Annotated in this window: 104 protein-coding genes and 3 pseudogenes (2 of these 107 cut by a window edge); 58 read left to right on the top strand and 49 right to left on the bottom strand. The window is 66.6% G+C overall.

Features of this window, described 5'->3' with window-relative positions; genetic code table 11:
* From QRN53_RS03915 to QRN53_RS03905, 3 genes are all read left to right on the top strand, one after another.
* Positions 1-1327 carry the 3' portion of a M20 family metallopeptidase gene (locus QRN53_RS03915; protein WP_285242711.1) on the top strand. The gene continues 104 nt to the left of window position 1, outside the view, so 1327 of the gene's 1431 nt are visible here — the last part of the coding sequence; the start codon falls outside the window, past its left edge; it ends in the stop codon at positions 1325-1327.
* 15 nt (positions 1328-1342) lie between these two features.
* Entirely contained in the window at positions 1343-2644 is a 1302-nt protein-coding gene (locus tag QRN53_RS03910) for an MFS transporter (protein ID WP_285242710.1), read from the top strand.
* Positions 2645-3047: 403 nt separating this feature from the next.
* Positions 3048-5063 carry a rhamnogalacturonan lyase gene (locus QRN53_RS03905; RefSeq protein WP_285242764.1) on the top strand — a complete coding sequence of 672 codons (2016 nt, stop codon included), beginning with the start codon at positions 3048-3050 and terminating at the stop codon, positions 5061-5063.
* Between the two features lie 80 nt (positions 5064-5143).
* Here QRN53_RS03905 and QRN53_RS03900 read toward each other — a convergent pair whose 3' ends face one another.
* The 3 genes from QRN53_RS03900 to QRN53_RS03890 all read right to left on the bottom strand — a co-directional run bounded on the left by QRN53_RS03900 (position 5144) and on the right by QRN53_RS03890 (position 9706).
* The gene (locus tag QRN53_RS03900; RefSeq protein ID WP_285242709.1) at positions 5144-6103 is read right to left on the bottom strand and encodes an SRPBCC family protein; all 960 of its coding nucleotides are present in this window, start codon (positions 6101-6103) and stop codon (positions 5144-5146) included.
* 203 nt (positions 6104-6306) lie between these two features.
* Positions 6307-8949, bottom strand: coding sequence for an exo-rhamnogalacturonan lyase family protein (locus tag QRN53_RS03895; protein ID WP_285242708.1), 2643 nt, complete (start codon positions 8947-8949; stop codon positions 6307-6309).
* Positions 8950-9229: 280 nt separating this feature from the next.
* Positions 9230-9706 carry a sensor histidine kinase gene (locus tag QRN53_RS03890; RefSeq protein WP_285242707.1) on the bottom strand — a complete coding sequence of 159 codons (477 nt, stop codon included), beginning with the start codon at positions 9704-9706 and terminating at the stop codon, positions 9230-9232.
* A 236-nt stretch (positions 9707-9942) separates the two neighbouring features.
* Between QRN53_RS03890 and QRN53_RS03885 the strand changes: the two genes are divergently transcribed.
* The 4 genes from QRN53_RS03885 (at position 9943) to QRN53_RS03870 (ending at position 12921) form a co-directional block, all read left to right on the top strand.
* The gene (locus QRN53_RS03885) at positions 9943-10674 is read left to right on the top strand and encodes a FadR/GntR family transcriptional regulator (protein WP_285242706.1); all 732 of its coding nucleotides are present in this window, start codon (positions 9943-9945) and stop codon (positions 10672-10674) included.
* 110 nt (positions 10675-10784) lie between these two features.
* Positions 10785-11549 carry a glucosamine-6-phosphate deaminase gene (locus tag QRN53_RS03880; protein ID WP_285242705.1) on the top strand — a complete coding sequence of 255 codons (765 nt, stop codon included), beginning with the start codon at positions 10785-10787 and terminating at the stop codon, positions 11547-11549.
* 93 nt (positions 11550-11642) lie between these two features.
* On the top strand, positions 11643-12317 hold the full coding sequence (locus tag QRN53_RS03875; protein WP_285242704.1) for a hypothetical protein: 675 nt from the start codon (positions 11643-11645) through the stop codon (positions 12315-12317).
* A gap of 79 nt (positions 12318-12396) precedes the next feature.
* On the top strand, positions 12397-12921 hold the full coding sequence (locus tag QRN53_RS03870) for a YbhB/YbcL family Raf kinase inhibitor-like protein (RefSeq protein WP_285242703.1): 525 nt from the start codon (positions 12397-12399) through the stop codon (positions 12919-12921).
* Positions 12922-12949: 28 nt separating this feature from the next.
* Here the strand turns inward: QRN53_RS03870 and QRN53_RS03865 are convergent, their stop codons facing one another.
* The 7 genes and pseudogenes from QRN53_RS03865 to QRN53_RS03835 form a co-directional block, all read right to left on the bottom strand.
* Positions 12950-13678, bottom strand: coding sequence for an N-acetylmannosamine-6-phosphate 2-epimerase (locus QRN53_RS03865; protein ID WP_285242702.1), 729 nt, complete (start codon positions 13676-13678; stop codon positions 12950-12952).
* Positions 13675-14640 (bottom strand): ROK family protein, encoded by a 966-nt coding sequence (locus QRN53_RS03860; RefSeq protein ID WP_285242701.1) that lies wholly within the window; start codon positions 14638-14640, stop codon positions 13675-13677. The genes QRN53_RS03865 and QRN53_RS03860 overlap by 4 nt, the downstream gene beginning before the upstream one ends.
* A 10-nt stretch (positions 14641-14650) precedes the next feature.
* On the bottom strand, positions 14651-15568 hold the full coding sequence (locus tag QRN53_RS03855; protein WP_285242700.1) for a dihydrodipicolinate synthase family protein: 918 nt from the start codon (positions 15566-15568) through the stop codon (positions 14651-14653).
* Between the two features lie 43 nt (positions 15569-15611).
* Entirely contained in the window at positions 15612-16418 is an 807-nt protein-coding gene (locus QRN53_RS03850; protein ID WP_285242699.1) for an ATP-binding cassette domain-containing protein, read from the bottom strand.
* Positions 16415-18534: pseudogene (locus QRN53_RS03845) on the bottom strand (dipeptide/oligopeptide/nickel ABC transporter permease/ATP-binding protein). Before QRN53_RS03845 ends, QRN53_RS03850 begins: the two are co-directional and overlap by 4 nt.
* 3 nt (positions 18535-18537) lie before the next feature.
* A complete protein-coding gene (locus QRN53_RS03840; RefSeq protein ID WP_285242698.1) occupies positions 18538-19494 on the bottom strand; it encodes an ABC transporter permease in 957 nt (318 codons plus the stop codon).
* A gap of 18 nt (positions 19495-19512) precedes the next feature.
* Positions 19513-21153: an ABC transporter substrate-binding protein gene (locus QRN53_RS03835; RefSeq protein WP_285242697.1), complete on the bottom strand. Its 1641-nt coding sequence runs from the start codon at positions 21151-21153 to the stop codon at positions 19513-19515.
* A gap of 151 nt (positions 21154-21304) precedes the next feature.
* Between QRN53_RS03835 and QRN53_RS03830 the strand changes: the two genes are divergently transcribed.
* Entirely contained in the window at positions 21305-22198 is an 894-nt protein-coding gene (locus tag QRN53_RS03830; RefSeq protein WP_285242696.1) for a DUF4862 family protein, read from the top strand.
* A 4-nt stretch (positions 22199-22202) separates the two neighbouring features.
* Here QRN53_RS03830 and QRN53_RS03825 read toward each other — a convergent pair whose 3' ends face one another.
* Positions 22203-23900 carry a sialidase family protein gene (locus tag QRN53_RS03825; RefSeq protein ID WP_285242695.1) on the bottom strand — a complete coding sequence of 566 codons (1698 nt, stop codon included), beginning with the start codon at positions 23898-23900 and terminating at the stop codon, positions 22203-22205.
* Positions 23901-23984: 84 nt separating this feature from the next.
* Here QRN53_RS03825 and QRN53_RS03820 point away from each other — a divergent pair.
* Positions 23985-27006, top strand: a pseudogene (locus QRN53_RS03820) (exo-alpha-sialidase).
* An 80-nt stretch (positions 27007-27086) separates the two neighbouring features.
* On the opposite strand, the gene QRN53_RS03815 reads toward QRN53_RS03820, so the two are convergent.
* Both QRN53_RS03815 and QRN53_RS03810 read right to left on the bottom strand, forming a co-directional pair.
* Entirely contained in the window at positions 27087-27785 is a 699-nt protein-coding gene (locus tag QRN53_RS03815; RefSeq protein WP_285242694.1) for an ABC transporter ATP-binding protein, read from the bottom strand.
* A 28-nt stretch (positions 27786-27813) separates the two neighbouring features.
* Positions 27814-28917 carry an FtsX-like permease family protein gene (locus QRN53_RS03810; protein ID WP_285242693.1) on the bottom strand — a complete coding sequence of 368 codons (1104 nt, stop codon included), beginning with the start codon at positions 28915-28917 and terminating at the stop codon, positions 27814-27816.
* Between the two features lie 167 nt (positions 28918-29084).
* On the opposite strand from QRN53_RS03810, the gene QRN53_RS03805 reads away from it, so the two are divergent.
* The 3 genes from QRN53_RS03805 to QRN53_RS03795 all read left to right on the top strand — a co-directional run bounded on the left by QRN53_RS03805 (position 29085) and on the right by QRN53_RS03795 (position 32781).
* Positions 29085-30395 carry a sensor histidine kinase gene (locus QRN53_RS03805; RefSeq protein WP_285242692.1) on the top strand — a complete coding sequence of 437 codons (1311 nt, stop codon included), beginning with the start codon at positions 29085-29087 and terminating at the stop codon, positions 30393-30395.
* Positions 30392-31051 (top strand): response regulator transcription factor, encoded by a 660-nt coding sequence (locus tag QRN53_RS03800; protein WP_285242691.1) that lies wholly within the window; start codon positions 30392-30394, stop codon positions 31049-31051. Before QRN53_RS03805 ends, QRN53_RS03800 begins: the two co-directional genes overlap by 4 nt.
* A 116-nt stretch (positions 31052-31167) precedes the next feature.
* A complete protein-coding gene (locus QRN53_RS03795; RefSeq protein WP_285242690.1) occupies positions 31168-32781 on the top strand; it encodes an AMP-binding protein in 1614 nt (537 codons plus the stop codon).
* A gap of 224 nt (positions 32782-33005) precedes the next feature.
* On the opposite strand, the gene QRN53_RS03790 is transcribed toward QRN53_RS03795, so the two are convergent.
* On the bottom strand, positions 33006-33308 hold the full coding sequence (locus QRN53_RS03790) for an antibiotic biosynthesis monooxygenase family protein (protein WP_285242689.1): 303 nt from the start codon (positions 33306-33308) through the stop codon (positions 33006-33008).
* A gap of 135 nt (positions 33309-33443) precedes the next feature.
* Between QRN53_RS03790 and QRN53_RS03785 the strand changes: the two genes are divergently transcribed.
* Positions 33444-33836: a nuclear transport factor 2 family protein gene (locus QRN53_RS03785; protein WP_285242688.1), complete on the top strand. Its 393-nt coding sequence runs from the start codon at positions 33444-33446 to the stop codon at positions 33834-33836.
* Between the two features lie 74 nt (positions 33837-33910).
* Here QRN53_RS03785 and katG read toward each other — a convergent pair whose 3' ends face one another.
* Positions 33911-36205 carry a catalase/peroxidase HPI gene (katG, locus tag QRN53_RS03780; protein WP_285242687.1) on the bottom strand — a complete coding sequence of 765 codons (2295 nt, stop codon included), beginning with the start codon at positions 36203-36205 and terminating at the stop codon, positions 33911-33913.
* A gap of 328 nt (positions 36206-36533) precedes the next feature.
* Here katG and QRN53_RS03775 point away from each other — a divergent pair, with 328 nt between their 5' ends.
* Complete coding sequence (locus tag QRN53_RS03775; RefSeq protein WP_285242686.1) at positions 36534-37625, top strand: SDR family oxidoreductase; 1092 nt, start codon at positions 36534-36536, stop codon at positions 37623-37625.
* A gap of 60 nt (positions 37626-37685) precedes the next feature.
* Here QRN53_RS03775 and QRN53_RS03770 read toward each other — a convergent pair whose 3' ends face one another.
* Positions 37686-39527, bottom strand: a complete 1842-nt coding sequence (locus QRN53_RS03770; RefSeq protein ID WP_285242685.1) for a helix-turn-helix domain-containing protein — start codon at positions 39525-39527, stop codon at positions 37686-37688.
* Positions 39528-39682: 155 nt separating this feature from the next.
* On the opposite strand from QRN53_RS03770, the gene QRN53_RS03765 reads away from it, so the two are divergent.
* The 12 genes from QRN53_RS03765 to QRN53_RS03710 all read left to right on the top strand — a co-directional run bounded on the left by QRN53_RS03765 (position 39683) and on the right by QRN53_RS03710 (position 53156).
* A complete protein-coding gene (locus tag QRN53_RS03765) occupies positions 39683-41176 on the top strand; it encodes an aldehyde dehydrogenase (RefSeq protein WP_285242684.1) in 1494 nt (497 codons plus the stop codon).
* A gap of 177 nt (positions 41177-41353) precedes the next feature.
* The gene (locus QRN53_RS03760; RefSeq protein ID WP_350224155.1) at positions 41354-42589 is read left to right on the top strand and encodes an MFS transporter; all 1236 of its coding nucleotides are present in this window, start codon (positions 41354-41356) and stop codon (positions 42587-42589) included.
* The gene (locus QRN53_RS03755) at positions 42586-43776 is read left to right on the top strand and encodes an FAD binding domain-containing protein (protein WP_285242683.1); all 1191 of its coding nucleotides are present in this window, start codon (positions 42586-42588) and stop codon (positions 43774-43776) included. Before QRN53_RS03760 ends, QRN53_RS03755 begins: the two co-directional genes overlap by 4 nt.
* Positions 43777-43804: 28 nt before the next feature.
* Positions 43805-44245, top strand: coding sequence for a cupin domain-containing protein (locus QRN53_RS03750; RefSeq protein WP_285242682.1), 441 nt, complete (start codon positions 43805-43807; stop codon positions 44243-44245).
* Positions 44242-45219 (top strand): amidohydrolase family protein, encoded by a 978-nt coding sequence (locus tag QRN53_RS03745; protein WP_285242681.1) that lies wholly within the window; start codon positions 44242-44244, stop codon positions 45217-45219. The genes QRN53_RS03750 and QRN53_RS03745 overlap by 4 nt, the downstream gene beginning before the upstream one ends.
* The gene (locus QRN53_RS03740; protein ID WP_285242680.1) at positions 45216-46334 is read left to right on the top strand and encodes an NADH:flavin oxidoreductase/NADH oxidase; all 1119 of its coding nucleotides are present in this window, start codon (positions 45216-45218) and stop codon (positions 46332-46334) included. Before QRN53_RS03745 ends, QRN53_RS03740 begins: the two co-directional genes overlap by 4 nt.
* A 50-nt stretch (positions 46335-46384) precedes the next feature.
* A complete protein-coding gene (locus QRN53_RS03735) occupies positions 46385-47083 on the top strand; it encodes a VOC family protein (protein ID WP_285242679.1) in 699 nt (232 codons plus the stop codon).
* Between the two features lie 32 nt (positions 47084-47115).
* The gene (locus QRN53_RS03730) at positions 47116-48423 is read left to right on the top strand and encodes an MFS transporter (RefSeq protein ID WP_285242678.1); all 1308 of its coding nucleotides are present in this window, start codon (positions 47116-47118) and stop codon (positions 48421-48423) included.
* A 43-nt stretch (positions 48424-48466) separates the two neighbouring features.
* Positions 48467-48754 (top strand): hypothetical protein, encoded by a 288-nt coding sequence (locus QRN53_RS03725; RefSeq protein WP_285242677.1) that lies wholly within the window; start codon positions 48467-48469, stop codon positions 48752-48754.
* Positions 48755-48885: 131 nt separating this feature from the next.
* Positions 48886-49227: a hypothetical protein gene (locus QRN53_RS21845; protein WP_502934815.1), complete on the top strand. Its 342-nt coding sequence runs from the start codon at positions 48886-48888 to the stop codon at positions 49225-49227.
* A gap of 126 nt (positions 49228-49353) precedes the next feature.
* On the top strand, positions 49354-51102 hold the full coding sequence (locus QRN53_RS03715) for an ABC transporter ATP-binding protein (RefSeq protein ID WP_285242676.1): 1749 nt from the start codon (positions 49354-49356) through the stop codon (positions 51100-51102).
* Entirely contained in the window at positions 51099-53156 is a 2058-nt protein-coding gene (locus QRN53_RS03710; protein WP_285242675.1) for an ABC transporter ATP-binding protein, read from the top strand. The genes QRN53_RS03715 and QRN53_RS03710 overlap by 4 nt, the downstream gene beginning before the upstream one ends.
* 123 nt (positions 53157-53279) lie before the next feature.
* Here QRN53_RS03710 and QRN53_RS03705 read toward each other — a convergent pair whose 3' ends face one another.
* A complete protein-coding gene (locus QRN53_RS03705) occupies positions 53280-54515 on the bottom strand; it encodes an NYN domain-containing protein (RefSeq protein ID WP_285242674.1) in 1236 nt (411 codons plus the stop codon).
* A 130-nt stretch (positions 54516-54645) separates the two neighbouring features.
* Positions 54646-54845: pseudogene (locus QRN53_RS03700) on the bottom strand (DUF3100 domain-containing protein); the annotation flags it as partial.
* A gap of 22 nt (positions 54846-54867) precedes the next feature.
* Here QRN53_RS03700 and QRN53_RS03695 point away from each other — a divergent pair.
* The 3 genes from QRN53_RS03695 to QRN53_RS03685 all read left to right on the top strand — a co-directional run bounded on the left by QRN53_RS03695 (position 54868) and on the right by QRN53_RS03685 (position 58629).
* Positions 54868-56340, top strand: coding sequence for an HNH endonuclease signature motif containing protein (locus tag QRN53_RS03695; protein ID WP_285242673.1), 1473 nt, complete (start codon positions 54868-54870; stop codon positions 56338-56340).
* A gap of 351 nt (positions 56341-56691) precedes the next feature.
* The gene (locus tag QRN53_RS03690; protein WP_285242672.1) at positions 56692-57420 is read left to right on the top strand and encodes a hypothetical protein; all 729 of its coding nucleotides are present in this window, start codon (positions 56692-56694) and stop codon (positions 57418-57420) included.
* A gap of 168 nt (positions 57421-57588) precedes the next feature.
* Positions 57589-58629, top strand: coding sequence for a metallophosphoesterase family protein (locus QRN53_RS03685; protein WP_285242671.1), 1041 nt, complete (start codon positions 57589-57591; stop codon positions 58627-58629).
* 76 nt (positions 58630-58705) lie between these two features.
* Here QRN53_RS03685 and QRN53_RS03680 read toward each other — a convergent pair whose 3' ends face one another.
* The gene (locus tag QRN53_RS03680) at positions 58706-59179 is read right to left on the bottom strand and encodes a GNAT family N-acetyltransferase (RefSeq protein ID WP_285242670.1); all 474 of its coding nucleotides are present in this window, start codon (positions 59177-59179) and stop codon (positions 58706-58708) included.
* A gap of 189 nt (positions 59180-59368) precedes the next feature.
* Here QRN53_RS03680 and QRN53_RS03675 point away from each other — a divergent pair, with 189 nt between their 5' ends.
* On the top strand, positions 59369-60280 hold the full coding sequence (locus QRN53_RS03675) for a patatin-like phospholipase family protein (RefSeq protein WP_285242669.1): 912 nt from the start codon (positions 59369-59371) through the stop codon (positions 60278-60280).
* 352 nt (positions 60281-60632) lie between these two features.
* Here the strand turns inward: QRN53_RS03675 and QRN53_RS03670 are convergent, their stop codons facing one another.
* Positions 60633-60992, bottom strand: a complete 360-nt coding sequence (locus QRN53_RS03670) for a VOC family protein (protein WP_285242668.1) — start codon at positions 60990-60992, stop codon at positions 60633-60635.
* 47 nt (positions 60993-61039) lie between these two features.
* Here QRN53_RS03670 and QRN53_RS03665 point away from each other — a divergent pair, with 47 nt between their 5' ends.
* Positions 61040-61345, top strand: a complete 306-nt coding sequence (locus QRN53_RS03665; protein ID WP_285242667.1) for a hypothetical protein — start codon at positions 61040-61042, stop codon at positions 61343-61345.
* Here QRN53_RS03665 and QRN53_RS03660 read toward each other — a convergent pair.
* On the bottom strand, positions 61342-62073 hold the full coding sequence (locus tag QRN53_RS03660; RefSeq protein WP_285242666.1) for an EAL domain-containing protein: 732 nt from the start codon (positions 62071-62073) through the stop codon (positions 61342-61344). The two genes, QRN53_RS03665 and QRN53_RS03660, sit on opposite strands and share 4 nt — an antisense overlap.
* 107 nt (positions 62074-62180) lie before the next feature.
* A complete protein-coding gene (locus tag QRN53_RS03655) occupies positions 62181-63209 on the bottom strand; it encodes a LysM peptidoglycan-binding domain-containing protein (RefSeq protein ID WP_285242665.1) in 1029 nt (342 codons plus the stop codon).
* A 139-nt stretch (positions 63210-63348) separates the two neighbouring features.
* Between QRN53_RS03655 and QRN53_RS03650 the strand changes: the two genes are divergently transcribed.
* Positions 63349-63663 (top strand): ArsR/SmtB family transcription factor, encoded by a 315-nt coding sequence (locus tag QRN53_RS03650; RefSeq protein ID WP_285242664.1) that lies wholly within the window; start codon positions 63349-63351, stop codon positions 63661-63663.
* A complete protein-coding gene (locus QRN53_RS03645) occupies positions 63660-64067 on the top strand; it encodes an SRPBCC family protein (protein ID WP_285242663.1) in 408 nt (135 codons plus the stop codon). The genes QRN53_RS03650 and QRN53_RS03645 overlap by 4 nt, the downstream gene beginning before the upstream one ends.
* A gap of 53 nt (positions 64068-64120) precedes the next feature.
* Here QRN53_RS03645 and QRN53_RS03640 read toward each other — a convergent pair whose 3' ends face one another.
* The 10 genes from QRN53_RS03640 to QRN53_RS03595 all read right to left on the bottom strand — a co-directional run bounded on the left by QRN53_RS03640 (position 64121) and on the right by QRN53_RS03595 (position 76341).
* Positions 64121-64798: a response regulator gene (locus tag QRN53_RS03640; RefSeq protein WP_285242761.1), complete on the bottom strand. Its 678-nt coding sequence runs from the start codon at positions 64796-64798 to the stop codon at positions 64121-64123.
* The gene (locus QRN53_RS03635; RefSeq protein WP_285242662.1) at positions 64795-67482 is read right to left on the bottom strand and encodes a DUF4118 domain-containing protein; all 2688 of its coding nucleotides are present in this window, start codon (positions 67480-67482) and stop codon (positions 64795-64797) included. The genes QRN53_RS03640 and QRN53_RS03635 overlap by 4 nt, the downstream gene beginning before the upstream one ends.
* Before the next feature lie 30 nt (positions 67483-67512).
* On the bottom strand, positions 67513-68124 hold the full coding sequence (locus tag QRN53_RS03630) for a potassium-transporting ATPase subunit C (protein ID WP_285242661.1): 612 nt from the start codon (positions 68122-68124) through the stop codon (positions 67513-67515).
* A gap of 7 nt (positions 68125-68131) precedes the next feature.
* Complete coding sequence (gene kdpB / locus QRN53_RS03625; RefSeq protein ID WP_285242660.1) at positions 68132-70264, bottom strand: potassium-transporting ATPase subunit KdpB; 2133 nt, start codon at positions 70262-70264, stop codon at positions 68132-68134.
* Entirely contained in the window at positions 70261-71928 is a 1668-nt protein-coding gene (kdpA, locus tag QRN53_RS03620) for a potassium-transporting ATPase subunit KdpA (protein ID WP_285242659.1), read from the bottom strand. The genes kdpB and kdpA overlap by 4 nt, the downstream gene beginning before the upstream one ends.
* Positions 71929-71935: 7 nt before the next feature.
* Positions 71936-72034 (bottom strand): potassium-transporting ATPase subunit F, encoded by a 99-nt coding sequence (locus QRN53_RS03615; protein WP_285242658.1) that lies wholly within the window; start codon positions 72032-72034, stop codon positions 71936-71938.
* Between the two features lie 281 nt (positions 72035-72315).
* The gene (locus QRN53_RS03610; RefSeq protein ID WP_285242657.1) at positions 72316-72480 is read right to left on the bottom strand and encodes a hypothetical protein; all 165 of its coding nucleotides are present in this window, start codon (positions 72478-72480) and stop codon (positions 72316-72318) included.
* A gap of 137 nt (positions 72481-72617) precedes the next feature.
* Complete coding sequence (locus QRN53_RS03605) at positions 72618-74009, bottom strand: hypothetical protein (RefSeq protein ID WP_285242656.1); 1392 nt, start codon at positions 74007-74009, stop codon at positions 72618-72620.
* Between the two features lie 119 nt (positions 74010-74128).
* The gene (locus QRN53_RS03600; RefSeq protein WP_502934814.1) at positions 74129-75940 is read right to left on the bottom strand and encodes a DUF5671 domain-containing protein; all 1812 of its coding nucleotides are present in this window, start codon (positions 75938-75940) and stop codon (positions 74129-74131) included.
* Positions 75877-76341 (bottom strand): LpqB family beta-propeller domain-containing protein, encoded by a 465-nt coding sequence (locus QRN53_RS03595; RefSeq protein ID WP_285242655.1) that lies wholly within the window; start codon positions 76339-76341, stop codon positions 75877-75879. Before QRN53_RS03595 ends, QRN53_RS03600 begins: the two co-directional genes overlap by 64 nt.
* 160 nt (positions 76342-76501) lie before the next feature.
* Here QRN53_RS03595 and QRN53_RS03590 point away from each other — a divergent pair, with 160 nt between their 5' ends.
* The 13 genes from QRN53_RS03590 (at position 76502) to QRN53_RS03530 (ending at position 90209) form a co-directional block, all read left to right on the top strand.
* Positions 76502-77107 carry a helix-turn-helix domain-containing protein gene (locus QRN53_RS03590; protein ID WP_285242654.1) on the top strand — a complete coding sequence of 202 codons (606 nt, stop codon included), beginning with the start codon at positions 76502-76504 and terminating at the stop codon, positions 77105-77107.
* Between the two features lie 161 nt (positions 77108-77268).
* The gene (locus tag QRN53_RS03585; protein ID WP_285242653.1) at positions 77269-78600 is read left to right on the top strand and encodes an MFS transporter; all 1332 of its coding nucleotides are present in this window, start codon (positions 77269-77271) and stop codon (positions 78598-78600) included.
* 11 nt (positions 78601-78611) lie between these two features.
* Positions 78612-80009: an FAD-dependent oxidoreductase gene (locus QRN53_RS03580; protein ID WP_285242652.1), complete on the top strand. Its 1398-nt coding sequence runs from the start codon at positions 78612-78614 to the stop codon at positions 80007-80009.
* The gene (locus QRN53_RS03575) at positions 80006-81262 is read left to right on the top strand and encodes a CaiB/BaiF CoA transferase family protein (RefSeq protein WP_285242651.1); all 1257 of its coding nucleotides are present in this window, start codon (positions 80006-80008) and stop codon (positions 81260-81262) included. Before QRN53_RS03580 ends, QRN53_RS03575 begins: the two co-directional genes overlap by 4 nt.
* Positions 81259-82062 (top strand): enoyl-CoA hydratase-related protein, encoded by an 804-nt coding sequence (locus QRN53_RS03570; protein ID WP_285242650.1) that lies wholly within the window; start codon positions 81259-81261, stop codon positions 82060-82062. Before QRN53_RS03575 ends, QRN53_RS03570 begins: the two co-directional genes overlap by 4 nt.
* Before the next feature lie 13 nt (positions 82063-82075).
* The gene (locus tag QRN53_RS03565; RefSeq protein ID WP_285242649.1) at positions 82076-83029 is read left to right on the top strand and encodes a dihydrodipicolinate synthase family protein; all 954 of its coding nucleotides are present in this window, start codon (positions 82076-82078) and stop codon (positions 83027-83029) included.
* On the top strand, positions 83029-83829 hold the full coding sequence (locus QRN53_RS03560; protein WP_285242648.1) for an SDR family oxidoreductase: 801 nt from the start codon (positions 83029-83031) through the stop codon (positions 83827-83829). Before QRN53_RS03565 ends, QRN53_RS03560 begins: the two co-directional genes overlap by 1 nt.
* 23 nt (positions 83830-83852) lie before the next feature.
* Entirely contained in the window at positions 83853-85337 is a 1485-nt protein-coding gene (locus tag QRN53_RS03555; RefSeq protein ID WP_285242647.1) for an aldehyde dehydrogenase family protein, read from the top strand.
* Between the two features lie 4 nt (positions 85338-85341).
* Positions 85342-85662 carry a ferredoxin gene (fdxA, locus tag QRN53_RS03550; RefSeq protein ID WP_285242646.1) on the top strand — a complete coding sequence of 107 codons (321 nt, stop codon included), beginning with the start codon at positions 85342-85344 and terminating at the stop codon, positions 85660-85662.
* A 294-nt stretch (positions 85663-85956) separates the two neighbouring features.
* The gene (locus QRN53_RS03545) at positions 85957-87327 is read left to right on the top strand and encodes an MFS transporter (protein ID WP_285242645.1); all 1371 of its coding nucleotides are present in this window, start codon (positions 85957-85959) and stop codon (positions 87325-87327) included.
* A gap of 84 nt (positions 87328-87411) precedes the next feature.
* The gene (locus tag QRN53_RS03540) at positions 87412-88668 is read left to right on the top strand and encodes an aminopeptidase P family protein (RefSeq protein ID WP_285242644.1); all 1257 of its coding nucleotides are present in this window, start codon (positions 87412-87414) and stop codon (positions 88666-88668) included.
* Between the two features lie 98 nt (positions 88669-88766).
* Entirely contained in the window at positions 88767-89597 is an 831-nt protein-coding gene (locus QRN53_RS03535; RefSeq protein WP_285242643.1) for an IclR family transcriptional regulator, read from the top strand.
* 48 nt (positions 89598-89645) lie between these two features.
* On the top strand, positions 89646-90209 hold the full coding sequence (locus QRN53_RS03530) for a dihydrofolate reductase family protein (protein ID WP_285242642.1): 564 nt from the start codon (positions 89646-89648) through the stop codon (positions 90207-90209).
* Positions 90210-90247: 38 nt separating this feature from the next.
* On the opposite strand, the gene QRN53_RS03525 is transcribed toward QRN53_RS03530, so the two are convergent.
* Positions 90248-91438 carry a zinc metalloprotease gene (locus tag QRN53_RS03525; RefSeq protein ID WP_285242641.1) on the bottom strand — a complete coding sequence of 397 codons (1191 nt, stop codon included), beginning with the start codon at positions 91436-91438 and terminating at the stop codon, positions 90248-90250.
* A gap of 122 nt (positions 91439-91560) precedes the next feature.
* Complete coding sequence (locus QRN53_RS03520) at positions 91561-93180, bottom strand: PucR family transcriptional regulator (protein WP_285242640.1); 1620 nt, start codon at positions 93178-93180, stop codon at positions 91561-91563.
* Positions 93181-93286: 106 nt separating this feature from the next.
* Here QRN53_RS03520 and QRN53_RS03515 point away from each other — a divergent pair, with 106 nt between their 5' ends.
* The 3 genes from QRN53_RS03515 (at position 93287) to QRN53_RS03505 (ending at position 97149) form a co-directional block, all read left to right on the top strand.
* Positions 93287-94834: a purine-cytosine permease family protein gene (locus QRN53_RS03515; RefSeq protein WP_285242639.1), complete on the top strand. Its 1548-nt coding sequence runs from the start codon at positions 93287-93289 to the stop codon at positions 94832-94834.
* Positions 94835-94896: 62 nt separating this feature from the next.
* Positions 94897-95844: a polysaccharide deacetylase family protein gene (locus QRN53_RS03510; RefSeq protein WP_285242638.1), complete on the top strand. Its 948-nt coding sequence runs from the start codon at positions 94897-94899 to the stop codon at positions 95842-95844.
* A gap of 57 nt (positions 95845-95901) precedes the next feature.
* On the top strand, positions 95902-97149 hold the full coding sequence (locus QRN53_RS03505; protein ID WP_285242637.1) for an amidohydrolase: 1248 nt from the start codon (positions 95902-95904) through the stop codon (positions 97147-97149).
* Here QRN53_RS03505 and QRN53_RS03500 read toward each other — a convergent pair.
* Positions 97146-97982: a helix-turn-helix transcriptional regulator gene (locus QRN53_RS03500; RefSeq protein ID WP_285242636.1), complete on the bottom strand. Its 837-nt coding sequence runs from the start codon at positions 97980-97982 to the stop codon at positions 97146-97148. The two genes, QRN53_RS03505 and QRN53_RS03500, sit on opposite strands and share 4 nt — an antisense overlap.
* Before the next feature lie 85 nt (positions 97983-98067).
* Here QRN53_RS03500 and ilvD point away from each other — a divergent pair, with 85 nt between their 5' ends.
* The 7 genes from ilvD to QRN53_RS03465 all read left to right on the top strand — a co-directional run bounded on the left by ilvD (position 98068) and on the right by QRN53_RS03465 (position 104312).
* Positions 98068-99927, top strand: a complete 1860-nt coding sequence (gene ilvD / locus QRN53_RS03495; RefSeq protein WP_285242635.1) for a dihydroxy-acid dehydratase — start codon at positions 98068-98070, stop codon at positions 99925-99927.
* Between the two features lie 151 nt (positions 99928-100078).
* Complete coding sequence (locus QRN53_RS03490) at positions 100079-100279, top strand: hypothetical protein (protein ID WP_285242634.1); 201 nt, start codon at positions 100079-100081, stop codon at positions 100277-100279.
* Positions 100269-100787, top strand: a complete 519-nt coding sequence (locus QRN53_RS03485; RefSeq protein WP_285242633.1) for a hypothetical protein — start codon at positions 100269-100271, stop codon at positions 100785-100787. Before QRN53_RS03490 ends, QRN53_RS03485 begins: the two co-directional genes overlap by 11 nt.
* 84 nt (positions 100788-100871) lie before the next feature.
* Positions 100872-101690 (top strand): oxygenase MpaB family protein, encoded by an 819-nt coding sequence (locus tag QRN53_RS03480; protein WP_285242632.1) that lies wholly within the window; start codon positions 100872-100874, stop codon positions 101688-101690.
* Complete coding sequence (locus QRN53_RS03475) at positions 101683-102579, top strand: DUF817 domain-containing protein (RefSeq protein ID WP_285242631.1); 897 nt, start codon at positions 101683-101685, stop codon at positions 102577-102579. The genes QRN53_RS03480 and QRN53_RS03475 overlap by 8 nt, the downstream gene beginning before the upstream one ends.
* Before the next feature lie 70 nt (positions 102580-102649).
* Entirely contained in the window at positions 102650-103876 is a 1227-nt protein-coding gene (locus tag QRN53_RS03470) for an MFS transporter (protein ID WP_285242630.1), read from the top strand.
* A gap of 40 nt (positions 103877-103916) precedes the next feature.
* Entirely contained in the window at positions 103917-104312 is a 396-nt protein-coding gene (locus QRN53_RS03465) for a (R)-mandelonitrile lyase (protein WP_285242629.1), read from the top strand.
* A 77-nt stretch (positions 104313-104389) separates the two neighbouring features.
* Here QRN53_RS03465 and QRN53_RS03460 read toward each other — a convergent pair whose 3' ends face one another.
* The 3 genes from QRN53_RS03460 to QRN53_RS03450 all read right to left on the bottom strand — a co-directional run bounded on the left by QRN53_RS03460 (position 104390) and on the right by QRN53_RS03450 (position 106574).
* Positions 104390-104812, bottom strand: a complete 423-nt coding sequence (locus QRN53_RS03460; RefSeq protein ID WP_285242628.1) for a universal stress protein — start codon at positions 104810-104812, stop codon at positions 104390-104392.
* 151 nt (positions 104813-104963) lie between these two features.
* Positions 104964-105641, bottom strand: a complete 678-nt coding sequence (locus tag QRN53_RS03455) for a hypothetical protein (RefSeq protein ID WP_285242627.1) — start codon at positions 105639-105641, stop codon at positions 104964-104966.
* Between the two features lie 39 nt (positions 105642-105680).
* Positions 105681-106574, bottom strand: coding sequence for a helix-turn-helix transcriptional regulator (locus QRN53_RS03450; protein WP_285242626.1), 894 nt, complete (start codon positions 106572-106574; stop codon positions 105681-105683).
* A gap of 141 nt (positions 106575-106715) precedes the next feature.
* Between QRN53_RS03450 and QRN53_RS03445 the strand changes: the two genes are divergently transcribed.
* Both QRN53_RS03445 and QRN53_RS03440 read left to right on the top strand, forming a co-directional pair.
* On the top strand, positions 106716-107732 hold the full coding sequence (locus tag QRN53_RS03445; protein ID WP_285242625.1) for a zinc-dependent alcohol dehydrogenase family protein: 1017 nt from the start codon (positions 106716-106718) through the stop codon (positions 107730-107732).
* Positions 107733-107876: 144 nt separating this feature from the next.
* Complete coding sequence (locus QRN53_RS03440) at positions 107877-108917, top strand: NAD(P)-dependent alcohol dehydrogenase (protein WP_285242624.1); 1041 nt, start codon at positions 107877-107879, stop codon at positions 108915-108917.
* A gap of 102 nt (positions 108918-109019) precedes the next feature.
* Here QRN53_RS03440 and QRN53_RS03435 read toward each other — a convergent pair whose 3' ends face one another.
* The 11 genes from QRN53_RS03435 to QRN53_RS03385 all read right to left on the bottom strand — a co-directional run.
* On the bottom strand, positions 109020-110057 hold the full coding sequence (locus QRN53_RS03435) for a nitronate monooxygenase (RefSeq protein ID WP_285242623.1): 1038 nt from the start codon (positions 110055-110057) through the stop codon (positions 109020-109022).
* Positions 110058-110156: 99 nt separating this feature from the next.
* Positions 110157-110501, bottom strand: coding sequence for a hypothetical protein (locus QRN53_RS03430; protein ID WP_285242622.1), 345 nt, complete (start codon positions 110499-110501; stop codon positions 110157-110159).
* A complete protein-coding gene (locus tag QRN53_RS03425; RefSeq protein ID WP_285242621.1) occupies positions 110498-111073 on the bottom strand; it encodes an FmdB family zinc ribbon protein in 576 nt (191 codons plus the stop codon). Before QRN53_RS03425 ends, QRN53_RS03430 begins: the two co-directional genes overlap by 4 nt.
* A gap of 2 nt (positions 111074-111075) precedes the next feature.
* A complete protein-coding gene (locus tag QRN53_RS03420) occupies positions 111076-111642 on the bottom strand; it encodes an RNA polymerase sigma factor (protein ID WP_285242759.1) in 567 nt (188 codons plus the stop codon).
* 114 nt (positions 111643-111756) lie between these two features.
* Positions 111757-111987, bottom strand: a complete 231-nt coding sequence (locus QRN53_RS03415) for a CsbD family protein (protein ID WP_285242620.1) — start codon at positions 111985-111987, stop codon at positions 111757-111759.
* A gap of 34 nt (positions 111988-112021) precedes the next feature.
* A complete protein-coding gene (locus QRN53_RS03410) occupies positions 112022-112642 on the bottom strand; it encodes a hypothetical protein (protein WP_285242619.1) in 621 nt (206 codons plus the stop codon).
* The gene (locus QRN53_RS03405; RefSeq protein ID WP_285242618.1) at positions 112639-113220 is read right to left on the bottom strand and encodes an Asp23/Gls24 family envelope stress response protein; all 582 of its coding nucleotides are present in this window, start codon (positions 113218-113220) and stop codon (positions 112639-112641) included. The genes QRN53_RS03410 and QRN53_RS03405 overlap by 4 nt, the downstream gene beginning before the upstream one ends.
* Before the next feature lie 2 nt (positions 113221-113222).
* Positions 113223-113588 (bottom strand): hypothetical protein, encoded by a 366-nt coding sequence (locus tag QRN53_RS03400; protein WP_285242617.1) that lies wholly within the window; start codon positions 113586-113588, stop codon positions 113223-113225.
* The gene (locus QRN53_RS03395) at positions 113585-113776 is read right to left on the bottom strand and encodes a DUF2273 domain-containing protein (RefSeq protein ID WP_285242616.1); all 192 of its coding nucleotides are present in this window, start codon (positions 113774-113776) and stop codon (positions 113585-113587) included. The genes QRN53_RS03400 and QRN53_RS03395 overlap by 4 nt, the downstream gene beginning before the upstream one ends.
* Entirely contained in the window at positions 113773-114252 is a 480-nt protein-coding gene (locus tag QRN53_RS03390; RefSeq protein WP_285242615.1) for an Asp23/Gls24 family envelope stress response protein, read from the bottom strand. The genes QRN53_RS03395 and QRN53_RS03390 overlap by 4 nt, the downstream gene beginning before the upstream one ends.
* 194 nt (positions 114253-114446) lie before the next feature.
* Positions 114447-114491, bottom strand: partial view of a hypothetical protein gene (locus tag QRN53_RS03385; RefSeq protein WP_285242614.1) — the end only. Its footprint extends 153 nt past the window's final position; the window shows 45 of its 198 coding nt (coding positions 154-198); its start codon lies beyond the right edge, outside the window — the gene reads right to left on this strand; its stop codon occupies positions 114447-114449.

The raw sequence follows: 114491 nt of genomic DNA, 5'->3' as shown, positions 1-114491 counted from the left end.
GACGACGGAGGGTCGGGTTGCGCTGAAGTCATACCTCGACGAGATGGTTGAACCGGCACTGGCAAACCTTGGGTGCTCGGTGGAGCGGTATGACTCCTGGCGGGGCGGGAACAATTCCTTCCTCCTGGCCACCCGGCAGGAGGACCCGGCGCTGCCAACCGTGCTCTGCTACGGGCACGCAGACGTGGTGGACGGGCAGGCGGAGGCCTGGACCAACGGCCGCGGGCCCTGGGTGTTGAGTGATGAGGGGGACCGCTGGTACGGCCGGGGCTCGGCCGACAACAAAGGCCAGCACTGGATCAACATCGTGGCGCTTCGCCTGCTGCTGGACCAGCGTGGAAGCCTGGGCTTCAACCTGGTGTTCCTACTGGAAGGGGCCGAGGAGATTGGATCTCCGGACCTCGTCGATTTCGCACGCGAACACCGGGAGGCGCTGCGGGCGGACGTCTTCATCGGTTCCGACGGGCCGCGCCTTGCGGCCGGCAGCCCCACCGTGTTCCTGGGCGCCCGAGGCGGTGTGACGTTCCACCTCGAGGCGGACCTCCGCAGCAGTTCCTACCACTCGGGGAACTGGGGCGGCCTCCTGCGCAACCCGGCCACCACCGTGGCCGCCGCGGTGGCCTCCCTGGTGGACGGACACGGCATCATCAAGCTGCCCGAACTGCTGCCGGCTGGAATCCCTGACTCCGTGGCTGCCGCGCTGGAACTCATCGACGTAATCCCCAATCCGGGCGACCCGGCGTCGGACCCAACCTGGGGCGACCGTTCCCTGAGCCCGGCTGAACGGCTGTACGCCTGGAACACCCTGGAGGTCCTGGCCCTTGGCGCGGGCAACCCGGCCAAGCCTGTCAACGCGATCCCCGGCTCGGCCCGCGCCACGCTGCAGCTCCGGTTCGTCCCCGGTACTGACACCGCAAACCTGGAAGCCGCCGTCCGGCGCCATCTCGACGCCGCCGGATTCGGCATGGTGGAGGTCCGGGCAGGCAGTTCCTTTGCCGCCAGCCGGCTGGACCCGGACAGCCCCTGGGTTGCCTGGGCCTTGGCATCGCTGGGGAAAACCACCGGGCGCGCTCCGGTCCTGCTGCCAAACATCGGCGGTTCACTGCCCAGCTTCGTCTTCGCGGACGTCCTTGGGTTGCCCACGCTGTGGGTCCCGCACTCCCACCCCGGCTGCCAGCAGCATGCGCCCGACGAGCACCTGCTCAAGTCCGTTGCCCGGGAGGGCCTGCAGATTGCTGCAGGCCTGTTCTTCGACCTTGCCAACGCCCCCAGCCCGGCGGGCAGTCCAGCGGGCGGCGCCGCCGTTTCCGCCAAGTCTGTTTCCTGAAACCCTGGAGTCTCCATGACCATTCCGCAGCAGAAGAACCAGCCCGGTCCGGCCCGGGACCAGGCGGAGGGCACGCAATCCGCCACCCGTGGAATCATCGCGGCCACCATCGGCAACGCGCTCGAGTGGTTCGACATCGCCATCTACGCGCTCCTGGCGATCTACATTGGGCGGAACTTCTTCCCAAGCCATGATCCCGCCGTCGAACTCATCCAGGCGTTCGCCGTGTTCGGCGTCTCCTACCTCATCAGGCCGCTGGGCGGACTGGTGCTGGGCTCTTTCGCGGACCGGCACGGGCTGAAGAAGGGGCTGACCGTCACCATCCGGCTGATGGTGCTGGGCACCGCGCTCCTGGCGTTCATGCCCAGCTACGGCACCATCGGCATCCTGGCGCCGGTGGGGATCGTCCTGGCCCGGCTCATCCAAGGCTTCTCGGCCGGGGGAGAATTTGGTGCCGCCACCGCGTACCTCATTGCGCAGAACGGCAAGCGCAAAGGGTTCCTGGGCAGCTTCCAGTTCGCCAGCCAAGGACTTGGCAGCCTGATCGCGGCGATCTTCGTGGCCGTCCTGACAACCGTGCTGACCGACGCCCAAATGACCGAGTGGGGTTGGCGCATCCCGTTCCTGTTCGGGCTGCTGGTGGGTCCGGCCGGCTTCCTGATCCGGAAGGAGATGAAGGAGGTTCCGGTGTCCACGGAGCCCGGGGATGGGCAGCACTCGCCGATCCGCCAGGTGTTTGCCACCCAGAAGACCGGGATGATGATCGCCGGCGGGGCGCTGGCCGTGTCCACCGTCCTGAACTTCATCCTGCAGTACATGCCGACGTTCGCCATCAAGGAGTTGGGGCTTGAACCCGGCATCTCCTTCACCTCGCTGATCATTACCGGCGTCATCCTGACTTTTGGAACACCCGTGGTGGGGCACCTCTCAGACCGTTTCGGCCGGCTGGCCATCATGGTGCCCACCGTGATCGTGCTGCTCATCGCCGTCGTCCCGCTGTTCCTGTGGGTGATCAGTGCCCGGTCCTTCCTGGTGCTGGCGTTGGTCATGACCATCCTCGGCCTGCTCAAGGCGGCCTACTTTGGGGCCCTGCCATCGGTGATGTCCGATTCTTTTGATCCCCGGAGCCGGGCAACCGGCCTTTCCTTCAGCTACAACACTGCGGTGGTTGCGTTTGGTGGCTTCACGCCCATGATCGCCGCGTACCTGGTGCAGCAGACCGGCCAGGCGGTGGCGCCCGGCTACTACCTTGCCATCATCGCGCTCATCAGCCTCGCAGCCCTGGCAGCCGGGGTGAAACTTCGCGGCATCAAATAGCCGCACCCGACGCCGGCCGGTGGTGCGCACCCGACGCCGGCCGGTGGTGCGCACCCGACGCCCGCCGGTGGTGCGCACCCGACGCCCGCCGGTGGTGCGGCGGCCGGGCACCCCCCGGGCCCCCGGCGGAAGGCCGCGAAACGGGCGCAAGGGGCTTGACGCATCTGAACGAAAAGGCACTCAAAAGAACAATTTCTCCCATTTATGTTCAGTCAAAGCCTTGACTGAAATTGTCAGGCGCTGATAGACGTTAAGGGCAGAAAGCGTTTCCTCGCAGCAATCCTCCTTGAAATCACTCGCGAGGGGGGACTTGCCTGCTGTGAATGAAACGTTCCAAAAATGGCTGGGCGGCACATCATGCTGCCGCCGCATCAAAGGAGATGTTCTTTTGGCAAACCCCTCAATGTGTTCACGGATGTCCCGGACGGGCAGGACGCGAAGGGCAGCGGCAGCCGCGACCCTGGCCGTCGCGGCGATTGCCTTCACCGGCGTTCCCCTCGCTGCTGCGGACCCCGCCGCGCCGGCAATTCCAGGAACTCCAGGTACGCCGGCAAGCCCGGCAGTCCCCGCCGCATCGGCAGGGCAGGACGCGAAGCGGCAGGTGGAGAACCTGGACCGGGCCCCGGTTGCCGTCCTGACGGACCAGGGTGTCTCCCTGGGCTGGCGGATGCTGGGCCTGGACAAGGACAGCGTGGGATTCCACGTCATCCGCGACGGCGTCCAGATCACCGATCAACCCGTACGCAACACCACCACCTACGTGGACCCCGCAGGAAAAGCGGACTCGACCTACGTCATCAAGACCGTGGGCAATGGCGACGGGCAGGACAAGCTCAGCGCCGGGTTCAGTCCGCTGGCCCAAAATTACCTGCCCATCAAGCTGGACAAACCGGCCGACGGCGTGACCCCGGCGGGGCAGTCCTACACCTACAGTGCCAACGACTCGAGCGTGGCGGACCTGGATGGCGACGGCGCCTACGAGATCGTCCAACTGTGGAATCCCTCCAATGCGAAGGACAACTCGCAGTCCGGGTACACCGGGAACGTCTACGTGGACGCCTACAAGATGGACGGCACCAAGCTCTGGCGCATCGACCTGGGCCGCAACATCCGCGCCGGGGCCCACTACACCCAGATGCTCGCCTACGACTTCGACGGCGACGGCAAGGCCGAAGTTGCCTTCAAGACCGCCGACGGCACAACGGACGCGGCGGGGACCGTCATTGGCGACCCCGCGGCGGACTACCGCAACAGCGCTGGCTATGTCCTGTCCGGGCCCGAATTCCTCACAGTTTTCAACGGCGCCGCCGGCACCATCATGGACACCGTTCCCTACGACCCGCCGCGCGGCACCGTCACTGCCTGGGGAGACGGTTACGGCAACCGCGTGGACCGGTTCCTCAGTGCGGTGGCATACCTGGACGGCGAGCATCCGTCCATGATGTTCAGTCGCGGCTACTACACCCGCACCGTCCTGGTCACCTATGACCTGGTGAACGGCAAGCTGGTCAAGCGCTGGAAGTTCGATTCCGACGCTGCCGGAGCCGAATACAAGGGCCAGGGCAACCACAACCTGTCCGTGGCGGACGTGGACCAGGACGGCAAGGATGAGTTCGTCTTTGGCTCCATGACCATCGACCACGACGGCAAGCCGCTGTACAACACCAAGCTTGGCCATGGCGACGCCATCCACACCGGCGACCTTGATCCCTCCCGGCCCGGACTGGAGACCTTTGCCGTGCACGAGGACATGCGGTCGAGTGGAAACCGCGGTGCCACATTCCGTGATGCCGCCACCGGTGAGGTCCTGTGGAGCATCCCGGCCTTCAAGGACACCGGCCGCGGCGCCACCGGCGACATCGACCCCCGTTTCCCGGGTTCGGAGAGCTGGGCGGTGGGTGGCGACGCAGCGTGGAACTCCACCGTCGGCTACCTGATGTCCGCCAAGGGCGAGCGGATTTCCGACAAGATTCCTGCCGCCAACTTCATGGCGTGGTGGGACGGCGACCTGCTGCGCGAGATCGTGGACCACGATTTCGATGCCGAGGCCGGCTATGGCGTGCCCACGATTTCCAAGTGGAATTGGGAAACCGAGTCCAGCGACCGGCTGCTGACCGCCACCGGAGCCCGCACCAACAACTACACCAAGGGCAACCCGTCGCTGCAGGCGGACCTCCTGGGTGACTGGCGGGAAGAGCTGGTGTTCCCGTCCGCTGACAGCACCGAGTTGCGGATTTACACCAGCACCTCACCCACCGGGGTCCGGCTCCGCACCCTGATGCACGATCCCATGTACCGGACCGGCGTGGCGCGCGAAACCGTGGGTTACAACCAGCCCCCGCACCCGAGTTTCTTCCTCGGTGAGGGTATGCAGGCCCCGGCCATGCCGGCGGTCTACTACGCGGGCAAGGCCAAATAGCGGCTCCGGACGGCCAAGCGCCGCCCGCCTTGGGGGACGGCGGGCGGCGCTTGCTTGCGGTGCCTGGTGGCGGGGCCGGATCAGTGGCCGCCGAGGTTGCCGCCCACCGGGGGCAGGCCGCCGTCGTCCGTGCGGTCCTCCGAGCGCCGTTCGCCGGCGCTGAGGTTTTCGCCTTCCACCGTGTCGTCGGATTCGCCGCTGGTGTCCACCAGGCCGTTGGTCTGGTCGAAGGCATGCCCAATCCTGTCATCGCCAAGATCGGCGACCGTACCCGACCGGTCGGCGCCCGCCATCGTGCCCCCGGCCTGGGCGCCCGTGCCGGTTTCGGCGGCACCCGCCGTGGCGCCCGTGGTCAGGGGCTCCACGGAGGCAACAGGCTCGGCCGGAACCGCAGGGACATCGCTGGCAGCGGACGCGTCGCGGGCTGCAGCCTCATCCCTGGAGCTGCCGGCTGCCATAGCGGCTGCCGCGCCCGCCGCTGCAGCGATGGCCGCACCTGCGGCCACCTTGCCCGAGATGCCGGCCTTGCCTGAGTCGCCCAGCGAGGAGCCGGCATGCTCGACGCCGGGTGTCCCCACCGCGGAGCCGGCGTTGACCGATCCCCGCCATGCCCCGCTGGCGTAGCCCTCGTCTTCGATGAATTCCTTGAACTTCTTCAGGTCCGACTCCGCCTGGCGGTCCACGACGTTGAGCTTGTCGCCCACCTTCTCGATCAGGCCTTCGGGTTCATATTCGAGCGTGAGCTGCAGCGAGGTCTGGCCGCCGCCCACATCCTCGAATTCCACGGCACCGGCGTTGGTGGCTCCATCGGTCGCTGCCCAGGCAACGCGCCGGTCCGGGATCTGCTCCAGGATCCTGGCCTCCCACTGCCTGCGCACTCCACCAATATCGGCCACCCATTCCATCCGGTCGTCGCTGAGCTGGGTCACGCTCTTGACCCCGCCCATGAAGTGCGGGAATTCCTCGAACTGTGTCCACTGGTTGTAAGCCGTGCTCACCGGTACGTTCACCAGAATGCGTTTTTCCACCTTCGTGCTCATAACGTCTCCTTCGCTCTGTTACCGGATGCCAATGGAAGATCATCAGCATGCTTAGTATTTTACTTTCTGCCCGCGAACCTTGCTACCCCCTTCCCGTACCCACCTGGAACGGAAAATACGACGGCGGCACCCGGCCCTGGTGAAAAACAGGAGCCGGGTGCCGCCGTCGTCAGCGAAAGGGCAGGTGCCTCAATGCCGGTGCCTCAGTGCAGGTGCTCTCCGATCAGGGCCAGGTTCTGGATGACCGCCAGGCCGAACTGCGCCGTGTCATTGGTAGAGACCGTGGGTGCCTCGTCCACGGGCAGCAGCACGTGGGGCGGTTCGATCCGTTGGAGGGTGAAGGCGGATCCGTGGTTGAGGTGTTCGCCGCCCTCGGTGAAACTGTCCCAGGCCCTGGCTGCGAGGCCTGGGTCCTGCAACCTTGCCGCCGCATAGGCGGTCAGCCGGCTGTGCGCCTGCGTGAGGTAGATGCCCTCGAGCGGCTGGCCCACTGCTTCCACTTGCTCCTCTTTGGTTGCCAGGAACAGCTTGCAGTACTGCAGCCACGCCCGCTCGAAATCCGCATCCGGCACCAGGTCCACCAGTTCGCTGCAGATCTCCACCAGTCCGAAGACGGCACTGAGGTGGGAGACCTGGATCTGTTCGCGGCCGGTGTCGAACCTGCCCTTGTCCAGGTCGTATAGGGCTTCGCCGGTGAGGAAGCCGTACTTCAGCGCACCAATGTCCGCCATGGTGCCCAGCAGTCGGTCCCGGGACCACGGGTTGCCGGTGCGTTCCCAGTCGGTGAGCCAGGTGGCGGCCAGGGAGCCCCAGTCAGTCCCAAGCCCCACGCCCAGCGCCCCGCGGTTGGGACGGTAGGTGGCAGCATCCGGGCGCACCTTGCGCACCGGATCCAGGCCCAGGAAGTTCCGGTCGCTGTCCACCAGTTCGCTCAGCAGGTCGCCGGTGCGCTCATCTGCGGTGAGGTAGTAGTAGAACCGGCGGTAGGCGGGGGTGCTGATCCGGAGCTGCTTGGCGCTGCAGCCCCAGTGCTGGACGTTGTGCCGGGAACCCAGGCCCTTCCACGGCCCCAGGTGGTACACGTCCACCTCTCCGGTATGCCGGGTCATGGCCTCGGCGAAGCGGAAAATGTCTGCCCGGCCCGATCGCAGGTAGGAGTACCACAGCCACAGGTCGGGGGAGAGTTCGGAGTTGTCCCACGCGTAGCCGCCAACGTCATAGCGCCACACGTGCCGGTCGAAGTCATACGTGTGCATCACGTCGCCGTAGTTCCAGAACCCGTACCAGCGGCGCTGCTCCACCTGGCCGGCGTAGAAGTCGAAGAGGAAGTCCAGCTGGTCCTCCAGCCGGGCACGCGCCGGAGTGCTCCGGTCCACGGGGTCCCAGTCGCCAAAGACACCCACCGAGTGCAGGTATTGCGGGGTGGCCTGCAGCAATGACGGGGCGGAGGCGGCCGCGGCGTCGGCCGCGAGGCTTTCGGTGGAAGGGGTGGCGTCATAGGCAAACAGGGTCAGCTCGTGGGTGCGGGCAATGCCCGCAGGGTTGCCGAAGCCCGGCTCGTAGTCCTCGTATGTAATCTCGAGTCCCTCGAGCTGCTCCTCGAACGTGTCCTGGCCCAGCCCGTCGTGGTAGTACCGGAGATCCATGGGCCGGGCTTCCGGGGAAAACAGCCAGGCCGTCAGGGTTCCCTCACCGCTTGCGGCGCCGCGAATGTCCAGCTGGCCGGGGTGGGACTGCCAGAAGTCCTTGATCCCCACGCCCAGGCCGCAGCGGGTGTCGCTCAGGGAGCAGAAGCCCGCTGAGCGGGTGCCGCCGGAGATTCCCACCCAGCCGTGGCCGGGTGCGGTCCGCTTGCGCAGTTCGAATCCGTCCGCGCTGAGCTGGGTAAGCGTGTAGTCGCCCCAAGCGGGGATGAGGTGGAGGCGGCCGGAGACCTCGGGGTTCCAGTCCTCTGCCGGGGGAGTGGCCCGTCCTGCGATCTGGGCGTCCCGGACGTCAGCGCCAGGGTCCCGGCGCAGGCCGGTCAGGCCACGCACGGCCTCGGTGAGGAACCCGCCGTCGGCCCCGGCGATCCGGACATGCCGGTCATGCAGTTCGGCCTGGAGCGGCACGCTGAACCGGACCCCCAGTCCGGCCAGGAAGTCCTGCTCCGGGTCCCCGTCCCAGATGAACGAGTGGACCATGCGCACGCTGCGGGCATTGGCGTGGAAATACAAGCGCACCACAAAGGGCAGCCATCCGCGGTGGGTGCTGTCCGGCAGATCGGGGTGGTGGACCCCTTCCAGCCGCACCACCGCGCGCACTGGCCCGGTTTGTTCAAGCACGACGGCGGTCACCTCGCCGGTGAAGGCCTCCCGGCCCGCGGTTCCGGAACCTTCGGGAACGCCGTCCTGCAGCAGGCTGACCAGCCGGGCGTCGCGGGCAACAGGCCGGCCGTCACGGGAAAGGCTGCTGAACAGGGTTGATCCCCGGCGGTTGATGACCATCCGCAGTACCCCGGTATCAACTGTCAGGGCGTCGGCCTCTTCGGTGACCGTGACGGCCGCGCCACCCGGCGCTCTCCGGCCGGCCGCCTCGGGCGTGCCGTCGTCGGCCGTCACCTGGTAGGTGCCCGATGGCGCGTCTGTTGCCGGGAGGGCGATCCCCGCCCATTTCAAGGAGCCGTCCGGCCAGGTGGCCAATGGCCACGCCTGGCTGGGGACGGGAGTGCCGGCGGCGTCTGCCACCGAAAGCGCTTCCGCGCCGGGTACCGAACCGCGGGCGAACGGCATGCCCCACGTTGTTCCGCCACTGATTTCTGCCGGGGCCTGGCCATCGATCCACCTGATGAGGGTGCTGTCCGTCATGTCATCCGATTCCACTGGTGATTGCAGCGCATAGGGGTCCCGCCAGGATGCGGGAAAGCGCTTTCTCGATCAGGACTACAACGTAGTAGACGGCGGGGCGGGGCGCAAGGGGTATTCGCCAGGCGGTACAACGGCCTCAGCCTTAAAGGACGAAGCCACCGCCGATGCGCAGGGGACACGGCGGTGACTTTGAACCTGACAGCGCCAAGAACCTACGCTGACGCCCCGCCGCGGGCATAAGGATGGCCGCCGTCCCAGCGACGGCGGCCATCCGGGCCTGTTAGTCCAGCGGCAGGGTCACTGTCACGCTGGTGCCGCCGCCCGGCGCGGAGGTGATCTCCGCTGCCCCGCCGGCCTCCTGGACGGCCACCGCCATGAGCCGCAACCCGTATCCGTTGTGGCGCCCGCACGTGGCGGCTTCGCGGTCAAAGCCCGTGCCGTCGTCGGCCACCACCAGGCGGATCCCGTGGTCAACGGCCAGCAGCTGAACGGTCACCGTGGATGCGCCGGAGAATTTAAAGGCGTTGCTCAGCGCTTCCCGGGCCGACTGGTACAGCAGGGAGGCGCAGTCCGCCGGGATCTCGATGCCCCAGTGTGGAGTATCCCAGTGGACCGCGGTTCCGTGCTGGCGAAGCGGCGCCGTGAGCCGGTCGATGCAACCGGCCAGCCCCAGTGTGTGGAAGTCCAGCGGCTGAAGATCGGTCAGCACGCCTCCCACTGTGGTGACTTCGTTGTCCAATGCTGTCTTGGTTCCCATGACTTCCTGCTCCCCAAGCTGGGTTTGTCTGATACCTCCAGCGTGGACCCGAAATGTCTAGGGGGCGCAAGATTTGCCTCAAGATCGGATCAATTCTGTGCGCGGCGCAACAATGAAAGCGGTGTGTGATGCGGGCTGCCAAATCCGGAAGTCAAAATAAGATGAAGGACGTCCCATCTCCTGTACACTGAGTCACAGACGAGAGGCCGCCGCCCGGTGCGGTCGAAGGAGATGACGTGACAGTAGCATCCGCAGCGGTACCGCCCGCAAGGTTCAGTGCACAAATCCGGTCCCATGCCCTCCAGACCAGGATCATGGAACTCATCCTGGACCGCGGCCTGGATGTTGGGGATGCGCTGCCCACCGAGAGCGAACTGTCCGCAGAGCTGGGCGTTGGGCGGAACACCGTCCGTGAGTCACTTAAGGTCCTCCAGGCCCTAGGCGTCATCGAAATCCGCCATGGTTTCGGCATGTTCGTGGCACCCAACAACTTCAGCGCCCTGGTTTCCGGGCTGACCTTCCGCGGCAGGCTGTCGCTCCGGCACAAGGGCGAAGAAGCGATGGAGCTCATCGATGTGCGGCAGGCCCTTGAATCCGGATTGATTGGTTCAGCCATCGACCTGCTGACGGAGGAGCACCTGGCGGACCTGCGGTCATCCATGGAGGCCATGCAGGCCGCCGCAGCCCAAGGGGAACCGCTGGCCGAGCTTGACGCTGAGTTCCACCGGAAGCTCTATGCCCCGCTGAACAACGAACTCCTCATCAACCTCATGGATGTGTTCTGGCAGGTCTACCGCCAGATCCATGAAGCGCTGGGCTCGGGGCCGGTCAACCTGGAGGAACAGGCACGGATCCACTGGGATATCTACGAGGCCGTGGCCAACAGGGACAAGGCCCTCGCCGCCGAACGCCTGCAGCGCCACTTTGACGGGATCCGCCAAAAGCTCAAGGATGTCGCCTCAGCCTAGGCGTACCCGGGCCCGCCATTCTTCCCACGGCACGGCCGGCGCACACCGCCCGGCCCTGCTGCCGCATGCCCTGCCGCTCCCTCGCTCTCTTCCACCAGAAAGTCCCCGCCTTGGAAATCTTTGTTGTCCCCGATGCTGCTGCTACCGGTACGGTCGCGGCAGGGATCCTCGCCGCCGTCGTTCGTTCCAAGCCGGACGCGGTCCTTGGCGTGGCGACGGGCGGATCGCCGCTTCCCGTTTACGCGGCCCTCGCCAGGCACCGGCTGGACATGTCCGGAGTGCGCGCCTTCGCCTTGGACGAGTACGTCGGGCTGCCCTCCGGCCACCCCCAAAGCTACGCGGAAGTGGTCCGGCGCGAGGTGACCGAACGGCTGGGCCTTGATCCGGCCAGGGTTTCAGTGCCCGACGGCGGCGCTCTTGACCCCCAGCAGGCGGCCGCCGACTACGACGCGGCCATCAGCCGGGCCGGGGGCATCGACGTGCAGCTCCTGGGTATCGGCCACAACGGCCACATCGCCTTCAACGAACCCGGTTCCGCCCTGGACTCCCGGACCCGTGTGGAGAACCTCGCGGACCGGACCAGGGAGGCCAACGCCCGGTACTTTGCCTCGCCGGAGGACGTCCCCGCCCAATGCATCACCCAGGGGCTGGGGACCATCATGGAAGCCAGGCACCTGCTCCTCGTTGCCCATGGGGCGGACAAGGCGGACATCCTGGCGGCGGCATTGCAGGGATGCCTCACGGCGGACTGCCCTGCCTCGGTCCTGCAGCGCCACCCGCATGTCACGGTCGTGGCCGATGAAGCGGCCGCCGCGAACCTGCGTCCCGGCGGAGTGGTGGCCGTGCGGGTGGAGGACACCGCCGTCGGCGTTTAGTGCCTGCCTGAACTGACATGCCCGGCAATGCGCCGGTGACTCCGCCGGCACGGTGTAGCGTGCAGGGAGATCACCAGCCTGAGGGGGCAGCGCTTGAACACCATTGACTACCCGGACGCGTCCGGGACCGGCCATCAGCGCCAACCTGACGGGGGATCGGCGCACGGTCGGGCAGGCCGGGTGGCGGGGCCGCCCCTCACACTGTTCTGGAAGCTCATCATCGCTCTATCCGCCGCCGTCGGCGTGGGCACATGCGCGGTCCTCGGGTTCGTTTACGTCCAGTTCTTCATGCCTGTTCCCGGCACCGTGGACGTGCTGGCGCGGCAGCTGACTAAGCAGGATGCCGTCCTGGCCATCCAGGACGAGGAAGGCGAGGCGAGGATTGGCGAATCGCGGTTCCTTGCCTCTTATGAATCGGTGACCTACTACGCCGCACCCGGCAAGACGTCCGGAGTGGCCTGCCTGGTACTCAAGGCTGCGTGGGATGACAGGTTGTCCTACGGGGAAGCGTGCCATGCGGTCGGGGATGGCAGGGACCCGCTGGTGGACCTTCCCGATGTGGACGGCAGTGACGTCCTGTTCGTGCCCGACCAGTTCGACCACCGCCGGATGGAACAGGAGGGCTGGGTGACGCTGCACCGGAACCTGCTGGTCCATCCGCAGGGCGGGGCCCCGTTGCCGGCCACGCCGCCGCACTTCACCGGCGCTTCTGCGGCCCGAACCAATCAGTCCGGCGCCATCGAACTTATCCGCGGCACCCGGCGTTAGAGTGTGCACCAGGCACAACCCTTTCCCACCGCGTTGTGCCGGCACGTCCAATCCAGTCGTAAGGAAAGGTCCTTCACAGATGTCCCACGATCCATACGCCGCCCTTCCCCAGCTTCCCGAATTTTCCCTGCACAGCACCGACATCCAGGACGGGCAGCCGTTTCCCGCAGCCCAGGCGAGTGGGAAAATGGGAATCGACGGCGGAGAAGACAGGTCTCCGCAACTTTCCTGGGAAGGGTTCCCGCCGGAGACCAAGAGCTTCGCCGTGACTGTCCTTGACCCGGACGCTCCCACCGGCAGCGGATTCTGGCATTGGGCGGCCTTCAACCTGCCAGCGTCCACTACGTCGCTTCCTTCAGGCGCAGCCGAGGACGGCCTGCCCGACGGTGCGGTGCAGCTGTTGAACGATGCCGGCTTCCGGGGCTTCGTGGGTGCGGCCCCTCCGGAAGGACACGGTCCCCACCACTACCACGTTGTGGTTCACGCAGTGGATGTGGAACAACTCGACATTCCTGCGGATGCAAGCCCCGCCTACCTCGGTTTCCAGCTTTTCACCCACGCGATCGGACGGGCCAGGCTGACCACCACGTTCGAAGTTCAATGAAAAGAGCTTGAATCGACGTCCTGGCGGATCACAGGGCTGCGCGCAGAACCTCGGGTGAGTCCTGTTGGCCGGGCTGCGTCAGCGCGTCCGCGAACCAGCCGGTGATGGTGGCGGGATGGGTTATTGCCGTGCCCACCACCACCGCGAAGGCACCGGCGTCGAGGGCCTGGCGGGCCTGGGAAGGGGTGTGGATCCGGCCCTCGGCAATCAGCGGAACATCAAACCCGGCCGCCGCAATCTCTGCCAGCAGGTCCAGATCCGGGCCGGACGTTTTGGGGCGCTCGCCGCTGTAGCCGGCAAGGGTGGTTCCCACCAGGTCCGCCCCGGCTTCCACCGCCGCAGCAGCGTCCTGAAGCGAGCCGCAGTCCGCCATCACCAGGGCATGCGATTCGGCGTGGATTCCCGCCACGGTCTGCGCCAGGGAAAGCCCGTCCGGGCGCTCGCGGCGCGTCCCGTCGATCGCCACCACGTGGGCGCCGGCGTTCGCCACTGCCAGGGCGTGGCGGAGCGTGGGGGTGATGAACACACCGTCATGCCCGTCCTTCCAGAGCCCAATGACCGGAACCTCGACGGCGGAGCGGGTGTGCTGGATATCAGCCACGCCCTGCACGCGGACCGCCGCCGCTCCGCCGATCACGGCCGAGGCAGCTACCTGCGCGGTGGTGCGGGGGTCCCGCATGGGTTCGCCCGGATACGCCTGGCAGGACACGATGAGCCGGCCGCGCAGGGATTTGAGGGCGTCGGGGGAGAGGATCATGGCGTGCTTCCTTGGCTGGTGTGGAGGGGCGTGATGGCCAGGCGGGCGGCGCCCACCATGGCGGCGGCGTTGCCCAGGGCAGCGGGGACCACCGGAAGGCCTGCCAGGGCGGGCAGCAATTCGGCTTCGAGTGCCACCCGCATGGGCTCCCACCATGACGGCCCGGCATCGGACAAACCACCAGAGACCACCACGATTTCGGGGTCCAGGATGTTGGCCAGCCCGCCCACCGCCTGGCCGGCAGCGGTGGCGGCGGCGAGGATTGCCTTGGCCGCGGCGGCATCACCGGCCGCAGCTAAGGCGAATACCGCGCGGGCATCGCTGGCTGGAGCCGTTCCACCCAGGCGGAGGTATGCCTCCAGGAGTGCCGGGCCGGACGCGATGGCCTCCACATGCCCGGCACCGCCGCAGACGCATGCGAGGGCGGCGCCCCCGTGGTAGGCGTGCGGTGAGGCGAAGTGGCCCACGTGGCCTCCGGCGTGGCGGTGTCCGAGGACCGGGCGGCCGTCCACCACGAAGCTGCCGCCCACGCCGGTGCCGAACGCCACCAGCAGCGAACTGGTGGTTCCCGCGGCGGCACCGGTCCAGGCTTCGCCGAGGGCGTGGGCGTGCACGTCGTTGACCGCCCGGATGGACGACGCCGGGAGGTCAAGCCGGGCGGCCAGGCCTGCGGTCAGCTCCGTCCCGGCCCAGCCGCGGATGGCGTCCGTGGCGGCAACCACCACGCCGCGCGCGGCGTCGATGACCCCTGCGGAACCGATACCGACGTGTCCGACGGCAATTCCGGCTGCGGCGGCCCGTCCGATCAGCCGCCTGACCAGGCCGGCAGTGGCATCGAGGATGACGGGGCCGCCGTCGCGATTCAACGTGGGGATGGTCTCCGGGAACAAGACCTCGCCAGCGGAGGAAACAATTCCCGCAGCAGTCTTGGTGCCCCCAAGATCAACACCGACGGAGTACATCACCGGGGCTCTACACCAGGCCGTTGCGTTCGAGGATGACCTTGATCGCGGTGGTCTCTTCTTCGTTCAGTGCCTGCATGGGCGCGCTCATGGTGTTGGATTCGATGACGCCCATGATCTGCAGCGCCGTCTTGAAGGCACCCAACCCGGCCGCCCCGCCGGAAACGCGTCCATTGGGGGTATAGACGATCTCGAAGAGGTCGGCCAGGCGGTCTTGTTCGGCGGCGGCTTTTGCCCAGTCGCCGGAAGCTGCAGCGTCCACCAGGTTGCGGTAGCCGCGCGGATCCACGTTGCCCAGGCCCGGCACAACGCCTTGGGCGCCGCCGAGCAGGGCACCGTCCACCACCACTTCGTGTCCTGTGAAGATGTCGAAGTTGTCGATGTCACGGGCTGCGAGCAGGAGCTGGCGGAAGGCGACATCGTCCCCGGAGGAGTCCTTGACGCCGGCGATGACGCCGTCGCGGCCCAGCCGGACGAGAAGGTCGGTGGGCAGCTTGAAGTGGGTGCGGACGGGGACGTCGTAGGCGAAGACCGGGGCGTCAACGGCTGAATGGATGCTCCGGAAGTGCGTTTCGGTTTCGTCAGCGTTGCCGATGGCGTAGTACATGGAGGTGACCACGATGGCATCCGCGCCCAGGTCCACCACCCGCTTGGCTTCCTCGATGACGCGGTTGGTGGTCTGTTCGTTGGCGCCCACGACCAGCGGCACGGAGCCGGCGTTGGCCTCGGCGATGGTGCTGACCACCTGTGCACGCTCGGCGTTGGTCATGTAGGGCACCTCCGCTGAGGAGCCCAGGACGAAAAGCCCGGACACCCCGCCGTCGAGCAGGTGCTTGGTGAGGTTCTGCAGCGAGGCAGTATCGATGCTGCCATCTGTGTGGCGGGGGGTGACGACAGGGGGGATGACGCCCGAGAACTGGGAAGACACGGAAAACTCCAATGCGTGGTTGTAAGAGGTGGGGATAAAAATGTCAGGTGTGCAGCAAACTGGGTGCGGCACCGAGGAGTTTGCGGGTGTAGTCGTTCCGGGGAGTGTCGAACACCTGGGCCGCCGGACCTTCCTCCACGATCTCGCCGAAGTACATGACGCAGATGCGGTCGGAAACGTAGCGGACGGTCTGGATGTCGTGGGAGATGAACACCATGCCCAGGTTCAGCTGGGTCTTCAGGTCCGAGAGCAGGTTCAGGACCTGGGCGCGGACGGAAACGTCCAGCGCCGAGGTGGGTTCATCGGCAACGATGATGTCCGGGTCCAGCGCAAGGGCGCGGGCGATGGCCACGCGCTGGCGCTGGCCGCCGGAAACCTGCGACGGCGTGACTTCCGCTGCGGAGGCGGGCAGGCCCACCAGCGCAAGGAGTTCCTTGACCTTGGCAGTGCGGGAAGCGGCGTTGCCGATCCCATGCACCTGGAGCGGGTCCGTGAGGATGTCCTGGATGGTCATGCGCGGGTTCAGTGCCGTGGCGGGGTCCTGGAAGACCACCGATACGGCGCGGCCGAACTCCTTGCGCATGGCAGCGTTGCGTTTGATGGCGGGCCTGCCGTGGAACAGCACCTGGCCGGACGTTGGCACCTGCAGGCCGACCAGGACGGAGGCGAGGGTGGATTTGCCGCAGCCGGATTCACCCACGATGCCCACGGTTTCGCCGCGGCTGATGGTGAAGTCCACGCCGTTGACCGCCTTGACGATGTTTGGCCGGAACAGGCCGCCAGTCCTGGCCCGGTGGTGGACTTTTACGTCCTTGAGTTCGATGACCGGCTTGCCGGTGGATTCGCTCACTTGGCATCCTCCTTGAGGTGGCTGGCCCAGTAGTGGTCCGCCCCGCCGCCCACTGCGGTAAGGACCAGCCGCTGGTTGGGATCGGCGTCAGCGCGCAGGGACCGCGGCGCGAACCGGTCACCGGGGGCGAAATCCTGCGGCGACGGTACGGTCCCCGGGATCTGGTGGAGCCGGACGGCGTCGGCTTCGATGGAGAGTACGGCCCCAGCAGGCCCCGGGTGTATTCGTGTTTCGGGTTCTGCAGCAGCTCCGAGGCCCGGGCCGATTCAACCACCTGGCCCGCGTACATCACCGTGATCCGGTGCGCCAGGGATGCCACCAGGGCGAGATCGTGGCTGACGAAGACCATGGCGAAACCCAGCTGTTCCCGCAGTTCGTTGAGCAGGTCCACTACCTGCTTCTGGACCGTGACGTCCAGGGCGGTGGTCGGCTCGTCCGCCACCACGATCTTGGGTGAGCGGGAGAGCGCCATGGCGATCAGGACACGCTGGCGCTGGCCGCCCGAGAGCTCGTGCGGATAGCTGGCAAGGGTCCGGACCGGATCCAGCTTCACCATTTCCAGCAGCTCGGTTGGCGTCTTCCGTCCGCCGCGGCGCGTCAACTGCGTCATCTGGTCCTTGATCTTCATGGACGGGTTCAACGAGCTGAGCGCATCCTGGTAGACCATGGCGATCTGCTCGCCGCGCAGGCCCTGGTACGCCCTGGCGTTGCTGTGGCTGGCAGCCGGGTCCAGAAGTTCCTTGCCGTCGAACCGGATGGAACCGGTGATCTTGGCGGTTTTGGGAAGCAAACCCATGATGGCCAGCGAGGTGATGGACTTGCCGCAGCCCGATTCGCCCACAAGGCCCATGGTTTCGCCTTCGCGGACGGTGAAGGAGACGTTGTCCACGATGGCCGTGTCACCGAACCGGCTGGGAAAACGGATGGACAGGTTACTGACCTCCAGGATGGTGCGGGCGTCCGCCGGGACCTGCGGGAGCCGGTCCGTGCGGGTGGCCTCGACGGCGGCGAGTAGTTCCAGTTCGCGGTCCAGCAGGGCGTGCGGGTTGGCCGCAGCCACCCGGTGATCGGTCAGCAGGGCGGAAGAGGCCAGGTCGCGCTCGCCGGCATTCGCGGCAGGCGCGGCGCGGACGCCGTCGAGCTCGTGCTGTTCCACGACTGACGGCTGGGCAACCGAGGTGGCCACCTCCGTGTCCACCACGGCGACAGCCGCGCCTGCCACCGACGCCGCAGCGCCGTCGTCGTCCTGCACCGCCGGCGCGCGCCGCAGCCGGGGATTGACCATGGCGTCGGTGAGCCCCTCAGCGAGGATGTTCAGCGCCAGGACGGTGAGGAGGATGGTGAGGCCGGCGAAGGTGGTGGCCCACCAACCGCCGGACAAAACGAGGTTGCGGCCGTAGGAGATGACGTTGCCCCAGGAGGGGGCGGGATCCTGCACGCCGGCGCCCAGGAAGGACAGCGATGCTTCCAGGATGATGGCATCGGCCACCATCACCGTTGCGAACACCAAGACGGGGGCGGCGGTGTTGCGCACGATGTGCTTGGCCAGGATGTAGAACCGGCCCGCTCCGATGACCCGTTCCGCCCGGACATAGTCCTCGCCATATTGGGAGAGCACGTTGGCGCGGACGACCCGCGCCAGTTGCGGGGTGTAGATGATGGCGATGGCAATGATGATGGTGGGAACCGAGTTGCCGAAGGCCGCCAACAGCACCGCGGCGAGGGCGATGCCCGGGAAGGCCATCAGGATGTCCATGAGGCGCATGAGCAGCTCGTTCACGGCCTTGCTGGACGTCGCGGCGAGTGAGCCCAGCAGGGCGCCGGCCAGGACTGCCAGCGCTACGGCGCCCAGTCCGATCATCAGCGAGGATTGGGAACCGTAGAGCAGGCGGGAGAAGATGTCGCGGCCCAGCCGGTCGGTGCCGAAGAAATGCTCGGCGCCGGGGGGAGTGGCCGGCGTGAAGGTTTCCAAGGGGTCATGCGGTGCCAAGACAGGCGCGAAGACGGCCGCGGCGGAGATCACCACCAGGAAGGCGAGGGCCAGCCGGGAGCCCCAGGGGAGGGCCTTGAAGCGGAGTCCGGGGGCGCTCAGACGTTCAGCGAGTTTGCTGCGCATGGGTCACACGGTCCTGATTCGGGGGTTGATGAGCAGGTAAAGGAGGTCCACGGCGATATTCACCAGGACGAAGGTGACCGAGATGGTCAGCACCACGCCCTGCACCAGGTTCACGTCCAGGTTGGTGATGCCATTGAGGATCAGCTGGCCCATGCCGGGCAGCGCAAAGATCATTTCAATGACGACGGCGCCGCCCAGCAGGTAGCCGATCCGCAGTCCCAGCACGGTGACCGGAGTGACCAGGGCGTTGCGGAGCACGTTCCTGGAGACCACTTCCCGGTATGGGACGCCGTTGCCGATGGCGGTGCGAACATAGTCCCGGTCCAGCTCCTCCACCATGGAGGTGCGGACCACCCTGATGAGGGACGCTGAGACCGGGATGCCCAAGGCAAGGGCGGGCAGGGCCATGGAGTTGAGCCACCCGCCAAAGCCGGATTCCGGGGTGGCAATGCCGCCGGAGGGGAACAGCGGCGCCGGGCCCAGGGCGAACCACTGGATCAGCAGGATGCCCAGCCAGAACGACGGCGTTGCCACCGCGGCGATGGAGAAGACACGGACCAGCTGGTCCTGCCATTTGTCCCGGTACAGGGCGCCGATGATGCCGAAGACCAGCGAGACCACGACGGCGATGATGACGCCCAGGAACGTCAGCTGCAGCGTCAGGGGGAAGGCTGAGCCGATCATGCTTGCCACGGATTTCGCCGGGGGAGTAGTGACCCCCAGGTCGAACTGGAGGAGCTTGCCGAGGAAGCGGAAGTACTGCAGCAGCAGCGGATCGTTCAGGCCGTTGGCCTGGCGGTACTGCTCTTTCGCTTCCTCGCTGGCCCCTTCGCCCAGTGCGCTGCTCGCCTGGTCGCCGGGGGCTGCCTGCAGGACGAGGAACACCAGAAGGGTGATGCCCAGGACCATCAGCGGCAGGGCTGCCAGCCTCCGGCCCAGAAGGCGCAATATCGTGGTCAATGTAGTCTCCGGTTTGGGCTAGGCGGTGCGGCCCACACCAACGAAGGAAACTCCGGTGGTGGGTAGGGGCTTGAAGCCGCTGAGCTTTTTGGCATCCCAGGCGCTGGGAAGCTGGCGGTGGAAGAGCGGGTAGAGGGGAACCTCTTCGGAGACCAGGTCCACGATCTGCCCGGTGAGCTTCTTGGCGTCATCCTTGGACGACTGGCCGGCCTTGGCCATGAGGTCCACCAGTTGGGCGCGTTCAGGGGTGGAACCCCAGAAGGCGCGGTTCTTCATCCAGGTGTCGCCGGCGTAGAACCAGCTCAGCAGGAGGTCCGCGTCGTTGCCGAAGACGGAGGGATCGCCGGGTGCGGCGACCACCTTGTAGTCGCCCTTGCCGACGCGGTCCGTATACAAGGCACCGGACTGCAGGTTCTTGAGGGTCACCTTGACTCCTGGAATCTTGTTCCAGGACTCCAGCATCAAAGGCGCCACATCCTTGACCCACGCCGTGTCCGTGGTGAAGAGCTCGAACTCGAGGCTGGAGACCCCGGCCTGCTTGAGGAGGTCTGCGGCCTTGTTCGGATCGTAGGTGTAGACGTTCTTGGCCTTGACGTAGTCCGGGTGGCCCTCCTGGAAGTAGGAACTGGCCGGCTTGGCGTTGCCGAACAGTGCCTTCTTAATGATGGAGTCCTTGTCCAGGCCGTAGTGCAGGGCCTGCCGGACCAGCTTGTTGTCGAACGGCGCGGCGGAGCAGTTGAACATCAGGAACAGCAGGCCGAAAGACTGCACGGACTCAACGGTGGCAGCGGACTTAAGCCCTTCCATGTCCAGGTAGGGGACGTCCTCGATGGCCTGCACGCGGCCGGACTGCATGGCGGTGACGCGCGCGGCGGCGTCGGAGAGCAGCAGCCAGGTCATGCCCTTGGCGAGGGCGGCCATGGGTCCGTTGTACGCCTGGTTGGCCTCGAAGATGATCTTGTCGTCCTTGACGGCGGAGATCAGCTTGTATGGACCGGTGCCGACGGGCTTTGCATCGAAGGACTTCAGCTGATCTGAACCGGCCGGGAAGTTGGTGAGGGCCTTGGGCACCACCTTCACCACGGAGATGCGCGGCCCGAAACCGGGGAACGCGTACTTCAGGCTGAATTCCACGGTCTTGGCATCGAGCGCCTTGACGTCCTGGATGAACGGGATGAACTGCGAGAACAGGGACTTGTTCGCGGGATCCATGACCCGGGTGAAGGAGAATACCACGTCCTCGGGGGTGACCGGGGTGCCGTCGTGGAACGTTGCGCCCTCGCGGATGGCCACCTGGTAGGTGGTGGGGTTCACCATCTTGGGATCGGAAGCAGCCAGCGCGTTGTAGGGCTCCCGGGTTGCCGGGTGGAGCTCTACCAGGCCCTCGAAGACGTGGAGGTTGGCGGCCATTGGAGTGGCGCCGGAGGAGGAAATGGGATCGAAGCCGGTGGAGAGTGCGTAGGAGATGCCGGCCTCGATAGTGAGGTCCTTATTGATCGGCGAGGTGTTGGTGGTGGAGCTGCTGGTGGTGGCGGCGGGTCCACCGCACGCGGCCAGGGAGCTGGCGAAGGCTGCGGCCAGGCCCATGGCCCCGCCGAGATTGAGGAAGTTCCGGCGGCTGGCGTCATTGACCAGCGGCAGGTTCTTGATGTTGTTCATTGGCCTCACCGTTCAGGAGATGTTTATCGGATGTAGGATGTCCTAGCTCGTATGGGAAACTGTAAGTCCCATCACAGCCAGCGTCAAGTGGACTAATGTTTTCTGCATTTCCTTCTGGCGTGCTGCCAGACCCTTCGCGAATGGAGATTCCTTGTCACTGATAGTCGGTGCCTATCCCGCCCAGCCCGTCGAGCTGCGGGAGCAGTTCTACCGGGGCCTTTCCGCCATATCCCCGATCCGCGGACTCGAGCTTCCCTATGGCCCTTACGGCGGTACCGGCTGGCCGGCAGGAGCGCCGGAGGGCTGGTCCGCCGTGGTCACCGCCATTCCCGGGACCACCCAGCGGCTTGTCACCAATAGGGCCTTTGGGCTGGCCTCCGCCGACGCGGCGGGGCGCCGCGAAGCCCTCGACTTCACGTCGGGTGTCCGGGACTATGTCCTCCGGCTGCGGGATGCCGGGCATGTGGTGGAAGCCGTTGAACTGCACTCCGCGCCCACCGGTGGCGCCTCCGCCCACTGGTTCGAGGAATCCCTGAAGGAGCTCCTGGAGTGGGAATGGGGCTCAACCCGGGTGCTGATCGAACACTGCGACGCCCCACGTCCGGGCGCCAGCCCGGAGAAGGGCTTCCTGGCGTTCGCGGAGGAGGTGGACATCGCTGTTTCGCTCAGGGCCCAGGGCTGGGAGCGGATGGGCGTGACGGTCAACTGGGCGCGCTCGGTCATTGAATCGGGAAATCCAAATACCGCCGTTGAGCACCTGGCCCTCGGCCGTGACGCAGGCGTCCTTGAAGGTTTGGTCTTTTCCGGCTGCTCGGCGGAGGAAACCGGCTTTGGCTATGCATGGATCGATGCGCACCTCCCTGCCGTGGAAGTGGAAGGGGCGCCACCCAGTTCCGTGCTGAACCGCCGCGAAATCGACCGGTGTCTGGCGACGGCAGGGCCGCTCCCCATCATTGGATTCAAGATCGGGCTTGGGCCGCAGGAGCTGTCGCCGTCCGAACGTGTGGAGCGCATTCGGCAGATGTCGGTCCTGGTAGGGGAGTAGCGGCTCAGGGCCCGGCGCTGTCGGCTGCGGTGATGGCTCCCGTCGCCACATCACAGCGGAAGGTCCGGCTTGACTGCTGCCGGCCGGAACCAGCCTCGGCTTCCACCGAGAAGGCAATCTCGAAGACTGCTTGTTTCGTGTCCTCCGCCGTCACTGTCCAGGTGGGAGTGAAGTAGAGGACCTCCTGGCCCGGCAGCAGGTCGGTTGCCGGAAACTCCCCAGCCCCGGGCCCGTGCAGGCGTACGTTCCGGAGGGTGTGGCTGCCGTCATTCCGGGCCCTGCCGGTGAATGCCAGAATGTCCCCGGGCTTGTACCCGGGAATGACCGGTCCGTAGTTCAGGTCCTGCGCCTCCCGGGTGCCCAGGACCTGGGCCTGGTCCGGGGAGTAGGCGTGGCCGATCTCCTTCCAGGACTCGGCGCCCCAGCCGTCTCCGCCGGACGCCATTACATGGAACTCGCCGGCGTTCTGCCATACGGCGGGAAGTCCGGGGGTGATGGACCGCAACTCCATGTCGAAGACCAGGCCCGGCTCCGAGGGCGGCAGACCGGCGTCAGGCCCCGCTTCATCCGGTGACGAAAGCTGGCCGGTGAGCTGGCCGGACGGTACCGAGGCAAAAACAATCTCCCGGTAGCCCTGGCGTTCGTACAGCACGCCAATGTTGCCGTCCGGCAGGCGGGTGGCGGTGGAGTACGCCGAGCTGCCCGGGCACAGCATGAGTTTGGCAGGCCAGGTGGTGCCGTCGTCGGGCGACAGGCTCAGGATGGTGTTGCGGCGCAGGTTGGGGTCCTGGTTGTTGGTGGCCAGCAGCCAGGAATCCGTGGCCGGCGCGGCCAGGCCGGTGACGGACGGCAGCCCGTCGAAGCGGGCCAGTGAACCGTTGTCGCTGGGATCGGGAAGGTCCGCGACCGGAACGGGCGTGCTCCAGCTGTGGCCTCCGTCGTCGGAGACGGCCGCAAGGCGGCGCGGCGTGGCCCGGCTGTGCAGGAGCAGCCTGCCATCGCTGAGCGCGGCCACCTTGTTCTCGTTGGGGGCTCCGCCGTCGGCTGTCCCCTCGATCAGTTGGCCGAGTCGCCAGGTATCGCCATGGTCGTCGCTGTAGGCCGAGGCTGCCATGATCCTGCCCCCACTCAACACCACATACTGCTGCACCAGCCGCCCCCGGTACGGGCCGCAGTGGATCTGGATCCCCTGCCCGGCCGCGGCGAAGATCCCCGTGATCTCCCGCCCGCTGCTTGCCTTGAGGTCTGCCGTAATGCGCCGGTGCTGCCAGGTGAGGCCGTCGTCGTCCGACATGCTGACATCGCAATGCTGGACCTGGTGGTCGTGGTGGTCCCTTCCCGCTGTGGCCTCGAAGAAGCCGGCGTGGGTTCCGGCGGCGTGGAAGAGGAAGATCCGTCCGGTCTCGGCGTCAATCAGCAGGCTGGGGTCCCCGAATCCTTCCAGCCCGGTGCCGGTTCGCACCACCTCCTGGCCGCTCCAGGTGCGCCCGCTGTCCGTGCTGCGTCGGATGAGCAGATCAATGGGATTTGGCAGGTCGTCCAGGTTGGGCCGGCCGTCGTAGTCCGCGAGCAGTGTCCCTTTGGCGGTCACGGCGAGGGCGGGGATGCGGTACTGCCGGTAGCCGCCGCGGCCACGGGCCGCCAGGACATGCTCGACGGCGGGGCGCGCGGCGGGGATGGCAGGCAGGAGATGGGATGTCACATCTACAGCATAGCCGCCTCTGGCTTTGTGACAGCCGGCACATTACATTGGTAGGACGTTGTACGTAGTGGGAACAATGTTTTGATGGTCCCCGACGGTGACGCCCTGCCGAGAGCCGCACTGCCGCGGCATCCAGAAAGGTCAGTCCCTTTGCCACATTCCCAGAGACACAGCACACCCCTGACACTGTGCAGAACCGCCGGAGCAGCTGCCCTTGCCCTGGCACTGCTTGCCGGAGGCGTTGCGGCGCAGGCCGCGCCCATTCCTTCCAACAGCCCAACCAACCCGCCCGGAAACTTCCAGGAGGTCAACCTGGGGGCAGACCGCACCGCGGACAACTTCTTCTACCGCATCCCGGCGCTGACCTACCTCGGCAACGGTGTGGTCCTGGCAGCCTGGGACGGGCGGCCGGGGAGCTCCGCGGACGCACCCAACCCCAACTCGATCGTCCAGCGGCGCAGCACCGACGGCGGGCGCACGTGGGGGCCGGTGCAGGTGATTGCCGCAGGCCACGTGGCTGACGCCAGTGCGACGAAATACGGCTACAGCGATCCCTCCTACGTCTACGACGCGGAGGCAGGCAAGGTCTTCGCGTTCTTCGTCTACTCCAAGGACCAAGGCTTTGGCGGCAGCCAGTTCGGCAATGATGACGCGGACCGCAACGTCATCTCCTCCGCCGTGATCGAATCCTCCGACGGCGGCCTCACGTGGGGCCGGCCTCGACTCATCACCAACGTCACCAAGCCGGGCACCAGCACCACCAACCCGGCTGCGGGTGATGTAAGGTCCAACTTCGCTTCCTCCGGCGAAGGCATCCAGCTCAAGTACGGCCAGTACAAGGGCCGGCTGATCCAGCAGTACGCCGGTGACGTCCGTCAGGCCGATGGCACGAACAAGATCCAGGCGTACAGCGTCTACTCGGACGATCACGGTGCCACCTGGCACAAGGGCGCCAACCTGGGCGACCGGATGGATGAGAACAAGACCGTTGAGCTCTCCGACGGCAGGGTCCTGCTGAACTCAAGGGACAACGCCAACCAGGGCTACCGGAAGGTTGCGGTTTCCAGCGACGGCGGGGGCCACCTACGGTCCCGTCACCCAGGACACGGAGCTGCCGGATCCGGCCAACAACGGTTCCATCGCCCGCATGTTCCCCAACGCCGCCCAGGGCTCGGCGGACGCCAGGAAACTGGTCTTCACCAACGCAAACTCCAAGACCGCGCGCGAGAACGTCTCCGCCCGGGTCTCGTGCGACGACGGCGCAACCTGGCCCGGGGTGCGCACCATCCGTCCCGGGTTCTCCGCCTACTCCACCGTGACCCGGCTGGAGGATGGCAGGTTCGGCGTCCTTTACGAGGGGAACTACACGGACAACATGCAGTTCTCCACCTTCGACGACGCCTGGCTCAACTACGCCTGCGCACCCCTGTCCGTCCCCGCCGTCACCACGGCACCCGGTGCCACCCAGCAGGTGGCGGTCACGGTCACCAACCAGGAACCCGCCACCCTGTCAGGAGCCACCGCCACCGTCTACACCCCCGCCGGCTGGTCCGCCACCACGGTGCCCGTGCCCGACGTCGCCCCCGGCGCCTCAGTTACCGTCAACGTCTCCCTGACAGCGGCGGCCACGGCCAGCGGGCCGCAGAGCCTCAACGCGGCGCTTACGACGGCGGACGGCCGGGTCTCGCAGTTCACGTTCACCGCCACCGTGCCGGTGGCGCCGCAGGTGGGCCTCACCATCACGGGAACCGCACCCGCCCGGGACGTGGCCGCCAACCCCTACAAAGCCGGCGACGTGCTGGGGTACACCTTCACCGTCAAAAGCACGGCGAACGTGACGGCCAACTCGGTGCCGGTCTCGGGGAACTTCGATGCCGGGTTCCTGCCGCCGTCGGCCCCCAACTGCCGGTACAACAACCTGGCCGCCGGCGCCTCCTACAACTGCACCACGGCCAAGCACACGCTGACTGCGCAGGACATCGACCGCGGCTACTTCGTCCCCGAGGCAACGTTCAGCATCACGGCCAGCGCGACGCCGACGCTCACCAAGACCGTTGCTAACAGCGGGGCCGCGGTGCCGCTGCGGGACGGGCTGGTGTCCGCCGGCATCGCAGGCAGCCGCAACGACGCCGGCCGCGACCTCACCACCCAGCCGTACACTGCAGGCGAGGCGTTCCCCTACAAATTTGATGTCACCAACAGCAGCCCGCTGGTGGAAAAAGTGGTCCCCACCGCCGGCAACTTCAGCCCATTCCTTCCCGAGGGGCCGGGCAACTGCCGCTACAGCGTCCTCCCTGCGGGACAGGCCTACACCTGTGCGACGCCCCGGCACACTGTGACGGCAGCCGAAGCGGACCAAGGGTTCTTTGTCCCGGATACCGCATGGGACGTCAGTGCGGCCGGCCAGACCACGCGGACCTATGCCGTGAACGGCGGGGAAGTGGACCTCAAGGTCCGTGATGCCCGGCTTGACGGTACCGTCGCGGCAGAATGGACGGACGTGGATGGTGACCGATACGCCTCTGTCGGCGACACCGTCACCTACACCTACACCCTGGGCAACGCAGGAAACGTATCGCTGGACGCTGTGGATGCGCCGGATGCCGGCATCGCGGCACCACACCTGGCGGCGGGCGCCACCCTGGCCGCCACCCGCACGCACAGCCTGACCGCTGCGGACGTCGCGGCCGGGAAGCTTGAACCGGTCAGGTTCGCGGCCACGGCAAACAACGGTGCCAAAGGCGTGTCCGTCTCGGTGACCGGCGGTGCCATCCAATTGGCTGTGCAGCCTGTGCAGCCGGACCTGGTCCCCGCGCTTGCGGTGCAGGACCTGGATGGGCAGGTTGCACCGTTCGACCTCGGCACCGCGGACAAGTACCGCAACGGCCAAAAAGTGGTCCTCGCCGGACTCGACTACGGCCAGTGGTATTACGTCTACCTGAACAAGCGCAGCGACCGGATCGGCTGGATCTTCCCCACCACGGACAACACGGTGGAATTCATCCTGCCCGCCGGCGTGCAAAACGGCCGCGATGACGTGGTGGTGCTGGACAAGGACGGCAAGCAGGTCTCGTTCGACCGGCTCCAGGTGACCCCGAAGGGCTAGCCCGGCTGCCCAAAGTGCAGCATTGACGTGGATGGCCCCGGCGGTGATCCCGCCGGGGCCACCCGCGTTGAGGCCTGGGTTCAGGCTTCCGCCAGCACGGGCGTTGTGAGCCTGCCGTCACGCATGGTGGCCACCAGGTCCGTCAGCGGGACGAACTCGGTGTCGTGGGTTACCATCACGGTGGCAACCCCGAACTCGGTGGTCACCTGGCGCAGCAGCCCGATGATCGAGGCGCTGCGTTCGTGGTCCAGGGCGGCGGTCGGCTCGTCCACCAGCAGCACTTTTGGATTGCCCATGAGTGCCCGGGCAATGTTCACCCGCTGGCGCTGGCCACCGGAGAGCTGGTGCGGCAGTTTTCGGGCGCTGCCACCGAGCCCGACGACGTCCAGCAGTTCCGCAGCCTTTGCCCGGGCCGCCTTGGCGGACCTGCCCCGCAGGTGGTCGCTGATGATGAGCTGCTCGGCGGCCGTGAGTGATGCCAGCAGGTTGGGCTGTTGGAAGATGATGCCCACCTTCTCCCGGCGCAGGGCGGTGAGTTCCCGGTCCTTGAGGCCGTCCGTGTCCGTGCCGTCAATGATGACCTGCCCGCGGGTGGGGCGGACCAGGGTGGCAGCGGTGGCAAGGAGGCTGGACTTGCCGGAGCCGGAGGGGCCCACCAGCGAGACCAGCTGCCCGGCCGTGGCGGTCAGGTTGACCTGGTCCAGGGCGGTGGTGGTCCCGCCGCCGTCGGGGTATTCGAGGGTGACGTTGACCAGGCTCAGTGGAGCGGAGGGGGACATTGGGGGTTCCTTTCAGGAGGGGGATGGGTTAGTTGCCGCCGAGCGCCAGGAGCGCATCGACCTTGGTGACGCGGCGGACGGCGAGTGCGGCGCCGGCCAGGCCCAGGGCAATGATCCCGACGACGGGAAGCACCGTGGTGGCCGCGTTCAGTTGGAACGGGGCCACCTTGGCGGCGAAGAACCCGGCGGCAACGCCCACTGCTCCGCCGGCGGCGGCCCCTGCCACGAGGACGATGGCCGCCTGGGTCATGGCATCGCGGAGGATGTAGGAGCCCGGGGCGCCCATGGCTTTCAGCACGGCGATGTCGCGGGTCCGCTGGATGGTCCAGACCGTCAGGAAGGCCACGATCACCAGCGAGGAGATCCCGTACAGGAAGGCCTGCATCAGGGTCAAGGACCCGTTTTCGCTCTTGAAGGAGCCCAGCGCCTGGAATGATCCGGCCCGGGATTCGCTGACCGTCCGGGCCGCCGCGTTGGCCGCAGCCCCATCCACCGTGGCCCTGTCCGTGTAGGTGACGGCTACGACGGTGGCCAGCTGGTCCCGGTCGGACACGTGCGCCACCTTTGCCCACGCCGGCAGCGCCGTCCACACCACGCTGGTGTGCGCGTACCACTGGTCCGGCACCACGGCGGCGACGCCCAGTTCCACGCCGCCCACAGACACTTTGTCCCCTTGGCCAACGGACAGCGCTTCCGCAGTCGAAGAGCCCAGCACCGCCGTCCCGGCGGAGACCTCAACCGGCGCCAGCAGGCTGCCCGCCGGGACGCCGAAAACGGCGACGTTCGCCGTGCCTGCGCCGCCGGCAGCCAGCGCCCGGGTCTGGGTGATCCCCAGCGGCTCGGCGGACTGGACGCCGGGTTGGTTCTTCCACCGGTCCACCTGGCCGGCCGTCACGGAGCTTTCCGTATAGGACGCCTTGGGTGTGCCGGCTCCGGGGGCGCCGAACGCGATGGCATCCACCGGCTTCGCGGCGGAGGCACCGAGCTTGCCGATGGCAGATGTGGATTGCTCGGCGAGGCCCGCCGTCAGGCCGGACAGCATGACCAGCAGCAGGGTGATCAGGGCTACGACGCCGCCCATCATGGCGAACCGGCCTTTGGCGAAGCGGATATCGCGGATTGCCAGGAACACGTTGTTTCTTCTCTCAGCAGGGGTGGATTCTCTTGGTCCTTCCACTCTCCCGGCGGCAGTGCGCGGCGGCATCGCGGGGACGGTTGATTGGCAGGAATGGAACGGTTGAGGCCGCAGTCAACCTTTCGGTTGATCCGCTGCCTGCGGTCCCGGCATAAGCTGATGAAATGCCTGCCACGCCCCTGCCGCCGTCCCCGGAGAAAACCGGCGCCGCACCGGCCAGGGGGCCACTGGAAGCTTTGGAAAATGCATCCTCGGCCGCCATCCTGACGGTCCTGCGCGTCACCTTGCACGCAGGGTTTGCCGTGCTGCTGGCCGTCGGACTGCTGCGGATGCTGACGGCCGGTGGGCCGCTGCGCTGGGTCTGGGCGGGCGCCGCCGTCGTCCTCGCCGCCATCTACCTGGCGGGGACCGTCCTGGAAAAGCGGCACGCGGAAGCCCGGATCGGCTTCAACCCCCGCCGCTACGGCCTGCTGTGGCTGGGCCTCGTCACGGCCCTGTGGGCGGCACTGCTGGCCGGCAGCGCCGACTTCGCCTGGCTGGCCTTCCCCATCTTCTTCCTGCACCTGCACCTGCTGCCGCGGCGCGCGGCGCTGCTGACTATCAGCCTGATGACCGTGGCGGTGATCGCCTCCCAGTGGGCCGCGAGCGGAGCCCCGGCCCCGCACGCGGCCGCCGTCGTCGGACCCGTCCTGGGTGCCATCTTCGCCGTGATCACCGGCCTCGCCTACGCGGCCCTCTACCGGGAAGCCGAAAACCAGCGGCGCGCGGCGGATGAGCTGCGCCGCACCCGGGAGGAACTCTCCCGCTCCCAGCACCAGTCCGGGGTGCTGGCGGAGCGGGAGCGGCTGGCCCGGGAAATCCACGACACCCTGGCGCAGGGGCTCTCCAGCATCGTGCTCCTGGGGCGGGCCGCCGAGCAGTCGCTGGCGGACAGTGACACACCGACGGCAGCCGCCCGGCTGGCGCTGGTGCAGCAGACCGCGGCGGACAACCTCGCCGAGGCCCGCAGCTTTGTGCGCGGGTTGTCCTCGCCCCACCTTGAGGGGACCACGCTGGTGGAGGCCTTGCGCCGGCTGTGCGGGACTACGGAGACCGGCGCCGCCGCCGCGGGGCTTGCGCTGCGGTGCCGGCTGGAGGTGGACGGCGGGCCGCAGGATCTGCCCCAGCCCGTGCGCGTGGCCCTGCTGCGGGCGGCGCAGGCGAGCCTCGCCAACGTCCGCGACCACGCCCGGGCCGCGAACGCCGTCGTCACCCTTGCCTTCCTGGACACCGAGGTAACCATGGACGTGTACGACGACGGCACGGGCTTTGACCCGGCGGCTGCGGCAGGTGCGGCGGACTCGGCGGACGGCAGCGGGTTCGGGCTGCGCTCGCTGCGGGAGCGCGTTGCGGCGTTGAACGGCTCCCTGGCGGTGGAGTCCGCCCCGGGTGAGGGGACAGTGGTGGCCATCCGGCTGCCCCTGGAGGAAAAGTGAGCGAAGTACGGGTCCTGTTGGTGGATGACCACCCGGTGGTGCGCGCCGGCCTGCGGGCCATGCTGACCGGCTTTGAGGGCATTGCCATTGCCGCCGAAGCTTCCGACGGCAGGGCCGCTCTGCACGAACTCGCACGGCTGACGGCGCTGGGCGAGGTGCCGGATGTGGTGCTCATGGACCTGCAAATGGGGGACGGGATGGACGGCGTCACGGCCACCGCCGAGATCCGGAAGCTTCAACCAGCTCCGCCGGTGCTTATCCTCACCACCTACGACACCGATGCGGATATCCTGGCAGCCGTCGAAGCCGGCGCCAGCGGGTACATGTTGAAGGACGCCCCGCCGGAACAGCTGCGTCAGGCGGTCCTGCAGGCCGCGGCGGGCGGCACTGCCCTGGCACCGCGGGCGGCCGCTCTGCTGATGGACCGGATCAGCAACCCGGGAACGTCGCTGACACCGCGGGAAGTCCAGTTGCTGGAACTGTTGGCCACCGGCCTGTCCAACCGTGCTATCGCCAGGCAGGTCTTCATCTCGGAGGCCACGGTGAAGACGCACCTGGTGCACATCTACGGCAAGCTCGGCGTGGATAACCGCACTGCCGCAATCGCTGCCGCCACCCAGCGGCGGATCATCCGGCCGCCCGGCGCCAGGGGCTGACCTGTCGGCGCATGACAGCAGGGCACAGCATGTGACGGCGATCTCAGTGGAGTAGGTTGATTCCACCGTCTTACAAATGCCGGTGCTTCAAGGTGCTGTTGTTCAAAGGAGAACGAATGTCCCGTCCGGTTCCACCCGTTGATGCCCTTCTTGCCACATACGGTGCGGCCGATGCCTGCGCGGCCGAGCTCCTGTGCGACAGCCACGATCCAGGCGGCGTTGCCTTCACGGTGGTCGCGGCCGACCTGTCCGCGGAGGACATCACGTATGGCCAGTTGCGGGAGCGGTCGGAACGGGGAGCCGCGGCCCTGGCGGAACTGGGGATCGGGCCTGGAGACGCCGTGGCCACCCTGATGGGAAAATCTGCAGACCTGGTGGTCATGCTCCTGGCCATCTGGCGGCGCGGCGCCGTGCACGTGCCGCTGTTCACGGCGTTCGCCTGGCCTGCCATCGAACTGCGCCTCACCGCCTCCGGCGCCAAGGCGGTGATCACCGATGCGGACCAGCGGGCAAAGATCCAGGAAACCGGGGCCGCCGTCGTGGTTGCCGGTGAGGAAGCCGCCCAGCCGGACTTGGCGCTCGCGCCTCTCCTGGCCCGGCAGCAGGCAGGGATCCCGGCCGAGGCGGTGGGAGGTGACGGCGCCCTGGTGCTGATCTTTACGTCCGGGACCACGGGCGTTCCCAAGGGTGTCCCGGTACCGGTCCGTGCGTTGGCGGCTTTCCGCCAGTACGTCGAACTGGGCCTTGACGTCAGTGCTGAGGACGTCTTCTGGAACGCGGCAGACCCCGGCTGGGCGTACGGCCTGTACTACGGGATCCTCGGCCCTCTGGCGGCAGGACGGCGGAACCTCCTGCTGCGCCCCGGGTTCTCCCCGGAACTCAGCTTCAAAGTGCTGGAGGCGTTCTCCGTCACCAACTTCGCCGCTGCTCCCACGGTGTACCGCACCATGCGCGCGAAAACCGACGCCGCAGCGGGCCCTTTCCACCTTCGCCGTGCATCGTCCGCAGGCGAGCCCCTGACCCCCGAGGTGATCAGCTGGGCCCGGGAGGTGCTGGGCGTTCCAGTGCGGGACCACTACGGACAGACCGAGCACGGGATGATGATCATCAACGCCTGGCATGACGACGTGAGGACGGAGCTTCGGCCCGGTTCCATGGGCCGGCCGCTGCCCGGTTGGAGTTGCGCGGTCCTCAAGGACAACGCCGACGAGCCGGCCGCGCCGGGTGAACTGGGCCGCGTTGCCGTCAACGTGGCGGAGAGCCCCATGATGTGGTTCAAGGGGTATCAGGATGCACCGGCGAAGACCGCCGAAAGGTTCAGCCAGGACGGGCGTTGGTACCTTACGGGGGACGCCGGCATGGTGGACCGGGACGGCTTCTATTTCTTCTCCTCGCGGGACGATGACGTGATCATCATGGCCGGGTACCGGATTGGTCCGTTTGAGGTGGAAAGCGTCCTGTCCACGCATCCGGCAGTGGCAGAAAGTGCCGTGGTGGGCGCTCCGGACGAACTGCGCGGAGAAGTCCTGGAAGCCTACGTTGTCCTGGCTGACGGGTTCACCGGCAGCGATGCCCTGGTGGCCGAACTCCAGGCCACAGTCAAGACGCAGTTCGCCGCACACGCCTATCCGCGCCGTATCCACTTCGTGCAGGACCTGCCCAAGACGCCGTCCGGAAAGCTGCAGCGCTACATCCTGAGGCAGCAGCGGGCAGCAGCCCCCGGCAGCTAGCAGGACCGCGAACGGACGACGCCGGCCGTGCGGCGCCGTGGGTCCTTGCCGGGGTGCCGCTCAAGGTTGGCTCAAGATTGGCTAAAGCGGGGCGTGACCAGCGTCGACTGCGGCTGCCGGCCGGTACTTCTTAAGTGCTTCCACGTCAGTTCCCCGGCAGGAAGCGCTGGAAGCCCCCGCGCTGGAGCGAGACTCGCGCGGGGGCTGCCCCAATTAAACGTTCTTCACTGTGCTGCCGTGGACACTGCCACGAAGTGTTCCACGACCGGAAATGGCTGGTAGAAGTGGTGCAGCAGCCGGCGCCATTGCTGGTACTCGGGGGATTCGCGGAAGCCAACGGTGTGGTCTTCCAGGGTCTCCCATTCGACGAGGAGCAGGTACGTGCCCGGTGGCTCCATGGAGCGGGAAAGCGATAACGTGCGGAAACCCGGCATGGAGGCAATGATCGCCCTGGCCTGGCCGAAAGCAGCCTCAAATTCGGCTTCCCGGCCCGGCAGGACCGGAAGGAGGGCGTGTTCAGTAATCACTGGGCAATTCTGGCAGACCCTGCCGCCCCTCCGGCGCCGTTCGCTTGCGTCCGCATTCACCATGGACAACGGAATGCACGGAAATTTAAAATTAAGCGCTGGGACCCCCGAGAAAGATGACGGAAAGGGTTCGAGATGGGAATTGAAGAAGACGCGGCACTGGTGCGGCGCGGTTACGAAGCCTTCAACGCAGGCGACGTGGAAACCCTCAAGGGGCTGTTCGCCCCTGATGCCGTCTACCGGGTTGGCGGCAGCAGCGACCTCGCGGGCGACAAGCATGGCCTGCAGGAAGTATTGGGCTATTTCGGCGAACTGTTTTCCCGGTCAGGCGGAACAGTCAAAGTTGAGCTGCGGGACGTGATTGCAGGTGAACACCACACCATTGGCCTGCAGACCGCGGAAGCGCAACGCGACGGGAAGTCATTGAAGCAGGACGGCGTCCTGGTCTTCACCGTGAAGGACGGGAAAGTCACAGAGGTCAGCGAGTTCCAGGAGGATTCCGCAAAGTCCTCGGAGTTCTGGTCCTGACCCCGGAGCCGCCCAAAGAACCGGCCATTGTTCCGGGCCGGCTGCGCGCGCAGCCGGCCCGGAACGCGGTCCAATCAGTTCAGGTCGAAGCGGTCCAGCTCCATGACCTTTGCCCAGGCTGCAACGAAGTCGTTGACGAACTTCTCCCCGGCGTCTTCGCTCGCGTAGACCTCGGCCAGGGCCCGCAACTGCGAGTTGGAGCCGAAGACCAGGTCCACCGCGGTGGCGGTCCACTTCAGCTCACCGGTGGCCACATCGGTGATCTCGTAAGCGTTCTCCTCGGACTCGGATGCCTTCCACTTGGTGCCGGGCGAGAGCAGGTTGACGAAGAAGTCGTTGGTCAGCTTCTGTGGCCTGTCCGTCAGCACGCCGTGGCTTGAGCCGCCCACGTTGGTGCCCAGTGCACGCATGCCGCCCACCAGTGCCGTCATTTCCGGTGCAGAGAGGTCCAGCATGTAGGCCCTGTCCAGCAGGAGCGTTTCCGGCTGGAGCTTCAGGCCGGGGCGCAGGTAGTTGCGGAACCCGTCGGCCCGCGGCTGCAGGTACTGGAAGGATTCGACGTCGGTCTGCTCCTGTGCCGCGTCCGTCCGGCCTGGACGGAACGGCACCGTGACGGGGAACCCGCCGTCGGCTGCTGCTTTTTCCACGGCTGCCGCGCCACCCAGCACGATCAGGTCAGCGAGCGAAACCTTCTTGCCGCCGGACTGTGCCGCGTTGAACTCCTCCTGCACCCGCTCAAGAACCGGGAGTACGGCGTCCAGCTGCTCGGGTTCGTGAGCTTCCCAACTGCGCTGCGGCTCCAGCCGGATCCGGGCACCGTTGGCTCCGCCGCGCTTGTCGGTCTTCCGGAACGTTGCGGCCGAGGCCCAGGCCGTGCCGGCCAGCTGCGGGATGGTCAGGCCGGAGTCGAGGAGCTTGGCCTTGAGCTGGGCAATGTCCTGCTCACCGATCAGTTCATGGTCGACGACGGGAACGGGATCCTGCCACAGCTGCGCCTCCGGCACCCACGGGCCCAGCATGTGCGGACCCACGGGGCCCATGTCGCGGTGCAGCAGCTTGTACCAGGCCTTGGCGAACGCGAGGGCGAACTCGTCCGGGTTCTGAAGGAACCGGCGGCCGATCTTCTCGTACGCCGGGTCGAACCGCAGCGACAGGTCGGTGGTGAGCATGGTGGGCCGGTGCTTCCTGGCCGGATCATGCGCATCCGGGATGATCTCCGGGGCGTCTTTGGCAACCCATTGGTGGGCGCCGCCGGGGCTCTTGACCAGTTCCCACTCGTATTCGAAGAGGATCTCGAGGAAGCGGTTGCTCCATTGCGTGGGCTTGTCCGTCCAGGTGACTTCGAGGCCGGACGTGATGGTGTCGCCGCCCTTGCCGCTCCCGTAGGTGCTGAGCCAGCCCAGGCCCTGTGACTCCAGGTTGGCAGCCTCCGGTTCAGGGCCCACGTGGGCATCGGCGGGGCCGGCGCCGTGGGTCTTTCCGAACGTGTGGCCGCCGGCGATCAGCGCGAAGGTCTCTTCGTCGTTCATCGCCATCCGCTTGAACGTCTCGCGGATGAACGCGGCCGCCGCCACCGGGTCCGGGTTGCCCTTGGGGCCTTCAGGGTTGACATAGATCAGGCCCATCTCGGTGGAGCCCACGTTGTCCGCCATGGTGCCTTCACCGGTGTACCGCTCGTCCCCGAGCCAGGCGTCCTCGGGCCCCCAGATGATCTGTTCCGGCTCCCATACGTCCTCGCGGCCAAAGGCGAAGCCGAACGTCTTGAAGCCCATCGATTCCAGGGCCACGTTGCCCGCGAGGACCAGCAGGTCGGCCCAGGAGAGCTTCTGCCCGTACTTTTGCTTGACCGGCCACAGCAGGCGGCGCGCCTTGTCCAGGTTGGCGTTGTCCGGCCAGCTGTTCAGCGGAGCGAAACGCTGGCTGCCGTCGCCGGCGCCGCCGCGGCCGTCGTGGAGGCGGTAGGTACCGGCGGCGTGCCAGCTCATGCGGATCATCAGGCCGCCATAGTGGCCGAAGTCCGCCGGCCACCAGTCCTGCGAGGTGGTCAGGACGTCGGTGATGTCCCGCTTCAGGGCCTCGACGTCGAGCTTTTCGAATTCCTTGCGGTAGCTGAAGGACGGCCCCAGCGGGTTGCTGGCCTGGCCGTGGGTGTGGAGAACGGAGAGGTCCAGCTGGTTGGGCCACCAGTCCTGGTTGGTCCGCGGCCGGTTTCCCTTGGGCGTGGGGGTGTCGATGGCCGGATTTTCACTTTCGCTGCCCTGGGCCGTGGCGCTTCCATGGGCCACCGGGCACCCGCCCTCACCCTTCTGGTCCAGGCCCTGTTCACTCCCGGGAGCGGGGACCTGGGGATGGTCTTGGGGTTCGGTCATGTGCTTCTACCTTCCGTTGGGCCGAGGCCGCGGTTGGACTCGGGCAGCCGGTGCAACCCTCCCATTTGACCATGGACCGGTGACAGGGAAAGACCCTCCTACGCCATCGGTGAAACACCGCATGTCACCGCCCTCGCAGGATGCTCATGGCGTGATGCTTGCGGAACGGCTGTTGGCTGCGGCGGAATATCCGCCCATGCCCTCGACTTGTCGCTAGAGGGCCCTTGCCGGTCCGACGTCCCGCCGCGATGCAGCGCGCGGGCCTCCGCCAACGCGTGAGGCCGTGCTGACGCGCGGATGCAACCAAGCACCTACCAGAAGGAGCATTATGACCAACGGAGCAGGAACAGCAGCGGGAAACGGACGGACGGCGTTGGTCGTAGGGGCCACCGGCATCGCAGGGTCCGCCCTGGTGGATACCCTGGTCGGCGAAGGCTGGGAAGTTCTCGCCTTGTCCCGCCGGCCCGGAGCCGAACGGGCCGGCGTCAGGTGGCTCTCCGCGGACCTGACCTCGGCGGAATCGCTCGCCGCCGTGCTTGCTCCGGAGAACCCCTCCCATGTCTTCTTCACGGCCTGGTCGCGGCAGGACACCGAGGAAGAGAACATCGCCGTCAACGCCGGCATGCTGCGGGATTTGCTGGCGGCACTGCGCGGCAAGGACGTGGCGCACGTTGCCTTGATGACCGGCCTCAAGCATTACCTCGGGCCGTTCGAGGCGTACGCCGCCGGGGAAATGCCGGACACGCCGTTCCATGAGGAGGAACCGCGGCTTCCGGTGCGGAACTTCTACTACGCCCAGGAAGATGAGCTGTGGGCCGCGGCGGGAGAGCAGGGATTCACGTGGTCCGTGCACCGCGCGCACACTGTGATTGGGCACGCCGTGGGCAATGCCATGAACATGGGCCTCACGCTGGCGGCACAGGCCACCTTGTGCCGGGACAGCGGGGAGCCGTTTGTGTTCCCGGGGTCTGAAACGCAGTGGAACGGGCTGACCGACATGACTGATGCCGGCCTGCTTGCCGAGCACATGCTCTGGGCTTCAACCACTCCAGCGGGCGCCAACGAGGCCTTCAACATCGTCAACGGCGATGTGTTCCGCTGGCGGTGGATGTGGCCCAAGCTCGCCGCCTACTTCGGTGTGGAGTGGGAGGGCTACCAGGGGCAGCCCCGTCCGCTTGAGCAGTCCATGGCAGGCCGGGAGGACCAGTGGCGGCGGATCGCCGCGGGGAACGACCTGCGCGAACCGGACTTGGCCCGCGTTGCGAGCTGGTGGCACACCGACGGCGACCTGGGCCGCGGCATCGAAGTGGTGACCGATATGGGCAAGAGCAGGGACGCCGGCTTTACGGGGTACCGGCGGACGCTGGATGCGTTCACCGCGCTGTTCGACCGCTACCGCGCGGATCGCCTGATTCCCTGACTCGATCGGGGCCGCTCCGGCTCACCCGACGGGCAATGGGCGTGGGCGCCGTTCCTGGAGCTAGCCGGCAGCCAGCGGTGGCACGCCGGCTGGGTCATTCGCCGCTACGAACTTTGAGTCGGCGACGTCGCCGATGGCGAGGGCGGCGGCCAGGTCCATTGCATGGTCCGGGCGGTTCAGGTCCCTGTTCGTTAAGGTTTGTATGCGGCGAAGCCGCTGCGCCACTGTGTTGGGGTGAACCTGAAGAAGGCGTGCGGTTTCCGCATTCAGTTGTCCGGAAGCAAAGTACGTTCGCAGCGTCTTGAGCAGTTCGGTTCCCCGGGCCTCGTCGTGCCTGCGTACGGGACCCAGCGCCTGATCTGCGTATCGGAGCAGCTGGCTGGAGTCATCCAGCTGGAGCAGCAGGCCTACCAGCCCGAGCTCGTCGAGCGTCACTGATGCATCGGTCCGCCCGGCCAGGGCGAGCATGTTCAGGGCTCCCGCCACGGAACGGTACACCCGTGCGTACATGTTCAACTCGTTGACAGGACCTCGCGACACAGCCGTGGCAGTGGCCTTGGGACCGCGCGAGACGGCCATTCTTCGGATTTTCTCGGTTATGGATTGCTCGTGCAAGGGGCCGGACGGCGAGGGGATGAGCACAACGATCCGATCGTGATGAATGGTGCACAAAGGCCGCGGTTTCAGCGTCGATGCCCACGCATTGATCCGCCGGAGAGCCTGCTGAAGGCATAAGTTGACGTCAGCCTGTGCCACTTCCGCCAGGGAAACCCCTATCAGGGTGTGCTTTACCCTGAGGTCGTGGCCCAGGCGTTCGGCCCGGGCATGAATCGAATCCATGGCGGAAGGTTCGCCGACCAAGAGGTCACTCAGGACTTCACCCTGCAGTCGCCACTGGGCTTCTTCGGCCGTTCGCACCCGAAGAAGTTCGAGTGATGTCACCACTGTGGCATGTTCGATGGCGCGGGTCTCGATCGGAGCCAGCGTTTGCGAGCCGGTCACAGTCCAGATCCTTGCGACTTCACTATCGTTCAGGATCACCGGGAAGACCTCGAAAGCCGGGGACGGATCGTCCCTGTCGCCGGCTCTGGTCTTTTCGTCGAAAAGCCCTGCATCAAGGCCCGACTGTCCGATCACCGCCCCCTGGGCGTCTTCGATCAGAACAGCGCGTGAAATCAAATTCGACAGGGCGACAGCAATCCCGCGTACACCGCCACCCCGCAACGCGATGTCAGTCAGCTTCTGGTGGATCTCTTCGGACTTTTCAAGAAGATCCCGTTGTGTATGCAGCTCTCCGTTAAGCCGGACCAATTCGTCCATTCGGCGGGCTTCATCCGAACGCAGGCGGGAAGTGGTGAGAGCTATGGCCGCGTGGTCTGCCAGTACCGATAGAAGCGCGATCTCCTGCTGGCCAAAATCGTGTGTTCCCCTGCGGTAGCAGTTCAGGGTGCCAATAGCTCGTTGACCCGATTCCAACAGGGGTACGGAGATCATGGACCGGTATCCCTGCTCGCGGGCGACGCCACCCCAGGGAGCAAATTGTGGCTCTGCCTGGATGTCCGCAATGGCGACAGGCTTTCCGGTCCGGAATGCCTTGCTTGAAGGGGCCTCGGGAGCCGTACCCTGGCGCAACAAAACCGGGTGGTCTGCGTTCACTTGGTCGATGTACTCGCGTGAAAGTCCACTCGATCCCTCAATCATGAGCCTGCTCCCGGACGAGTCCGGCAACAGAACGCCGCAAAATTCATATCTCATGAGGGTCGCGGCAGTGTGGGCAATCAGTTCGAGCACTTGCGGGAGCGGTTGGGCGGTCGCCACCGTCTGGGTAATAGCTCTCACGCTGTCCAGCCAGCGGTGGACCTCGACAGATCCTCCGCCTTGCCTGTTGCTGTAGCTCGTCACCCTAATGAGTGTAATAACTCATAGTGTCCAGCGGAACATCTTTCCTCGAAAATTATGTTTCCTCAAACATATCCGGGAAGCCGGTCGAATCGCATACTGAAAAAGAATCCTTTCAGGGCCGTCAAAGCAGACGGGCGACAAGAAATGAGGCACCCATGCTGGAACAGTTGATGTTTATCGATGGAAAGGATGTTTCCGCCGAAAGCGGAGCATTCCTGACGATCTCCAACCCCGCGACCGGACGGCCGCTGGCCACAGTCCCGGACGGCGTCCGCGTTGATGTGGACAGAGCTGTTGCCGCCGCACGTGCGGCTTTTGAGTCAGGCCCGTGGCCCCGGATGAGCCGGACCGAACGCGCAAAGGTTCTGCTGAAGGCTGCAGACGCGCTGGAAGCAGCGAGCGAATCTCTCTTCACGCTGGAGACACAAAACAATGGCCGCCCGATTACGGAGACCCGTGCCCAGTTGTCGCGTGTACCCGAGTGGTTCCGCTACAACGCGGCTCTTCTCGCCGCACAGCGGGACGCCGTCCTGCCCAGCGACGGTCCTTACCTGACATACCAAAAGCGCAGCCCGCTTGGGGTCTGTGGAATCATCACGCCGTTCAACCATCCGGCGCTGATTTTGGCACGGAGCCTGTCTGCTGCTTTGGCCACAGGGAACACCGTTGTGATCAAACCATCTGAACTGACCCCGCTGACCACCCTGGCCATTGCCCGGATCGTCACCAAGGCCGGCATACCGGAGGGAGTCATCAACGTCGTTACGGGAGGGCGCGAAGCGGGCATCGGACTCGTTGAACACCCTGACATCGCCAAGATCACGCTGACCGGGGGTACTGAGGCCGGCCGCTCCGCAGCCGTCGCAACAGCATCGCGGTTTGCCCGGATCACTGCAGAACTGGGTGGTAAGACCCCGGTGATCGTATTCGGTGACTACGATCCCGTCGCTGCGGCTGAAGGCGCTGCCTTTGCTGCCTTTGTTGCCTCGGGGCAGTCCTGTGTGGCTGGGGCCCGTTTCCTAGTGCAGAGGAATCGATACGACGAGTTCGTGGAGGCCCTGGCCTCCCGCGCGAACGCAATCAGGATCGGCGATCCGGCAAACCCGGAAACCCAGATGGGCCCGATGATCAGTGACTCGCAGCGTCGGAAGGTCCTTGACTACATTGCGATCGGCCAGGAGGAGGGTGCCCGCCTCGCGGCCGGAGGCAGTGTTCCCGAACTGCCCGATGACCTCCGGGACGGGTATTTCCTCCAGCCCACGGTCTTTGCTGACGCAACGAACAGCATGCGTGTCGCCCGGGAGGAGATTTTCGGGCCTGTGGCCGTCGTCGTGCCATTCGACACCGAGGCGGAGGCCATTGAGATGGCTAACGACAACCGCTTTGGCCTCGGTGCCGCCGTATGGACCCATGACCTCGCCCGCGGGCACAGGGTGGCTGCCGCCATCGAATCAGGAATGGTGTGGGTCAACGACCACCACCGGCTTGAGCCGTCACTGCCGTGGGGCGGGATCAAGGAATCCGGGGCGGGCAAAGACGCAGGGACAGAGTCCTTCGATGATTTCACCTGGATCAAGACCATCGTTGTCCGGACAGCAGACTCCGACGTCGACTGGTATGGGTCCGACACTCCCGGGCGCCTGAACTGACTGGACAGGGATCCTGAAAGGACAGCGCACGTGATTCAGAACAAACAGAATTCGGTAACCCCTGGCTGGCGGCAGCAAATAACAAGGGTGCAATGGCTCGTACTTTTCGGCACCACTATGGGGTGGGCGCTCGATGGCTTCGCGGGCAGTCTCTATGCCCTCGTTCTGGGCCCGGCAATGTCTGACCTGTTGCCGCACTCGGGAGTGGTGGTTAATTCGGCGCAGATCGGCTTCTTCGGAGGCCTCACTGTGGCCCTCTTCCTGGCAGGATGGGCCACCGGCGGGATCCTCTTCGGCGTATTGGCCGACTATTTCGGCCGGGTCCGCGTCCTGTCGATCGGCATCCTCACCTACGCAGTCTTCACGGCAGCCGCAGCGTTCGCAGACACGTGGTGGCAACTGGGCGTCCTGCGTTTCATTGCCGGCCTGGGGTCGGGGGTTGAAGCCCCCGTTGGCGCAGCGCTTGTTGCCGAGGTTTGGCGCAACAGGTACCGTGCCCGGGCATGCGGGGTCATGATGTCCGGCTATGCAGCAGGGTTCTTCATGGCAGCGCTTGCCTATGGCCTGCTGAGCGAAAACGGCTGGCGTTTCATGTTGGTCCTCGCCGTTGTTCCCGCGTTCCTGGTCTGGTTCCTTCGCAGGTACGTTCCGGAGCCGGAGGAGATCACCGACGTCATCGCACGGCGCAAACAGCGCAAAGGACAAAGTTCCCGCCGCCAAGAGGACCAGTTCGTTCTCCGCAGGCTGCTTTCGCCACCTCATCTGCGGGCAACTCTGATCTGTACAGCGTTGGCCACGGGGGCCTTGCTCGCATTTTGGAGTGTCTCCACGTGGTACCCGCAGATCATCCGGGATATGACACTGGCGGAATCACTTCCAGCACAGGAAGCGAACCACCGGGTTGCCATCTCCTCCATGTTGTTCAATGCCGGTGGAATCCTCGGCTACGCGTCCTGGGGCTTCATCGCCGATGCCATCGGACGGAAGAAGGCATTCCTGGTCAGCTTCGTCATATCCGGGGCCAGCGTGGCTTACCTTTTCCCCTTTGAACACTCGTACACCACCTACTTGGCCGTCATTCCCATTGTGGGGTTCGGCCTGTTCGGCGCCTTGTCCGGGAACTTCGTCTACGGGCCGGAAATGTTCGCACCGAGCATGCGGGCCAGTGGAATTGCCTTGGCAAACAGCATCGGCCGTTACGTCACCGCGGCAGGCCCGCTCGTGGCGGGCGTCATCGCATCCTCATGGTTCGGCGGCAACCTCGGAATGGCCACGGCTGTCCTGGCCGCCACAGGAATTATCGCCCTTATCGGCCTGTACTTCGCCCCGGAAACCCGTGACGCGGAGCTACCCACGGACGCCACCGCCGGCGTCCCCCAAGAGCACACACCAGTGAAAGGAATCTCGTCATGAGCGCCTATGAAGGATCGCGCGCACTCGTTATCGGAGGATCGATCGGCGGGCTAACGGCCGCATTGCTGCTCCGCGACCTCGGATTCGACGTCGACATCTACGAACGCACACCCACGGACCTCGATGGCCGCGGCGGGGGCATCGTTTTGCAGCCGGACACCCTGAGATGGTTCCAGGAACGGAGTTCCCAGCGGCCCGAGGACGTCAGCACCACCACGAGCTGGGTCCAGTACCTGGATGCACAAAACCACATCATCGACCGGGAAGCCCGCACGTGGTCCCACACATCCTGGGGCACGTTCTACCGTGCCTTGCTCGCCGACTTCGGACGGGACCATTACCACCTGGGGGAGTTTGCCTGCGGTTTTGACCAGGACGAGGACTCCGTCACGGTACGGTTTGTGAGCGGACGCCAGGAGAAGGCCGCACTCGTGGTCATCGCCGATGGAATCACCTCCGCAAACCGGTCAAGAATTGATCCGGACGTCACCCTCGAATATTCCGGCTACATCGGGTGGCGCGGGACGGTCGACGAGGCAGACCTGTCGGAGGAAACTGCCAGCCTCCTGAACGACGCCGTCACGTACAACGTTGTTCCCCACTCCCAGATCACCATGTATCCCATCCCCAGCGAGAGGGGTCTTGGCAGGGGTCAACGGCTGATGAACTACGTCTGGTACCGCAACGTTCCAGAAGGTCCCGAACTCGATGAAATGCTCATCAACAAGCAGGGCTTCCCGGGCAAGGTCTCCATACACCCAAACCAGGTCCAGGACCGCTACGTGGATGAGATGCGCCTGACGGCCTCCCGGATCCTCGCCCCGGCCGCAGCCGAATTGGTCACCTCCACGAAGGCCCCGTTCATCCAGGTTGTCTGGGACTCGAGGGCATCGAAGATGGCCAACGGCCGTGTCGCACTTATTGGCGACGCTGCCTGCGCTGCACGACCCCACGCAGCTGCCGGCACCGCGAAAGCCGCAGCCGACGCCTGGGCCCTCAGCGACGCATTGACGGCAGCGGCAGGCAATGTTGCCGAAGCGTTGGAGAAATGGGAGCCGGGCCAGCTCGAGCTAAGCAGCAACCTGCTCGCCCGTGTCAAGGCCATGGGCGAACGGTCCCAATTCACGAACACCTGGACCCCGGGCGACAAGGACCTTCGTTTTGGCCTTTACGGACCCGGCCGCTAAGCACAACAAACCAACGAAAGGACTCACGATGAGCACCAACAGCTTCCTCAGCGACCTTCCCCTTGCAGGAACCCTCGTAGGAGAAGACTTCGACGGCTGGTCGGAGGAACTCCGGAAGGAATTCGAGACGCACGCCTTCGACGGCGAGGTAGGGTCCAAACTGCTCAGCCAAAACGACCGCGTCAGGGTCTGGGAAATCCGGCTCGCCCCGGGCGAGCGCTGGCACACCCATCGCCATGTCCTCGATTACTTTTGGACCGCAGTCAACGCCGGCAGCAGCCGGCAGCATACACATGACGGCACGACGCGCGACGTCTCGTATTCTGCCGGCGAGACCAGGCACTTCCACTTCGGTGCAGGGGAGTACCTGCTCCACGACATCGAGAACATCGGTCATACCGACCTGGTTTTCACCACCGTCGAACATCTCGACTCCGTCAACGAGCCGCTGCCGTTGGGTGCGTCATGAACGCTGATTTGATCGACGTTCACGCACACTGGCTTCCGGCAGGCTTGTTCCACCTTCCGTCGGGCTCACCATTTGGAGGCATGCGGGACCAGGACGGCGAGTTGTTCCTTGGGGACCTGCCGCTCTCGATCAGGACCGAGGCCATGAGCGATGTCAACGCAATCATTGCCGACATGAATGCCCATGGCATCGCGGTGCGGGCCTTGTCGCCACCGCCGTTTGCCTTCGCAGTGAACTCGCCGTCCGAGGACTACATCAATGAGTACAACTCAAGCCTTTCAAAAGTGGTGGCTGATTCCTCGGGCCGTCTCGCCGGCCTCGGCCTGACCCGGCTTGATGACGCTGCGGCTGCGCAGCGACAGATTCGCTCAATTGCTGCGGCGGGCGTCCTCGCGGGTGTGGCCATCCCGCCTGTTCTCAGGGGAGAGTCGTTGGACACCGGTGTGCTTCGGGCCGTCCTGCGCTCTGCCGCTGAACATCACCTGGCAGTGCTGGTCCACCCGATGCAGTTGCCACGCCCTGAATGGACCTCCTACTACCTTGCCAACCTCATTGGGAACCCGGTGGAGACAGCAACAGCGGTTGCATCAGGAATTCTTGGGGGCGTCCTGGAAGAGCTGCCTGATCTTCGGATCTGCTTCGTCCACGGGGGCGGATGCGCGCCCGCGCTTCTGGGCCGCTGGTCGCACGCCTGGCGGGCGCGGGCCGATGTCCGCGCCGGCAGTTCCACGGATCCACGTGATCTTTTCCGTTCGGCGTACTTCGACACGGTCACCCATGACGGGAAAGCACTGGACCTGCTGGCAACACACGCAGGGGAAGACAGGATCCTCTGCGGGACGGACTACCCGTTCGACATGGCAGAAGCCGACCTGCCCGGCTTCGTGGACAAGAACGGACTGGACCGGGCGTCACTCCAGCGCAACGGTGAGGCATTCCTGGGCATCGCTGCAAACGTCATGGAGCCACGATGAACCAGCTCCTGCAGCCCCTCACCCTTCGAGGACTGACGATACGGAACCGCATCTGGATGTCGCCGATGATGCAGTTCTCCTCCACCCCGTCCGGACCCGACACCGGTGCAGCCACCGATTGGCACTTTCAGCACTTCGCGGCCCGGGCACTGGGAGGGGTGGGTTTGGCCATGGTCGAAGCAACCGCCATCAGCCCGGAGGGGCGAAGCAGCCGCTTTGATCTGGGCTTGTGGAATGACCGACAGGCTACGTCTCACCGCAGAATCATCAAGTTCCTGCACGACCACAAGACCGCGGCCGGTATCCAACTGGTCCACGCCGGCCGCAAGGCAGCCACCGGCCGGCCCTGGGAACGCGAAAGTACTGAAGATGGCATGTGGCAGCGCGTGGCGCCCAGCGCTGTCCCTTTTGGCGGCCTGGCGGCCCCGAAGGAACTGACCCGTGCGGAAATTCATGCTCTTGTCCGGCAGTTTGCCCACAGCGCCCGGCTGGCCAACCTGGCGGGCTTTGATGTGCTGGAACTCCATGGGGCCCATGGCTACCTGATTCACCAGTTTCTGTCGCCGGCTTCCAACCACCGCACCGATGAGTACGGCGGATCCCTGGCAAACCGGATGAGATTCGCGGTGGAAGTCGTTGATGCTGTGCGTCAGGAGTGGCCCGTTGATAAGCCGTTGTTCTTCCGGGTATCAGCGACTGACTGGCTGGCGGGAGACGCCGACGACGAACGCCGCGGGTGGACCAGCAGCGAGTCGGTCCTGCTTGCAAAGACGTTGAAGGAACACGGAGTCGACCTGTTCGATGTCTCCACCGGAGGCCTGGTCCCGGACGCGAAGATTCCCGTAGGGCCAAGTTATCAAGCGGTGTTCGCAGAGCAGATCCGCAAGGAAGCCTCCATCCCTACAGCAGCCGTGGGACTCATCACGGAAGCCGACCAGGCAGCTGGCCTGGTGGCTGCCGGCCAAGCAGATGCCGTGTTTGTTGGCCGCGAACTCTTGCGCAACCCCAGCTGGGCCCGGCAGGCGGCTGAACAGCTGGGTGACGCAATGGGATATCCGGACCAGTATGCCCGGGCTTTCGGCAGGCAATTCCAGCCTGCAGCGTCACGGTCCTGATTCAGGACCCACTGAAAAAGAAACTCCAAAAACCTTCAATCAAGGAGCCAATGGTGATCACACTCGATCACATCGCTGTCTGGACCGACAACCTGTACCGCACCACCGTGGAACTAAGCCGCGAAACAGGCATCGGTTCGTCCGACGGCGGGTACTTCCCGGGCCTGGGACTCGGACAAAAGATCATTTCACTGGGAAACCATGTCTACCTCGAAGTAGAAAGCATCGTTGACCACCGAATGATCACCGACCGCGCACCTATGGCCTTGGAATTGGAGCGTCAAACACAGGCCGGGGACTGCTTCGCCGGTCTCTGCCTTCGCAGCGACTCCATGGACGAAATCCTCGAGTTCGCCAAGATCCGCGGCATCACACCCATGGAGGGAATCTCCGGCGGAAAAGTCCCCATGGTCCCCTCCGCGGACAAGCCTCCCGTTCCCCATGCTCCAGACTTCTGGAACTCCTGGCGCCTGGGGAAGCCAAACATGTACTACGTCCCCGACCTGAGCAGACACTCGAGCCTGGAACCCATCCAGGAAGGGACCGGCGACGTCAAGGGCGCCGGGGTCACCTCGATCGAAATCGGCGGCACCGAATCCGACCTTCAAAGGTGGCTGGGCGACGTCGCCAGCGTAAAGGAACTCGGCGTCGACATCACCTACAACGGAGGACCGGACGGACTGTATGCGGTTGCCTTCGACTCCTCAATCGGCCCGCAAACCATCCGGTTGAACCCGATCACTCTCTAACCCGTCGCCTCACTCAAATCACAGGAGCCAGAATGTCAACCACCATTGCAGACGTCGAAGGGCAAACAAAAGCCCGGAGGGTGCGTCGAGCTGCTATTTCCGGATTCTTCGGCAGCGCCTTGGAATACTACGACTTCATCATCTATGGCACTGCCGCGGCCCTTGTATTCGGAAAAGTATTCTTCTCCGACATGGCGGGCGGAGCGGGTGCCTTGGTGTCCGTCGCAACCTTCGGTGTCGCCTACGTCGCCCGTCCGTTCGGCGCCATTTTTTGGGGGCACATCGGCGACCGCCTGGGCCGCAGGACCGCTCTTATGCTCTCCATAGGGTTTATGGGGTGCGCCACCTTCTTCATTGGCATCCTCCCTTCGTACGGAACTGTCGGTCTAGCGGCCCCGATTCTCTTGGTTCTTCTCCGGCTCCTCCAGGGCATATCGGCAGGCGGAGAGGTACCAGGATCCAGCAGCCTGACTGTAGAACACGCCCCGGACGGCAAACGGGCGTTCTACACCGCCTTCTCAATGAGCGGCATGCAACTGGGCATGTCGTTGGGCACGCTGGTTTTCCTGCCAATTGCCGCATTGCCCCAGGAACAGCTTGTTTCTTGGGGATGGCGCATCCCGTTCCTTATCAGTGGTGTTCTGACCGTCATCGCCTACCTTCTGCGGCGCAATCTTGAGGAACCGGAAGTCTTCAAAGAAGTACGCGAGGGAGGCAAAACAGATGCGCTGCCCATCGTTACGCTTCTGCGCTACCACTGGAAAGCCACGCTCCGCGTTCTTATCTGCAGTTGCATAAACGTCGTGGGCACCATTTTCAACGTGTTCACGCTGGCTTATGTCACCCAGAACCAAGGCGTCTCCAGCGTCACCATGCTGGTAGCAGTGTCCGTGGGAAACATTGGTGCCGCGGTTATGGCACCCGTTGTGGGCATTTGGGCGGACCGTTTCGGACGACGCCCCGTCTACATCATCGGTGCAGTGGGTGCCAGTTCCACACTGTTCGTCCTCTTCAACGCTATCGACTCGGGCAATGTCATGCTCCTGCTGGTCGCCGCGGTCCTGGGTATCAGCGTCTTCTACAGCATGGCCATCGGCGTCGGTGCCGCCTATTACGCCGAGCAGTTTCCGTCGAAGGTGCGGTACACCGGCATGGCTGTGGGGCTCATGCTCGGATTGGTGGCTGCAGGTTTTGCGCCGACCATCGCCCAGGCGCTCGGCGCCGGTCCAAGCTCCTGGCAGCCGGCAGTGTGGATGTGCGTGGCCGTGGGCATCCTTGGTGCTATCGCGGCTCTGGCTGGACCGGAAACGGGCCGCAAGACCACCCGCGAACTCGGTTAGCGGCGGCGGGCACACCGGTTGCAGGCAACGGCGGATCAGACAAATGGCCCTTTTCAAGGAGACAGACGTATCGCTGGCGGTTGACTCGGACGAACCGCACACCCAGAAACGTGAATTGGCGAGCGCCATCGAAATTGCGGAACTCGAGGCGGGCCTGTTGGGCGGGGCAGGGGTCCGAATCATCCAGCACGACTACTGGTCGTTCTCCGTCACACCAACCTTTGACGTTCCGTTCGGCCAAAAGGAGGAGCGGCGGGAATGGCTTGCCCTGGCGGAGACAGCTAGAACCGTGGCGGGGATGGGCGATGCGCGATCAAACACCATGCAGTAGACGGTGACTTTCACCGACTACCAGTGAACTCCGGAACCTCCCGTGCCTGGCCACACGGGAGGTTCCGGAGAGCCTCGCCTAGGTGGCCTGTTACCGGGTAGGCCTCCAACCTGGCCAGGACCAACAGCAATATGCGAACGGAGAATCTCGTGATCATGGATGCAAACTGCAAACCTAAAGCTGATCCTGCTGCTGCACCGACGGTCGCCCCGCCGCCTCCTTCCATCCATGTACGGGCTCTCATCACGTGGACGGCAATCTTTCCCTTGGTGTCGACCGGGATGCTGGTCCTTGGGCCCGTCATGGAAGCGTGGCACCCGGTGCTTCGAGCGCTGCTTCTCACTGCACTGGTGGTGCCGCTGGCGGTCTATGTGGTGGTACCGCGCCTGATCGCGGCATATGGTGCCCTGACCGGTAAGGCGAAGGTCTCTCGCCGGTCCCCCTCCACGCCCGGCAGCCAGAGCTGTTCGTAAGGCCTGCCGTACGCCGTGAGAGAACCCGCAGTTTTCCGGCAAACACGCACGGTCAAACCCCAGTCTCCGGACGTACACTGACCTTCGCACCACGTTTGTGGACACACCGTCAGGTTGGAGCCGCGCATGCTCTGGAAGCTACTCGTTGAATACCTCAGGCCGCACCGGCCGCTGCTGGCCGCCGTCGTGGTTTTCCAGCTGGCGCAGTCCATCGCGTCGCTGTACCTGCCAACGCTGAACGCGGACATCATTGACCAGGGCGTGGCCCGGGGCGATACCGGGTACATCCTGTCCACCGGCAGCTTCATGCTGCTGATCACGCTGGCCCAGATCGTGTGTGCCGTCATCGCGGTGTACTTCGGCGCCAAGGCGGCGATGGGGCTTGGTCGGGACCTGCGCGGCGCCATCTTCGAGCGGGTGGGGGAGTTCTCCGAGCAGGAGGTCACCAGGTTCGGGGCCCCCAGCCTCATCACCCGCTCCACCAACGATGTCCAGCAGGTCCAGCAACTGGTGCTGATGTCCGCCACGCTGATGGTGGCCGCGCCCATGCTCAGCATTGGCGGGGTGATCATGGCCATCCGGCAGGACGCCCAGCTGTCCTGGCTCATTGCCGTGTGTGTCCCGGTGCTGCTGATCGCCGTCGGGCTCATTGTCACCCGGATGGTGCCGCTGTTCCGCAAGATGCAGGCCCGGATCGACACCGTGAACCGGGTGCTGCGCGAGCAGCTCACCGGCATCCGGGTGGTGCGGGCGTTCGTGCGCGAGGACATGGAGACTGAGCGGTTCGCCGGCGCCAACAGGGACGTCACGGAGGTTGCCTTGCGCGCCGGCCGTTTGATGGCGCTCATGTTTCCCACGGTGATGCTGGTCCTGAACATTTCCAGCGTGGCGGTGATCTGGTTCGGTTCGTTCCGGATCGAGGACGGGTCCATGCAGGTGGGCACGCTGATCGCGTTCCTGAGCTACCTGATGCAGATCCTGATGTCCGTCATGATGGCCACGTTCATGGCGGTGATGATCCCGCGCGCGTCGGTGTCCGCGGACCGCATCGGTGAGGTGCTGGGCACCAGGTCCAGCGTGCTGCCGCCGGAGAACCCGGTCACCGGCGCGGCGTTCGCCGGCAAGCCGCGGCGCGGCGAGCTGGAAATGCGCGACGTCGGATTCGCCTACCCGGGTGCCGACCAGCCCGTCCTGTCCGGGATCAGTTTCACCGCCCGCGCCGGCGAGGTGACGGCAATCATCGGCAGCACGGGCTCGGGCAAGACCACGCTGGTGAACCTGATGCCGCGGCTCTTCGACGTCACCTCCGGGGCGGTGCTGATGGACGGCGTGGATGTCAGGGACCTGGACCCGGACCTGCTGTGGGGGCACATCGGCCTGGTGCCGCAGAAGCCCTACCTGTTCTCCGGGACGGTACGCAGCAACCTGCTGTACGGCAACCCGGACGCCACAGAGGATGAGCTGTGGACCGCGCTGGAGATCGCCCAGGCCAAGGATTTCGTGGAGCAGATGGAGGAGGGCCTGGACGCGCCCATCTCCCAGGGCGGCACCAACGTCTCCGGCGGGCAGCGGCAGCGGCTGGCCATAGCCCGGGCCTTGGTAAAGCGGCCCGAGCTCTACATCTTTGACGATTCGTTCTCGTCGCTGGACACCGGCACGGACGCCCGGCTGCGCCAGGCACTCAAGAGCAGCACAGCCGGGGCCACCATGGTGATCATCGCCCAGCGCGTGTCCAGCATTGTGGAGGCGGACCAGATTTTGGTGCTCGACGACGGCAGGATCGTTGCGCACGGCACGCACCACGGGTTGCTGGAGACATCGGAGACGTACCGCGAGATTGTCTCGTCCCAGCTGGCAGCGGAGGAAACGGTATGAGCACGCACCGCGCAGGAACCCGCCCCGCCGGAGCCGGCCCGGGCGCAGGTGCGCCCGCTGGAACCGCAGGTGGCGGCAAAGGCGGCCAGGACGCCGTCGTACGCATCCCGCGTCCGGCGGGCGGCCCCGGACGGGGTGGACCGTTCGCCGGGATGAATGTGCCGGCGGAGAAGGCGATGAATTTCAGCGGCTCCGCCAAGCGGCTGCTGGCCACGCTGCGGCCGGAACGGCTGTGGCTGGTGCTGGTGCTGTTCATGGCGGTGGCGGGCGTGGTGCTGCAGGTGATTGGGCCGCGGCTGCTGGGTGAGGGCACCAACCTGATCTTCTCCGGCGTGGTGTCCAAGCAGCTGCCGCCGGGCGTAACGCAGGCCCAGCTCATTGCGCAGCTGCGGACGGCGGGGGAGAACCAGAAGGCGGACATGCTCAGCGCCATGACGCTGACGCCCGGCGCGGGGATCGACTTCGCGGCGCTGGGGAGCGTGCTGACGTGGGCGCTGGTGCTGTATGTGCTGGCGTCGGCGTTCATGTGGGGACAGGCGTATGTGCTCAACGGCGTGGTGCAGCGGACGGTGTTCGGGCTGCGGGAGCAGATCGAGGCGAAGATCAACCGGCTGCCGCTGCGGTATTTCGACTCGATCCAGCGCGGTGAGCTGCTGAGCCGGGTAACGAACGATGTGGACAACATTTCGCAGAGCCTGCAGCAGTCCATCAGCCAGGCGGTGACATCGGTGCTGTCCGTGGTGGGCGTGCTGGTGATGATGTTCATCCTCTCGCCCACGCTGGCGCTGATCGCGTTGGTGACCATCCCGCTGACCCTCGGCATTACCGCGGTGATTGCCAAGCGCTCGCAGAAGATGTTCGTGCAGCAGTGGAAGAACACGGGCGAGCTGAACGGGCAGATCGAGGAAACCTACACCGGGCATGCGCTGGTGAAGGTGTTCGGCCGGCAGCGCGAGGTGGGGGAGCGGTTCCGGCAGAAGAACGCCGAGTTGTATGAGGCGAGCTTCGGGGCGCAGTTCATTTCCGGGCTGATCATGCCGGCCATGACGTTTATCGGGAACCTGGTGTACGTGGGGATCGCCGTGGTGGGCGGCCTGCAGGTGGCGTCCGGGGCGATGCAGCTGGGGGATGTGCAGGCGTTCATTCAGTACTCGCGGCAGTTCACGCAGCCGCTGGCGCAGCTGGGGTCCATGGCGAACCTGTTGCAGTCTGGCGTGGCCTCGGCGGAGCGGGTCTTTGAGTTGCTGGATACGGACGAGCAGTCCGCGGATCCCGTGGGTGCTTCACTGCAAAGTCCGGACGGTGCTGCCCGGGGGCGGCTGGTGTTTGAGGAGGTGTCCTTCTCCTACTCGCCGGACAAGCCGCTGATTTCCGGGTTGTCCCTGGTGGCGGAGCCGGGGCAGACGGTGGCCATTGTGGGGCCGACCGGTGCGGGCAAGACGACGCTGGTGAACCTGATGATGCGGTTCTACGAGTTGGACGCCGGGCGGATCACGCTGGATGGCGTGGACATCACCACCATGACCCGGGACGATCTGCGCTCGCGGATGGGGATGGTGCTCCAGGATACGTGGCTGTTCGGCGGGACCATTCGGGACAACATCGCGTACGGGCGGCCCAGTGCTTCTTCAGATGAGGTGCTGGAGGCGGCCCGGGCAACCTATGTGGACCGGTTCGTGCACTCGCTGCCGGAGGGGTACGACACGGTGCTGGATGACGAGGGCGCGAACGTGTCCGCGGGCGAGAAGCAGCTGCTGACCATTGCCCGGGCGTTCCTGGCGTCGCCGTCGGTGTTGATCCTGGACGAGGCGACGTCCTCGGTGGACACCCGGACGGAGGTGCTGGTGCAGAAGGCCATGAGTGCTTTGCGGTCCGACCGGACGTCCTTTGTGATCGCGCACCGCCTGTCCACGATCCGCGACGCCGACCTCATCCTGGTGATGGAGGCCGGGCAGATCGTGGAGCAGGGGAACCACGCTTCACTGCTGGCCGCGGGCGGGGCGTACGCGCGGTTGTACGAGGCCCAGTTCGCGGCGCCGGTGGCGGAGGTTTGACAAAGGCGTCCTCACACTTGAGTCGCAAGGGTTTGGGATCAGCGACGCCCAGTGGGCGGCCGCTGCGGTACCACGCCGTCCCACCACCTGAGGGACCGCTGCCACCTGCCGAAGGTCCCGCTGCTACTGGTCCAGCAGCCCGCCACTGGCCCAGCGCCGCACCGCCAGCTGTTCACCGGCGTCGAACTCCAGCAGGGCAACCCGGCACAGTTCCTCCACGTAGCGTGTCCAGGCCGCCGCCAGTTCTGACGCCGTGGCCTCGTCGGTGAGCTGGAAGTTGGCGTACCCGAGCCCTTGCAGCACAAAGCTCACCGCGTTCCTGGACACCGGCTCGCCCGCGCTGACACAGTCGTCACGGACTTGGCGCGACAGCTCGGTTCGATTGGCTGGATGCTCCCGCAGCCGCGCCGCCATGGCCTGGAAGATCTGCCGGAACTGGGCTGCTGAGAGCGCCGGTATGTCCGTGACCCGGGCAACCTGCTCTTCAACTCCCGGCTGGGTTTCGACCGGAGCCGGGAGATCCTCGCTGGAAAACCGCTTGGCATCCCATACCCAGCCACCCTGCAGTGCCGAGTACTCCAGGTCGTTGCCGATCTGCGAGACCCACGTTCCGAACTTCCCGTAGCCGCCCCAGTCCGTCTTGAGGGACGGGTCCGCAGCGAGGGCCCGGTGCGCCACCATCGCTCCCACCACAGGCCCCGGTGCGGTGCGGACAAACTCCAGCACCTCGCGGACCCCCGGCGGAACGGTCTTGGTTTTCGCTTTGGCGGGGCCGGCAACCTCGCGCTGGTTCGCGGGCGCCAGGGCGCGCACCGGCTCGGAAGTGGAACCGGTCAGAATGGAAACGAAGTCGTGGGATTCCACTACATGGTCCGCCATCTCTCGATAGGCGAAGGCCACAGCCCCGGCGGCGATGACGGTGGTCATCCGGTCCGCGGCCCGGAACCGCTGAATCAGCGAAGTAAAGTCCGCGTCCGCTGAGGCGATAAAGAACTCCTCGATGCCCACGCTTCCGGACAGGGCATCCATGGCATCCAGCACCAAGTTGATGTCCGTGCTGCTCTTTCCACGCTGCGTCAGCGACGGGCAGTCGATCACCCGGAACCCGGCACGCGTCCAGTACGGGCGGTATTTCGAATACACCATCGGGTTCAGGTAGCAGTTGCGGATCAGGAAGCGCCGGGTCCCCTCACCGGAACCACCGGCGGACAGGGCATCCGCCCAGTGCTTGGGATCCTCTGCGAAGCGCTTGGCCGCCAGCGGGTCGATGGCCTGCAGGCCGGTGAAAACGTTGTCGAAGTCCACGAACATGGCCGAGCGGATGCCGGGCCGCCGTGTGGGTGGAAGCGCCTCATTCATTGGCCCAGTGTGCCAGCAACGTCCGGCAGCAACTAGCTTCTTCGCACAGAAAGACACGGATGACGCCGGGTGCCCACCCGCCGTCGTCCGCTCCGCCCAAGCCACCCAACAAGGAGGCCCGCAACCTACCTCAGTGCCACAACCCCAGCGCGAACTCCGCAATGACCGTGGCCAGCAGGAACGAGGCCGTGATGGCAACCAGCCCCACCGGGATGATCTTCCAGCCGATGTTTTTCAGCAGCGGGATGTCCTTGGCCGGAACAGGGCGACCAGCGTCAGCATCACGGTGGCGATGGAGAGGAAATGCACGGTCTTGATCTCAACTGTCAGACCCTCCTGGGAAGCTTTGGTTATGGATATCAGAGCGGCTTTGGAGACGGGAAGCAGGGCCGGGCTGGCCGCTGCCGCCACGTCCCTGGCCGGGCTGGTGGAGGAGATGGCCGGTGAGCTTGGCCGTTTTCATGCTCCGGACGCCGGTGGTGCCGAGGGCCAGGATCCGCTGGGTGAACTTGCGGAATCCTGCCTGAGCGGCTTGAGCGCAGTGGCCCGGATCGAAGCCGCCACTGCGGCCCTCAAAGTGCGGCTGCTGTCCGAGTATTCGGAGGCGGCAACCGCGCTGGAAGGGCCGGCGGAAAGTGCCTATGAGTCGTCGGCGCGAGAAATGAGCCTAGTGGCTGAAATCGCGTGTGTGCTGACCGTCGGGGAACGGGCCGCTGCAGCGTTGCTCGGGGAGGCCCACGCCCTGACCACTTGCCTGCCGGCTGCCCTTGATGCGTTGCAGGCAGGGAAGATCTCGTGGCAGCACGCCAGGATCATTGTCGATGAAACCACGGGCCTCGACCATGCGGCTGCCGCTGCGCTGGAGGCTCACTTCCTGGATCCGGAGGCGCCGGACGCGGCCAGGGGCGCCGCGGCGGGTGAGCTGGCACCGGCCCGCTTCCGGCGGAAGGTCCGTGCCTGGCGGGAGCGCCACCACCCCGAATCCCTTGAGGCCAGGCATGAGAAGTCGGTCCAGGACCGGCGGGTGGAGTACTCGCCGGACCGCAACGGCATGGCGTGGATCTCGCTGTACATGCCTGCGGACACGGCATGCGCGGTCTGGAACAAGGCCTCGGCGCTGGCCCGTGGACTGCAGGGACCGGACGAGCCGCGGACCCTTACCCAGCTCAGGGCGGATGTAGCCGCCGGGCTGCTGCTGGGCACGTCGGGGCAGCGCGCCGGAGCCGCGCCGTACGCCAAGGCGGACGTGCTGGTCACGGTTCCTGTCCTGGCGCTCCTCGGCGCCACGGATCAGCCCGCCGAACTCGATAATTACGGCCCCATCCCGGCGTCGATGGCACGCAGGCTGGTCGCTGAAGGCTCCGGCTCGTTCTACCGCGTGCTGGTGGACCCGCGGGACGGCGCGCCGCTCGAGATCAGCCGCACCAGCTACCGGCTCACGGAACCCATGAAGCGGTGGTTGAAGATGCGCGACGCCACCTGCACCTTCCCGGGGTGCAGCAACCACACGCAGGACAATGAAAACGACCACCTCACCGCCTGGCACCACGGGGGAAATACCGGAGTCAGCAACTTGGGACACGTGTGCCCCAAACACCACCGGCTCAAGCACCGATCCCTTTGGAGACCTGACCCGGCAACCATGGACGAACCTCCCGGGTGGACTTCTCCCACCGGGCGCCATTACCCGGCCGAAGAACCGGACTGGCAGAGGCCGCAGTGGCCGCCGGGAATCGGGCCAGGGGTATCGCTCGTGCCACCGGACCGCACTACCGGTGAATTCAGCATTCTGGAGCGTGCGCTTGCCGAGTATCTCGCTGCCTAGTTCCCAGTACGCACGGCAGCGGCGCACGGGAGTCACGCCAGTATGCACGGGAGCAACGCAGCGACGCACGGGAGCCACAGCGACCCACGGGAGCCACGCAGTGACGCGCGGGAGCCACGCGGCGACGCACGGGAGTCACGCCGCGCTGTTTTGACCGTGGGTCCCGAGGGCCCCTGCAACCGGGCCATGAGTAAGGAGCAGGGAATGCCCGGCCGTGCGGTCACTTAGCCTTGACCCATGGGGGCAAAGGATATTTTGAAGAGGTTTGACGCGACAGGCGGGCGGCTTTTCTACGGAGCCGTGATCGCACTAATGCTGGGGGTCTTCGCATGGCTGACCCGAGGCAGAGTCGTGGAGGCAGCACCATTCCTGATCGCGGCGGTGGCCTACGGGGCACTGTTGTATCGCGTGGTCTCACTGTCGGCCCGCGCATTTACCGTGATGGGCTGGGCACACCTCCCAATCTTTTACGCGCTGATCTCGCTCGACGTCGCCGGCAGATTGCCCATTCCGGCGGCAGGCCCGTGGTTCATAGGCTTCTTGATCGGCGGCATTGCTGGTGGTCACACGTGGTCCGGAACGAGTGCCGGATCGGAATTCAGGCAGCCCCAGCGCCGCGCCCCTGAAGCTGATGGAAGTTTCAGCGGCGGCCGCCGGCTGGCCATCATCAACGGACTTTGTGCGCTCCTGCTGCTGGGTTTCGGTGCAGCGCAAGTGATGCTGCTTTCGCCGACAGCCGCTGCCGTTGCCGTGTTTGCGGGCTCAATCGCTGCCGGGTGGGCCCTCTTCCGCTTTCCGCCGCCCGTCCAGGTCAGGGGCTGGCTGCTCCTGGGCATACCCGTTGGCTTCTTTGTGTTTGGCTTCATCGGCGGAGCTACAGACCAGATCGCCCTTCCGCATTCGTGGCTTTTCGGTGTCCTTGCCGGCATCCTGATCGGCGGACGGTACTGGACCGGCGCCCGGCTCGGTGCGCCCCGCCCTCCCTTCGTGGTCCGCGGCCAGCGACGGCGGAGGAAACGACGGCGGCCCAAGCAGGCACAGGACCGGACAGTACGCGCGGGGGTGCCTGCTGGAAAGTAGGCGGTCGAGGGTGGGCCGTTCCGTCCCTCTCCCCGTCCTTTCGCGTTCACCAAGGGGCTACCGGGAAGTCCTCCACCGTTGGCCCGGATCCCGCAGTCTGGGCAGGCACCCCCTGCCCGGCGGCTCGCGATACGCAGGGCGGAAGGCCCACCGTCCAAGGAGCTTCTTGTGTTCGTAAGATCCACCCTCGCCACGCTTGCCGTCCTCGCCACCCTTGCCGGAGCCGCCGCAGCTCCAGCCCAGGCAGCCGACACCACGACTGACAGCAACCAGGCCTTCACCTTCGGGGTCATTGGCGACATTCCCTACGGCGCCGCAGAGATCGCCAAGTTCCCGTCGCACATCCAGGACCTCAACGCCGATCAGGGCCTGAAGTTTGTAGCACACGTGGGTGATATCAAGAACGGCTCGTCCGTCTGCTCCAACGAGTACTTCTCCTACATCCGGTCCCAGTTCGACACCTTCACCCACCCGCTGGTGTACACCCCCGGCGACAACGAATGGGTGGACTGCCACCGGACCAACAACGGCGCCTACAACCCCCTGGAACGCCTGGACAAGATCAGGGAGGTGTTCTTCAACGAACCCGGCAAGACGCTCGGCGCCACCATGCCCGTCAAGAGCCAGGAAAACCTGGGGCTGCCCGAGGACGTCCGCTTCACCAAGAACCGGGTGGCCTTCTCCGTCCTGAACGTCCAGGGCAGCAACAACTCGCTCCTGCCGTGGACCGGTTTGGGCAAGACTGCTCCCACGCCGGAGCAGTTCGCCGAGGTGGAACACCGCACGGATGCCGTCCTGGCCCAGATCCACCAGACCTTCGCCGATGCCAAGCGCAATAATGACCGCGCCGTGGTGCTCATGCAGCAGGCGGACATGTTTGATCCAGCGCTGCTCGCCGACGCGACCGCCGATCCCAACACCATGTCCGGCTTCCGGGAGATCGTGCAGGCGATCGTGGACGAAACGAACCACTTCGACGCTCCGGTCTACCTGGTCAACGGCGACAGCCACGTCTTCGCCAACAACAACCCGCTCGCCGCCGGTTCGCCCTGGCTTGGCGTCTACGGCACGGCAGGCACCAGCAACCTGCAGCGCATCACCGTGGACGGCGCCAACAACGCGGTCGACTACCTCCGCGTCACTGTCTCGGGCAACAGCACCAAGGGCGCCAACGTCCTGAGCTGGGAGAAGGTCCCTTACAGCGAGTAGCACCTAAAGGAAAGCGGACGACGCCGGGGGCCCACCCGTCGTCGTCCGCTTCCTTGTGTGCGCGGCAGCGCAGCCCCTACAGCCTGAGCTCCATGAAGACGCTGTTGGGATCCAGCACGTAGCCGGCAAACGGTGCGCATTCGGTGAAACCGTGGCGGGCATAGAGCCGCCGCGCAGGGGCGAAATAGTCCTCGGTTCCGGTCTCCAGGCAGACGCGTTCCATATTTCGGGCCCGTGCGTCGTCGAGGATGTGCCCGAGCATGAGGGCGGCCACCCCGCGTCCCCGCGCCGTCGCCGTGGTGCGCATGGACTTGATCTCTCCCTGCAGGGGTGTTCCGGGTGCGGAATCCAGGATTTTGAGTGCCCCACAGCCCAACAGGACACCCTCCTCGCGGGCTGTCCAGAAGGTGATGGACGGCGCGGACAGTGCAGAGTGGTCCAAGGCGTGGACGCTTTCGGCCGGCGAGGTGGCGAACATGTCAGCCAGGTGTTCGTCGAGGAGCCGGCGGACGTCCTCGCGCGTGGGGCTGTCCCGGTCTATGGAAATCATCGCCTCAAACTTACCTGTTGCCTGCCGCCTGGGAAGTGTGCGAACATTCCGGTGATCGTGATCCGTCAGCAGGAGGTGAGACCCATGAATGCAGTATCCGCAATGGGTGCTCCCCGCAGTACACGATCGCGCGGCTGAACCAGCCGCCACCGGGAGCGCCGAACAGGCAATTCGCGAAAGGCGACTCCCATGAACACAACACCTTCCTCCAATCAATATGCCTCCCAGGCTGAGCCTCCCGGCCGGGCACTGGTCCTCGGTGGCGGCGGATCAACAGGCAACGCCTGGCTGATCGGCGTCCTCGCAGGCCTCGCCGATGCCGGGGTGGACGTCACCCGGGCGGGCCGGGTGATCGGAACGTCCGCCGGTTCCACGGCAGCTGCCCAGATATCCGGCGCCACGCCCGCCGGACTCTATGCCGCCATCCTCGATTCACCCCTTCCGCCGCAACGCGGCACGGCAAATGGACAAGCTGCCGTCCGGCCCGTCTCTGACCAGCTGGAACGGACCGGCAGGATCATTGCCGCGGCAAAGGATGCAGCCGACATGCGCCGCAGGATGGGGGCTGCGGCCCTGGACCTTGCGGACGGCTTTGATGCCTCGGAGCGGTGGCGCGCCACCGTCGCCGCCCGGCTGCCGGCAGCGGACTGGCCGCAACATGAGCTGCTGATCACCGCGGTGGATGCCGGTACCGGCGAGCCCGTGGTGTTCAGCCGGCACAGCGGCGTGGACCTGGTGGACGCCGTCGCCGCCAGCTGCGCCAGCGGGTTCGCCTACGGAATCGGAAGCAACCGCTATATCGACGGCGGCTACCGGCGCAACGAGAACGCCGACTTGGCTGCCGGGTGCGGGCGGGTCCTGGTCCTGTCACCCTTCGGCGGCAGGACACGGATGCCGCTGGAGTGGGACATGCAGCTCGCAGCGCAGGTCAACGAGCTGCGGGCCGGCGGCAGCGTGGTGGAAACCCTCATCCCGGACACCGGCTCTGAGCACATGTTCGGGGCCAACGCCATGGATCTGTCGCTGCGCCCGGCAGCCGCCCGGACCGGCTACACCCAGGGCAAGTCCCTTGCCGGGCGGCTTGCGGGCTTCTGGAACTGAAGCCCTCCGGGAGGTGCCGACGGCGGCCGGGAACCCGCCGTCGTCGGCACGGAACAGGGGCAGCGCACAGGGCATTACAGGGGGCTGGCTAAAAGGGTAAAAGAGCGTAGGGTGGCCGTTAACGCAACAGAGAGGCGTGGTCCCAGTGTCTGGAAAATCAAAAGGTGGAGCCGCCAAGAAGGTCGGCAAGTCGATCCTTGAAAAGCGGGCCGACAAGAGGGCGAAAACCGAAAGCAGCGAACTCCACGTCATAAAGCAGCGGAAGAACCACCGCTGACCGTGCTGCCGGGCGGCCCTGCCAGGAACTCCTAGCCTGTCGGGCCGCCTGCGCTATGCCTGGCAGCGGCCGGAGCTACGCCGGGCCCTTGTCGATGACGCAGAACCGGTTACCGTCCGGGTCCTCCAGCACCACGAAATCCGGGTCCTCCGGGTACAGGTCCCAGTCCACGCGTTTGGCGCCAAGGGAGACCAGGCGTTCCACCTCCGCCGACTGATCGTCCGCGTACAGGTCAAGGTGGATCCGCGGGTAGGCCTGGACCCGGGTTTCGCTCAGCATGAGGGACAGGTGCGCGCCGGGGCCCGACGGCGGGGCAAGGGTCACCCAGGTTTCGTTGCCGGGTTCGCGGGGGACATAGCCGAGGGCGCCGTGCCAGAACGTGGTGGCGGCGGCAACGTCGTTGACGCCGAGGACGATGGTGCCGATGGTCAGCATCCGCCCAGCCTAAACCGGGCCGGTGCCGCCCGGCTAGACTCGCCTGCATGGGGGAAAACACCACACCTGGGGAAAACCAACCGTCCAAACGTGCCAAAGTGCCTGCCGCCGTCGTGCCTTTCCTGGGCCTAGCAGCAGTGCTGGCCGGCTGCCTGGTCGCGTACCTGAACCGCGACTTCACCGGCTGGTTTGCCTACGCGGCGTTGAGCAGCCAGCCTTTCACCGCCAACGGCGCTGCGTTCATTACGCAAGGCACCCAGGCGGGCCTGGCGCTCGCAATGGTTGGCCTGCTGGTACTCGCATTCTGGGCCGGACTGGTGGCCGGCCGGCGGAACGGTTCAGGGCCCCGCTAACCGGGGAAAGCCGCGAGGCCCTGCTTGTCCGCGGTGGCAACCGGGATACGGACAGCGGGAAGTTGCTCGAACGCCGGTTTGGCGAACCAATAGCCTTGGAACAGGCGGACGCCGGTTGCCCGCAGGACCAGGTATTCCGCCTCCGTTTCGATGCCTTCGGCGAGGACGGAGATGTTGAGGTTACTGGCAATGGCCACGATGCCGGCCACCACTGCCTGCCGCGCGGGGCTGGCGTCGATGCCGCGGATGAGCTTCATGTCTATCTTGATCAGGTCCGGCTGGAAGTCGACCAGGAGCCCCAGCCCTGCATGGCCGGCCCCGAAATCGTCGATCGCCGTGGTGAAACCGTGCTTGCGGTATTCGGTGATGATGTTGGTCAGGTGGGCCGTGTCCGTGACTTCTTCGTTCTCCGTGAACTCGAACATGATCGAGGACAACGGGAAATTGGCCCGCCCGGCCGCAAGCAGCGTGGCGCGGAGGCAAGCGGCCGGTTCGTAGACCGCGTTCGGCATGAAATTGATGGACAGCATCAGGTCCATGCCGGCCGGAAACAGGCGTGCCGCCAGTTCAATCGCCTTGACGCGGCAATCCTGGTCGAAGCGGTACTTCTGCTCCGGCAAGACCCTCCCCAGGACGTCGTAGGCACCTTCGCCCGCCATGCCCCTGACCAGCGCCTCATACCCCCACACCCGACCGGCCGCAGCGTCATAGATCGGCTGGAAAGCCATGCTGAAGTCGAAATCCAGCCGGGAAGATGTGGTGCAGCCGTCGCATGCCAAAGTGGGGGTCCTCTCAATGGTTACTCAAGAGTAGGGCACAACCGGGCACGTAGCCGTCAGCGCTCCGGGTTGTTGATGGGCTTGTCCAGGGCCAGGCTGATGGTTTGGCCAGGAGCGAGTTCCCCGGCAGGCAGGTCCGAGAAGGCATACCAGGCTCCGCCGGTGCCTTGGCTGGGACGGTTGGCCGATCTGAGCTGAGTCACGCCGAACCGGAAGGACACCTGCTGCTCGGTGTCGCCCGGCGCGGTGGTGTAGGTCTGCGGGATACCCCGGGAATCGGTGGTGAAAGTGCCCTGCGCGCCGTCGATCTTCAGCTCGCCCGGTATAAGCCGGAGCCGGGTTCCCGCAGGGAGGGACTGATCCGCTGGCAGTGACGGGTTGTACAGCAGGATTTGTGCCGTGGTGGAGCGGAAATTGTAGCCAAGGGCGTCGAACGAATCCCCGTCCACCGTGGTGTAGTAGATCGTTTGGCCAAAGGAGTTGTTGACCGATTCTCCTGAGCCGGCCCTGCTGTCCACCGCGTTCTTCTGCAGTTGAAGCACCTTTCCCGCCTGGATGAAGTAGTTGGCGCCCTTTTCATAGGCGAAAGGGACCTTGTTCGCCTCCGCCAGTTGTTCTTCAGTGAGGTTGAACCGGTAGGTGATACCACCAAGGGTGTCGCCGGGCCCAACCGTGTAGCTGGTTGGAATGCCGGCTGCGTCAACGCTGGCCGGGCCGTTTGCTCCCGGCAAGGGCTCGGCAGGAATCAGCCGGAGTCGGGTGCCGGGACTAAGGTCGGCACCCGGCTGCAGACCGTTGAATTGCAGCAACTTCCCCTCTGAGATCTTGTGTGCCGTTGCCACTGAAACAAGGGTGTCGCCCGCTGTGGTGGTGTAGAAGTCCGCGTTACCAAACGAATCGCGTATGGTCTCGCCGCCGGGGGAGGCGCTGGCCGAGGGCGTGGATGGTGCGGAATCGGCCGCGGTGGAGGACGCCGGAGACGTGCACGCTGCGAGGCCGAATGGCAGCAGGGCGGCCAGCGCGACGGGGTGCCAGCGGCGGGGTGTACCGGTGGATTCTCCGGATGACGTTCTGGTTCCCCGCATGAATGTTCCCCCTGTGTGTGTTGGGCCTGGACGCCTTGAGATCCGTGGTTCCGGGCCCAGGGGAGAGCCTAGTTGATGGTACGGAGCTGCGGCGGCAACACGATTGATATGTCGGAAATGTCCGACATATACTCTTCGCGTGCTTCCTGATGTTTTTGCCGCCGTGTCCAACCCGGCGCGGCGCGTCATCCTCGACGAGCTCCGGCAAGGGCCCCGAACGGCGGGTGAACTCACGGGGCTGCTGGACCTCAGCCGCCCGGCGGCATCCGAGCACTTGGCAGTCCTCCGCGAGGCAGGCCTGGTCCGGGAAGAACGCCAGGGCAGGAACAGGGTGTACCACCTCCAGCCTGCCGCCCTCGCCGAGATCGGCGGCTGGGTGAAGAACTTTGAGCACTACTGGAACCAGCGGCTGGATGCACTGGCCGACCTTCTGGACAAGGAGAAACCGTCATGACCGATAACGCCATCCGGCTCGAACGCCGCTTCCCGCATCCCGCCAGGGCGGTCTGGGCCGCGCTCACCATGCCCGAACTGCTGGCACGGTGGTGGGCGCCGGGCAACATCGCACCCGTAGTGGGCCACCGCTTCACCATGGACATGGACTCCTGGGGCCAGCAGCAGTGCGAGGTACTCGCCGTGGACCCGGGCACGTCCATCAGCTTTCTCTTCGCCGAAGGCCAGCTGGACACCACAATCACCTGGCGCCTGGAACCCGTTGACGGCGGCACCATCCTCCACTTCGAGCATGCCGGCTTCCGTCTCGATACCCCCATGGGCCGCCACGCGATCGAAGGCATGGGGAACGGCTGGCCAGGCCTGCTGGCTCGGATTGACGGGCTGCTCGCCGAGGTCTCGTGACGTCTTGGGTGAGCGGACGACGGCGGTCCCCACCCGCCGCAGTCCGCTCCGGTTCAGGGCTGGAACCGGTAGCCGATCCCCGCCTCGGTCAGCAGGTGGCGGGGGTTTCCGGTGTCCGGCTCGAGTTTTCGGCGCAGCTGTGCCATAAAGACGCGCAGGTAGTTTGAGTCCTTGGCATAAGCCGGACCCCACACATCGGTCAAGAGCTGCCGGTGGGTGATCAACTTTTCCGGGTTCCGCACCAGGATCTCCAGGATCTTCCACTCAATGGGCGTCAGCCGGACATCCGCTCCCTCCCGGCTCACCCGGTGCTTGGCCAGGTCCACCGTGAAGTTCTCCGTGACCACCACCGGCTCCGGTGCCTGCAGGTCCGCGGACCGGCGCAGCAGCGCCCGCAGCCGGGCCAGCAGTTCATCCGGTCCGAACGGCTTGGTCAGGTAGTCGTCCGCGCCGGCATCCAGGGCTTCAACCTTGTCCTCCGAGGTATGCCGGGCCGAGAGCACCAGGACCGGGACACGGCTCCATTCCCGCAGTTCCTTGATCACGGTGACGCCGTCGATGTCCGGCAGCCCAAGGTCCAGGATCACCAGGGCCAACGGATTCTGGGTGGCGGCCAACAGGGCAGACCTGCCGTCCACGGCAGTGGCCACCGTGTAGCCGCTGGTTTCGAGGGCAAGCTTCAGGATCCGCAGCAGGTGCGGATCGTCGTCCACTACCAGGACGCCGGTCACTGCTGATCCGCCTTCCACGCCTGAAGCGGAGCCTGGTGGGTCCGGCGGGCCAGGAACGACTGGGGCACTACCGGTGCCTGTCCATGCGGCCCGTCGTCTGGAAATCCGGTGGAAAGCGGCAGCCGTATCACCATGGTCAGTCCTCCGCCCGGGGTCTGTTCCGCAGTCAGTGTGCCGCCCATCGCCTCGGTAAATCCCTTGGCCACGGCCAGCCCCAAGCCCACGCCGGTGGTCTGCGGAATGTCATCCAGCCGCTGGAACGGACGGAACATTTCCACCACTCTTTCTGCCGGGACGCCTTGGCCGTGGTCGATGATGCTGAGCTCCCCGGCCGGTTGCCCCTTCAGGGTAGTGTTGCTAAGCCCGCCGGCACTGCCCACCACGGCAATATCCGAACCCGGCGCGTACTTGACGGCATTCTCCACCACATTGGCGATCACCCGCTCCAGCATCCCGGCGTCCGCCTCGATCTCAGGCATGTTGGGCGGCAGTTCTACCCGCACCCGGCCCGCCGGGACGGAACGGAGGGCCGCAGGAATGACCTCGGACCAGCGCAACGGGCGCAGGAGCGGCTCGGCCCCCGGGGAGCTGAGCCGGGACATGTCCAGCAGGTTCCCCACCAGCAGGTCCAGCCGGTCCGAACACTCGTCGATGGCCTGCAACAGTTCGTGCTCCTGCTCCGGGGCGTAGTGGCGGTCCTTTTGCAGCAGCATCCCCACCGAGAGCTTGATCCCTGCCAGCGGAGTGCGCAGGTCGTGGGACACCGCCCGCAGGATGGAGGTCCGCATGGTGTTGCCCTCCGCCAGGCGCAACACTTCACGGCGGCTGTCCGCCAACTGCTGGCGCTCCAACTGGGCAGCCAGGTGCACGCCGAACGCCGCCAGCAGCCTCCGGTCACCGGCGGGAAGGGCACGGCCGAACAACACCAGCCGCGTGGCCGGGTCGATATTCTCCGTCGTTTCCGTGCCGGCATCCCCGCCGGAACCCGCGCTGCCAAAATCCCGGGTTCCGGACTCGGCCAGCCCCGGGACCTCGCCGGCACTGGCAACCAGCCGCCAGCCCGCCGTCGTCCGCTCATTGCCCTCCGGGCCGCTGCTGTACACAGCTGCTCCGCGCACGCTGAAGACGTCCAGGGCCTGCCGGAGCAGATCCTTCACGCTGTCCTCGGACTTGACGGCTCCACGGGTGAGGTCGGAAAGCGTGGTGGCCTCGGCCCGGGCGCGGGAGGCCTCCTTGGAGCGCCGCGCGGAGAGGTCCACCACCACGGCGACAGCGGCGGAAACCCCCACGAAAACCAGCAGGGAGAAGAAGTTCTGGGGATCGCTGATAGTCAGGGTGCCCACGGGCGGCGTCGAGAAGTAGTTGACCAGCAGGCTGCTCCACAATGCCGCGAGCACCGCCGGCCACAGCCCGCCCACCAGCGCTACCGTGACCGAGCCGGTCAACTGCACCAGGATTGCGGTGGCAACGCCGGGGTCCGGGTTCAGTGCCAGCAGGAATTGCAGGACCACCGGCAGCATCGCGGCAAGGATGAAGCCCACCGTGACGCGGATGCGGCCCAGGTCCCGCTCGCGCCGTGGGCCGGCACCCCGGCCGCCCAGTGGGTGGGACACCATGTGCACGTCGATGTCTCCGGAATCCCGGACAACGCGCGTGCCGATGCCACCGCCCAGAAGCCCGCCCAGCGTGCCGGCGAACTTACCCCGCCGGGAAATGCCCACCACGATCTGGGTGGCGTTGACGCTGCGCGCAAAATCAAGCAGCGCCGCGGCCGGATCCTCGCCGGCCACGATGTGATAGCTGCCGCCCAGGTCCTGGATCAGCCGGCGCTGCGCCTCCAGGGACTGCGGGGACTCGTGGACCACCCCGTCCGCCGCACGGACATGGACTGCCAGCAGGTCCCCGCCGTTGACCCGGTTCAGGATCCTGGCCCCGCGCCGGATCAGGATCTCGCCCTCCGGGCCGCCGGTCAGGCCGATGACCACCCGCTCCCGTGCCGGCCACGTGGCATGGATGTCGTTTTCAGCCCGGTACCTGGCCAGGCCCTCATCAACCCTGTCCGCGAGCCACAGCAAGGCCAGCTCCCGCAACGCCGTCAGGTTACCCAGCCGGAAATAATTGGCCAGGGCAGCGTCCACCTTGTCCGGCGCGTAGATCTTTCCCTCGCCCAGGCGCTGGCGCAGCAGCTCGGGGGAGATGTCCACCAGGTGGATTTGGTCTGCGCGGCGCACCACCTCGTCGGGTACCGTCTCGGCCTGCCGGACCTCCGTGATGGTCCCCACCACGTCCCCCAGCGAGGCGAGGTGCTGGATGTTGACCGTGGACAGCACATTGATGCCCGCGTTAAGGAGCTCGTCAACGTCCTCCCAGCGTTTGGCGTGCCGGCTTCCCGGGACGTTCGAGTGGGCGTATTCGTCCACCACGGCGGTGGCGGGTGCACGGTGGAGGACGCCATCGAGGTCCATTTCCTCGAACTCGGTGCCGCGGTAGGGGAGGCGCCGGGGCGGGACGGTTTCCAAGCCCGCCATCAGGGCGCGGGTTTCGGCGCGGCCGTGGTCCAGGGCGAACGCGATGACCACGTCCTCGCCCCGGTTGGCCAGCCGGTGGGCTTCCTCCAGCATCTCGTAGGTCTTGCCGACCCCGGGCGCCGCCCCGAGGAAGATCCGCAGCGTTCCACGTGCCATGCCGTTATTCTTCCACTTCAACCACGACGCTCAGGACCGCGGTGATCCGGCCGCTGCCACGTCCAGGTTGAGGGCCGTGACGTTGACGGTCGGCTGGCCCAGGAACGCCTCGAGCCCGCTGCTGGTGTTCTTGTCCACCAGTGCCTGGACCACGTCGGGAGCCAGCTGGTGGGCGGCGGCAACACGCGGAATCTGGAGACGGGCGTAGGCGGGGGAGATGCCGGGATCCAGCCCGGATGCGCTGGCGGTGACGGCGTCCGCGGGAACGTCGGACGGCTGCACGCCCTCCGCCCCTGCCACGGCGGCCCGGTTGGCGTTGACCGCATCCGTCAGTTTGGGATCGTTGGGGCCCAGGTTGGAGGCCGACGACGATGCCGGGTCCCAGCCCACCGCGGAGGGACGTGCGTGGAACCAGGCGGGATCCTGCGTGCCGCCGTCGTTCTTCACCTGGGCGATCAGTGCCGACGCCGCCGGGGCGCCGGCACTGTCCCGGATGATGGAGCCGTTGACCTGGTACGGGGCAATCAGCTGCCCGATGCCGAAAACGGCGGCCGGGTAGGCAAGGCCAAGCACCAGGGTGGCGAGGAACAGGAAACGGATGGCCGTTCCTGACTGTCGGAGATAACCGGTGAGCGCGTTCATGGGGTTCCTAGCCGATGCCGGGGATGAGGGAGATGAGCAGGTCGATGATCTTGATGCCGATGAACGGCGCAATGAGGCCGCCGAGTCCGTACACCAACAAGTTCCGGCCCAAGGCCTGGCTGGCCGAAATGGCGCGGTACTTGACCCCGCGCAACGCCAGCGGCACCAGGGCGATGATGATCAACGCGTTGAAGATCACGGCCGACAGGATGGCTGATGACGGTGTGGCCAGGCCCATGATGTTCAACAGCCCAAGCCCGGGGAACGTCGCCGTGAACAGTGCCGGGACGATCGCGAAGTACTTGGCGACGTCGTTGGCCACCGAGAACGTGGTGAGCGCACCTCGGGTGATCAGCAGTTGCTTGCCGATCCCCACGATGTTGATCAGCTTGGTGGGGTCCGAATCGAGGTCCACCATATTCGCGGCTTCCTTGGCGGCCGGGGTGCCGGAGTTCATGGCCACGCCCACGTCCGCCGCCGCCAGCGCAGGGGCATCATTGGTGCCGTCCCCTGTCATCGCCACCAGCCGTCCCGCTGCCTGCTCTTTCTTGATCACCGCAAGCTTGTCCTCCGGGGTGGCTTCGGCCAGGTAGTCGTCCACGCCGGCTTCCGCGGCGATCGCCTTGGCGGTGACGGGATTGTCGCCGGTGATCATGACGGTCCGGATCCCCATTTTGCGCAGTTCGGCGAACCGGGCCTGCATGCCCGGCTTCACCACATCGGCCAGGTGGATGGTGCCCAGCACCCGGGCGCCGGCGGCGCCGGCCGTGGCAACCAGCAGGGGAGTGCCGCCCTGCGAGGAGATGTCCCGTACCTGGCGTTCCACCTCCTCAGGCGTGCGGCCGCCCAGATCGGCCGCGAAACGCCCCACCGTCGATGCTGCGCCCTTCCGGATCATCCGGCCGCCAAGGTCCAGGCCGCTCATGCGGGTGGTGGCAGAAAACGGGACCACGGTCAGTGGCTCCGCGCCCTGTTCCAACTCCGCCAGGTCCGGGCCCCGCACGCCGTGCTCGGCTGCCAGGTCCACAACGGAACGCCCTTCCGGGGTCTCATCCGCCAGGCTGGAGAGCCGCGCCGCTTCAATCAGCTCGGCCCGGTCCACGCCCTCAGCCGGGTGGAAGTGGACGGCGCGGCGGTTGCCGAACGTAATGGTTCCGGTCTTGTCCAGCAGCAGTGACGTGATGTCCCCGGCGGTCTCCACCGCACGTCCGGACGTGGCCAGCACGTTGTGCTGGACCAGGCGGTCCATGCCCGCGATGCCGATGGCAGGCACCAGCGCGCCAATGGTGGTGGGGATCAGGCACACCAGCAGTGCCACCAGGACAATGGGCGACGGCGCCGCGCCGGCAAGGGCCGCGAACGGCGCCAGGGCCATGGTGACCACCAGGAAGACGATGGTCAGCGACACCAGCAGCACGTGCAGCGCGATCTCATTGGGTGTCTTCTGCCGTACCGCGCCCTCCACGAGCTGGATCATCCTGTCGATGAACGTCTGGCCGGGCTCTGCCGTGATCCGGACCACGATCCGGTCCGAAAGCACCCGGGTGCCGCCGGTGACCGAGGAACGGTCCCCGCCCGATTCCCGGATCACCGGCGCGGATTCACCGGTGATGGTTGATTCATCCACACTGGCCACGCCTTCGATGATCTCGCCGTCGGAGGGGATCACATCGCCCGCCTCGCACACCACCACGTCATTCAGGCGCAGTTCCGTACCCGGTACTTCCTTGGTGGTTCCGTCCGGCAGCCTGAGCCGGGCCTGGACTCCCTTGCGGCCGGCGCGGAGGCTGTCAGCCTGGGCCTTGCCGCGGCCTTCGGCGATGGCCTCGGAGAGGGTTCCGAACAGGACGGTGAGCCAGAGCCACGCGGTGACGGCGATCCCGAAGACGGACGGCCGGAACACGGAGATTCCCGTGCAGAGGGCGGCCCCCACCAGGACGGTGAACATGACCGGCGAGTGGATCATCTGGCCCGGGGCCAGCTTGCGGACGGCGAGCGGCAGGGCCGCCGCCACGGCGGGCGTGAGTTTTGCGGGCGTCTTGGTGTGGTGTTTGTGGGCGCCCGGGGTGCCGAGGGGGTTGCCGTCGGCGAAGGTTTGGGTTTCCGCTCCGGGGGCGGTGTCCGTACTGGACCGGGTCATTTCAGGAGTCCTTCTGCGAGGGGGCCCAGGGCCAGGGCGGGGAAGTAGCTCAGGGCGGTCAGGATGACGGTTACGCCCAGCAGCAGCGTGCCAAACAGTGCGCCGTGGGTGGGGACGGTGCCGGTGGACGCGGGGATTTTGGCCTGCCGGGCGAGGGAACCGGCCAGGGCGAGTACCAGGACGATCGGCAGGAACCGGCCCAGCAGCATGGCAACGTCCATTGTCGACGAGAGGTAAGGGCCGGAGGTGGTGATGCCGCCAAAGGCTGAACCGTTGTTGTTGGCGCCGGAGGTGAAGGCGTACAGGACTTCGCTGAACTGGTGCGGTCCGGTGGCCGGAGCGTTGGCCATGGCATCAGGGAGCAGGACGGTGATCCCGGCCAGGGTGAGCACCAGCAGCGGTGTCACCAGGATGTAAAGGGCAGCAAGCTTCATCTGGGTGGGCCCGATTTTCTTGCCCAGGTATTCGGGGGTGCGGCCCACCATGAGGCCGCCGATGAACACGGAGATGATGGACAGGATGAGTAATCCGTAGAGCCCCGAGCCGGTGCCGCCGGGGGCCACTTCACCGAGCATCATGTTGACCATGGCCACCCCGCCGGCCAGCGGCGGCAGGGAATCGTGCGCAACGTTCGCCGCACCGGTCGATGTGAGGGTGGTGGAGGCGGCGAAGATCGCACTTGGCGCCGGGCCGAACCGGCTCTCGAACCCTTCGCCCAGCCCGCCGGCGGCCGCCGTCGCTGTTCCCTGCGCGGTTGCCATCGCCCAGCCGGTCAGCGCCGTCGATGCCAGCCACAGGGTAGCCATGACGGCTGCTACCGTGTGGCCCTGCTTCTGGTCGCCCACCATCCTGCCGAAGGCATAGGGCAGCGCTGACGGGATCAGCAGGATCAGGAAGACCTGGAAGAGGCTGACCAGTGCGCTCGGGTTCTCGAAGGGGTGGGCCGAGTTGGCGTTGAAGTAGCCGCCACCGTTGGTGCCCAGTACTTTGATGGCCTCCTGCGACGCCACCGGGCCGCCCGGGATCACCTGTGAGACTCCGGCAGCGCTGTTGGTGACGTCCGTGGGTGCGAAGTTCTGCACCACCCCGCCGAGGACCATGACCAGGGCGGCGAGGGTGGCCAGTGGGAGCAGGACCCGGAAGGAGGTCCGGGCCAGGTCCACCCAGAAGTTCCCCAGCATGTCCGTCCTGGTGCGGGCAATACCGCGGATGAGGGCCACCGCCACCACAATGCCCACGGCCGCGGAGAGGAAGTTCTGCACGGCGAGCAGCAGCATCTGGACGGCGACGCCCACGGTGGATTCGGGGTTGTAGGCCTGCCAGTTCGTGTTGGTCACGAAGGAAATGGCGGTGTTCATGGCCACCCAGGGATCCACCCCGGGCAGCGCCGGGCCGCCGGGAAACAGGCCTTGTGCCCGTTGCAGGGCGAACACCGCCAAAATCGAGACGGCGGAGAACACCAGGACGCTGCGCAAGTATGCGGGCCAGGTCTGTTCGCTGCCGGCGTCCACTCCGGTGAGGCGGTAGAACAGCCGCTCAGGCCTGCTCGATGCGGTGCCTTCGAAGACCCGCGCAAGGTAGAGGCCCAGCGGCTTGTGGACGGCGGCAAGGGCAACCACCAGGGCCGCCACCTGGATGAGGAAGGAGGGAGTGTTAAAGACCACCGGCCGTTCACCACTTCCCGGGGTTGATCAGGGCGGCCAGCAGGTAGCCGAACAGGCCCAGCCCTGCCAGCAGCAGGATCAGCCACATGATTGCGTCCGCGTTCACTGCCCGTCCTCCGCCTTGTCCTGGCGTGCCGCGGCGGTCAGGAGGTGACCGATCCACATGACGAATCCCATGCAGGCCGCGAAGATTCCAATTACAGCCACGTCGGCCATCAGGTTCCTTTCACTGGTGCCCCGGAAACGGGGCCTGCTTCCAGTGAATCTCCCGCTTTGGCGCTGGGAGGCTGCCCTAACAGATCCTTAATGGCGGGGCCGTGAATCTTAACGCGGATTTAATGCGCGCGAATGTCCGGAGTGGAACGGCGGGTGTGGAAGGCCTGGAGGTCAGGGCCAGTCGGCGCGGGTGAACCGGACCTGGCTGTGCAGCGTGAGGAGGAAATCGGATGACCACTCGGCGACCGTGCGCTCCACGTCCACTTCGGCCGGCGCGGAAACCTGCTGCCCGTCCCGGTTTGTGGTGCCTTGAGGATCTTCGGCTGAGCTTTTCACATGTCCCCCTCGACAAGCCTGTGTGCTCACATTAGGAGCCCGCGAATGCCGTGGGAAGAGGGTTAATCCACCAGCGGGATAAACTTCGCAAATCTTGAGGATCGCTGCTGCTGCGGGAGTGAAGCGGCGTCCGAAGCTCACCTCCCGGCGTGCGAGAAAACAGAGCCAAAGAAGGCGGCAAGAGTCTCCGCTTCAGCCTGTGTTCCGGACTGCGAGGGGGTCATGCTGGCTGCCTCGATCGACAAAGTGCCCCTGCGGGCGCCGGCCTGGACGTGCCATTCACCAGTGCCGTCGGAAAGCTGGTACGCGACGGCGTAGCTCGAATCTGCGGAGACGCTAAGGTTCAACGGGATGACAAGAGCCCACGTCCGGCTGCCACCTCCGGGCAGGCTTTCCTGGACGCTTGTGCAGCCCCCGAGCTGCGCCGCGCGGTCGTCGAAGGGATACGGCGGCGTTTGGGACGAGGGCATGCTGATGACCGTGAAGTCCGTGGAGTCGAGCTTGCCGCCCCCTTGGATTTGGCCTTGCCCGGCAACCGAACCAGCCAGCGCAGCTCTGTAGGACTCGTCGCTGATGGTGCAAGGGGAGCCGGTTGCCGGGGACGTGGCACTGGGCGTAAATCCTGGGGACCCGCCCAGGACCGTCGCCTGCGGCAGGCTCACGGGCTCCCCGTTGGGGCCGGTGATGCCTTTGAACAGGTCCACCAGCTGGGCCGGCGTCATTGAGTTTGCCGGAGGTGCCGACACCGCCGGAGTGCCTTTCAGCGCCTGGTCCAGAAGTTCCTTCGCCAGGGCGGCCATGGCATCAAGGGCAGGCTTGGCGTCAGGTTCCGAGTTGAGGTTCGCGACCGCGAGGCTCAGGCTGATGGACAAGGTTCCGCTCAGGACGCGCAAGCCGACCGAGCCGAAGTCTCCAGGGCCCTTGGGCTTGGTGACCTGCATGAAAGCGTTCTGCTTCTCACCCACCACGGGAGCGGCCAGCAGCTGGACAGCATAAGTCGAGGTGCGCCCGGACTCCGTGTAGGCCAGGTCGAACTGGCCGCAGCGGGACCCGAGATCATCCTGGTAGCCGAAATCCGCAGTGGCGATGGCGTCTTTCTCAGCGCTCCTCAGCACCACCATGATGGTCGTGGTGGGACCGGATTGGCCGGCCGAGGGCGGCATGGCGCCCTCGGCAAAATTGATGCTCTTGTCTGCCCACCGGGTAATGGGATCCGGGGGAATCAGCGCCAGGCACTCACCGGGCGTCGCTTCCATGGTCGTCTTGGGAAGCGAGCCTCCCGTGGCACCGCTGCGCAGGCGTGTTGAATCCTGGGCTGCCGGAAATGGAAGGTTGCGGTTCTGGCCTGCCCCGTTGATGATTGCAGCGAGTTCGGCATCCGTGAACGGCCGGGAGGGCGTTGCTGACGACTCGGTGACGGGCCCCGTGGACTGCGGCGGCGCAGGCTGCGAACTGTTTGGCGTGCTGCTTCCCGACGGCCCGCTTGCCCCGGACGAACACGCCGCCAGGGCCAGTACGGCGGCCATCATGCATCCGAGCCAACGGCGGCTGGTCCCTGCCGGCATCGCGCCACCTTGCCTCTTTCCGCGAGCAGCCAATTCCGGGCTCCTCTGCCGGAACCAACCTAGGCTTGGGGCGCCGGGCAACGCTAGGGCCGTAGGGCCCGGCCGGGTACGGTGCCTCCGGCGACCATAGCGCCGCCCGGTCCCGCCAGCGGGATGATTTCCATCCTTCCGGCGGGGCCGGCCAGCACCAGGACGTGCCGCGCCGCCACGCTGTCCAGCACTGCCGCCGCCTCCACCGTGAGCTCCTCCAGGGAGGGCGGAAGGGCGGACGACGGCGTGGGGCCGGGACCGCCGTCGTCCGCCCGCAGCCAGGTGGTCACCTTGGCGCCCCTGGCGGCGGCCGCGATGCCGCGGGCGAGGGCCTCGGGGTCCACGGCGGCCGCCGGATAGCCGCTGACCAGGGTGATGTGCTCGATCACCCGTTTGCGCGCCGGGGCCGCGGCGGCGAGCAGTGTCCGGTCATGCCGCCACAACGCAAAGTGGTAGCCCGCCACGAGCCCGGCTGCCACCAGGAGGCCCAGGGGTGCGCGGATCCGGTCCAGGACGCTCCCGGCCGTCACGTCACTAAGCAGGAACTCGAAGAGCCGGTAACCGATCACCAGCAGCGTGATCAGTGCAACGACGGCACTCACGCCGAAGAACGCCACCAGGTACACCCGCCGCCCGGGCGGGATCTGGTCCGCCTGCTGCGGCTGGTGGCGCGGCTTCCACGCCAGCCACCAGACCGGCCCGCCCACTGCCAGTGAACTGATGCCGCCAAGGAGCAGCGTTCGGGTGGCGCCGCCCGCCAGCGGAGAGACGGCGGCAGCGAGCAGTGCGTTGACCACCACGCCCACTCCGGAGGCTGCTGACGCCAGGGCAACGGCCGAGGTCACCAGGAGGCTGGCACGCCGGGTTTGGGTGGAACGCTGGACGGATGCGGTGCGGTGGTAGCGCCAGATTACGGCTCCGATGACGGCAGCGGAGAGGGCCGGGGCCAGCGGCTCCAGCAGGGCCGTCAAGGGGTCGGTCCGGTCAAAGGCCAGCCGCAGCAGCACGAACAGGGCCACGCCCATGCCACCCAGGGCGGTGATGCCGGCAACGAAGATGCCGACAGCGATGATGGTGACGTCCACCAGGCCGGTCCGGAACCGCCGGCCGCCCTCGTGGAACCAGTGCCACCACCATACGAACGCTCCGCCGGCCGCCCACAGCACTGACCGGAGGACATCGAACCACCAGGGCTCCAAGGACGCCGCTGCCGTGAAGCCGCGGATGGCAATGTCCAGCAGCGCGCTCAACGCCGCAATCGCCGCGCCGGCGCCGAGCAGCAGGCCAAAGACGAAGCCGACGACGGCCCGCACGTCTTCGAGGTGCGACGACGGCTTGCGGGGGTGCTTCCACATCCACCGGTGCCACACCCAGATGGCCGCCCAGACCAGTCCGTTGGCCAGCGGGGCCGGCCACTGGCTGCCCTGCGCACCGATGAAGGAGGAGGCAAGGTCCAGCAGGGACGTGGTGGCGATGATCAGCGAGACGGCATACATGCCGGTCAGGTAGAGGCCCCAGCCCGCCGCGGTGCGCTCGGCCTCGTCCTCAAGGCGCCGCCACACAAACCACCACAGCAGCAGCGCCAGCGGGCCGCCGATCAGGGTGAAGGCGAGGGAGAGGGCCAGTCCGGCCACATCGCCCGAAACCAGGATGGACGCCGTCCGGAAGAGCCGCTCAAGCAAGCCGCCCAGGCCTGTGGCGGCAATGACCACCAAGGCAAAGAGCAGGCCGTACATGATCAGGCGGCGGAGGGTGGCCAGGCCGCCGCTTGGGGCAGGGGCAACGGTGCCGGCCGGGGCGCTCATGGCTTCGCCGGAACTGCCGTGCAGGCCATCAAGGGGTACGGCACCTGGTCGATCATCCATTGTCCATTCACCTTCAGCAGCGAGAAGGCGTCCTCCATCTCGTACTCGGACGGACCGAACGGGCCGCGTTGGGGGGACTGGACGATCGAGACCCGCACGGTGGCCGAATCGGTGCGCTCCGTCGTCGAAATCAACACGATGCGGGCCGGGCGGGGTTCGCCGGAGGAGGAGCCGTAGCACCTGCTCCGGGCGCCGGCCGTCAGGAATGTCTCCGCGGCCGGAATATCGCCGTCGATCACTGCCGTGCTGTAGCGCTGGACCACTCCTGCGGGGCTGGCCTGGTCCAGCGGGGCCGGCTGGCCGCGGGTGAACACCACCGCCAGGGCAACCACCACCAGCAAGGCCACGACGCCCACCAGTGCGAGGAGGATCCGGTCCGGTCTTCGTGCTGTGTGGTCCATGGCACGAGTATGGATCCGTGCAGCCGCTTCCACCTGTGCCTTTGGGCCCGTCCTGGGCGCGGCTTAGGGGCGATATTCAACATAATTAAGAAAAAGCGTTGACTGGGTCTAAATCTTCACTATAGTTATGTGAGTTAGCTCACCCAGTGAAAGACAATCGATGACCACCGAGAGTAGCACCACCGCACCTCCAGCCACCAGCGAACTGCTGGCAACGGTTGGAAACAAGGTGCGGTCCATGCGCAAGGAGAAGGGCATGACCCTCGCCAAGCTCTCGGAGATCACCGGACTCAGCCAGGCGATCGTCAGCCAGATCGAACGCGGCATGGCCAACCCGTCCTTCACAACCCTTGCCCAGCTGGCCCATGGACTGGACATTCCCGTGGGAAGGTTCTTCATCGGCCAGGAACAATCCAAATCCCCCGTCGTGCGCAGGTCTGCACGGCGCAACCTGAACAACGTCACCCGCGAATCCGTGGGCGAAGCAGTCCACGAACTGCTCACCCCGGACCGCGACGGCACCATCGAAGCGCAATGGATCAGCACGCCCCCAGGGCACGACACCAGCGCAACACCCTTTACCCACAGCGGGGAAGAGTTCTGCTACATCATCTCGGGCCGCAAGGACGTCTACTTGGACGGCGTCTGCTACAGCCTGGAAAAGGGCGACTCCATCACCTACCCGGCAGAAACCCCGCACTGGTACAAGAACAGCTACGAAGAGGTATGCGTAGCCATCTGGGTGAACGCACCACACAAGTGGTAGGCGTCCCGGCCCCCGCCGGCGCCGACGCGCACCCTTAACTGCCCGGACCCGCAGTGGCCCCGGACAATCCTTGCCACCTTCGCAGCATGCGCCTCCTCCAACAGGCGCCGCTGCGTCATACCCTCCTGCGCCCTTCCCGGCGCCAGCGTAAGGACACTTCCATGCTCGACATCCAAGCGACGGACAATGCCGTCCCGTCACCCCGTTCCACCACCTCATCCCCCCGCAACCGCGAAAAGTTCACGCCCGAAGTCCGCAAGGGACTCCTGGGCCTTGGCCTGGGCAACGCCCTGGAATGGTACGACTGGATGGTCTTCGGCCTCCTGTCAGCCTTCATCGGCCCGAACTTCTTCCCCAACGACGAGCCGCTCTCGGCCACCCTGAACGCCTTGGCCGTGTTCGCCGTCGGATTCGCCTTCCGTCCGCTGGGCGGGATCCTGCTGGGCACGCTCGCGGACCGCATCGGCCGCCGCCGCGTGATGCTGCTGTCCATCATGCTGATGGCCGGCACCACCCTGGTCATCGCCATCACGCCCAGCTACGCCACCATCGGGGCCTGGTCCGGGATCATCCTGGTGGCCTGCCGCGTCCTGCAGGGCATCTCCACCGGTATCGAAGCGCCGCTCTCCACGTCCCACGCGGTGGAACTCGCCCCGGAAGGCCGCGAAGGCTACGTGGCCGGCATCATGTCTTTCTACGTCAACATCGGCATCCTGCTCGCCTCCCTGGTCAGCTTCGTCTGCAGCCTGCTGATCGGCGGCGCGGCCATGGGGGAATGGGGCTGGCGCGTCCCGTTCATCATCGGTGCCGTATTCGGGTTCGTGGTGCTCTACCTGCGCCGTTCCCTGCCCGAAACCCTGAAGGCGGAGGAAATGGCCTCCACCACGGCAAAGTCCGTATGGTCCGGCGTCGGAAAGCACTGGCTCTCCGTCCTGGCCATCGTGTTCGTGGTGGGCGCCGCCCAGGCCTACAACTACGCCTGGAACGTGGGCCTGCCCAGCGCCGCACGCAGCGGCTTCAAGGAAGACCCCACGGCCGTCTTCGCGCTGACCACCGCCCTGGGCGCCATCCTGGTGCTGGGCAGCTGGCTCATTGGCAAGTTCGCCGACGGCAAGTCGATGTCCCGCTGGTTCCTGGTGACCCGCGTCCTGGCCATCCCGTCCGTCTTCCTGATGCTCCTGTATGTTCAGCCCGGAATCGGCGGATTCGCGGCAGTCCTGCTGGGCGGCTCCATCGTGCTGGTCCTGAACATGACCCTCTACAACGTGGTCAGCTCGTCCCTGATGCCCAAGAACATCCGCGGCACCGGCGTGGCACTCGGGTACGGCATCGGCGTCGCCATCTTCGGCGGAACCGCCTCCTACCTGCTGGTATGGCTGCAGTCCGTGAACCTCACCTGGGTCTTCCCGGTCTACGTGGCCGTCCTCTCCATCCTCAGCATCGTTTTCTACCTCGCCGCCCGCCGCTCCAACGGCATCTTCGTCGGAAAGTAAGGACTTACCCCATGAACAACACGGCTTCCTTCAGTGCGCCCAAAATTGGGTCCCTGGAGCTGAGTACCACCACGGCGGACCTCACCGCCCCCGTGATCTCCCGCTCCGACGTCCTGGTGGTAGGCGGTGGCCCCGCCGGCGTCGCAGCCGCCGTCACCGCCGCTCGTGCCGGTGCCAAGGTCACGCTCCTGGAGCGCTACTCCTCCCTGGGCGGCCTGGCCTCCGGCGGCATGGTGCTGGTGCTGGACGACATGATCAACGGCCAGGACATCACGGTCACCGGCATCGTCTCCGAATACGTGGAGCGGCTGCAGAAACTGGGCCTGGCCATCGTCCCGCCGGCCGAAGACCGCCGAACCTCCGAGGAACTCTGGAACAAGTGGGGCCGCTACGGCACCTTCGACTTCCACTCCCACACCACCCCCAAGCCCATCTGCTACGCCGCAGCGTTCGATCCCGACGGCTGGAAGCGGGTCTCCAACGACCTCGTCCGCGAAGCAGGCGTGGACCTTCGGCTGCACTCCTGGTTCTCCCGCCCCATCGTGGACAACGGCGTGATCAAGGGCGTGGTCTGCGAGACCAAGCTTGGACCCCAGGCCTTCACCGCGGACGTGGTCATCGACACCACCGGAGACATCGACGTCGCCTCCCGCGCCGGCGCCGCCTACGCCAAGGACAACTACCTCACCACCCTGGTGTTCCGGCTGGGCAACGTGGACACCGCGGCCGCCGAGGCCTTCGAACAGGCCAACCCCAAGGAAGCCCGCGCCATCAACCGCAAGATCAAGCGGCTGCTCGGCGGCGCCTGGGAACTGTGGTGGCTCAAGACGCCCATCGAGGGCGTGGTCTGGTGCAACGCCCCGCACATGACCGGGTACGACGGCGTGGACCCGGCAGACATGACCGCCGCTGAATTCGCTGCCCGCGACAAGATCTCCGAGGCCGTGGACTACGTCCGCGCCAACCTCCCCGGCTTCGAAAAGTGCTACATGCTGGACGTCGCCTCCCAGATGGGCGTCCGCCAGACCCGCCTGCTGCAGGGCGAATACGTCATGACCAAGGAGGACGTCACCTCCCGCCGGCACTTCCAGGACAGCGTGGCCCGCGGCCGGGACTACTACTACCCCTACCGCTCGCTGCTGCCCAGGGAAGTGGACCAGCTGCTGGTGGCGGGCCGCCACTACTCCGCCACCCCCGAGGCCCAGAAGATGTCCCGCGAAATTCCGCCGTGCATGGCCATGGGCCAGGCCGTCGGCGTCGCCGCCGCGCTCGCCGTCCAGTCCGGCGTCCTGGTCCGCGATGTCGCGGCAGCGGACATCCAGCAGGGCATGCGCCGGCACGGCGCGGACCCCGGCGACGTCCCGTCGTCGAACGCCACCCTTGACGCTGAAGCAGCGGTCCTGGCATGAGCGCCGCAACGGTAGAGCGGGTGGAGGAACGTACGACGACGGCGGCACGCGCCGCGGCGGCCACCCCGCCAACCCCGCTGCCGCTGGACGGCATCAAGATAGTGGACTTCACCCAGGTGTTCATGGGTCCGTCCTGCACCCAGCTGCTGGGCGACTACGGCGCGGACATCATCAAGGTGGAACGCCCCGGCGCCGGGGACATCTCCCGCAACTCCTTTCCTGACAAGGACGGCCAGGACAACCCGATCTTCCTGTCCATCAACCGGAACAAGCGAAGCGTCTCCATTGACACCCGCACGGAGGAAGGCCGCAACGTCCTGCACGCCATCATGGCCGACGCGGACGTGGTGGTCAGCAACTTCCGCTCCGGCGTCATGGAACGGATGGGCTTCGGCTACGAGGAGCTCAAGGCGGAAAACCCGGGCATCATCTGGGCCTCCGGCACCGGCTTCGGTCCGGTGGGGCCGTACTCGCACAAGGGCGGCCAGGACGCGATCGCGCAGGCCTACTCCGGCGTGATGTGGCGCCGCGAATCCGATGACCAGAAGCCGGCCATCTACCCCACCACCCTCTGCGACTACATCACCGGCATGCACCTGATGCAGGGCATCATGCTGGCCCTGCGCACCCGGGAAACCACCGGCACCGGCCAAAAGGTGGAGGTGACCATGTACGACTCCATGCTGCACCTGCAGATGCAGGAGGCATGCATGCAGCTCAACCGCGGCTACGAGGTCAACTGGGGCGCCATGCCGCTGAGCGGGGTCTTCGAAACCACCGACGGCGCGGTATGCATGGTGGGCGGCTTCACCCCGGACCCGCTGGCCCGCATCTCCGAGGCCCTGGGCCTGGACGAGGACCTCACCGAACGCCCCGGGTTCGCCACGCTGGAGCAACAGTTCAAGAACAAGCCGGCACTGCAGGCCATCTTCCGGGAACGGTTCGCCGCCAACACCACCGACTACTGGACCGGCAAGCTGGAGGAACAAGGGCTGCTGAACGCCCCCGTCCATACCCTGGAACAGGCCCTCGCCGACGCCCAGACCGAGGCCAACGGCATGATCGTTGAAGCGGAACATCCCGGCGTGGGCACGGTGAAGATGCTGAACGCCCCCATCCGGCTCTCCGCCACTCCGCCGAGCGTCCGCCGCGTGGCCCCGCGACTGGGCGAGCACAACGTGGAGGTCCTGCTGGAAAACGGCTTCGACGAGGCCACCATCAAGCGCCTGCAGGAACTCGGGGTGCTCCGGTGACGGTCGTGGCGGAGCGGGTTGACGAGGTCACCCTGAGGATCACCGACGGCGTCGCAACCGTCACCATCGACCGGCAACACGTTCTCAACGCCGTGGACGGCACGGCCCAGGCCAGGCTCAACGCCATCTGGGAGCAGCTCGAGGCTGATCCGGACGTCCGCGCAGTGGTCATCACCGGCGCCGGCCCCCGGGCGTTCTGCGTGGGCGCGGACATGTCCGCGTCCGCCGTGGACAAGACGGGCCTGGAATACTGGGCCGGCCTGGACCCCAACGGTTTCGGCGGACTGAGCCTGCGGACCACGCTGGATATCCCCGTGATTGCCAAGGTGAACGGCTACGCATTGGGCGGGGGCATGGAAATTGTCCTGGGCGCGGACATCGTGGTGGCAGCGGACAGCGCAAAGTTCGGCTTGACGGAGCCGCGAGTCGGGCGGTTGGCGCTCGACGGCGGCATCCACCAGCTGGTGCGCCGGATCCCACACACCCAGGCGATGGGCATGCTGCTCACCGGCCGGAAGGCGGACGCAGCCGAGATGCAGGCCATGGGCCTTGTCAACGAGGTGGTGCCGGCGGGAGAGCTCGACGCCGCCGTGCAGCGCTGGGTGGACCAGGTCCTGGCCTGCGCCCCCACCTCGGTGCGGGCCGTCAAGCAGATGGTGACCCGGACCGGGCACCTCACAGCCGCGGAGGCACGCGGCCTGCGGCTGCCGGCCCTGATGGCAGCCCTGGACAGCGAAGACTCCGCCGAAGGCGTCCGCGCCTTCCAGGAAAAGCGGAAACCGGCCTGGCCCGGAAAGTAGGAACAGCCCTCAGATGAACAACAAACCAAGGGAGAACCCGATGCGGGAGTCATTGACGCCGGGCGTGTGGGGCGTTGTTGCCACACCGTTCCAGGGCAGCACGCTGGACGTGGACCTGGACAGCCTCTCAGACCTCGTGGAGCGCTACGAAGCCATCGGTGCCACCGGCCTGACCGTCCTGGGCGTCTTCGGTGAGGCGGCCGCGCTGACGCCGGAGGAGCGCCGCCAGGTCCTGGAAATCGCCGTCGAATGCACGGACCTGCCCCTGGTGGTGGGTGTTACAGCCCTGGCCACGCGGCCCGCGATCGAGGAAATCCGCGCCGCGCAGGACGTTGCCGGGCCGCGGCTGGCCGCTGTGATGGTGCAGGCCAACTCGCCCAAGCCCGAGGTGGTCAGCGCCCACCTGGACGCCATCCACCGCGCCACCGGAGCCAAGGTGGTGCTGCAGGACTACCCGTTGGCCAGTGGCGTCGCCATCTCCACCGCGGCACTGGTCGCCGTGGTCGCGGCAAGCCCCTGCGTCATCGCCATCAAGGCTGAGGCGCCGCCCACCAGCGTGGCCATCGCCGAGCTTCACGCCGGTACCGGGGTCTCGGTATTTGGCGGACTCGGTGGCCAGGGGCTGCTGGACGAGCTCCTGGCAGGCGCTGCCGGGGCCATGACCGGTTTTTCCTACCCTGAGGCCCTGATCGCGTGCGTCCGCGCCTGGCAGGAGCAAGGGTATGCGGCTGCCGCCGGGCAGCTGGTGCCCTACCTTCCGCTGATCAACTTCGAGCAGCAGGCCAAGGTGGCCCTGGCCATCCGCAAGGAATGCCTCCGGGAGCGGGGCTGGATCAAGGACCCGGGGGTCCGTGCGCCGGCTGCCGGCTTCCCGGAAAGCCTGCGGCACGCCATGGAGGTCCATCTCCGCGAAGCCGCGATCGCCCTGGACTCCAACCGCACCCTCGCCCCTGCCGGGAGGAACTGATGGACCTGGGAATCGCCGGCAAGACGGCACTGGTGGCCGCCTCCACGGGCGGACTGGGACTCGCCGTGGCCCGCGCGCTCGCCGCGGAAGGTGCCAAGGTGGCCATCGTGGGGCGCCGCGGCGTCCGGGCCAAGGAGATCGTGGAGGAGTTGGAGGATGCTTTTGGTGCCCTGCCGGGCTTTGCCGCCATCGCCGTTGAGGCTGACCTTACCGGCACTGAAGGCGTCGAGGCCGCTGTAGCGCAGGCCGAAGCCGGCCTGGGGCCAATCGACATCCTGGTCCTCAACGGCCCCGGCCCGAAGCCCGGAGCCGCCGCGACCCTGGGCAGCGAGGACATCGCCGCGGCCTTCGACCTCCTGGTCAAGCCGCACCACGCCCTGGTGTCGCGAACCCTTCCGGCCATGCGGGAACGGCGGTGGGGGCGGATCCTTGCCCTCGGCTCCAGCGGCGTCGCCGCACCGCTGCCCAACCTGGCCGTCTCCAATATTGGCCGCGCCGCCCTGGCCGGCTACCTCAAAACGCTGGCCGCCGAGGTAGCCCTGGACGGGGTCACGGTAAACCTGCTCCTGCCCGGCAGGATCGCCACGGACCGCGTCGCCGAACTGGACCAGGCAGCGGCAAAGCGGCGCGGGACCACGCTGGAGGACATCCGGCTGGAATCCCGCAAAACCATCCCCGCCCGCCGCTATGGCGAGCCCGCCGAATTCGGTGCGGCTGCCGCCTTCCTCTGCAGCGCCCCGGCGTCGTACATCACCGGCGTGGCACTGCGGTGCGACGGCGGACTTATCCGCAGCCTCTAGCCCCAACCTCCCAAAGGAATGCCATGACCTCCACCGCCCTGGATCCCAACACCACCGCACAGGATCCCAGCACCACTGCACACATCACCGCCCGGCACCTCATCAACGGGCAGTGGCTGGGAGCAGCGGAAACCCGCCGCGCCAACCCCGCACGGCCGGCTGAACTTGCTGCCCTCTCACCCAGCGGCACCGCGGAAGACGTTGATGCCGCCATCACGGCAGCTGCCGCCGCGCAGCCGGCCTGGGCGGCCCTGCCGGCACCCTCCAAGGGCGCCATCCTGATCGCCGCAGGCAACCTGCTGATCGAACGGCAGTCCGTGATCGCCGAGGACCTTGTCCGGGAGGAAGGCAAGACCCTGGCCGAAGCCAAGGGCGAGGTGAAGCGTGCCTCGGACGTGTTGCGCTTCTTCGGCTCACTGGGCTGGGCCGCCACCGGCGAGGTGCTGCCCAGCGGGCTGCCGGACACCACCATCACCACCCGGCGCGAGCCGCTGGGCGTGGTTGGCCTGATCACCCCCTGGAATTTCCCCATCGCCATCCCGGCCTGGAAAACGGCGCCCGCGCTGATCAGCGGCAACGCCGTGGTGATCAAGCCCGCCGAACTCACGCCGCTCTCCGCCACCCACCTGGCCCGCGCCCTGCAGGACGCCGGACTGCCGGCGGGCGTGTTCAACGTGGTGCACGGCAAAGGCCGGGTGGTGGGCGACGCACTGGCCCGCGATCCGCGCATCGCCGGGCTGTCCTTCACCGGTTCCACCAACGTGGGACTGGGATTGCAGGAGATCCTCAACGGCCGGCGCGCCCGCGTCCAGCTCGAGATGGGCGGCAAGAACGGCGTCCTGGTCCTCGACGACGCGGACCCGGGCAAGGCAGCCCAGGTGGTGGCCGCCGGCGCGTTCGGCCTCACCGGCCAGGCCTGCACGGCAACGTCGCGGGTGTACGTGACGCCCGGCATCCGGGCCGCATTCCTGGACGCCCTGGTGGCCGAGGCCGCAAAGTACACCCCCGGGGACGGCCTGGACTCCGCGATGGGGGCCGTGGTGAGCCCCCAGCAGTTCGAACAGGACCAGGCGGCGGTGCGCGGCGCCGTGGAGCGCGGTGCCACGCTGCTGCACGGAAAGTACGATGGCGATTCCTCCGAGGCGCTGTTCTTTCCTGCCGCCGTACTCACCGGCCTGGACTTCGACGATCCGGCCGTGACGGAAGAGATCTTCGGCCCTGTGGTGGCAGTGCTTGAAGTGTCCGGCTACGAGGCAGGCCTGGACGCGATCAACGATTCCCGCTACGGCCTCACCGCTGGCATCTGCACGGACTCCCTGGCCCTGGCCACCGACTTCGCGGCCAGGGCCCAGGCCGGGGTCATCAAGGTCAACAGGCCCACCGCCGGGCTGGACCTGAACGTGCCGTTCGGCGGTGTCAAGGATTCCTCCACCAACACCTTCCGCGAGCAGGGCAGGTCCGCACTGGAGTTCTTCACCTGGGGCAAGACCGTCTACACGGGCGTGTAGTCCCATGACGTATGTGATCGCGCAGCCCTGCGTCGATGTGAAGGACAAGGCGTGCATCCAGGAATGCCCCGTGGACTGCATCTACGAGGGTGACCGGTCGCTCTACATCCATCCGTCCGAATGCGTGGACTGCGGTGCGTGCGATCCGGTATGCCCGGTGGAGGCCATCTACTATTCGGATGACGTGCCGGACGAATGGGCGGACTACGTCCGTGCCAACGTGGAGTTCTTCCATGAACTGGGGTCACCGCAGGGCGCCGCCGCCCTGGGGAACCTGGGTCGGGACCACCCGGTGATCCAGGCCGAGCCCCAGCCGGTCCGGTAACCCCGGGGTTCCAGCTCCCTTCCTCCTGCAGTTCGCAATGGCCGCCAAGCCTTCCCGCTTGGCGGCCATTGTTGCGTTAAGCCCCATGTTTCACGTTCGTAACAACCATGTTGCTTTGAGTGCAACGTATGTGCTTCAGGTCCGGTAAGGTCGCGATCGGTCAGCCCACCTCTGAAGCGCGGAATAAATATGATTCCAAGGCGGAGAAAAACTCTTGACTGTGGTGCGCGTCACGGCCTATCTTGAAACAACCACGTTGCAATCAATGCAACACAGACTCTTGATGGTGGTTCCATGAGTACCAATTCCAACTCCGCCGGGGCAGGATCCGTTGCCGCTGACGCCAACGGCCCCGCCATGGCAGGCCAGGGCGCGGACAGTGCAGTGGCCAGCAAGGACGTACGACGCCGGGTGGTTATCGCCAGCTTCATCGGCAACTTCGTCGAATGGTTCGATTACGCGGTGTACGGCTACCTGGCCGCAGTCATCTCCTCAGTCTTCTTCCCGGAAGCGGACCGGCAGACCGCGCTGCTGGCCACCTTTGCCGTCTTTGCCATCTCGTTCTTCGTCCGACCCCTGGGCGGCTTCTTCTGGGGCCATATCGGCGACAAGCTGGGCCGGCGCAAGGCGCTCTCCCTCTCGATCGTCATCATGTCCGTCTCCACCTTCTGTATCGCCCTCATCCCCGGCTACGGAACCATCGGCATGCTGGCCCCGCTCCTGCTGCTGCTGGTCCGCGTGGTCCAGGGCTTCTCTGCGGCGGGGGAGTACGCCGGTGCTTCAGCCTTCCTGGTGGAATACGCGCCGGCCAACCGCCGCGGACTCTACGCCGCCGTCGTGCCTGCCAGCACGGCCGCGGGCCTGCTCCTGGGCTCGCTGATCGCGGCACTCCTCAGCTCTGTGCTCAGCACCGGGCAACTGCACGAGTGGGGCTGGCGGCTGCCGTTCCTCCTGGCCGCCCCCATGGGGCTGATCGGCCGGTACATCCGCACCAAGCTGGAAGACACTCCCGCCTTCCGCGCCCTGGCGGAACAGGAAGAATCCGCCCCTAAGGCGCCGGCGCTGGATATGTTCCGGACCTACCGGAAGCAGCTCATCATCGCCTGCGGGGCGGTCCTGCTCAACGCCGTCGGCTTCTACGTCATTCTCAGCTACATGCCCACCTACCTCTCCGAGGAACTGGGCTTCGGCCCCACCGAATCGTTCCTGGCCACCACCATCGCCCTGGCCAGCTACATCGGCTTCATCTTCCTGACCGGCATGGCCTCGGACCGGTTCGGCCGCAAGCGGATGCTGATCACCGCCTCGGTGCTGTTCATGCTCCTTACCGTCCCGGCGTTCATGCTGCTGGACACCGGCAACTTCCTGGTGATTGTCCTGGTCCAGATCCTGCTGGGCGGCATGCTCACCCTCAACGACGGCACGCTGCCCAGCTTCCTGGCCGAACTGTTCCCCACCAAGGTCCGGTACAGCGGCTTCGCCGTCAGCTTCAACCTCTCCAACGCGCTCTTCGGCGGGACCGCGCCATTCATGGCCACCCTGCTGATCGGCATGACCCAAAGCAAGCTTGCCCCCGGCTGGTACCTCGTGGCCGCGTCCGCCGTGTCGCTCGCCGCGGTCCTCTTCGCCGCCGAAACCTCGCGCAAGCCGCTCAAGCACCTCTGACCAAGAGGTCCTTAGACCACCCTCGTTACGCACACCAACACCGGCCGCACAACAGCAGCCGGCACCCATTAGAAAGGCACACCCGTGACCATCACCGCTGACACCGCCTCCTCCATCGCCGAACTGGAGCGCCTCAAGGTCCTGCACAACGGCACCAAGGGCAAGCTCACGTTCTCCGACGCGGAATTCGAGCGCCGCCTGGGCGGCCTCCGCCAGATCATGGCCGCCAAGAGCCTGGACGCCGTCATCCTCACCAGCTATCACGGCATCAAGTACTACTCCGACTTCCTGTACACCACGTTCGGCCGCAACTACGCCCTGGTGGTCACCGCCGACGACTCCGTCACCGTCACCGCCAACATCGATGCCGGCATGCCGTGGCGCACCTCCTACGGCGAAAACATCGTCTACACCGACTGGCGGCGGGACAACTTCTACTTCGGCCTGCAGGAGGCCCTGCGCCAGCGCGGTGTCAAGGCGTCCCGGATCGGCGTCGAGGACGACTTCCTCCCGGGCCTGACCCGCGAGAAGATCGCCGCAGCGTTCCCCGGCGCCACGCTCCTGGACGTGTCCCAGGACGCCATGCGCCAGCGCATGATCAAGTCCGCCGAGGAAATCGAGGTCATCAAGCACGGAGCCCGGATCGGCGACCTGGGCGGCGAGGCCATCCGCAACGCTATCCGCGAAGGCATCACCGAATACGAGGTCGCCCTGATCGGCACCGAGGCCATGGTGCACGAGATCGCCCGGACGTTCCCGCACCGCGAAGTCCGCGACACCTGGGTGTGGTTCCAGTCCGGCATCAACACGGACGGCGCCCACAACTGGGCCACCACCCGCAAGCTGCAGCAGGGCGACATCCTCTCACTCAACTGCTTCCCCATGACCTCCGGCTACTACACCGCCCTGGAGCGCACCCTCTTCCTGGGCCAGCCGGACGAGCGCTCCCTGGAACTGTGGAACATCAACGTCGAGGTCCACAAGCGCGGCCTGGAGCTCATCAAGCCCGGCGCCGTCTGCAAGGACATCGCCGCCGAGCTCAACGAGATCTACATCAGCCACGGCCTGCTGGCCAACCGAACCTTCGGCTACGGCCACTCCTTCGGCGTCCTCAGCCACTACTACGGCCGCGAAGCCGGCCTGGAACTGCGCGAGGACATCGACACCGTCCTGGAACCCGGCATGGTGGTCTCCATGGAGCCCATGATCACCGTGGCGGACGGCCAGCCGGGTGCCGGCGGCTACCGCGAGCACGACATCCTGGTCATCGGCGAGGACAACACGGTGGAGAACATCACCAAGTTCCCGTTCGGCCCCGAGCACAACATCGTCGAGGCATAAGCAGTGGAGGCATAAGCAACTGAACAGCCGGGGCGGCGCCGTGGACCACGGTGCCGCTTTCGGCGTCTACCCGACGATAGGGAAAGATGGTGTCCACCATGACTCCTGCAGCAACTCCCGACACCAACGGCACAGCCACCAGCGCCGGAAGCAACGGCGCGACGGACGCGAAAGGCGCCTCCGTCGTCGTCAATGCCATCGCCGTCCTGCGTACCTTCACCGCCGACGAACCCCTGCTGGGCGTCACGGAAATCGCCAACCGGGTGGGCATGCACAAGAGCAGCGTCTCCCGGATCCTGGCCACTTTCGAGCAGGAAAACCTGGTGGAGCGGGACCCCGAAACCAAACGGTTCCGGCTGGGCCTGGGCCTCATTGCCGTCGCCGGGCCGCTGCTGGCCGAAATGGAGGAGCGCCGCGTCGCGTACCCGGTGCTCCGGCAACTGGCCGAGCAGACCGGCGAAACCAGTGCGCTCATGATCTGGAGCGGCGACGAAGCCATGTGCGTGGAACAGATCGCCAGCCACCACCAGATCAAGCACACCACGCCGCTGGGCGCCCGGTACCGGGACGCCATGAGCGCCTCCGTCCAGGTGTTCCTCTCCACCCTTCCGGCCGAGCGGGTGCGGGAGCTGCTGCGGAGCGGAACCATCACCTTTCCAGGGCTGGACGACGCCGGGCTGGCGGCTTACGAAGCCCGGCTCCAGGATGTTGTTCGGCGGGGTTGGGCGGGCAACTACGGTGAATCGTCCATGGACGAAGTGGGCGTGGCAGCCCCGGTCCGCGACCACCGCGGCGATGTGGTGGCCGCCGTCCTGATTCCGGCGCCACGGTTCCGGGTGTCCAAGGAGCAGTTCGAGAGCCTGGGCGATGCGTGCGTTGCCGCCGCTGCCAAGGTGACCACCCGTTTGGGCGGGCGGCCCGCAAGCTGACGCCGGCCGGTCTGTACAACCAACACCGGCGCGCGGGAGACTGGCGCCATGCGCAAACTGGCCTTCGCCATGAACGTGAGCCTGGACGGCTATATCGCCGCGCCCGGCGGAGACCTCGGCTGGAGCGTGCCGAGCGATGAACTGTTCCAATGGTGGTCCGACCGGGTGGCGGCAACGGGCCTGTCCCTGTATGGACGCAAGCTGTGGGAGACGATGAGCCCCCACTGGCCCACCGCGGACCAGGAGCCCGGTGCCACGCCGGCGCAGATCGAGTTCGCCCGCCGCTGGCGGGACATGCCGAAGGTGGTGTTCTCCTCGAAGACCCGCGCGGTCAACTGGAATACCCGACTGGTCACCGGCGACGCGGTTCCGGAGATCGCGCGGCTCAAGGCGGAAGGCGGCGGCGCCATGGATGTCGGCGGCGCCACCCTCGCCGCGACGGCCATGCGGGCAGGGCTGATCGATGAGTACGTCATGGTCACCCACCCGGTCCTGGTGGGTGGTGGCACGCCCTTCTTTACGGCCCTGGACCATTGGGTGCAGCTGAGGCTGGTAGAGACCCGGGAGTTTCCCGACGGCGTGGTCCTAACGAGGTATGAAGTCCGGCGTTGAGGGGCGCCCTTCCAGCTGCCAGCCGCCTCGGCCTTGGCTTACAGGCCCGGTGAGCAGGAGCCCCGGCCCAGGGCTGCCAGACCTGTGAGGTCCCCGCCGGCATAGGCGTAGACCCCGTAGCCGGCTTCGGGGTACATCAGCTGGGTGGGATCATCAACGTGTTCCAGCCCCACCAGGTGGGCCAATTCATGGGCGATGACTGCAGGTTGCAGGGCCGGTCCCTCAACTGCGGCATGCTCTGACAAAAGAGGGGCGTTCAGGACCACCTGGCCGGTGACATAAACGTACGGGTCCTTGGTGCCGGGCGTGGCTGCCCAGCTGCCTGCGTAGCCGAAAGCATCCCTGGTCCCGCCCCCTTCCTCAACCTGCCGGAGGGACGGGCTCTCCTCCACGGTGGACCAGACCACCAGGACGGGCGCCCAGCGGTCGCCGTAGCTGTCCGGCTGGTACATGGGCCGCTCGTTGGACGGTGCCTCCAAGGTACCGCCGTCGTTGACGAACTGCAGGCCGGTGACCCGGGAGAGTTCGGCGAAGCCTGCGGTGACCATCTCTTGGCCGCCGTCCGGGGCATTGGCCGCCCGCATGACGTAATGGATGGGCCGGCAGGGGTCGTACGCCACCAGGGCCTGTTCCACTTCCTTCACGCCGAGGAACGCGTATGAGTCCACGTGGGCCGGGAGGGGCGCCGGTGTGCCGAGCGGTGCCGGCTTTGATTCCCGCCCCGGTGTCGGACTGGTTTTGGCATGGGAGGCAGGTGCCGGCGTCACGGTTGGTGCGGGCGCCGCGTCGTCACGGACGCCAGGGCCCGGAGAAGCGGCAGGAGCGGCCGCCGCTGCCGGCCCCTGCGGTGCGGGGAGGCCCGGAAGATTGCCGTGGGCAGGGGCGGCAAGCGGCCATCCGGCGGGTTGTCCCCCTGCAGCATAGGCCTGGATGGCAAGGACGATCGCCGCCGCGGCGAGGGCGCCGGCCATCAGTCCGCCTGACCGCTTCCTGGCAGGCCGGGGCTGGCTGCGCGGCTGACCCAGCGGCGCGCCCGGGTACTCCCGGATCTGGCCGTAGGCGGGTCGCCGCGAGACGGGTTCCGCCGGGGCGTCCGGATCCGCAAGCCCGGGATGCGCAGGTTCCGGGCGCGCAGTCTGCGGGCGTTCGGGTTCCGGTTTCGCAGCGTCCGGACGTTCTGTTTCCTGGCGTTCTGTTTCCGGGCGCGCAGGTTCCGCTGGTGATGACATGTTTTCCCCCAAAAAAGTGGGCACGCCTGCCGGCATGCACCCTGACACGATAGCTGACGCGGGACCCGGATTCCGGGGTTCCCGGGAAAATCCCGCCGGCCGGGATGCAGGCGGGGGAATTCCTAGGGCAGCCCCGCCATCCGGGCAGCGAGGTGCAACGCGGCCAGCCGCCCCGTCCCGCGGGGATCGCCACCGCACAGCTCGAATATCCGCTGCAGCCGGTGGTGCATGGACTGCCGTTCCAAATGCAGTTCGCGCGCCGATTGCGCGGTATTGCAGCCCGAGTCCAGCCACACCTGCAAAGTCTCCAGCAGCTGGGACTGCCGCTGCGCGTCATGCTCCAGGACCGCCCGCAACTGCCGGTGCACGAACGCCTCCCGCGCCGAAGCATCCAGGCAGGTCAGGGACAGGCTTTCGACGGCGGCGTCCTCCGCATCCACCACCACCAGGCCGCGGGCCGGATACTGCCGGCGCGCCGACGCGTTCCGCCGGCGGATCTGGCGCACTTCCAAGGCCCGCCGCGCCTCCGCCAGCGACCAGGAAGCATCCGCCACCCCGCCCGCCAGGGGCCCCACGGCAATCACGGCATCGGGGTCCCCCGCCAGGCCCTTCAGCGCTTCCAGCAGTTGCCGCCGCTCCCCGGCGGTATCGGTGCAGGGCAGGCCGATCATCACCACCAGCTCGGCGTCATCCAGGTATGCGGCACAGGGAATCCGCCGTGAGCTCAGGAAGGTTTCGACGGCGCCGCGCACCTCCTGCGGTGACGCCGCGTGGATTGCAGCCACCACCGCCGGGGAATCCGTGGGGAAGCCCGCACCGGGGGCCAGCTGCTCAAGCCGCCACTCCGGGGCTGCATTCAGCACGGCCCGCATCAGTTCCGCGCCGGCCAGGGCGTGCAGCCCGGGGGGAGTATGCTGCAGCAGTGCCAGCCCGAGGATGTCCACGGAGCGTTCCCCGGCCACCTGCGCCAATGCCACGTCCGCGGCGGCCGGCACCCGCACCTCAAGCCGGCCCATCAGGACGCCGCGTACGGGAATGTCCACGGTGACCGCCGTCCCGCCCGGCCGCCCGTCCCCGCCGCCATGTCCGCCACGGGGGGCGTGGGGGCCTGGCCCGGCGTCGTCGTCGTCCGCTGGTCCGTCCCCGGCCTCCGCGTCCACCCCGCTGCTCCACCCCTCGGGGACGGCGCTGCCCATGGTCACTCCCCACGGGGAAGTGAGCTGCACGGCGGAACCCGTGATGCCCGCCAGCACGCCCAGGATCTTGTCCAGCGAAGCCCCGTGGGCCAGCTCCGCTGCCATGGCGCGTGTGGCGGCGTCGGCCTGCTGCAGGTGCCCCACGGACTCGCTGACCAGCATGGAGTTGATGGCCTGCATGACGCCCACAAAAGGCACCACCTTGCGCAGCTCCACCACCGGAAGGCCGTATTCCTCGGCTTTTTGCAACATGTCGGCGGGGATTTCGGGCAGGGCTCCGCCCGTTTCGATGGCCAGCGCCGCAATGCCACGCTGGGCGAGTTCACGGACGTAGTCTTCGCGTTTGGCGGGGGTGGCCGTGGCCAGGGTGATCCCGCCGCAGAGCAGCAGCTCGCCGCCGCGGAGCAGGGGAGCGATGTCCAGGACTTCGCTGGAGTGGACCCAGCGGACCGGCTGCGCATCCGCCACTACGCCGCGCGGATGGACAAGCGGATCGGCGGCGGCGAGGGCGGGATGGGCGAGTATTTCACCAAGAAACACAGACACGACATTCCGTAACGTAGTAGGGGAATCTGTTCGACAGATTGTATCTTGTTGCTTGTGATGGGGGCCACATAGCCTTTGAGTACTTATCCACCTCACGGAGGCCCCCATGCAAGAAAAGCTTTCACCAGCAACGCACGGGCATGCTGCCCAGGCCGGCCAGGACCACAACGCCGTGGACCACGAAGCCTGGCTCCAGCCCATCCCCGAATCAGCACGCACACGCAAGGTATCCGGCCAGTTCTGGATCTGGGCGGGCGCCAACCTGGCCCCGATCAACTGGGTGCTGGGGGCACTCGGCATCCAGCTGGGACTCGGACTGGCGGACACCATCACCGTCCTGGTCCTGGGCAACCTGATCGGCATGCTCCTCTTTGGCTGCTTCGTCCTCCTGGGCCAAAAGACCGGGGCCACGGGCATGGTCCTGGCCCGGGCCGCCTTCGGCCGCCGCGGCAACTACCTGCCGGCCGCCATCCAGGCCCTGCTGGTCATCGGCTGGTGCGCAGTGAACACCTGGATCATCCTGGACCTGGTCATGGCACTCTTCGGAACGCTCGGCTGGGTTGACCCGGAAGCCCCCAACTACGCCTGGAAGATCGGCGTCGCCACCCTCATCATGGGCCTCCAGGTGGCCATCGCCTGGTTCGGCTACAAAGCCATCGCGGCTTTCGAAAAATGGACCGTCCCACCCACCATCCTCATCCTGGCCGTCATGTCAGCCGTCGCCTGGTTCGGCATGGACATCAACTGGGGCTACGCCGGACCTGCCGGGCACATCCTGGAAGGCTCCGAACGGATTGCGGCCATGAGTGCCGTCATGACCGCCATCGGCATCGGCTGGGGCATCACCTGGTTCACCTACGCCGCCGACTACTCCCGGTTCGTTAGCACCACCGTCCCCAAGAAGAAGGTCTACCTCGCCTCGGTGCTGGGCCAGTTCATCCCGGTGGTCTGGCTCGGCGTCCTGGGCGCCAGCCTTGCCACCAACAGCGGGGAGATCGATCCCGGCAAGCTGATCGTCCTGAACTTCGGCGCCATGGCGCTCCCTGTACTGCTGATGGTGCTCCACGGCCCCATCGCCACCAACATCCTGAACATCTACACCTTCTCGGTGGCCACCCAAGCCCTGGACATCTCCATCAGCCGCCGCAAACTCAACCTGTTCGTCGGCGTCTTCTCGCTCGCCGCCGTCGTCTTCTTCATCTTCCAGGAGGACTTCGCCGCGGTGCTGGACGCCTGGCTGATCGGCCTGGTGGCCTGGGTGGCAGCCTGGGGCGGCATCATGCTGGTGCATTACTTCTGGCTGGAGAAGCGCTGGCCCGGAGAGCCCGAGCGGCTGTTCGACGCGGTCGGAACCAAGCGGCTGCCCGGCGTCAACTGGGCCGGGGTCGTCTCCCTGGCGGCCGGCATCTTCGCCACCTGGCTGTTCATGTACGGCCTGATCCCCATCATGCAGGGCCCCATCGCCGTCGCCCTGGGCGGCTGGGACCTGTCCTGGCTGGCCGGCGGACTGACCAGCGCCGGGGTGTACGCCATCCTGGGCCCGCGGCAGCACGTCCGCTACCTGGCGCTGGCGCCCCGGTCCGCCACCGTTGATACCGCCCCCGGAGCAGAAGGCAAGGAAGCGGACACCGCCCCTGCCCTTCCCGCCCGCTAAGCGGCACAGCTTCCCCTCCACAAACCTGGCGGGCGCTTTGCGCCCGCCAGAAAGGATTTCCCGTGAACCAGCCCGCCATCGCGGATGCCCTGCACCCGATCACCTGGCCCGACGGCGCCACAGCTGCAGCCTCCTTCACCTTCGATGTGGACGCCGAGTCCTGCACCATCGCCCACGACCCCGCCAGCACCCGGCGCATGTCGCTGATGACCCACCAGTCCTACGGGCCCAAAGTCGCCGTACCGCGGCTCCTGCAAATCCTTGAGCGCCAGGACATCACAGCCACCTTCTTCATCCCCGGCTTCACGGCCGAGTCATACCCGGACGTGGTCCGGCGGATCGTCGACGGCGGGCACGAGGTGGCGCACCACGGCTACCTCCACGAACCCATGCAGGGCATCGACGCCGCCACCGAAGCGTCCTACCTCGACCGCGGGCTGGAGGCCCTGGCCAAGGTGGCCGGAGTACGGCCGGTGGGCTACCGGGCGCCGTGGTGGGAGCTGAACTGGCACTCCCCGGGCCTCCTTGCGGACCGCGGCTTCCTCTACGATTCCAGCCTGCTCGACGGCGACGCCCCCTACCGCTTCGCCGTCGCCGCCGACGATCCCCGGGACATCGTGGAGATCCCCGTGGACTGGACCCTGGACGACTGGGAACAGTACGCGTTTTACCCCGGAGTGACCGGCAGCGGTGTGATCGAGAGCCCGGCCAAGGTCCTGGAAATGTGGACGCTCGAGGCCGAGGCCCACTACTCCCAGGGCAGCTGCTTCGTCCTGACCAACCACCCGTTCATCTCCGGCCGCCCTTCCAAGGCCGTTGCGCTGGAGCAACTGATCGAGCGGGTGAAGGGCATGGACGGCATGTGGGTCACCACGATGGAGCAGATTGCGCGCCACACCAAGTCCACGGTGTCCGAGGTCCACACCCACGCGCGGATTGACGTGCCGGTATTCCCGGGCGCGGGTGCGCAGTTTGAGCCGGCCGTGGTGCGGCAGGGGGTGCTGGCCTAAAGTTGGGCTGATGGGGCCGGCGCCGCCGGCCCAACGTTGGCCGGAAGGAGCGCCCGCATGGACCCCATGGACAGCCTTCAGGACGGCATCGGGCAGGAGTTGGCCTGGCAGGTCCCGCTCTACGAACAGCTCCACCGGAACCCGGAGCTGGGGCTTGCCGAACACGAAACGTCCGCCGCGGCAGCGGACAACCTGGCCGGCTGGGGCTTTGACGTCCGGCACTTCGGCGGAACCGGCGTCGTTGGCGTTCTTGCCAACGGCGCCGGTCCTTGCGTGCTGGCGCGGGCGGACATGGATGCCCTTCCCGTCACCGAGGCCACAGGGGCAGGCTACGCCTCCACCATCCCGGGCGTGATGCACGCCTGCGCGCACGACATGCACGTGGTGGCACTGCTCGGCGCGGCAAAATACCTCGCCGAACACCGGGACGCCTGGCAGGGCACCTATATTGCCCTGTTCCAGCCGGCCGAGGAAACGGCGGCGGGATCCCAGGCAATGCTCGACGACGGCCTGGCCGCCGGAATCCCACGGCCGGACATTGCGCTGGCCCAGCACGTCATGCCCACCGAGGCAGACACCATCGGCACCACTGCCGGCCCGGTGCTGTCAGCCGGTGACTCGATCCGGATCACCGTCCACGGCCGGGGCGCCCACGGTTCCATGCCGCACAAGTCGGTCGATCCGGTGGTCCTGGCAGCCTCGATCGTCCTCCGGCTGCAAACCGTAGTGTCCCGGGAAACGACGCCGGGGGAGTTCGCGGTGCTGACCGTTGGCTCGGTGAACGCCGGAGCAACAGCCAACATCATTCCGGACCGGGCCGAGCTGCTGCTCAACCTGCGGACCTACAGCATTGCCACCCGCAGCCAGATGATTGCCGCCATCGAGAGGATCGTGCGGGGCGAGTGCGCCGCCGCAGGTTCCCCGCAGGAGCCGGAGTTCCAGTACTACGACCAATACCCGCTGACCAGCAACGATCCCGATGCCAACGCCAGGGTCACCGCAGCCTTCACCAGGTCCTTCGGGGCGGATGCCGTCTACCGCACCGCCCCGCAGACGGCGTCAGAGGATTTCAGCCGCGTCCCGGACGCTTTCGGGATCCCGTACGTGTACTGGGTGGTCGGCTCAGTACCCCGGGACGTTTACCGCCGCGCCGTTGAAGCGGGGACTGTGGACACGGATATCCCGGCCAACCACTCGCCGTTCTTCCTGCCGGCCGTGGACCCCACCCTGCGAGTGGCCACCCAGGCCCAGGCGGTCGCGTCCCTGGCTTATCTGGGCACCGGCGCCGGCACTGACGCCGCTTAGCCCTTCGCCGCCATCAGCGACTTCATCTGTTCCGCCGCATCACTGCCAGGGGCCGGGGTGTACACCACGATGTGCAGGTCCGGACGGTCGGAGGGGGACACCTGGTGGTGCTCCAGTTGCAGCACTCCCACCGCCGGGTGGTGGAACAGGCGCTCGCGGGATTCAAACCCCAGGATGTCGTAAAGGTCCCAGCCCTGCCGGAATTCGGGGCTTGCTTCCTTGAGTCGCTCCACCTGGTACTGGATGTCCGGGTCACCCAGCCGCTGCCCGGTTTCCGCCCGGAACTCGGCAAGGAACCTCTTGCTGGTGGTCTCCCAGTCCGGCAGCAGGTCCCGCACGTAGGGATCGGTGAACACCAGCCACAGCAGGTTGCGGTCCGCCGGCGCCACCGTGGCGATGTTGGGGTACAGCGCCGCATACGCCTTGTTCCAGCCGGCCACCCGCCAGTCCGGAAACAGCGCAAAGGACGGATTGGGATCCAGCGCATCCATCAGCCGCTGGATATGGGGCGGGGCGGTATCCGCGGCCGGGCCAGCAGGGGCTGCGGACGCATACCCGCCAAGGGACAGCACGTAGCCCAGGCCCGTCCCCGACAGATGCAGGGCACGGCTCACGGCTTCCAGGACCTGCCGGGACGGACTGATGTCCCGTCCCTGCTCAAGCCAGGTGTACCAGGTGACGCTGACCCCGGACAGGAACGCCACCTCCTCGCGGCGCAGCCCGCGGTCCCGCGCCCGGCCAATCGGCGGCAGGCCGTAGTCGGCGCGCAGCGCCTGGTCGCGCCGGGCCCGCAGGAACAGGCCAAGTTCTTTTCGGCGTCCGGGATCACTCACCGGAAAATACTATTACTCTGGTACTCCCACTACTAGTAGCAGCGCTGTCTTCCGTCCGCGTCGCCAAGGCAAGAGGATGGTAAGCATGCCTGCACTCCGCTCTAAAACAGTCACCCACGGCCGCAACATGGCCGGCGCCCGCGCACTGCTGCGCGCTTCCGGCGTCGCCAATTCCGATATCGGCAAGCCGATCATCGCCGTGGCCAACTCCTTCACCGAGTTCGTTCCCGGCCACACCCACCTCGCGCCCGTGGGCAGGATCGTCTCCGACGCGATCCTCGCCGCCGGCGCCGTGCCGCGCGAGTTCAACACCATTGCCGTGGATGACGGCATCGCCATGGGCCACAGCGGCATGCTGTACTCGCTGCCGTCCCGCGACCTCATCGCCGACTCCGTGGAATACATGGTCAACGCCCACTGCGCCGACGCCCTGGTGTGCATCTCCAACTGCGACAAGATCACCCCCGGCATGCTCATGGCAGCACTGCGTCTGAACATCCCCGTGGTCTTCGTCTCCGGCGGCCCCATGGAGGCCGGCCGCGTTACCCTGACCGACGGCTCCGTCCGTTCCCTGGACCTGGTGAACGCGATTGCCGACGCCGTGGACGAGTCCATCTCCGATGCCGACATCAACCTCATCGAAGAGAACGCGTGCCCCACCTGCGGTTCCTGCTCCGGCATGTTCACCGCCAACTCCATGAACTGCCTCACCGAGGCCATCGGCCTGTCCCTGCCGGGCAACGGCTCCGTGCTGGCCACGCACACCGCCCGCAAGGCGCTGTACGAGAAGGCCGGCGCCACCGTCGTCGAGCTGGTGAAGCGGTATTACGACGGCGACGACGACTCCGTGCTGCCCCGCTCCATCGCCACCGCGAAGGCCTTCGACAACGCCATGGCCCTGGACATTTCCATGGGCGGCTCCACCAACACCATCCTGCACCTGCTGGCCGCAGCCCAGGAGGCCGGCGTGGACTACGGCCTGGCCGAGATGGACGCCAAGTCCCGCCAGGTTCCCTGCCTGGCCAAGGTGGCCCCGAACGTCGCCAAGGACAAGACCTACTACATGGAGGACGTGCACCGCGCAGGCGGCATCCCGGCCCTGCTGGGCGAGCTGAACCGCGGAGGCCTCCTGCACAAGGACGTCCACTCCGTGCACTCCAATGACCTGGACGGCTGGCTGGATGACTGGGACGTCCGCGGCGGCAAGGCCACCGAAGAAGCCAAAGCGCTCTGGCACGCGGCCCCCGGGGGCGTCCGCTCCTCCACCGCGTTCTCCCAGTCGAACGAGTGGACCTCGCTGGACACCGACGCGGAGGGTGGCTGCATCCGCTCCGTGGAGCACGCTTACTCCAAGGACGGCGGCCTGGCCGTGCTGCGCGGCAACGTCGCAGTGGACGGTGCCGTGGTGAAGACCGCCGGTGTGGATGAGTCCATCTGGACCTTCTCCGGCCCCGCCGTGGTCTGCGAATCCCAGGACGAGGCCGTGGAGAAGATCCTGAACAAGCAGATCAAGGAAGGCGACGTGGTGGTCATCCGCTACGAAGGCCCCAAGGGCGGTCCGGGAATGCAGGAAATGCTCTACCCCACGTCCTTCCTCAAGGGCCGCGGCCTGGGCAAGAAGTGCGCCCTGATCACGGACGGCCGCTTCTCCGGCGGCACCTCGGGCCTGTCCATCGGCCACATCTCCCCGGAGGCTGCCTCCGGCGGAACGATCGCGCTGGTTGAAGACGGCGACATCATCAGCATCAATATCAGCCAGCGGTCCCTGCAACTGGAAGTCAGCGATGAATTGCTGGCCGACCGCCGGGAGAAGCTGCTGGTCAACGGCGGGTACAAGCCCAAGGACCGGGACCGCCAGGTGTCCGCGGCCCTGCGCGCCTACGCCGCCATGGCCACCTCGGCGGACAAGGGCGCCGTCCGGGACGTGTCGCTGCTGGAGCGCTAAGCCGGCTTCCCGGCGGGGGAGGGGCAGGCCAAAGGACCCTCCTCCGCCGGGGCCCGCCGCGCCACACTGAAAGGGTCAGCGTCAGGCCCCAGGAGGTTGTGGTGCGCAAGTTACCGGCAGTGCTTGCTGCGGCCGCCCTTGCCCTTGCAGGATGTGCGCCGCAGCCGGCAAACCCACCACCCGCCCCGTCGGTTTCCAGTCCCGGCAGCACCTCCGCTGCGGTGACGGGCACGCCGTCCGCGCCTCCGCCGTCGAACAGTTCTCCGCCGGTTGGGCCTGGCACCGGCGCGGCCACCACGGCGCCGGCAGCGTGGACCACGTTCACGACGACGGACGGCACCATGGCGTTTGACCTCCCCGCCGCCTGGCAGGTCAAGGACCCTGCGGGCGAACTGGCCGAGGGCGGTGGGGCGTTCGCCGAGGTAAGGAACCAGGCCGGAAAAGTGATGGCAACGCTTCGGACCAACATGGCCACCGGATCCACCTGCACCGAGCGGTACCCGTACAGCGTCCTGGACAGCGCTGACCTTCCGGCACTGGTCCAGGGCGGGGTGGTGCCGCAGTTCCTTTTCGAGACGCGCGGGAACACCGCAACCCCGGGGCCGCCCAATACCCCGGCGGCCGGCTACGGCATCACCTCCGGCCCGGTGCCGGCCGGCGCCGATGCCTGCCCCATCTTCCAGTTCTTCCGGTGGCCGCCGAACGCCGCCATGTTCGGGGCTTCCTACGACCCCGCCAACAACGCAACCCCCGGCGACCCGTCGCTGCCCTACCTCGAGCGCGCACGCGCCTACCGGGACACAGCCGAATACGCGGACATCCGGCGGATGATCACCTCACTGCGGCCGGTCCACCGCTAGCCCGACGATGCGGGCCGGAGCCTGCCCGCACAATCGGGCACAAGGCCCCTCCCGCCGCAGTGCCCCTCCGGTACCCTCTTTTACATGGTGCGGAAACAGGTGGACTACGGTGCAGAGGGCATCCTGCTTGCCGGGGCCGGCCGGGCCATCCTGCTGCAGCTTGCCAATCCCGCCATCGGCCGCGGAGTAGCCGCACACAGCACTTTCACCCAGCGCCCCGTGAACCGGCTCAAAGGCACGCTCACCTACGTCTACGGCATCGTTTATGGAACCGAGGGACAGGTCACGGAGGTCCGCCGGAGGGTCAACCAGGCGCATGTGCCGGTCCGCCGCACTCCGGATGAATCCTCTGCCGGCTACAACGCCTACGATCCCTCGCTGCAGCTCTGGGTGGCGGCAACGCTCTACGACACCGCGCTGACCATTATCGAGAAGATCCAGGGCCCGCTCGCCGACGATGCTGCCGACGCCATGTACCAGGACTACGCACGCATCGGCACCGCACTGCAGCTTCCACCGGACATGTGGCCGAAGGACCGGGCGGCTTTCGCCCGATATTGGGAGGAACAGCTGTCCTCCCTCCATGCCGAGGACGAAGGCGTCCGTGTGGGACGCGGCCTGCTGTTCCCGGAGCATGCGGCCCTCTGGTACCGCGCCATCATGCCGGCCGCCAGGTTCCTCACCGCCGGGCTCCTCCCCGACCAGGTGCGGAAGGATTTCGGCCTTCCCTGGAGCGACCGCCACCAGCGCCGGTACGACCGCACCTGGCGGATCCTCGCCGTGGCCTACCCCGTTCTGCCGCGGCGCATCAGGCACTGGTTCAAGGACTACTGCCTGGGCGAGCTCGAGAAGGACCTGCAAAGGAATGGCCGGTCCCGCGAGCGCCAGGGAACCGGTGCGTAGTTCCACCTCCGTCGAGCAGCGGATCGATGATTACGCCCGCCGGTTCCTCGCCACCGCCCCCGGCCGTGGCGCCAAGGCACGGCTCACCGAATTCGTTGTCTTTGGCCTCAAACAAGGCTGGGCCTGCATTTTCGGAGCCGCGCTGCTGGCCGTGCTCCTGGCGGCCAAGCTGTGGTATCCGGACACGGCAGCGCTGGCGCGGAACGATCTCCTGACCCTCGCCGCGGTGGTCATCCAGGTGCTGATGGTCGTGTTCAAACTGGAAACCCTGAAGGAACTGCGCGTGATCGTGCTGTTCCACCTGGTGGGCACGGTCATGGAACTGTTCAAGACGGACATGGGCTCCTGGTCCTACGACGCAGAGGGCTTTCTCCGGGTCGGCGCGGTGCCGCTCTTCAGCGGCTTCATGTACGCCGCGGTGGGCTCGTACATGGTCCGCGTCTACCGGCTCTTCGACCTCAGGTTCGCTGCCTACCCGCGGCGCTGGATCACCGCCATCCTGGGCGGCGCCATTTACGCCAACTTCTTCACCCACCACTACATCTGGGACCTGCGCTGGGTGCTGCTGGCCGCCGTCGTCATTGTCTACGGCCGCTGCGTGATGCACTTCCGCGTCTTCCGCCGGGAATTCCGGATGCCCTTGGTGGTTTCGTTCCTGCTGGTGGCCCTGTTCATCTGGATCGCCGAGAATATCGCCACCTGGTCCGGGGCCTGGCTCTACCCCAGCCAGGTCGGCGGCTGGCACCCGGTGGGCCTGGAGAAACTCGTGGCCTGGTTCCTGCTGATGCTCATCTCCGTGGTGCTGGTGGCCTGGGTTTACAAGCCGCGGCCGCCGGAAATGGACAACGGACAACTCCGGCACGTTCCGTCGGCAGCGCTGCCGCGGTAAGGGGGGTCTGCCAAGACCCGTTTCATCAGGGCCCTCGCTACGGCGCCGGGACCGCGCTTTGATGGACAGCATGCCCCACGAAACAACTGCCAGCAGCACCAGCCGGCCGCAGGAAACCCGCGGCCGTGAGCATCACCCGGCACACTGGGGAGGCGTCTTTGCGATGTCGCTGTGCGTCTTCGCCCTGATCGCTTCCGAATTCATGCCCGTCAGCCTCCTCACGCCCATGGCCGCCGAGCTCCGGGTCTCCGAGGGAATGGTGGGGCAGGGCATCGCAATCTCCGGCCTGTTCGCGGTCCTGACCAGCCTGTCCGTGTCCACGCTGGCAGGCAGCCTGAACCGTAAGACGCTCCTGCTCGGACTCACGGCGCTGATGGCGGTCTCCGGCGCCCTGGTGGCCATGGCGCCGGGCTACCTGCTCTTCATGGTGGGCCGGGCGCTGATCGGCGTGGTGATCGGGGGATTCTGGTCCCTGTCCGCCGCCAGCGCCATGCGGCTGGTGCCGGCCCACCAGGTGGCCCGCGCCTTGGCCATCTTCAATGGCGGCAACGCGCTTGCCACGGTCCTGGCCGCTCCGCTGGGAAGCTACCTGGGCGCCGTCGTGGGCTGGCGCGCAGCCTTCTTTTGCCTGGTTCCGCTGGCCGCGGTGGCCTTGGTGTGGCAGTGGATTGCCCTCCCGTCCATGACGGTGGACAAGCCGCGGGAGTCCGGCAGCGTGCTGGCCATCTTCGCCGCGTTCAGGAACCGGACGGTGGCCTGGGGCATGGCCGCCTGTGGTTCCTTCTTCATGGGTCAGTTCGTCCTGTTCACCTACATCCGCCCGTTCCTGGAACGGGTGACTCGTGTTGATGCGGCCACGGTGTCCCTGGTCCTGCTGGTGATAGGCGTGGCAGGATTCGCGGGCACCATGCTGATCGGCCGGTTCCTGAGCAAAGGGCTCTACCGTACGCTCGCCATCCTTCCCGCGCTCATGGCCGTCATTGCGGCACTGCTCGTTCCGGCCGGGAGCTGGATTGCCGCCGTGGTGGTTCTCCTGGGCCTGTGGGGCCTGCTGTCCACGGCCGCGCCGGTGGGCTGGTGGAGCTGGATCGCCGAGGCCATGCCGCACGATGCCGAGGGCGGCGGCGGCCTGATGGTGGCCGTGGTACAGACCTCGATCGCCATCGGCTCAACGTTGGGCGGTGTGCTGTTCGACTCCGCCGGTTACGGCGGCACCTTCCTTGCGAGCGCAGCGGTTCTCTTGGCCGCCGGCGTCCTGGCGTTCGTGACAGCCCGGGCCACTCGCCGGTCGGCGTGACCAACAGATTTCCAGTTAACCGAATCAACAGGAGGAGACCATGAAGTTCACCAAGAGCGGCGGCCGGACCGGCGCGGGGCCCAAGGACTGGTTCACCGGGACAGTGCAGATCGACGGGATCCGGAACCCCGATGGGGAGTCGGCCATTGGGTGTGCCCACGTCAGGTTCGCGCCGGGCGCCCGCACCGCCTGGCACCACCATCCCAAGGGCCAGACCCTCTACGTCACGGACGGCATCGGGCTGGTGGCCCGGCGCGGCGGAACGGTCCAGGAGATCCGTCCGGGCGACGTGGTCTACATCGAGCCCGGCGAGGAACACTGGCACGGCGCCACCCCGGAGCGGTTCATGGCGCACATCGCCATGCAGGAAGCCGACGCGGACGGCCAGGTGGTCACCTGGCTCGATCACGTCACCGACGAAGAGTACGGGGCTTAGTCCCTGGTCCCGGCACGGGAGAGCGGACGACGCCGGATCAGTCCGCCGTCGTCCGCTCTCCTGCTCGCGGGGGAGGGTCAGTCGTCGTAGGTGTTGGCGATGTAGACATCGCACGGGGCGTTGTGCGCCACGCTGTTGGCGACGCTGCCCAAGAGCCGGCCGATGCCGCGCATGCGGCGGTTGCCCACCACGATCAGCCGGGCGTCCAGGCGGATGGCTTCCTTGATCAGGGAGTCGGCGGGCTTGCCGCGGGCAGCGAAGTGGGTGACTTCCACCCCCGGACGTGACCCAACCAGGGATTTGGCCACGAGCTCCGAGCTGTCCGCGTTGGAGATCCGGACCTTGTCCGAGCCCACGCCGAACGTTTCGGCGCTCTCGGTTTCAAATGCTGTCACCACATGCAGGGATGCTCCCAGCGATTCCGCCAGGCCCAGGGCAACTTCGGCTGCCTTCCGTGCCGATGCGCTGGCATCCACACCTACTACGACTACTCCACTCATGCGTTGGGGTCCTTCCCTCGTGCCGACGTAATTCGTCCACCTGCCAGTCTAGGGAATCCGCCGTGGGGACGCCCGTCAGTGCATCCTTCCGGAACACGGTCCAGATCCGGAGGAGGAACCGCAACCGGCGTTCACGGGACTGGACCGGCCCTCAGGATGCGGCTCCGGGCCCCTTGCCGCGCCCGAACAGGGTGTTGCCGATGCGGGTGAGCAGATTCGGTTCCCTGCCCGGATCGATGACGGTGGCCGTGGCGGAGAAGTCCGTTCCCCAGTCGGCCACCGGGTAGCGCCTGTTGTTCCAGTCGACCGATCCGGAGCCGGGGTGGTAAAGCGGCGGCTCCACGGCTTCCGCACTAAAGATGTCCCACATCCAGCCGGGGATCCGGTCCGCTGTCCGGGGGTAGGCGAGGAGTTGCCGGGCCCAGAGCGCGGCATTGGCCGGCTCCGCACCGGGGTACCAGCGGCCGTCGTCCAGTTTCTTGAGAATTTCCTCATCAAAAAGTTTGAGGGTTCCGGCGCGGTCCGGGTACACGTGCACTTCCGCCGTGGTCCAGGTGCCGCAGCCGGGCTCGTAGGCGCGGCTCCGGTGTTCATCCAGCCATACGATCAATCCCTCGTAGGAGAACTCTTCCTTCCGGTCCTCAAGATCGCGGAGCGGGCCGCCGCCAGCCGGGCGGAGGTAACCGTGGCCCAATGTACTCGATCCCCGGTGGACCGGGACCTGCACCACCTCCCGCGCGCCGCGGGCAAACCCGGCAGGTCCAAAGGCCTCGCGGGTGAGCAACTCGAGCCCCTCGGTTACGAAGGGGTCAGAACGGAGATCATGCACGGGGCGGTACCCACTTTCCTGGTGAGGTGTACTGGCCGGTCAGGCCCGCACGTGGCCTTGCGCGGTGTCGGCGATGTTCTCGGTGACCGCCCAGGACGCGAGGAGCTTGAGGGCTTCCTCGGAGGGGCTGCCAGGGGTGGCGGGATACACGGTGAGGGTATGTCCGGGGTCCTCCTCCAGCCCCAGCACCTGGTAGTTCAACTCCAGGAGCCCCACCACCGGGTGCTGGAAAAACTTGGTGCCCGCGTAGTGGCGCCGGACGTTGTGCGCGGCCCACAGGGTGCGGAATTCGTCGCTGCGCATGGACAGTTCACCGATGAGTTCGGCGATGCCCTTGTCATGGGGGCTGCGGCCGGCCTCGCGGCGGAGGATGGCCACGTTGGTGTTGGCTGCCCGGTCCCAGTCGGTGTAGAAATTGCGGGCGCGCGGGTCCAGGAAGATGAACCGGGAGTGGTTTGCCGGCCGCGACGGGGTGCGGTACATGTCTGAATAAAGGGCGTAGCCCAGGGTGTTGGCAGCCACTATGTCCAGGCGGTTGTTGCCAATGAAGGCAGGTGCGCCCGTGATGGCGTCCAGGAGGAACTGCAGTTCCGGCCGCACCGCCGCGGACACGGAACCACCGGCGCTCGCAGCCCGCTTGCGTCCGGAGGTGTTGGCCGCCCGGGCGAGATCGTAGAGGTGGTCGTGTTCGGCCCGGTCCAGTTCCAGGGCACCGGCAATGGCATCCAGGACGCTGTCCGAGACGCCGCTGAGGTTGCCCCGTTCCAGGCGCGTGTAATAGTCCACGCTGACCCCCGCCAGGCGGGCCACCTCCTCGCGCCGCAGTCCCGGGACCCGGCGCCGGCCGCCATACGGTTCGATGCCTGCCTGCTCGGGGGTGATGCGTCCGCGGCGGGAGGAGAGGAACTGCCGTACCTCGGCTCGGTTATCCATAGGGTCCACGTTACGACGAACGGCATAACGCCAAGGAGGTTCTGCCAGAACCAGTTTCAGCAAGGCCCTCGCCAACGGCCCACGGCAGGGCTTTGATGGGACTATCCGCTTTCAGCCTTTCACCGTTTGGAGGACCACAGCATGCGCGCAACCATCATGCACGCCCCCGGAGACGTCCGGGTCGAGGACCGTGACAAGCCAGCCATCCAGCGGCCCACGGACGCTGTCATCAAGCTCGTGGCCGCCTGCGTGTGCGGATCCGATTTGTGGCCCTACCGCGGCGCTGACAAGCTGGCCCGGCCCCAGCCCATGGGCCACGAATACGTGGGCATCGTCGAAGAAATCGGCGCCGACGTGAAGAACGTCCAGCCCGGCCAGTTCGTGGTGGGTTCCTTCATCGCCTCCGACAACACCTGTGAGATTTGCCGCTCCGGCTACCAAAGCGGCTGCGTCCACCGCCAGGGCGTGGGCGGTGCCCAGGCCGAATACCTGCGCGTCCCGCTGGCGGACGGCACGCTGGTGGCCGCCCCGGAAATGCCCGACCACGAAAAGATTCCGTCCCTGCTTGCCGCCTCCGATGTCCTGGGCACCGGATGGTTCGCCGCAAAGGCTGCCGAGGTGGGCCCTGGCAAGACCGTAGCGGTGGTGGGCGACGGCGCCGTGGGGCTTTTGGGGGTCCTCGCAGCACAGCGGATGGGCGCCGAAAGGATCATCGCCATGTCCCGCCATGTCAACCGGCAGGCACTGGCACGTGAGTTTGGTGCCACGGACATTGTGGCGGAGCGCGGTGATGCGGGAGTGAAGAAGATCAAGGAACTGACTGGCGGGCTTGGCGCGCATTCCGTGCTCGAAGCGGTGGGCACGCAGGAGTCGATGCTGCAGGCCATCCATGCCACCAGGGCAGGGGGCCACGTAGGCTTCGTGGGCGTCTCACATGATGTTGCGCTGCCCGGCCGGGACCTGTTTTCATCGCACGTTCACCTCCACGGCGGGCCGGCTCCGGTCCGGCAGTACCTGCCGGAGCTGATCGACCTGATCCTCCGCGGCGAAATCAACCCCGGAAAAGTGTTCGACCTCGAACTCCCGCTGGACCAGGCCCCGGAAGCGTACAAGGCCATGGACGAACGCCGCGCCATCAAGGTCCTTCTTCGGCCCTGACCGGGTGATGCCCATGGGGTCAGCCAAAGGTAGGACTCCCAAGACCAGTTACAACAGGGCCACCCTGGCTGTGCCCACATACAGGGTTTCACCAGGGAAGCCCTTGTAGCATTTAGTTATCCCCCAACAGATCAGAGGAGAACCATGACTACCGTCAAGGCTTATGCATCCCCGTCCGCTACGGAGGACCTGGTGGCTACCACTATCGAGCGCCGCGAAGTGGGTCCCCACGACGTCCTGATCGACATCAAGTTCGCCGGCATCTGCCACTCGGACATCCACACGGTCCGCGGCGACTGGGGCCCGCAGCAGTACCCCCTGGTTCCCGGCCACGAGATCGCCGGCATCGTCACCGAGGTGGGCTCAGAGGTGACCAAGCACAAGGTTGGCGACCGCGTTGGCGTTGGCTGCATGGTCAACTCCTGCAAGGAATGCGTCAACTGCCAGAAGGGTGAGGAGCAGTACTGCCTCAAGGGCAACGTTGGCACCTACGGCTCGGTTGACCGCGACGGCACCATCACCCAGGGCGGCTACTCCACCCACGTTGTGGTGACCGAGGACTTCGTCGTCACCATCCCCGAGGGCATCGAGCTGGACGTTGCCGCACCGCTGCTGTGCGCCGGCATCACGACCTTCTCCCCGCTGCGGCACTGGGGTGCCGGTCCCGGCAAGAAGGTCGCCGTCGTTGGCCTCGGCGGACTGGGCCACATGGCCGTCAAGCTCGCCCACGCCATGGGCGCCGACGTGACGGTCCTGTCGCAGTCGCTGAAGAAGCAGGAAGACGGCCTGAAGCTGGGCGCCGACCACTACTACGCCACGAGCGACGAGAACACCTTCTCCGATCTCGCCGGCTCCTTCGACCTGATCATCAACACCGTCAGCGCCTCGATCGACATCAGCTCCTACCTGGGACTGCTGAAGCTGGACGGTGCCATGGTCAACGTTGGCGCCCCCGCCGAGCCGCTTCCCGTCAACGCCTTCGCGCTGATCGGCGGACGCCGTTCCTTCGCCGGTTCCATGATCGGTGGCATCCGCGAAACCCAGGAGATGCTCAACTTCTGCGCCGAGCACCACCTGGGCGCGGAGATCGAGGTCATCCCGGCCGAGAAGATCAATGAGGCCTACGAGCGCGTCCTCGCCTCGGACGTCCGGTACCGCTTCGTGATCGATACCGCCACCCTCTAAGGCACCAGAACGTGCGGCGGGCCGGCTCCGAAAGGGGCCGGCCCGCCGTCGTGCTTTAACCCGCCGTCGTGCTTTGGAAAGCGAACGACGGCGGGCCACGCCTTACGGCCCCAGGGCCGCCAGGATCGACGCGGCCGGGCCTGCCATGGTGGTCCGGTAGTTGATGCCCGCCCACAGGTTCAGCCCTTCCGGATCCCCTGCGGCCGCCGCGGCGGCACGCAGGGGAGTGGTGAGGTGGTGGATTTCCGGGTAACCGTAGGGGGCGTCGGCGTCGTGGCGGCGCATGAACGCGTTGTACAGTCCGCGGGCATTGCGGCCGGAAAAAGCCCGGGTGACGGCGGTGGTGGTGAAATGCTCCGGCGTTGCCAGGGCCGCCCGGTGCGCCGGTTTGGTTCCCGCTTCGTCGGCGCGGAGGAATGCCGTGCCGGCCTGCACGGCGACGGCACCGGCGCTGAGGGCGGCCCGCGTTTCGTTCGCGGTGGTGATCCCGCCTGCCGCAACCAGGGGTACTTCGAGGTCGGACAGCTCCTCGAGGATCCCGTGCAGTGGCACTTCCGGAGGGGCGCCGGCCGCGTCGAAGGTGCCCCGGTGGCCGCCGGCTTCCGGCCCCTGGACGCACAAGGCATCAGCGCCCCGGGTAAGCGCCTGGAGGGCCTCTTCACGGCCGGTCACCGTGGCCATGACGTACACGCCGCGTTTCTTCAGGGCCTCAATAATGTCGGCGCCCGGAAAATCGAAGGTAAAGGACACCACGGCCGGTGCCAGGTCCAGCAGGACTTCGAGCTTCCTGTCCCAGTGGTCATCGTCGTGCCGTGGATCCCCCAGTGCGACGCCGAAGTGTTCAGCGTCGGCGGCAAGCGAAGCGGCATAGCGCTGCAGTGCCTCGGGCCTTATGACGGACGGCTGGGGTACAAAGAGGTTGACGCCGAAAGGTGCGCCCGTATGTTCCCTGACGGCTTCAATTTCGGCGCGCATCACGTCCGCAGTCTTATACCCGGCGGCCAGGAAACCCAGCCCGCCGCCGGCGCTGACGGCAACCGCCAGTTCAGGAGTGGACGGCCCGCCCGCCATGGGGGCCTGGATGACGGGCAGCTTCAGGGACCTGGGACTGAACCGGCGTGGTTTCCGTTCGCTGTTCAACTAATCCCCCTTGGCCGGCTGCGCATACCTGACGAATGCTACGCCCGTCCGCGTTCCGGCACGAAGCCGGGGGGATCAGGCCGGCGGGGACCGTGCCGTTTAGCCGTGCCGGCTTCCGGCCGGAACCGGATCAGCCGCGGCAACCCGTGCCACGGTGACCTTGACAGAGACCTCTGCCGGGGCCAGGTGCTTCCGGACTGCGGCGGCAACACCGCGGACCACGTCCGGCGTCCGGGCCGCCGCGCTGACCCCCACCCGCACAGTGACCTCCGTGCGGCCGTCGAGGTCGCGTACGTCCACCAGTTCGCCGTCCTCCGGCTCCGCGCCCGGGCGCTGCAGCACTGACATGGCGCGGGCCGGAAGACGCTGCCAGAGGCTCCGCGCGGGAAATACTTCCGTGACGCCGTCCACCGCCATGATGACGTTCTTCAAAGGTGTGGTCACTGTTCCTCCCGGGGAGCATCGATGACGTCGGTGATGGTGATGTCGATGGCCGCAATGTTCAGTTCCGTATGACGGGCCAGCGCGTCGGCCACATCCTGCCGGAGCGACGCCGCACTGTCCAGGAGGTGCCGGCCGAACAGGACGGCGAGGTCCAGGCGGACGGTCACGGGCTCTCCCGGGACCGTGACGTCGCCGTCAAGCCGCACCCGTCCGGCGACCGCCCCTGGCAGGTTGTCCGCCACGGACCGGACCAGCGCAATGACTGCCCCTTCCGTTTCGGACAAACTGTCAGCGGGGTCCTCCGACCGCAGCGGAATGGTCCTTCCCGGCCGCAGTTCCAGGGTCAGGTTCGCCAGGATGTCCTTCATCCAGTCGTCCGTGCCGCTGCCGGCCGCGGCAACGTCGCTGGCGAACAACTCGTTGCCGGCAGCGGACAGCCGGCGGAGGGAATCGAGGCCGTTGCGGCACTCCGGGCAGGATTGCAGGTGGGGCGGATCGGCAAATTCGCCGGTGTCCAGGTAGAGGCTGAGTTCCTCCAGTGTGTGGCCGCACTCGAAAGTATCGTGGGGCATGCTCATCGCCAATCCTCCATTTCGCGGACCAATGCAGTCCTGGCACGGGCAAGCCGCCCCCGGACACTGGCTGGGCTGATGTTCAGCGTTTGCGCAATTTCTTCATAGCTCTGCCCGTTGATCTCTTTAAGGATCCAGCAGCGCCGCTGCTCTTCGGGCAGGGTTTCCAGGGCGGCTTTCAGTGATTCAATGCCCGCGCCGGCTACTGCGGTTGTCTCCGGCCCGGCTCCGGGAGCGACAGTGTCCGGCGGTGCGTCTTCCTCTCCGCCGGCCAGGCTGGAGTGGTTCCGGCGTCGGCGCAGCAGATCGATGCTCCGGCTGCCCGTGAGCCGCAGCAGCCAACCTTTCACAGCTGCCGGTTCCCGCAGGGTGTCCATTTGCTTCCACGCCTGGACCAGCGCTTCCTGCACGGCATCGTCGGCGTCAGCGTAGGAGCCTGTCAACCTGCGCGCGGAAGCCCGCATGTGTGGGCCGTAACGCCGGGCGAGGGCCTCGAAGGCTGCCGTATCGCCGTCGGCGGCCCTGCCCACCAAAATGGCATCGGGGACCACGTCCAAGTGGTCCCGCATCAAGGGTGAACCTGTCACCGAACCCTGCTTTCACTGGCGGCGCGAACGCCGGACGCGCGGCAGGCAGGTCCGCGGACCGCCGGGACGGTACCGCGGGCCTGCCGCTGGGATTGGCTAGTCTTTGCTGAAACCTTCTTTGACCTTGGCCGCAGCTTCCTTGAGGTTGCTGCCGATGCCCTTGGCGGCATCCTTGACCTTTTCGCCAGCTTCCTGAAGCTTCGCCTGGGCCTGGTCACGCTGGCCCTCGCGCTCCAGTTCCTCGTTGCCGGTCAGCTTTCCGGCACCTTCCTTGGCGGCGCCGAGGTGGTTGGTGGCCGCGTTGTTGAGCTTGTCGTCGAGTCCCATGATGATGTGCCTTTCTGTCGTGTTCGGTTTCTTGCTAGCCCGCGCGCAGTGCCCGGGCCAGTTTGGTCCTGGTTCCAGTTCCTATTCGGACCAGGACGTCGTTGCGATGGCCCAGGAGCGCATCAATGGCGCTGACCAGTTCCTCGGCCACGTCCGCGACCTCCCGCGGGGAGGCGCCGCGGCGTGCCTGAAGGGTCAGGCGCAGGGAGGTGCGTGCGGTGTCTTTCGAGCCGCGCCGGCGCCATGCGGTCAGGGAGCTGCCGACGACGGCCCTGTTGCCTTCCAGCGCTGCTTCCACGGCTGCCGCCAGATAGGAGACGTCCACAGCCGTATCGCCCAGTTCCGCGTCGTCCTGCCGTGCCGCCGTCCTGGTCCGGCCCCCGCCTTGACGGGACAGCCAGAAGATGGTGATGATGGCCCCGAGCAGCAGCACCGCGGGCACTGCCATAGCCCACCAGCTTCCCAGCGGTTCCGGCGACGGTGCTGTCTCCCGCAAGCGCTGCCATGCCGTCAACGCAGTGCCGGCAATTGTGGTCCAGCCCGCGCGGACATCGGCATTCAGCCCGGCGGCCGCCACCAGGATCCCCGTGCCGGCGAGCACCACCCCGGCAAGGGCCAGGAAGGACCGGTTCAGTGCCCTGTTCGTGTTGTTCATCGTCCTACTGCCCCTTCCACGGCAATGGACACGTCCGCGGCCAGGTTCCTGGCAAGCCGGCAGGATGCGACTTCCCGCGCTGCCGCCTGGGTGAGGGCTTCCCGGTCAAGGGGCCGGCCCGACGTCGGCCGGACCGACACGCGGGCGTGGCGGCGGCCTACCGTTGTGCTCACCTGCTCCGGCGCCAGGTTCGCGGCGAGGCGCACTTGGCGTGAAACGGCGGCGGCGATTGCTTCGTCATCCACCACCAGTGCGAGGCGTTCGCTGTGCATGGCCCGGCGCCCCCGGCGGCCGCCCTTGACGGCAGCCACCAGAAGCACGGCACCGAGCACCGCCGCGGCTGTGCCGGCAGCCGTCATCGCGGCGGGTTGCACCGCCTGGGGCAGGTCTTTGATGGCAGTCGCCATGGCATCGGGGCTGGCCACCAGCGGCCCACGCCCCATCAAAGCGAGGACGCACTCAGCCCCCAGCCACAGGAAGCCGGCGAGCAACAGCACGGCAGTGGCCACGGACAGTCCGGTGCGCGATGAGTGCGTCTCCCTCCGGAGCATCCGCTTTTGCATGCGGCCCTGGTTCATGGTTACCTCCCGTCCTGTTCCTGTGCACGGTCCGTGCGGGCTTCCTTCGCCGCCCGCGATGCCGCGGTGAGCCGGAGGTTGATCCGGCCTATCTCCATCCCGGTGATCCGCCGCCCGGCGAAGGCGATCCTGAGCCGGGCAATGTTTGCCTGCTCGAAGGTGGAGTGTTGCTCCCTTCCCTCCGGTGCCGAGGCCAGGAGTTGGGGAACCGGGAGCCGCATCTGGAGATCGACCCCCAGTTTTCCGGCATCGTCCCGGACTGCGGCGGAGACGTCGTTCCGCGGGATGCCATACGCGCCGGCGGCCACGGTTTCCAGGGTGTGCCGCAGGGCAGCCGGTGCGATCCGGGTGTGGCCCCGGCGGGTCACGACGACGAGCGCCGGCCGCGCAGGGCGTCCAGCACGGCGCCGAGGTCCAGTTGCCCCTCGGCCGCCCGGCCCAGGACCGCGCCGATGGCCATAAAGATGGCAGTCAGCAGGAAGCCCCAGAAACCGAAGGCCAGGGCTGCCGCGGCCAGTACGGCCCCGGCTGCCGTGCCGGCGACGACGGGGGTCATGCGACCCTCGGCTCGCGCTCGGCGTCGTCCGTGTCGTCGCCCTCGGACGGGACGTGGATGTCGGTGATGGTGATGTTGACCTCGGTGACTTCCATGCCCACCAGGTCCTCCACTGCCGTGTAAACGGCGTCGCGGGCGCGGTCGGCTACCTGCTGCAGGGGGTGCGGGTACTCAACCACCAGGGTGACATCCACCGCCACCTGGGTCTGGCCGACCTCAACGCTGACGCCCTGGGTGAGGTCCTTCTGTCCAACCTTCTCGCGGAGGGTGCCGATGGCGCGGGCTGCGCCGCCGCCCAGCGCGTACACGCCGTCGATCTCCTGGATGGCGATGCCGGCGATCTTTGCCACTACGCCATCGGCCACCGTGGTGCGTCCGCGGCCGTCCTCGCCGTTGGCGGGGGACAGTTCATGGCCGGGGGCGGCAGCTGCCTTCTTCTGCTGGACTGCTGCAGGGTTCTGCGCCTGGGTAGTCATTGCGTCACTCCTTGTTTGTTCTGGATAAGGGTTCCAAGGGCGCGGTGTGCGCCTTCACAAGTAAGGACGGTGCCAGGGCGGAAAACGTCACGCAGTTCTTGGTGTGACCCCTGTCACACCTGACTGAGGGCATGAAAAAGGGGAGCGGACGGCGCCGGGAGGTCCCGTCGTCGTCCGCTCCCCTGGCGGGCTGCTTAGGCGGCCACCAGGGCCGCTTCGTCGCCGCGAACGCTCAGCGT

Origin of the sequence: Pseudarthrobacter sp. fls2-241-R2A-127, assembly GCF_030209355.1 — a bacterium.
Classification (GTDB): domain Bacteria; phylum Actinomycetota; class Actinomycetes; order Actinomycetales; family Micrococcaceae; genus Arthrobacter.
This window is presented reverse-complemented; position numbering and strand designations above follow the sequence as displayed.

Bases quoted from the DNA above. Each gene is read 5' to 3' on its own strand.
- QRN53_RS03910 (WP_285242710.1), top strand. From the start codon at position 1,343: ATGACCATTCCGCAGCAGAAGAACCAGCCCGGTCCGGCCCGGGACCAG.
- QRN53_RS03905 (WP_285242764.1), top strand. From the start codon at position 3,048: ATGTGTTCACGGATGTCCCGGACGGGCAGGACGCGAAGGGCAGCGGCA.
- QRN53_RS03900 (WP_285242709.1), bottom strand. From the start codon at position 6,103: ATGAGCACGAAGGTGGAAAAACGCATTCTGGTGAACGTACCGGTGAGC.
- QRN53_RS03895 (WP_285242708.1), bottom strand. From the start codon at position 8,949: ATGACGGACAGCACCCTCATCAGGTGGATCGATGGCCAGGCCCCGGCA.
- QRN53_RS03890 (WP_285242707.1), bottom strand. From the start codon at position 9,706: ATGGGAACCAAGACAGCATTGGACAACGAAGTCACCACAGTGGGAGGC.
- QRN53_RS03870 (WP_285242703.1), top strand. From the start codon at position 12,397: ATGTCCCACGATCCATACGCCGCCCTTCCCCAGCTTCCCGAATTTTCC.
- QRN53_RS03865 (WP_285242702.1), bottom strand. From the start codon at position 13,678: ATGATCCTCTCCCCCGACGCCCTCAAATCCCTGCGCGGCCGGCTCATC.
- QRN53_RS03860 (WP_285242701.1), bottom strand. From the start codon at position 14,640: ATGTACTCCGTCGGTGTTGATCTTGGGGGCACCAAGACTGCTGCGGGA.
- QRN53_RS03835 (WP_285242697.1), bottom strand. From the start codon at position 21,153: ATGAACAACATCAAGAACCTGCCGCTGGTCAATGACGCCAGCCGCCGG.
- QRN53_RS03815 (WP_285242694.1), bottom strand. From the start codon at position 27,785: ATGTCCCCCTCCGCTCCACTGAGCCTGGTCAACGTCACCCTCGAATAC.
- QRN53_RS03805 (WP_285242692.1), top strand. From the start codon at position 29,085: ATGCCTGCCACGCCCCTGCCGCCGTCCCCGGAGAAAACCGGCGCCGCA.
- QRN53_RS03795 (WP_285242690.1), top strand. From the start codon at position 31,168: ATGTCCCGTCCGGTTCCACCCGTTGATGCCCTTCTTGCCACATACGGT.
- QRN53_RS03785 (WP_285242688.1), top strand. From the start codon at position 33,444: ATGGGAATTGAAGAAGACGCGGCACTGGTGCGGCGCGGTTACGAAGCC.
- katG (WP_285242687.1), bottom strand. From the start codon at position 36,205: ATGACCGAACCCCAAGACCATCCCCAGGTCCCCGCTCCCGGGAGTGAA.
- QRN53_RS03775 (WP_285242686.1), top strand. From the start codon at position 36,534: ATGACCAACGGAGCAGGAACAGCAGCGGGAAACGGACGGACGGCGTTG.
- QRN53_RS03765 (WP_285242684.1), top strand. From the start codon at position 39,683: ATGCTGGAACAGTTGATGTTTATCGATGGAAAGGATGTTTCCGCCGAA.
- QRN53_RS03760 (WP_350224155.1), top strand. From the start codon at position 41,354: ATGTCTGACCTGTTGCCGCACTCGGGAGTGGTGGTTAATTCGGCGCAG.
- QRN53_RS03755 (WP_285242683.1), top strand. From the start codon at position 42,586: ATGAGCGCCTATGAAGGATCGCGCGCACTCGTTATCGGAGGATCGATC.
- QRN53_RS03750 (WP_285242682.1), top strand. From the start codon at position 43,805: ATGAGCACCAACAGCTTCCTCAGCGACCTTCCCCTTGCAGGAACCCTC.
- QRN53_RS03745 (WP_285242681.1), top strand. From the start codon at position 44,242: ATGAACGCTGATTTGATCGACGTTCACGCACACTGGCTTCCGGCAGGC.
- QRN53_RS03740 (WP_285242680.1), top strand. From the start codon at position 45,216: ATGAACCAGCTCCTGCAGCCCCTCACCCTTCGAGGACTGACGATACGG.
- QRN53_RS03735 (WP_285242679.1), top strand. From the start codon at position 46,385: ATGGTGATCACACTCGATCACATCGCTGTCTGGACCGACAACCTGTAC.
- QRN53_RS03730 (WP_285242678.1), top strand. From the start codon at position 47,116: ATGTCAACCACCATTGCAGACGTCGAAGGGCAAACAAAAGCCCGGAGG.
- QRN53_RS03725 (WP_285242677.1), top strand. From the start codon at position 48,467: ATGGCCCTTTTCAAGGAGACAGACGTATCGCTGGCGGTTGACTCGGAC.
- QRN53_RS21845 (WP_502934815.1), top strand. From the start codon at position 48,886: ATGCGAACGGAGAATCTCGTGATCATGGATGCAAACTGCAAACCTAAA.
- QRN53_RS03715 (WP_285242676.1), top strand. From the start codon at position 49,354: ATGCTCTGGAAGCTACTCGTTGAATACCTCAGGCCGCACCGGCCGCTG.
- QRN53_RS03710 (WP_285242675.1), top strand. From the start codon at position 51,099: ATGAGCACGCACCGCGCAGGAACCCGCCCCGCCGGAGCCGGCCCGGGC.
- QRN53_RS03705 (WP_285242674.1), bottom strand. From the start codon at position 54,515: ATGAATGAGGCGCTTCCACCCACACGGCGGCCCGGCATCCGCTCGGCC.
- QRN53_RS03695 (WP_285242673.1), top strand. From the start codon at position 54,868: ATGGATATCAGAGCGGCTTTGGAGACGGGAAGCAGGGCCGGGCTGGCC.
- QRN53_RS03680 (WP_285242670.1), bottom strand. From the start codon at position 59,179: ATGATTTCCATAGACCGGGACAGCCCCACGCGCGAGGACGTCCGCCGG.
- QRN53_RS03675 (WP_285242669.1), top strand. From the start codon at position 59,369: ATGAACACAACACCTTCCTCCAATCAATATGCCTCCCAGGCTGAGCCT.
- QRN53_RS03670 (WP_285242668.1), bottom strand. From the start codon at position 60,992: ATGCTGACCATCGGCACCATCGTCCTCGGCGTCAACGACGTTGCCGCC.
- QRN53_RS03665 (WP_285242667.1), top strand. From the start codon at position 61,040: ATGGGGGAAAACACCACACCTGGGGAAAACCAACCGTCCAAACGTGCC.
- QRN53_RS03660 (WP_285242666.1), bottom strand. From the start codon at position 62,073: ATGGCTTTCCAGCCGATCTATGACGCTGCGGCCGGTCGGGTGTGGGGG.
- QRN53_RS03655 (WP_285242665.1), bottom strand. From the start codon at position 63,209: ATGCGGGGAACCAGAACGTCATCCGGAGAATCCACCGGTACACCCCGC.
- QRN53_RS03645 (WP_285242663.1), top strand. From the start codon at position 63,660: ATGACCGATAACGCCATCCGGCTCGAACGCCGCTTCCCGCATCCCGCC.
- QRN53_RS03635 (WP_285242662.1), bottom strand. From the start codon at position 67,482: ATGGCACGTGGAACGCTGCGGATCTTCCTCGGGGCGGCGCCCGGGGTC.
- QRN53_RS03630 (WP_285242661.1), bottom strand. From the start codon at position 68,124: ATGAACGCGCTCACCGGTTATCTCCGACAGTCAGGAACGGCCATCCGT.
- kdpB (WP_285242660.1), bottom strand. From the start codon at position 70,264: ATGACCCGGTCCAGTACGGACACCGCCCCCGGAGCGGAAACCCAAACC.
- QRN53_RS03605 (WP_285242656.1), bottom strand. From the start codon at position 74,009: ATGATGGCCGCCGTACTGGCCCTGGCGGCGTGTTCGTCCGGGGCAAGC.
- QRN53_RS03600 (WP_502934814.1), bottom strand. From the start codon at position 75,940: ATGGATGATCGACCAGGTGCCGTACCCCTTGATGGCCTGCACGGCAGT.
- QRN53_RS03595 (WP_285242655.1), bottom strand. From the start codon at position 76,341: ATGGACCACACAGCACGAAGACCGGACCGGATCCTCCTCGCACTGGTG.
- QRN53_RS03590 (WP_285242654.1), top strand. From the start codon at position 76,502: ATGACCACCGAGAGTAGCACCACCGCACCTCCAGCCACCAGCGAACTG.
- QRN53_RS03585 (WP_285242653.1), top strand. From the start codon at position 77,269: ATGCTCGACATCCAAGCGACGGACAATGCCGTCCCGTCACCCCGTTCC.
- QRN53_RS03580 (WP_285242652.1), top strand. From the start codon at position 78,612: ATGAACAACACGGCTTCCTTCAGTGCGCCCAAAATTGGGTCCCTGGAG.
- QRN53_RS03575 (WP_285242651.1), top strand. From the start codon at position 80,006: ATGAGCGCCGCAACGGTAGAGCGGGTGGAGGAACGTACGACGACGGCG.
- QRN53_RS03565 (WP_285242649.1), top strand. From the start codon at position 82,076: ATGAACAACAAACCAAGGGAGAACCCGATGCGGGAGTCATTGACGCCG.
- QRN53_RS03560 (WP_285242648.1), top strand. From the start codon at position 83,029: ATGGACCTGGGAATCGCCGGCAAGACGGCACTGGTGGCCGCCTCCACG.
- QRN53_RS03555 (WP_285242647.1), top strand. From the start codon at position 83,853: ATGACCTCCACCGCCCTGGATCCCAACACCACCGCACAGGATCCCAGC.
- fdxA (WP_285242646.1), top strand. From the start codon at position 85,342: ATGACGTATGTGATCGCGCAGCCCTGCGTCGATGTGAAGGACAAGGCG.
- QRN53_RS03545 (WP_285242645.1), top strand. From the start codon at position 85,957: ATGAGTACCAATTCCAACTCCGCCGGGGCAGGATCCGTTGCCGCTGAC.
- QRN53_RS03535 (WP_285242643.1), top strand. From the start codon at position 88,767: ATGACTCCTGCAGCAACTCCCGACACCAACGGCACAGCCACCAGCGCC.
- QRN53_RS03530 (WP_285242642.1), top strand. From the start codon at position 89,646: ATGCGCAAACTGGCCTTCGCCATGAACGTGAGCCTGGACGGCTATATC.
- QRN53_RS03525 (WP_285242641.1), bottom strand. From the start codon at position 91,438: ATGTCATCACCAGCGGAACCTGCGCGCCCGGAAACAGAACGCCAGGAA.
- QRN53_RS03515 (WP_285242639.1), top strand. From the start codon at position 93,287: ATGCAAGAAAAGCTTTCACCAGCAACGCACGGGCATGCTGCCCAGGCC.
- QRN53_RS03505 (WP_285242637.1), top strand. From the start codon at position 95,902: ATGGACCCCATGGACAGCCTTCAGGACGGCATCGGGCAGGAGTTGGCC.
- ilvD (WP_285242635.1), top strand. From the start codon at position 98,068: ATGCCTGCACTCCGCTCTAAAACAGTCACCCACGGCCGCAACATGGCC.
- QRN53_RS03490 (WP_285242634.1), top strand. From the start codon at position 100,079: ATGTGCGCCGCAGCCGGCAAACCCACCACCCGCCCCGTCGGTTTCCAG.
- QRN53_RS03485 (WP_285242633.1), top strand. From the start codon at position 100,269: ATGGCGTTTGACCTCCCCGCCGCCTGGCAGGTCAAGGACCCTGCGGGC.
- QRN53_RS03480 (WP_285242632.1), top strand. From the start codon at position 100,872: ATGGTGCGGAAACAGGTGGACTACGGTGCAGAGGGCATCCTGCTTGCC.
- QRN53_RS03470 (WP_285242630.1), top strand. From the start codon at position 102,650: ATGCCCCACGAAACAACTGCCAGCAGCACCAGCCGGCCGCAGGAAACC.
- QRN53_RS03465 (WP_285242629.1), top strand. From the start codon at position 103,917: ATGAAGTTCACCAAGAGCGGCGGCCGGACCGGCGCGGGGCCCAAGGAC.
- QRN53_RS03460 (WP_285242628.1), bottom strand. From the start codon at position 104,812: ATGAGTGGAGTAGTCGTAGTAGGTGTGGATGCCAGCGCATCGGCACGG.
- QRN53_RS03450 (WP_285242626.1), bottom strand. From the start codon at position 106,574: ATGGATAACCGAGCCGAGGTACGGCAGTTCCTCTCCTCCCGCCGCGGA.
- QRN53_RS03445 (WP_285242625.1), top strand. From the start codon at position 106,716: ATGCGCGCAACCATCATGCACGCCCCCGGAGACGTCCGGGTCGAGGAC.
- QRN53_RS03440 (WP_285242624.1), top strand. From the start codon at position 107,877: ATGACTACCGTCAAGGCTTATGCATCCCCGTCCGCTACGGAGGACCTG.
- QRN53_RS03425 (WP_285242621.1), bottom strand. From the start codon at position 111,073: ATGCCCCACGATACTTTCGAGTGCGGCCACACACTGGAGGAACTCAGC.
- QRN53_RS03420 (WP_285242759.1), bottom strand. From the start codon at position 111,642: ATGCGGGACCACTTGGACGTGGTCCCCGATGCCATTTTGGTGGGCAGG.
- QRN53_RS03415 (WP_285242620.1), bottom strand. From the start codon at position 111,987: ATGGGACTCGACGACAAGCTCAACAACGCGGCCACCAACCACCTCGGC.
- QRN53_RS03410 (WP_285242619.1), bottom strand. From the start codon at position 112,642: ATGAACAACACGAACAGGGCACTGAACCGGTCCTTCCTGGCCCTTGCC.
- QRN53_RS03405 (WP_285242618.1), bottom strand. From the start codon at position 113,220: ATGAACCAGGGCCGCATGCAAAAGCGGATGCTCCGGAGGGAGACGCAC.
- QRN53_RS03395 (WP_285242616.1), bottom strand. From the start codon at position 113,776: ATGACCCCCGTCGTCGCCGGCACGGCAGCCGGGGCCGTACTGGCCGCG.
- QRN53_RS03390 (WP_285242615.1), bottom strand. From the start codon at position 114,252: ATGACTACCCAGGCGCAGAACCCTGCAGCAGTCCAGCAGAAGAAGGCA.